This is a genomic window from Oceaniradius stylonematis, from assembly GCF_965223445.1.
GTDB classification, from domain to species: Bacteria; Pseudomonadota; Alphaproteobacteria; order Rhizobiales; family Rhizobiaceae; genus Roseitalea; species Roseitalea stylonematis.
The window spans coordinates 789,976-904,355 of record NZ_OZ244994.1 but is presented as its reverse complement, the minus strand read 5'-3'; the positions used below and the strand labels follow the sequence as shown (position 1 = coordinate 904,355).

Sequence of the window (114,380 nt, the reverse complement as noted above, 5' to 3'; positions counted from 1 at the left end):
GCGAGGAGCCCGGCAGGGCCAAATAGAAAGATCACCGGCAGGCAGGGAGCAACCAGCCAGAAGCTCACGCCTTCCGCACGAGCTGTGCGACAGACCCATGCGCCGATGACAAGATCAAAGGCGAGAAAGTGAACCCAACCCGCAAGCGCGGCTTGCTCATAGGAGAACAGCGCCATCACATCGGCCAGCGAGCCGAAGCCACCGCCACTGCCCGAGGACGGCATAATCAGCAGGATGACGTAGCCCAATGATAGGATCATTGGCATGATCGTCCCTGCGATCCAGTCCGACCATTTCGGAATGAGCGGTGAGATCAGCAGAGATAACCATCCGATCATTGCGAGAATCCCAGCGATTGAGAATGAGGTTTCAAAGTCCATGGTGGGAGTTGCCTTTCATGTGGAAAAGTTGCGCTCTATATCTTGCAATATGCTTGCACAAGCAAGCGATTTGCAATAGATATGTCATATGACCGATTCACACACAACCAATGCGCTGCGTCTGCTTCAGGTCGCTGACGACTTCCGGGCCGGGCTAAGCGGCGAATTTTCAGCAGTTCACGGAATATCTGTGAACGAGTTTCTTTTGATGCTTCATCTTGAGCGCTCAGCGGCGAACAAACTGTCCCGTGTTGATTTGGCGAAACGCATGCATGTCAGCGCATCCACCATCACGCGAATGGCCGCGCCAATGGAAAAAATCGGTCTCGTTGATCGAGAGCTCGATGAGCGGGATGCACGGCTGGTGTTCGTGGTAGCTACGGATACCGGGCGAAAAAAGCTATCTGAAGCGCTTTCAACGTTTTCGAAGCGGGCAGGCTATCTTTTCGGCGATCGGTGGGAGGATGAAGAGGTGGATCAGTTCGCCTCGATGTTACGCCGCTTGATTGCAGGAACGGGTGACACCTTGGCCTGAAATGACAGTGTCACGGCAAAACCTGTAGCAGACTTTCGCCGTGCCAAGATGAACGGCAGCCAAGTCCGCAGAACGGCATTTTACTGCGTCTGGCTTTCCGCATATTCCACCACAACACCCGACAAACGCGCGCAGTGCCACCAGATGCACCAGACCGCCGATGGGCCGCATCAGACGGGCGCCAAAGACGGTCGAGCGTCGCTCCGTTTGGGCAGAAAAAAGCGCCGAGGCGTCTCCGATCCGCCGTCATCCCTGTGACAAGCACAGGAATGACGGAGGGTAGGTTCGGGATGACGGAGGGTGTAGAGCGCTGCACCAACGCTCATGCCGCCGCCGTCCGCCCCTTCCTGACATTCCACCAGAACAGCCCCACAAACGCCGCAAGCGCGACCAGATGCACCAGCCCGCCGATGGGCCACATCAGCGTTGCGCCGACAGCAAGGACGAGAACGCGCTCGATCGGATGGAGCCGGTTTTCCCAATGGCCCTGAATGGCGGCGGAAACAGCCCAGAGGCCGGGCAGGGCGAAGGCGAAAATCTCCAGCATTTCCGGCCAGTTGCCCGACAGGAAGGGCGTATAGGCGAACAGGAGCGGCACGAAATAGAGCCCCTTGGCCACCTTCCAGGCGGCGACGCCTGTCTTCATGGGCGGCGACTCGGCGATCGCCGCGGCGGTGAAGGCGGCGAGGCACACGGGCGGGGTGACGTTTGAATCCTGGCTCAGCCAGAAGATGATCATGTGCGCCGACAGAAGCGCCAATGTCAGCGCCGCCGGATCGAACGCCAGATCGTAGACCTGCAGCATCAGTTCGGGCGGCAGGGCATCGACGATGGCGCGCGCCTCGGCCATCGACATGGGCGCCGCGAGCGCGGCGATCTGGTCGGGCACGGCAATCATGAACATGGCCTTGGCCGTTTCGGGCAATTGGCCGGCGGCGATCAGTTCGACCGTCTGGCCTTCCAGAATGAGCTGGTTGAGTGCCGGTGCCGACAATGTTCCAAGGACGATGTAGGCGGCGGTGACCGGCAGACCCATGCCGAGCACGAGCGAGGCGAGCGCCACCAGCGCCAGAGCGATCAGCATCGAGCCGTCCGACCATTGCGCGATCATCAGCGAGAAGGTGTTGCCGATGCCCGCCGTGGTGATGACGTTGACGATCAGCCCGACGCCGCACAGCAGGATGCCGGTCATGATCATGTTCCGCGCGCCCAGTTCCAGCGCCTCGATGATCTTCACCGGGCCCATGCGGTTCGGCGTCAGCCACGAGGCGGCGATGCAGGTCAGGATCGCAAAGCCGGCCGCATAGGTGGGCGTGTAGCCATAGACCAGAAGCCCGATCAGAAGGCCGACCGGCAGGATGAAGGGCGGCCCGCCGCGGCGGAACACTTCCCAGAAGCCCGGCCCGTCCTCTTCGGCCAAGGCCGTCGCATTGGAACGCTTGGCCTCGATGCGCACGAAAAATCCCACGGTCGCGAAATAGAGGATCGCCGGCAGGATCGAGACGGTGACGATGGTGGTGTAGGGAATCTGCGTAAACGACGCCATGACGAAGGCGCCGGCGCCCATGATGGGCGGCATCAGTTGCCCGCCGGTGGACGAGGCGGCCTCGACGCCGCCGGCAAAGTGTTTCGGGAAGCCCGCCCGCTTCATCAGCGGGATGGTGATCACGCCGGTGGATGCGGTGTTGGCGACGGCCGAGCCGGAGATCGTGCCGGTCAGCCCCGAAGCCATCACAGCGACGAAGCCCGGCCCGCCGATGAACCGCCCGGCGACAACGCGTGAGACATCCACGATGAAATCGCCGGCGCCGGATTTCAGAAGGAACGCGCCGAACAGGATGAACATGAAGACGAAGGTCGACGAGATGCGGGCGATCGTGCCGAACATGGCGTCGTCGCCATACATGGCGCGGAACATGATCGTTTCGGGCGACAGGCCGCCGAAGCGGAAGACGCCGGGCACATATTGCCCCCACCAGACGATGTAGGTGAGCGAGGCGACGATCAGGAAGGGGATGATCCAGCCGGTCGTGCGGCGTGTGAATTCGAGGACGCCGATGATGCACAGGCTCCCGGCCAGCCAGTCCGACCAGATCAGGCGCACGCCGCGGTCGTAGATGGCGCTTTCGGCGTTGACGACCCAAAGCGCGGCAAAGGCGACCATGGCGCCGAAGGCGATGTCGAAGGCGCGGAACAGCGGGCGCTCGGCCCAGCCCTTCTTCACCAGCGGCGTGACCAGCACGCACAAAAGCACGAAACCGGCGAAGTGAAAGCCGTTCTGGTGGATGGTCGACACGTTGCCGAACGAGTTCATCCAGATATGGGCGAGCGAGATGGTGACGCCGACGATCAGCGCGGCGAGCGAAAGCCCGCGCCGGTCGAACAGCGAGGGGCTGCGCGTCTGCTGGATGGTGTCGGCGCGCATGGATTTACCGGCCGGTCAGGAAGAAAGCGCGGCGGGCACGGTCGCGCCCGCCGCAAGCGCCATTACTGCGCCATCAGATTGTCGGGGATTTCCAGACCCTGTTCCTGATAGTAGCGGGCCGCGCCGGGATGCAGCGGCACCGGCAGGCCGGCAATCGCCCGCTCCAGCGCCATCGCCTTGGTCGCCGGGTGGATCGCCTGCAGGAAGGGCAGGTTCTCATACATGGTCTTGGTGATCTGGTAGACATCCTCCTCGGGGATGTCGGCATGGGTCGCCAGGAAGTTGGGCTGCGCGATGGTCGTCACGTCCTCATCGACGCCCGGATAGGTGCCGGCGGGGATGACATATTCGGTCCACAGGCCGCGGCCGCCATCGGCCATTTCGATTTCCTCGGGCGTGAAAGACAGGAGCGTCACCCGGTCGCCGGCGGCCGAAAAGAGCTGCGTGACCGCACCGACGGGCACGCCGGCGGGCGTCGACATGCCGACGGCCTGTCCGTTCTGGACGGCTTCGGCGCTGGGGCCGTAGCCGCCGAAAACCAGTTCATACTCATTGTCCATGTCGACGCCGAAGCCCGACAGGATGGTGCGGTTGGAGCCGATCGTGCCGGAATTCTGCCGGCCCATCGCCATCGCCTCGCCCTTGAGCGCCAGAACGTCGGATACGGTTCCGCTTTCGACGCGGTCCGAGGCGATGATGAAGTGCTCGACATTCTGCCACAGCATGGAGACCGAGCGCAGATGCTCCTGCGGACCGTCCGCTTCGACCGGGCCGGTGCCGGTCGCCGCGTAATAGCCGAACAGGCCCTGAAGGATCGCAAACTGCGCCTCGCCCTCGCGGATAAGCCGGACATTCTCGCCCGAGCCGGCCGAGGAGATGGCGCTCATGCCGATCTTTTCCTTGGGCTCGAGCCGCACCTTGGTGAGCGTCGAGATGGCGACGCCGACCGGATAATAGGTGCCGCCGGTCGATGCGGTCGCCAGGATGTAATTGCGCGCTTCCTGCGCAAACACGCCGCTCGCCGAGCCGAGCGCGAGCCCCGCGGCGAGCGTGGCCGAAACGAACGTTCTGCGTGAAATGAATGTCATGCCTACCTCCCAATTGACACAGCGCGCGCAGCGCGCACCGACCACTATATGGCCCGGTCGCCGTGCAAGTCACGGATTTTCGGTTCGTGCGGGCGGCGGCCCGGCAGGCGCCGATGGATGCCCGCGCGGCAATTTGGCCGCACCGGGCCATGCCGATTTCGCTCCGGTTTTCGTTGAAAGGGCAGGGGCGCGTTCCTATAACCCCTCTACGGAGTGCGTTCGGCCTTTCGGCTCAACGCCTTGTTTTTTCGTATCGAGAGGTTTTGGATGCCCTGGAGCAATCAGAATGGCGGCGGCGGCCCCTGGGGCGGCGGCGGCGACAAGAATGGCGGCCCCTGGGGCGGTGGCGGCGGCAATGGCGGCGGCCCGTGGGGGCAGGGGCCGCGCGGCCCCAACCGTCCGGGCGGCGGCGGCCAGCCGCCGGATCTCGAGGACATCATCCGTCAGGGCCAGGACCGGCTCAAACGCGCCCTTCCGGGCGGCGGTGGCGGCGGCGGCCGCGCCCTGATCGGCTTGCTCGTCGTCGGTGCGCTGGTGCTCTACGGGCTGCAGGCCTTCTACCAGGTCGATACCGACGAGCGCGCGGTCGAACTTCTGTTCGGCAAGCCCAAGGCCGAACTGTCGGCGCCGGGTCTTCACTTCCATTTCTGGCCGGTCGAGACGGTCGAAAAGGTTCAGATCGTCGAAAAGCAGATCCAGGTCGGCTCGGGCACGGGGCGGGGCGGTTCCAACGGGCTGATGCTGTCGGGCGACCAGAACATTGTCGATGTGCAGTTCTCGGTCCTTTATTCGGTGATCGACCCGCGCTCTTACCTGTTCAACGTGGCCGGTCCCGACGATGCGGTTCGCCAGGTGGCCGAAAGCGCCATGCGCGAGATCGTCGGCCGCCGTCCTGCACAGGACGTTTTCCGCGACAACCGTGCGGCGATCGCCGACGAGGTGCGCACCTCCATGCAGGCGACGCTGGACAGCTATGGCGCCGGCATCCAGATCAACACGGTCTCCATCGAGGACGCCGCGCCGCCGCGCGAAGTGGCCGACGCGTTCGAGGAAGTCCAGCGTGCCGAGCAGGACGAGGACCGCTTCCGCGAGGAAGCCAACCAGTATTCGAACCAGCAGCTCGGTCAGGCCCGGGGTGAAGCGGCGCAGATCCGCGAAGACGCGGCGGCCTACGCGACCCAGGTCGTGCAGGAAGCCGAGGGTGAGGCGCAGCGCTTCATCTCGATCTACGACCAGTATCGCCTGGCGCCGGACGTGACGCGCAAGCGCCTGTTCCTCGAGACGATGGAAGGCGTGCTTGGCAATTCCAACAAGGTGATCCTCGACGAGGAAGGCGGAGGCTCGGGCGTCGTGCCCTATCTGCCGCTGCCCGAGATCCAGAACCGCCGGCAGACCACCGCGCAGGATGGAGTGAACCAGTAATGTTTTCAGGCAACCGTATCCCGATCATCGCCTTTGTTCTCGGCCTGATCCTCGTTCTGGTTTATGCGTCGATCTTCGTCGTCAATGAGCGCGAACAGGCGATCGTGCTGCGCTTCGGCGAAATCCAGGACGTCAAGACCGAGCCGGGCCTCTACTTCAAGGCGCCGTTCGCCTTTGCCGGCTTCGACACGGTGCAGATTATCGAGGACCGCCTGCTGCGGCTCGATCTGGTTGATTCGCCGCCCGTGCAGGTGTCCGGTGGCCGCTTCTATGAAGTCGACGCCTTCCTGACGTTCCAGATCACCGATGCGCGGCGCTTCCGCGAGCAGGTCTCCGGTGATCTCAATTCGGCGGCGGCCCGTCTGCGCACCCGTTTCGATGCGGCTCTGCGCCGGGTCTACGGTCTGCGCGGCTTCGAGGCGGCGCTGTCCGAGGAGCGGACCGAGATGATGCGCGAGGTGCGCGACCTGCTGCGTCCGGACGCCCAGCAACTCGGCCTGACGATCGACGATGTGCGCATCGTGCGCACCGACCTGACCGCAGAGGTCTCGCAGCAGACCTTCGACCGGATGAGCGCCGAGCGCCTTGCCGAAGCCGAGCGGCTTCGTGCGCGCGGCCGTGAGAACGCCCAGCGCATCCGCGCCGTGGCCGACCGCCAGGTCGTGGAGATCCTGTCCGAGGCGCGGCGCGAATCGGAGATCCTGCGCGGTGAGGGCGACGCGGAACGCAACCGCATATTCGCCGAGGCGTTCACGCGCGATCCGGACTTCTTCGAGTTCTACCGGTCGATGATCGCTTATGAGCGGGCCATGCAGGATGGCGGCACGACGATGGTGCTTTCGCCCGATTCGGAGTTCTTCCAGTTCTTCCAGGATGCCGAAGGCCGGCCGCCGGCGCCGAGGCGGGCACCGTAAGCGGCACGACGGCCCGACATGGCCGACCTTGTCACCGCGCTCGGGCTGGTTCTCGTGATCGAGGGCATCGTCTATGGCGCCTTTCCCGACCTGGGGCGGCGGATCGGCGAGTTCCTGCGCACCGCGCCGGCGGACCAGCTGCGCATCGCCGGGCTCGTCTCGGCGGCGATCGGGGTGGGAATCGTCTGGCTGGCGCGGACCTTTCTGTGAGGGTCCGCGTCACGAAGACGTGACATGGGCGGCGCCGACCCGCGCCGCGCTTGCATCACAACCAGGCGGCCTTATTTTCGACCGCATGTCCGGATGATGTCCGGTCGGCATTGTTCCGCCCGCAAGGGCACAGCCTTTGGAGGAAAGCGCCAATGGGTTCTGGCTCGACCGCGCCGCGCGCGAAAATGGTTCTGGCAACGCTCGGCATCGCCGCGCTGACGGCGGTGCAGCCGGTACCCGTGCCGCTTGGTCAGGGCGGCATTGCGCATGCCCAGGAAGGGCCCCAATCGCTGGCGGACCTGTCCGACCGGCTGATCGATTCGGTCGTCAACATCTCGACCTCGCAGCGCGTCAGCGGCGGTGAACGCAACGTGCCGCGGCCGCGCCTGCCGGAAGGATCGCCATTCCAGGAATTCTTCGACGAGTTCTTCGACAGCCTGCCTGACGGCGAGGGCCCGGGACGCGGCGAGCGCAGCGTGCAGTCGCTGGGATCGGGTTTCGTCATCGATGCCGAGGAAGGCATCATCGTCACCAACAACCATGTGATCGCGGACGCCGACGAGGTGGTCGCCAATTTCAACGATGGCAGTTCGATCACGGCCGAAATCATCGGCACGGACCCCAAGACGGATCTCGCGGTCCTGAAGATCGATCCGTCGGAAAACCCCGACATGCAGGCGGTGCCGCTCGGCGATTCCGAGGCGATGCGGGTCGGCGACTGGGTGCTGGCGATCGGCAACCCGTTCGGCCTTGGGGGTTCGGTGTCGGTGGGCATCGTCTCGGCTTTCGGACGCGACATCAATTCGGGCCCCTACGACAATTTCATCCAGACGGACGCCGCCATCAACCGCGGCAATTCCGGCGGTCCGCTGTTCAACATGAATGGCGAGGTGATCGGCATCAACACGGCGATCATCTCACCGTCCGGCGGTTCGATCGGCATCGGCTTTGCCATTCCGACCGATCTGGCCATCGGCGTGATCGAGCAGTTGCGCGAGTTCGGCGAGACCCGGCGCGGCTGGCTCGGCGTGCGCATCCAGCAGGTCACCGACGATATCGCAGAAAGCCTGGGAATGGACCAGACGATGGGCGCGCTGGTTGCCGGCGTGATCGAAGGAGGGCCCGTCGATGATGGCTCGATCGAGCCCGGCGATGTGATCATCACCTTCGATGGCAAGCCCGTCGAGACGATGCGCGAACTGCCGCGGATCGTCGCCGAATCGCCGGTCGGCAAGGAAGTCGATGTCGTCGTGCTGCGCGATGGCGAGGAGCAGACCGTCCAGGTCACGCTGGGCAGGCTCGAGGATGGCGAGCAGCTTGCGCTGACCGCCGAACCGGCCGGCGAGGATGGCGGCGAAGCCGTGGAGACGGTCGAACTGTTCGGCATGACGCTCGCTGAACTCGGCGATGCGCAGCGCGAGCAATTCGGCATTTCCGACGAGGTGTCCGGCGGTGTCGTCGTCACGGCGGTCGAAGAGGGTTCGGCCGCCGCAAACCGGGGAGTCGCGGCCGGCGACGTGATCGTCGAGATCGCGCAGGAAAGCGTTTCGACGCCCGCCGATGTCGAAGAGGCGATCACCGCGCTGCAGGAGAGCGATCGACGCAATGCGCTGCTGATGCTTGCGGGCACCGACGGCGCGCTGCGCTTCGTGACCATCCGGATCGACTGAGGATCTGCTCCGCCACGCCCTCATCCTGAGGTGGGCGCCAACATCCCTCGCTCTTCGAGGCTCGCCATGCTCGCACCTCAGGATGAGGGATGTTGGCAAGCCTCGAAGGGCGAGGCGTGGTGGCGCCGCAGCTTCAGCGCACGATCTCGTCTTCGCGGTAGCCTTGGATGAACAGCAGCGCGGTCAGGTCGCCATGGTCGATGCGCATGCCGGCCTTTTCGGCAACCGCCGGCTTGGCGTGCAGGGCAACACCGGCGCCGGCCATTTCGAGCATCGCCAGATCATTGGCGCCGTCGCCCACCGCGATCGCCCGGCCGGTACCGACGCCCAGCCGGGCGGCGATTTCGGTCAGCGCATCGGCCTTGGCCTTTTTGCCCAGGATCGGTTCGGCCACCTTGCCCGTCAGCTTGCCGTCCTCGTGGATCAGGCGGTTGGCGCGGTGCTCGTGAAAGCCGACCATATCGGCGATCCGTGCGGTGAAATGGGTGAAGCCGCCTGAAACCAGCGCGCAATGGGCGCCGTTGGCGGCCATGGTGCGGACCAGTTCGCGCCCGCCCGGGGTCAGTTCGATCCGCTCGGCGATGACTGTGTCGATCACATCAAGAGGCAGACCTTCGAGCAGCGCCACGCGCTCGCGCAGCGCGCCTTCAAATTCGATCTCGCCATTCATGGCGCGGGCGGTGATCGCCGCGACCTTGTCCTTGATGCCGGCCTCGGCGGCCAGTTCGTCGATGCACTCCTGCCGGATCATGGTCGAATCCATGTCGGCGAGCAGGATCGCCCTGCGCCGCGCGTCGGGCCCCTCATCGGTCTGGACGACATGGTCGATCGGAGCGTTCCCGATGACATCGGCAAGCGCTGCCGCATGTCCCTCGGCCCGATCGACGGCGAGATCGGCCGCCAGACTCTCGCCGAGCCATGTCACCGCGTGTGCGCCGACGGCTGTCGCCGCGCTTTCGGCCAGCGCGGGATCGAGCGCGCGCGTTGCAGGATTGGCAATCAGCGTGATGATATGGGACATGAGCGCAGATGCGGCCCGGTAGAGCCACGGACAGATGGAACGAACGATCACGCTGATAGCCGGCCCCACCGCAAGCGGCAAGTCGGCGCTGGCGCTCGACCTTGCGGCGCGGCACGGCGGTCACATCGTCAACGCCGATTCCATGCAGGTCTATGACGGATTGCGCATCCTCACCGCGCGTCCGGCGGCGCGCGAGATGGCGACGGTGCCGCACCATCTTTACGGTCATGTCGCGCCGGCGGTTGCCTATTCGACCGGCGCATGGGCGCGTGACGTGCGGGCCTTGCTTAAACGGTTGCCGGCGGACGCGCCGCTGATCTTCGTCGGAGGAACGGGGCTCTACTTCCGCGCGCTGACAGAGGGCCTGTCGCCTATGCCGGACGTGCCGGACGCCGTCCGCTCCGACTTGCGCGCCAGGCTTGCGGCCGAAGGCGCGCCGGCCTTGCACGCGGAGCTGGCGGCGTGCGATCCGGCGGGCGCATCCATGCTCGAACCGGGCGACGGCCAGCGCATCGTGCGGGCGCTGGAGGTCTTGAAAGCCTCGGGCCTGCCGCTGGCGGACTGGCAGGCGCGGGCCGCCGAGCCGGTTCTTTCCCCCGGCGCGATCACGCAAAGATGGCTCGTGATGCCCGACAGGGCGGAGCTCCATGCGCGGATCGAGGCGCGTTTCGATGCGATGATCGCCGCCGGCGCTCTGGACGAGGTGCGTCGGCTGCGCGCGCTCGGCCTGCCGCCTGACATGCCGGCGATGAAGGCAATCGGTGTGCGCGAACTGGGCGCGGTCCTGGACGGTTCGATGAAAGAGGACGCGGCAATCGTCCGCGCCAAGACCGCCACCCGTCAATATGCCAAGCGCCAGATGACCTGGTTCCGAAATCAGTTGGGCGATGAGTGGCAGAGGGTCGATGCCGGCGAAGCCGTCGCGCCGGCGACGATGCCCTGAAGCGGTTCACTCGGCGCCGTCAGTCCTTGTCCCTTGTGCGGAACCGGCTGATCAGGTCGCGCGACGAGCCGGACTTCTCGGGCCGCTTCGGAGAGGATGGCGGGTCGGAGCGGCGGTGTGCGGGCTTGTCGCGATCGCGGCGCAACGGTCCTTCATAGGTAAAAAGGCCGGCATGGGCGTCGCCGGCACCGATCACCGGTTCGGCGGGCACAGGTCCGGCGGGCATGGGTTCGCGCGTTTCGGCCGCTGAATGGCGAGCGCTGACGGAGGGCCGTTGCTCGCCCACCGCCGCCGTTTCGGCATAGACGGCAAGCCCGTCGTCTGTTTCGTCGTCGGTCAGCGCGTCGCCTGGGTCGCGGATGGTCTGGAGCAGGGCCGCCATGTCGACGGTGCTCCCGTCATCGGTTTCTGTCTCTGTCTGGCTGCCCAACTCGTTGCCCGGCAGGCAGTCGTCGGCAACGGCCTCGACCATCAGCCGCATCGGCGTGCTGACGCCCTGGCCGAACGCGATCGCCTCGCGGTTGGCCAGCGATGGCAGGAAATTGATGTAGGAGCGCGAGGCTCCGGTGATCGCCTTGCGCATGATCTGCTGGTCGGCATCGTTGCCCAGCCGCATGGCGAACATTGTGTTGCACTGCGACAGGATTGTCGGATCCAGTTCACTGGGCCGCTGCGTGATGATGCCCAGGCTGACGCCATATTTGCGGCCTTCCTTGGCGATGCGCGCGATGGCGGCGCGGGTAGGGCCGAAGCCGGCGCCGACGTCGGCGGGAATGTAGCGGTGCGCTTCCTCGCACAGGACGACTGTCTTGATGCGCGCCTTGCTCCAGACGGACATCTCGAATGCCAGCCGGCACAGCACGCTGACCACGGCGTTGACCACTTCGGAGGGGATGCCGTTGAGCTGGAAGATGGTGACCGGCTTTCCATCCGCCGGCACGCGATAGATGTGCGACAGAACCTCGGCGAGATTGTCGACGATGGTCTTATGGGCGAACATGAAGCGATAGCGCGGATCGTGGACCGCAGCATTGATCCGCGCGGCCAGCGACTTGAGCGCGCTGCGGGCCTCTCGACCGTCGAGCTTGCCCATGCGGTGGTCGATCAGCGCCAGAAGATCGGACACGCGGTAGGGAATCGGCGTGTCTGCGGTGATGTTGCCGTGAGCGCCGGGTTTGCGTGCGCCGCGGCCCGTGCCGCCGGCCTTGAATTTCTGTTTGGCCTCGGGAATGAGGTCGCGCAGAATGTCGACCTCCTCGGGCTCGGCCGGCCGGCCGCGGAACAGCACTTCGACGAATTCTTCGAGCCGGAAGAGCCAGAACGGCAGGTCGAGATTGGTGTCGTCGATCTTCACCGAAATGTCGGGAAACGCGCTGGCGAACTCATTGTGCGGGTCGAGGACCAGTATGCCGACATCCGAACGGGTGGCGACGAGCTTGCGCACGAGCAGCGAGACGGTCGTCGACTTGCCGACGCCGGTCGTGCCAACGACGGCGAAATGGCGGGAGATCATCGAATTGATCGACACCATCGCGTCAATGTCGCGGCTTTGCGACAACGCGCCGACAGAGACAGCCGACGGATCGGTGTTGGCAAAGATCGCCTGCAGGTCGGCGTTGCGGATGCGGTGGGCTGCGGCGCCCAGATGCGGATAGCTCGACAGACCTCCGTTGAAGACCGGCCGGCCATCGGCATCGTCGCCGATCTCGCCAACCAGTTCGACATGAAGGCGCACCTTGTTGGGCGTCTTGGACTGCCAGAACTGCTCGACGCTCTCGATCTGGTAAAGCATGCCGACCGTGCGCCTGGAGTCGGCGCGGATGGTGATCAGCGTGCCGACCGACCAGTAGTCCTCCGAAACCGCACCGCCCGGCTCGACATCCGCGCTGATGACGGCACGGTTGCCGTCGCACTCGATGACATGGCCTTCGGTGCGGTTGCGCCGCGGCAGCGGCGCGCGCTCCTTGGCCAGTTGGGCCTCGCCCGGATCGGGTTGTTCTTTTCGGTACATGGAGCCGGACCTGTTACCGCACGAGGCTATGGCATCGTGGTTAAGGAAACGCTACCGCAGCGGACGGCTTGACCGGCTCCGATACCGGGACTATGACACCGCAATGATGATGACGACGATGCTTATCGTAGTAGGACCGCGCATGGGCAAGGTGGCGTAGCCACCGGGCACGATCCACCCATGCGCGATGACAGGCTCCCCTTCGAGGAGCCTTTTTTATTGCCTTTCAGCAAGCAAACGACGAAAATTTGTGCACAGGCCAGAGAGCCGGACGGGATGAAGACAATGGATGCCAAGGCGGACACGAAAGCGGGCCAGGAAATGACGGGCGCCGAGATGGTGCTGGAAGCGCTGAAGGACAATGGCGTCCGGCACATATTCGGCTATCCGGGCGGCGCGGTGCTGCCGATCTATGACGAACTGTTCCAGCAGGACGCGATCGAGCACATTCTGGTGCGGCACGAGCAGGGCGCCGGCCATGCGGCCGAAGGCTATGCGCGGTCGACCGGCAAGGTCGGCGTCGTGCTGGCAACGTCGGGGCCGGGTGCGACCAACTGCGTCACCGCGCTGCAGGACGCGTTGATGGATTCGATCCCGCTGGTGTGCATCACCGGCCAGGTGCCGACGACGCTGATCGGTTCGGACGCGTTTCAGGAGTGCGACACGGTCGGCATCACGCGGCCCTGCACCAAGTACAACTGGCTGGTCAAATCGGTCGCCGACCTGCCGCGCATCCTGCACGAGGCATTCCATGTCGCCCAGACGGGCCGTCCGGGTCCGGTCGTCGTCGACATACCCAAGGATGTCCAGTTCGCCTCGGGCATCTATGAGGGGCCGCACGTTGCCCAGGAGCGTGTCAGCTACCGGCCCGTCATGGACCCGGACGCCGATGCGATCCGCCGCGCCGTCGCGCTGATGGCGTCAGCCAGGAAGCCGATCATCTATTCGGGCGGCGGCGTGATCAATTCCGGCGATCGCGGCAGCGAGCTGTTGCGCGAACTGGTGGCCGAGACCGGCTTTCCGATCACCTCAACGCTGATGGGCCTGGGCGCCTATCCGGCCTCGGGCGAAAACTGGATCGGCATGCTGGGCATGCACGGCACCTATGAAGCGAACATGGCGATGCATGATTGCGACGTGATGATCAATATCGGTGCGCGCTTCGACGACCGCATCACCGGCCGGATCGACGCGTTCTCGCCGAACTCGCGCAAGATCCACATCGATATCGATCCCTCGTCGATCAACAAGGTCGTCCACACCGAAGTCGGCATCGTAGCCGATGTGGCCCATGCGCTCGAGGCGCTGCTGGACGCGTGGCGATCGGCCGGCCACAGGCCCGACAGGAAAAAGCATGCGCTCTGGTGGGAGCAGATCGGCAAGTGGAAGGCACGCGACTCGCTGGCCTATTCGCCATCGGGCGACGTGATCATGCCGCAATATGCGATCCAGCGGCTCTACGAGGCGTCCAGGGCGAGCGGCAAGGACACGTTCATCACCACGGAAGTGGGCCAGCACCAGATGTGGGCGGCGCAATATTTCGGTTTCGACAAGCCCAATCGCTGGATGACATCGGGCGGGCTGGGCACGATGGGCTACGGCCTGCCGGCGGCGCTGGGCGTGCAGATCGCCCATCCCGACGCGCTGGTCATCGACATTGCCGGCGACGCCTCGATCCAGATGAACATCCAGGAAATGTCGACGGCGATCCAGTACGGCACGCCGATCAAGATCTTCATCCTCAACAACCAGTATATGGGCATGGTGCGCCAGTGGCAGCAATTGCTGCACGGCAATCGCCGCTCGCACTCCTACACCGAGGCGATGCCCGATTTCGTCAAGCTGGCGGAGGCCTATGGGGCCCATGGCATCTATTGCGACAAGCCCGGCAAGCTCGACGATGCGCTGGCCGAAATGATCGAGATCGACGGGCCGGTCATCTTCGACTGCCGGGTGGCGGCGCTGGCCAACTGTTTCCCGATGATCCCGTCGGGCAAGGCACACAATGAGATGCTTCTGCCGGACGAAGCGACCGACGAGGCGGTCGCCAATGCGATCGGCGCCGAAGGCAAGGCGCTTGTGTGATCCCCTGCGCGGCGCCGGCAGATGAACCGATCCGCTCCCGGCGTTGCCGACTACGGTCTGCTCGTCACGCTTTCGCTGATCTGGGGCAGCGCGTTCCTTTTGTCGAAGATCGCGGTGGCCGACTTCGCACCGCTGACGATCACGCTCGTCCGGCAAGTGCTTGCCGTACTGCTTCTGGGCGGCATCGTTCTGGCGCTGCGCCGGCCATTGTTCCGGCCGACGCGGCGCGACCAGCTGTTCATGATCGTCTGCGCGGCGACCGGCACGGTGATCCCGTTCACCGCCATCAATTGGGGCGTTGCGGTGATCGACAGCGGGCTGGCGGCGATCCTGATGGGCTTCATGCCGCTGGTCGTGCTGGTGCTGGCGCATTTCCTGACGCGCGACGAGAAGCTGACGGTGCCGAAGGTGGCCGGCGTCGTGCTCGGCCTGATCGGCCTTGCCATCCTGTTCTGGCCGGCGCTGGTCGAAGGGTTCGGCAGGGATGTGTGGCGCCAGCTCGCCGTGCTCGGCGCGGCGACGGCCTATGGCGTCAACGCGCTGTCGGTCAAGCAGCTCGTGCGTCATCCGCCCATGGTGCTGATGACCTATATCACGCTGTGGACGCTGGTGATCCTCGTTCCGCTCACGTTCCTGTTCGAGCAGCCCTTCGCCGCGACGCCGACGCAGTCGTCGGTGCTGGCGCTTGTCGCACTGGGCGTTTTCCCCTCCGCTGTCGGCGCGCTGTTCATGTTCGCCATCATCGAGCGGCAGGGCGCTTCGTTTTTCGGCCAGATCAACCTTCTTGTGCCGTTGGCCGGGGTTCTGGTCGGCGTCATGTTCGCCGGCGAGCGGCCGGGCCTGAACGCGCTGGCGGCGCTCGTCATCATCGTGTCCGGCGTGGTGGTCGCCCGCCTCAAGCCGGCTGCCCGTTCCTCACCCGTCAATGAAAGTCCCAGACCATGAACGAACCGCAATCCGAACCGGCCTCGGCCTATTTCATCACCAAGGACACGTCGGCGCCCGAAAGCCACACATTGTCGATCCTGGTCGACAATGAACCGGGTGTGCTGGCGCGGGTGATCGGCCTTTTCTCCGGCCGCGGCTACAACATCGAAAGCCTGACGGTTTCCGAGACCGAGCACGAAAAGCACCTGTCGCGGATCACCATCGTCACCAGCGGCACGCCGCAGGTGATGGAGCAGATCCATACCCAGCTCGAACGGATCGTGCCGGTGCACAAGGTGACGGACCTGACCGTCATCGCCCATCATGAAGGCTACGAGAAGCCGCTGGAGCGGGAACTGGCGCTGATCAAGGTGCGCGGTGCGGGGGAAAACCGGCTCGAGGCGCTGCGGCTGGCCGATGCGTTCAAGGCCAATGTGATCGACGCCAATGTCGATCATTTCGTCTTTGAGCTGACCGGCCGGACCAACAAGGTCGAGCAGTTCATCGCCATCATGGCGCCGCTCGGCCTGGTCGAGGTCTGCCGCACCGGTGTTGCCGCCATGCGACGTGGCCGCGAGGTGATGTGAGCGTGCACGGCCGGCGTCGCAGACCGAAAAGGGGAGACGGTCGTTGGCCGACCGCCTGATCAACCCCCACCGCGGCGCTGGTCTGCCAGACCTTGTTTCGCCCTTGCCCGCCCATGATGGGCGGGCGGTCGCCGACCTTCTGGACCTGTGCCCGGCCCACGCGCCGACGCCGCTCGCGGATGCGCCGGGGCTGGCCGAAAAGGCCGGCGTCGGCCAGTTGATGCTCAAGGACGAGCGGTCGAGAATGGGGCTTGGCTCTTTCAAGGCCCTGGGCGCGGCATATGCGATTGCGCGCCAGGCAGCCGAGGCATGTAAGGGCGACAATTGGTCGGACGCGCTCGCCGGGCGCACCTTCGTGACGGCCAGTGCGGGCAATCACGGCCTGTCGGTTGCCGCAGGCGCGCGGATTTTCGGCGCCGACGCCGTGGTCTACCTGGCCGAAACCGTGCCCGAGACGTTCGCCGAGCGGCTGCGGGCCAAGGGTGCGCAGGTTCGGCGTGCAGGCGCCACCTATGAGGAGAGCATGGCTGCCGCCGAAGCCGCCGCCGCCACCGACGCAACGCTGCTGTCCGACAGTTCCTGGCCCGGCTACACCGACATGCCGTATCGCGTGATGGAGGGCTATCTGCAGATGGCGAGCGAGGCCGCCGGGCAGATCGGCGACCCGCCCGGCGTCATCTTGTTGCAGGCCGGGGTTGGCGGCATGGCGGCGGCGGTCGCGGCCCATGCAAGGTCGGTCTGGGGCGATGGTCCGCGGATCGTCGTCGTCGAACCGGAAGCCGCGCCTGCGCTGATCGACAGCATCCGCGCCGGCAGGGTAATCGATACGGACGGGCCGGTGTCCTCGATGGGCCGGCTCGACTGCAAGACGCCCTCGATGATCGCGCTGGCCGGCCTGGCGCGCGACGCCGACCTGTTCGTCACGATCACCGAGGCGGAGGCCGCGGCGGGTGTCGCGGCGCTCGGGCGTGCAGGGTTTGCCACGACGCCGTCCGGTGCCGCGGGCGTGGCAGCCTTGTTGACGGGCGCGGTCGGCGTTGACCTTGCGACACGCGTTCTCGCCTTTCTCAGCGAAGGCCCCGAAGATGGTTGAGCGTTCGCTGGTCTTTCCGGCGGCGGAGTTCCGGCGGCGTGTGGCGGGGCTGCAGGCGCAGATGGATGACGCGGAACTGAACGCGCTGCTCCTGACGACACCGGCCGACATCTTCTATGTCACCGGGTTCCTGACGCGGTTCTGGGAAAGCCCGGCAAGGCCGTGGTTCGTGATCGTACCGGCGTCCGGCGATCCCGTTGCGGTGATCCCGGCCATCGGTGCCGCGCTGATGGGGCGGAGCTGGGTCCGCGATATCCGGTCGTGGGATGCGCCCGATCCGGACGACGACGGCGTAAGCCTGCTCGCCGAGGCGCTTTGCGAGATGGTGCCCGAAGGTGGGCGGATCGGCGTCCCGATGGGCGAGGAAACCCATTTGCGGATGCCGCTTGCCACCTATGACGCCGTCTCGGGCCGCATCGGGCCGCGACGCTTTGTCGATGCGACCGAGCCCGTGCGGCGGGTGCGCGAGATCAAGTCCGAGCCGGAGATCGAGCGCATCCGCGCAGTCTGTGCCGTCGCGGACGCGGCGTTTGCCCGCGTGCCCGAGATTGCGCATGGTGCCGGAACGCTTGCCGGCCTGTTCCGGTCGTTCCAGGCCGCGCTGCTCGCGGCCGGCGCCGACTGGGTCAGCTATCTCGCCGGCGGCGCTGGAAGGGACGGCTATGGCGATGTCATCTCGCCCGCCGAGGAGCGGCCCTTGCAACGCGGCGAGGTGCTGATGCTCGACACGGGCGCGGTCAAGGACGGCTATTTCTGCGACTTCGACCGCAACTATGCGGTCGGCCGGCCCACCGACGCGGTCCTTCGGGCGCATGCGGCCCTGTTCGCCGCAACCGATACGGCGCTCGACGCGGTTCGCCCGGGCATGTCCGCCCGAGCCGTCCACGGGCTTTTGAGCGCCTCGCTGCGCGCGCACGGAGCAACGCCCGCACCGGGCCGGTTCGGTCACGGTCTGGGCATTTCGCTGACGGAGTGGCCATCGATTTCGCCAAAGGACGAGACGATCCTGCGCGAAGGCATGGTGCTGACACTGGAGCCCGGCGCCGAGGTCGTTCCCGGCCGGTTCATGGTGCATGAGGAAAACATCGTGCTGCGGGCCGGCGGGCCGGAACTTCTGTCAAAGCGCGCGCCCGCCGAGTTGCCGGAACTCGTGCCGTGACGGGCGCGTCCTACCGGCTGTCGGGGCCAACCGGAACACGCGCCACGTTCGGGCTGATCGCGCTTCGCGTGGACGAGACGGTCGAACACGATTTCCGGCGGCTGTGCGCGGCGCCCGACATCGCGCTGCACGTCACGCGGATCGCTTCCGGCGACGATCTGACGCCCGAGACGATCGCGACGATGGAGGCTGCCCTGCCGCAGTCCGCAAGCCTGTTGCCGCCAGCCGCGGCCTTTGACAGCGTCGGCTATGCCTGCACGTCGGGCGCAACACTGATCGGCGCCGATCGGGTCGCCCAACTCGTCCGTGGCGCGACCCGGACCAGGGCGGTGGCCGACCCGCTGACGGCCACGATCGCAGCGCTGCAGGCGCTTGGCGTCCGCCGGATCGGGCTGGTCTCGCCCTATATCGACAGCGTTGCCGGGCCCATCCGCGAAGCGCTCGTGGCGGCGGGGCTGGACGTGCCGGCCATCTTGTCGTTTGGCGAACAGGTCGAAGCGCGGGTGGCGCGGATCGATCCGGAATCGATCCGGCAGGCCGCGCTGGCCGTCGGCGGCAGGGCGGACGTCGACGCCGTTTTCGTCTCGTGCACGAACCTGCGCACGCTCGACATCGTCGACGATGTCGAGGAGCGTCTTGGCCTGCCGGTCGTCACCAGCAATCTCGCCCTTGCCTGGCAGATGTTCGGGCACGCCGGCACGCCGCCGGCCATCGTGCCGGGGAGGCTCTTGCGTTCAGCCGCCCTGTGATGCGGCGCCGGCCGACAGTGAAAGACGAGGGGACGGGCGGGCGCCGTTGTGGCGCCCGCAATTGCCGCGCCCGCTGGCCTATCGCACGCGCAGGTCCCGGCTGAACGTGTGAACGTCGCCGGTGAATCGGATCAGCGGGTTGGCGAACTCGTTCATGTATTCCTTGACGGTGATGCCGTCCTTGATGCCGGTGATGCGGATGGCATCGACGTTCCAGTTGTCGCCGTCAAAGCCGCCCGAGAACCCCTCCACATTCAGGATGAACAGGGTGATGTCGTCCGCCTCGGTGCCATCGGGCGTATCGAAATAAAGGTGCGTCGTCGTGTGGTCCTTGATCCTGCGGTCGCGGGGATTGACCTGCCGGCGAATGCCGCGCTGGCGGCCGTCGGCCCGGTAGGACCAGATCGAGGCAAAGGCGTTGTCGTCATTGCCGCGCAGATCGTCGCCGCCGGTGCGGATTTCGACCGAGACGCCGTCGATCTCCTGCGCCGTCGCCGGTGGGGCGGCCACGGCAAGCGCGGATGCAAGAAGGGGGAAGAGAATGCGGTTCATGGTTCGCTCCAATCCTGGCTGTTGGCCGCGGCGGCGTGTGCCACCGCGCGATTGGGAGCCATCATGAGCGCCATCAGTCGGCGTCGCCGTGCGAATGGTCACAGGGCGGGGGGTGTTGGTTTGGCTGGCACTCCTAGTTTGGAGCCACACACGCTTTGAAGCCAGAGTTCGCTTTTTGGATCACGAATCGGTGCCCGACTTTCGAGAAGAGAGAGTGAGTCGATCCACCGGGCAGGCCGGTCTGACAGTGGCATTGCCATCAAATAGAGTTTCGCGCAGTTTGCTTTTCGAGGAAGACTGAAAACTTGGCAATACAACGGGATGAATCTTGGGACGATGACAAGCAAGGAAGAACTGCCGGAAAATGAGCTTGTCAGCCAGTCTGAGGAGCTGTTTGCTCGTTTCACAGCCATAGCATCCCGCCGACGAACGGCTACTGACGCCTGTACCGCAGAGATCGACGACTATCTTGAGGACGTCCGTCGAGACGGCCAACAGATCACGATTGAATTTCTCGAGGGCTTTTTTGAGAAAAAGTGGGGCAAGAGCGACCGCGTCCGCGAATGGGCTCAGCAAACCCGACAAATGCTGAGCAACTTTGATCGCGCAGCCGCCTTGGTGATGAGTTCTATCGCGACGATGTCTTTGCACCTCAAGCTGGCACAGGAAACCTTGGCCATCGAAGTGATGGCGACACCCGTTCGCGCAATGGGCAAGCCGATCACGGCGAGCAGCAATTCGCCGCTCGCGAGCGCGCGTGAGGAACTGGCAAATATCAGAGCGGCCAGGAAACGCCTCAACGAAAACTACGTCGCTGCTCTCAGTAATGCCACCGAATTGGAGATGCAGGCGGAGCGAAGTCTGTGGCAGGCGACGGAGCTTCTAAAGGGACGTCGCCGGCGCCTATTGGATTTTCGGAAGCAACATCTTTCTTTCTCGTGGCGCGAGCGATTGCAGCGGGCCAAGCGAGAAAGCGCAAAGGCATCCAAAGACGAAGCGACGGAGCTGATGTGGAAGGCGATTGAGGAAGTGAGCGAAGCTATGGCCGAGGAAGCTGCTGACGTCGCACAAGTCAGACGCGCAGCCAGATGGGGCGCCGCAGTGGCAAGGATCGCTGGCAGGAAAGCCCAGAACCGCGAGCGGAACGACACTGATAACCTGATCGACTTGCTGGACCAGCTGGAGCGGGAGAACGAAGAGTTTCGAAAGCTGGAAGAAACCTTCGCGACGACGGCGTCTGCCATAGAAGCCGTTCGCACAAATGCGGAAAACAGCTTTGGTGGGCGCTAGCCTAGCGGGATGGTGTTTTCGCTTGTCGAGTTGAGTTGGCGGGACGGCCAACCGGAATGCGACACCGAAAACGGGACGGTTACGACGTATGATTGGCACGAGGTGGACATCTGCCGGTTGGAGGTAGCGCCTTTTCCGTTTTCCTCCGCTGGCCGAATCCCCTAAATCCGACGCATGCAGTTTTCCCCGCAACAGGACGATGCGCTGGTCGCCGTCGCCGACTGGCTCAAGCGCGACGACAGTCAGTTGTTCCGCCTGTTCGGCTATGCGGGCACGGGCAAGACGACGCTCGCCAAGCACTTCGCCGAAGGCGTCGATGGCACCGTCCAGTTCGCCGCCTTCACCGGCAAGGCCGCGCAGGTGATGCGCGCCAAGGGCGCCTCGAACGCCAAGACCATCCATTCGCTGATCTACCGGCCGCGCGGCGAGGAGGAGGTGACGGACGAGGTCACCGGCAAGACCGGCATAGCGCCGACCTTTGCGCTCAACCGCCAGTCGGACATCGCCAAGGCCAAGCTGGTCATCGTCGACGAATGCTCGATGGTCGGCGAGGAACTGGGGCGCGATCTTTTGAGCTTCGGGACGCCGGTGCTGGTGCTGGGCGATCCTGGCCAGTTGCCGCCGATCTCCGGCGGCGGTTTCTTCACCGACGCCGAGCCCGATTTCCTGTTGACCGAAATCCACCGCCAGGCGGCGGAAAACCCGATCGTGCGGCTCGCCATGGATGTGCGCGAGGGGCGCGAGATCATGCATGGCGACTATGGCACCGCGCAGATCATCGGCAAGGGCGACCTCGACACGGCGATGGTCACCGAGGCGGACCAGGTGCTGGTCGGCATCAACCGGACGCGGCGGCGCTACAATCAGCGCCTGCGGCAACTGGCCGGGTTCGACGCGCGCTATCCGCAGGCCGGCGACAAGCTGGTGTGCCTGCGCAACGATCCGGCCAAGGGGCTCTTGAACGGGTCGCTGTGGAAGGTCATGACCGCCTCGGCGCCGGGCTCCAAGCCCGGCATCAACCTTCTGGTCTCGCCGGACGATGGCGACACGGATCGTGGCGTTGCCAAGATCAAGCTGCTCAAGGCCGCCTTCGACAATCCCGACGAGGACCTGGGCTGGCAGCTCAAGCGGCGGTTCGACGATTTCGACTATGGTTATGCGCTGACCGTGCACAAGGCGCAGGGATCGCAATGGGACAATGTGATGCTGTTCGACGAGAGCTTTGCATTCCGCGACATGCGCGACCGCTGGCTTTACACGGCGATCACCCGCGCCGCCGAGCGGCTGACCATCGTCAAGTGATCAGGCCGGCAAGCGGACGCTTCCACCGCCGTGACCCTCGGGCTTAACCTCTGCACGACACGTGCGTCTGGACGGCCCGGACAAGCGCCGTCAGACTTCCAGAAGCGGGCCCGCGTTCAGCCAGGCCCAGGCCTCGTCTTCCTCGTCGCGCGCGAACGCCTTGATCTCCACCGGCATGAATGCGCCGAGGAACGAAGCCGTGTTGCGCACATGGCCGGGGCCGCCGACGATGGCATAGCGGCCGACATGGGAGAGGCTCTTGGCCTTTGTGCTCCATGTGCCGGTGTCGAACAGGATCGCCGGGTCGAATCCCTCGAACTCATCGATGATCACAATCAGGTCGATCTTGTCGTGCCGCGCATAGGTGTCGTTCAGAAAACCCATCACGGCCTTGGCGTCGGCGGCGCGGACCGTGTCGGTGATCCGGAAGGCAAGCATGTTGCCGCGATCGGTGGGCACGCGGACGATGCCCGGCGTGGTTTCGGCGGGCGCCACATCCATGCCGTTGGCGAAAGCGCGGGCCCGCTGGCGCTCTTCGGGCTTGAAGCAGCGAATGTCGACCCGCCGGAAAACCCTGCCTTCGAGCCGGACGAGCGTTTCGATCCAGTCGTGTCCCGTCAGAACCGCGATGCGCTCATAATGGTCCAGTTCCGAAAGATGGGAAAAGCCGTAGCGCAGGTCCGCGATCAGCGCCTCGGCGGTCATGCCCGCAAAGCCGGTCAGGTCGACAATGACACTGATCTTGCCGTGCGCCTCGCGCGCAGCCTCGAGTTCGGTGATGACGTGTTCGATGTCGGCCTTGTCGAGCTTGCCGGTCACGTCGATCGAGACGATTCCGCCGGGCAGGGTTTCAACTTCGATCATCGGGCGCTCCGAACAGGTGCCATGGACAATGATTGTCCGGAAAAACTCCTATGACTGGCACGGTGCGGCATTGCGCTATATCAAGCCGGAAATTGCTTTCACCGGGGGATGCTGGCCGTGACCACGCGACTTTCCGTCAATCTGAACGCCGTCGCCCTGTTGCGGAACCGGCGCGATCTGCCCTGGCCGTCGGTGACGCATCTGGGCCGGATGGCGCTGGAGGCGGGCGCGTACGGGCTGACCGTCCATCCAAGACCGGACGAGCGGCATGTGCGCTTTTCCGATCTGCCGGAGCTGCGGGCGCTGATCGACGACGCATTTCCGGAGGCCGAGTTCAATGTGGAGGGCTATCCGTCCGAGGATTTCCTGGCGCTGGTGGAAGCCAACCAGCCCGAACAGGTCACGCTGGTGCCTGACGATCCGAACCAGGCAACGTCCGACCATGGCTGGGATTTTTCAGGGCAGGGCAATTTCCTGCGCGACTGCGTGCAGCGTCTGAAAGATGGCGGCATGCGGGTATCGCTGTTCTGCGACCCCGACGCGGGCGAGGCGGGCATTGCGGCGGCAAGGGCGACCGGCACCGACCGGGTCGAACTGTTCACCGGACCTTATGGCGCCTGCCACGACAATGCGGCCGAGGCCGAACGGCAGATCGCGATCCTCGGCGAGACGGCGGACGCGGCGCGCGCGGCAGGGCTCGGCGTCAATGCCGGCCACGATCTGACGGTCGCCAATCTGCCGGCGCTGGTCGCGCGCGTGCCCGATCTGGCCGAAGTCTCCATCGGCCACGGCCTGACGGCCGATGCGCTCGAATTCGGCATGGCGGGCGCGGTGACGCGGTTCCTCGGTGCCCTCACAGAACGGCCGTCCTGAAGCAGGCCGCGCGTTGTCGCAAGAGCCTGGCCGTGCCACCGTTGCTCACGACAGGAACGGCGAGAGGACGGAACAATGGCGCACGCAGTGACGGTCTTTTTCGTCTGCGTCGGCGTGATCGCGGTTGTTGCGGTCGCCGCGCTCTTCGGCTGGCGGCATGCGGATCGGCGGGCCGACGCGGCGGCCTGGCGGGCGCTGCTGGAGATGCGCCCGATCCAGTCCGGATCGTTTTCGCCGGCTATGGTCGCCGGCCTGCCCGAGCCGGCACAGCGGTATTTTCTCTATACGATTGCCGAAGGCACGCCGCTTCGAACGATCACCATCATCGAGATGGAAGGGCAGTTGGGGCGGGGAGACAGGAACCGGTCGCACTTCGATCCGATGCAGGCGCGTCAGGTTCTCGCGCCGCCACATGGATTTGTCTGGCGGGTCCGGGCGGGTGCGATCCGCGGATCGGACGCTGCCACACCCGATACGTCATGGACGCGGTTCTGGCTGTTCGGCCTCGTGCCGGTGGTAAGGATCAGCGGTGATGCCGACCATTTCCGTTCCGCGTTCGGACGAACCGTGGCCGAGGCCGCGTTCTGGACGCCGGCCGCGCTGCTGCCCGGTCCGAACGTGCGTTGGGAGGCGCTTGATGCGGACAGCGCGCGCGCCATCGTGTCTTTTGCCGGCCTCGAACAGAGCGTGGACATAATTGTCGATTCGCAGGGCCAGCCGACCAGCGTCGTCATTGCGCGCTGGAGCGATGTCAATGCCGACAAGGTGTATCAGGTCCAGCCGTTTGGCGGCACGACATCAGACTTTCGCGAGTTCGGCGGCTACCGGCTGCCGACCCGCATCGAGGGCGGCAACTGGTTCGGCACGGACGATTACTTTCCGTTCTTCAAGGCCGATGTGACGTCGATCAGCTTTCCCGACCGGTAGCTCGATCGGTCACTGCCGCGTCTGGCATTGATCGCGCTGCGGTTGAGCAGATGGCCGAACCGTCTTCGGGCTGGCAACATGCCGTCATTGCGGGCCCTTAACGGCCAATGCATCGACCCGGAACCGCTTCGACACCCGGTCGACGGGTGTGCCGTCCTTGAGCGGGACGGCCTTTGCGACCGCATAGTCCTCAAAGCCCATCGTGCCGTAAAAGCCCAGCCCGCTTTCATTGTCGGCCCGGATGGTCGCGTTGATGGCGACCAAGCCAGTCTTGCGGGCAAAGTCGGCGGTTGCGGCGAACAGCGCCCGGCCGACGCCGGGCAGTTTCGGCTCGACCCGGGCGAAGGTGGCGATGTCGCCCCAGTGCGGCGGCAGATCGGGATGGTTCTTGAGCACCTGATAGCCGGCCGGCATTCCGTCGGCAGGATCGATCGCCGTGTGGCAGCAGATCAGGCGCGGATCGTCGAGCAGGAGGGCCGCCAACCGATCCTCGGTGAACGGGTCTTCGTAGGCCGTCGTTCCGCCGATGGCGATGATCGCGTTGATGATCGCCGCCAGCGCGGCGATGTCGGCGGCTTCCGTGGCGCGGACGGGAATCGGAGGGTGCGCGGTCATGGCCGTCTTATGGCACCTGTCGGGTCATGCCGGAAAGAGGCGCCGCCCTGTCTCTTGACACCGTACCGAACGGTACGGTACGGACGGGTGGGAGGCAAGATGGACCATCACCACCTCAATGCGCATCACGATGCCGACATGGAGGGCGCGCCGCTGGACGAGGCGTTCACGCCGCGCCAGGAGGAGGTGCTCGAAGCGGCGCTTGGCCTTCTGGTGGAGGGCGGCGAGCGGGCGATCACCACCGCCGGCCTTGCGCGTGCGGCCAACTGCTCCAAGGAAAGCCTCTACAAATGGTTCGGCGACCGCGACGGGGTGCTGGCGGCGATGATCGCCTATCAGGCGTCCAAGGTGCGCGTTGCCGTCGGCGGTTCCGGCCCGCAGCGTCCCGCCGACACATACCGCGCCGACCTTGAAGGGTTCGGCGTCGATCTTCTGACGGTTCTGTCCGGACCGGCGTCGCTGGCGCTCAACCGGCTCGCCATAGGTCAGGCGAGCCGCGAGGGCTCCCGGCTCGGCGACCTTCTGGTGGCGCGGGGGCGCCGCGCCGTGTCGTCGCGCGCCAAGGTGCTGCTCGAAGCGGGCAGGCGCGCCGGCCATTTGCGGTTCGAGGACACCCTGGACGCGTTCGAGACGCTGTACGGGCTGATCCTGCGTGACATGCATGTGCGCCTGATGCTCGGTGAACATGTTCCCGCCACCAATTCCGACCGGGCCATGGCAACCCACGTCGCCAGGGCCGTCGACCAGTTCTTCCGCCTTTACGGGGCGGATGCGCAATCCTGACCCACACAAATCCAACGGAGACAATCATGCGTGTGTATTACGACCGCGATGCGGATCTGAACCTGATCAAGGGCAAGAAGGTGCTGATCGTCGGCTACGGATCGCAGGGCCGCGCCCATGCGATGAACCTCAAGGATTCGGGCGCCGAGAACGTCCGCATCGCCCTGCGCGAAGGCTCGACGACGGCGCTCAAGGCCGAAGCCGACGGTTTCGCCGTCATGAACGTTGCCGAAGGCGCGGCCTGGGCCGACCTGATGATGATGGCAACGCCGGACGAACTGCAGGCCGACATCTACAAGGACCATATCGCGCCCAACATCCGCGACGGCGCGGCAATCGCCTTCGCGCACGGGCTGAACGTGCATTTCGGCCTGATCGAACCCAAATCGAGCGTCGACGTGCTGATGGTCGCGCCCAAGGGTCCGGGCCACACGGTGCGCGGCGAATACATGAAGGGCGGCGGCGTGCCGTGCCTCATCGCCGTTCATCAGGACGCGTCGGGCAATGCGCACGACATGGCGCTGTCCTATGCATGCGGCGTCGGCGGCGGCCGCTCGGGCGTCATCGAGACCAACTTCAAGGAAGAGTGCGAGACCGATCTGTTCGGCGAGCAGGTCGTGCTGTGCGGCGGTCTGGTCGAACTGATCCGCGCCGGTTTCGAAACGCTGGTCGAGGCCGGCTACGCGCCGGAAATGGCCTATTTCGAGTGCCTGCACGAAGTGAAGCTGATCGTCGACCTGATCTATGAAGGCGGCATCGCCAACATGAACTATTCGATCTCCAACACCGCCGAATGGGGCGAATATGTCTCAGGTCCGCGCATCATCACCGAGGAGACCAAGGCGGAGATGAAGCGGGTGCTGACCGACATTCAGACCGGCAAGTTCACCTCCGAGTGGATGCAGGAGTACCGGTCGGGCGCGGCGCGCTTCAAGGGCATCCGCCGGGTCAATGACGGGCACCAGATTGAGGAAGTGGGCGAAAAGCTGCGCGGCATGATGCCGTGGATCAAGTCGAACGCGCTTGTCGACAAGGAAAAGAACTGACGGCAGGCGAATGGTGAATCGGCAAACGGCGGACAGAGGTTCGCCGTTCGTCGCCCGGATGTGACTCACCCCGCATCGAAGCCCCGGAACCGGTCGATCAGCCGTTGTGTGTCTTCATCGGTCCAGCCCTTAGGGCGCGTGACGGCGACCCAGGCGGGGATATAGTCCTCGGCGATGTATTTGTGGCCGTGGCCGCGTTCGATGTTCAGCGACAAGGCCATGTCGAGCGCAAGCTGGAACAGGGTGACGAACGGGTACCATCTGAGCTCGGGCGAGACGTCGGGCGCTGGTTCTTCGTCCATCCAGACCGGCCGGCGCAGCGCCGACAACGGATCGAAGAAGACGATCGGGTCGCTGCCATACTGCAGAAAGACGATCCGCACCGGACCCCATCGGTGCGCGGCATCGTCCAGCACGTCCGTGTCCTGATTGACGAAGCGGACCACTTCGCCGTCATTGACCTGCGGCAGCCAGTAGGGGCTGTCGGGCGCGCGGGCGCGGGTTATGCGGCCCCACAGCCCGCTGGCAAAGGGCGGGCCGGCCCACAGCGCACCGTCGATCGGCGCTGCCATCAGTGTCAGCAGATCGACCGAGGACTGGGAGACGAGCGCGCCCTGGCTGAGCCCGTGCAGGTAGAGTTCCGGGCGGCGGTCTTCGGGCAGTGAACGCCAGTGCCGGTAGACGCGGTCGAACAGGGTCTGTGCCTGGTCGAGGCCGGCATCGGTCTCGAAGACCAGCGAGATCCAGCTTGTCAGATAGGAATATTGCACCGCAACGGTGGCGATGTCGCCATCGTGCATGATCTCCAGCGGATCGTGCGAGCCCGCATCGAGCCAGCCCGAGCCGACAGGCATGGCGATCACCAGCACCTTGCGCTCGAAGGCGCCGGTGCGCAGCATCTCGGCAAAGGCGATCTCGGTGCGCTCCGCCGGCGTTGGCGCCGAGTTGCGGCCGACATAGACGCGGATGGGCTCCTTGGCAGGCCGGCCGGTGAAGGCGCTGATCGCATCGGCATCCGGACCGGTTGCGGCGAAGTTGCGGCCCCAGCGGCCCATATCGTTCCAGTCGATGAGCGATACGGGCCCTCCCGATGCCAGTTCGGCCTCGGGCCGGGCGATGTCGGGATCGAAAAGGGCCGAGGCCTGGCCATAGGCATCGTCGGCAAACGCCAGAAAACGCTGGATCACGAAGCCGTCGATCAGCGCCCAGGCGACATAGGCGGCGAGCGCCAGACCCAACAGATTGGCGAGCCGAACGGGAATCACCCGCCGCAACTGGCGGCGCAGCGTGTCCATCAGCAACTGGAACGCCCAGCCGGCGATCCACAGCGGCGTGAAGACGATCAGCGCGATCAGCGCGACATAGGCGGGATGGGCCGCATCGACGGGCGCCATGCCGACCCGGGCACGGATCGAATTCTGCCAGTCCACCACCTCCAACAGGAAGTACAGCGCAAGGCCGACGGCGACGACCAGCGCCAGCGCATTGAGCACGCGGCCGAGCCTGTCGCGGGCGAGGGGCAGTTCGACATAGCGCCACAGCAACAGCCCGAACTGACCGAGCCCGTAGCCAAGTGCCATCACCACGCCGCCGAGCACGCCCTGCAGCACATAATCGCGCGGGATCAGCGACGGCGTCAGCGAAAAGGCGAAGAAGACGATGCCGACGGCGAGCGCGAACACCGACAGGGTTGGCCGGCGGCTGGCGGGATGGTCATCTGGTGTCGAACTGGCGTGCATCGGGCCGGTCTTGCTGGCCGGTTGGCCCACTTGTCGGGTTGGCGTGCGCCCTTCATAGTCGGCGGGCCGGCTTGCGCGCAAGGCGCGGCCTGCCGGCTGCGATCTTCCCGCAATGATGGTCCGAAGGCACCAGAGATGACGATCATTTTCGCCATGGCGCGGTTTGCCCTTGCCGGCATCGCCGTGTGGCTGTCGCTTGGCGGCGATGCGCTGGCGCAGGATGTTGCCACACCGTTCGGACTGACGCCGCTGGAATGGCGTTTCACCGAGGCGCTGGCGCTGATCACGCTGGCCTGCCTGTTCGTGCCGCTGTCGCGCCGGCTGGGCCTGGGCACGGTGATCGGCTATCTGCTGTCGGGCATCACGGCGGGCGTCGCGCTGACCCTGTCGTTTACCGAGGACCCGCAGGCGTTGTTGCGCTTTGCCGAGTTCGGGGTTGTGCTGTTCCTGTTCGTCATCGGGCTCGAATTCCGGCCGGCGCGGCTGTGGGCGATGCGCGGCACCATTTTCGGGCGGGGCCTTGTCCAGCTTGCGGCGACCAGCACGGCACTTTTCCTCGTCGTCTACGCCTATGGGCTGGACCTCACCGCGGCGATCATTGTCGGTCTCGGGCTGGGCCTGTCGTCGACGGCGCTGGTGGTCAAGGCGCTCGACGAAGCCGGCGACCGGCAACGCCCTTCGGCCAGACGACGATCGGCGTGCTCCTGTTCGAGGACCTGTCGATCGTGCCGCTCCTTTTGCTGGTTGCGCTGCTGGCGCCCGTCGCCGGCGCCGAGGCGACCGCTGCGTCCAATATCACCGCCGTCCTGACCGGCATCGCCGCCATCGTGCTCCTGATCGGCGTGGCGCGCTACGCGCTCGATCCGATGTTCAACGTGCTGGCGCGGACGCGCGCGCCCGAACTGATGACCGCCGCAGCCCTCGGCGTCGTCATCTTCGCATCTCTCATCATGGCGCTTGCCGGCTTGTCCTATGCGATGGGCGCGTTCATTGCCGGCGTGCTGCTGGCCGAATCCTCCTATCGCCACCAGGTCGAGGCCGACATCGAACCGTTCCGGGGGCTGTTTCTGGGCCTGTTCTTCGTTGCGGTCGGCATGTCGCTGGACCTGTCGGCGGTGGCGCGCAACTGGCTTTTGATCGTTTTGGCGGTGCCGGTGCTGGTTACGGTCAAGGGCGTTGTCGTCTATCTGGTCAACCGGCTGTTCGGCACCGAGCACGACAAGGCGATGCGGCTCGGCTTTGCGCTGGCCCAGCACGGCGAATTCGGCTTCGTCCTGTTTGCGGCGGCGGCGTCCGCACAGGTGATCGACGCGGAACTGGCGGCGGTGATGGTCTCCATCGTCACCATTTCGATGGCGCTGTCCTCGCAGAACGAGCGGCTGCTGGCGTGGCTGCAGCCGCCCGCCAAGACCGCCACCATGGACGAGGATTTCGCCGATGCGGGCGGTACCGCGCTGATCATCGGCTTTGGCCGGTTCGGCCAGATGGTGGCGCAGCCGCTGCTCGTCCGGAACGTGCCGCTGACCTATCTGGACAGCGATGCGGACCGGGTGCGTGAGGCGGGCCGGTTCGGCACGCGCGTCTATTTCGGCGACGGGGCGCGGCGCGATGTGCTGGCCGCCGCCGGCGCCGGTTCTGCGGAACTGATCGCCATATGCACCAACGGGCAGGGCGCGACCGATGCGATCGCCGATCTTGTCATGCGCGAGTTTCCCCAGGCGCGGCTGATCGTGCGGGCCTATGACCGCATTCACGCGATCCAGCTGCTCGACCGCGGCGTCGATGATGTGGTCCGCGAGACGGCTGCGTCGGGGATGGAGATGGGCGCCCGCGCGTTGGCGCTGCTTGGCCACGATGCGGAGGCGCGGGTACAGGCCGTGCGTACGGCGCGCGAGCGCGACCGGGCGCGGCTCGAGCGGCAAAGGCAGGCGGTGGGCGGCGCGCGCGACCGCGAGGCCGCGATCGGCCGCATCCTGCCGCAGCCGGTGCGCCGCGCAGACGAGAACGGTTCGACGGATCGCGCGCCGCCGGATTGAGAAGAGCGACAACGGCAAAAAGCCGCCGGCAGGGTGCCGGCGGCTCGGAAATGCGTTTGCGCCTCGTGTCTTATTCGGCGGGGACAGCGGCGGCTGGTGCGGCCCGGTCGGTGGTGATCAGCTTGCCCGACAGGCGGAAGAAGGTCCGGATCGTCAGCACCTGCAGCGCAACCAGCGGCGCGTAGGCAATGAAGTAGCCGATCGAGAACTTGTCCATCACGCCCAGACCGACAAGGCCGGGATTGATCACAAAGTTTGCGAAGACGAACAGCGCGACGCCGGGGCAGATCAGCGCGAACGAGCCGGGCGACTTGGCAGGGCCCGAGACGTAGGTCTCGAAATAGCGCGTGCGCTTCATCACCGCGTAGCCCAGAACACCGAACAGGATCTGGATGGCAAACAGCGTGGTCAGGAAGGCGAAACGGTCGCCGGCCAGCCACTCGACGCCGAAATTGTGGTCGAGCGCCATGTTCATGCGGTAGAGCGCGATGCCGACGACGGTGACGAACGGGATGATGATCCACAGCGTCGGAACCGTCTCCGGATTGGCCGTGTTCTCGAGCATCGAACGGAAGCCCATGACGAGGAACATCGCTCCGAAGATGATCGCGGCGACGACGAAGAAGCTCGCGCCCATGAAGCCGATCACCGAGACGATCTGGTTGTGGCTCATGGCCGCAGCCGCCGAAAAGCCGACGCCGACCATGGCGAAGGCGAAGACCGACAGCATCTGTGAAAGCGAGTTGTTCTTGGCGCAGTCGAACCCGCCCTCGACGATCATCTGCGTCATGAAGCCGGAAAACAGTTTGAGCGCGTAGACGCCGATCGCCGCAAAGCCCAAAAGCGCGAACGGGAACAGGAGTTCGGCGCGTTCCCAAAGACCGGGCACGAACACGGCGCCGACGATGAATCCGACATTGATGCCCATCGCATAGGTCAGCGGCGCGGCCATGATGGACGAGCCGGTGTTGGTGCGGCGCATGGTGATGGCCGCTTCCGACGGATGCCAGTCGCGGAACCGGACGACGTTCCAGATCAGCAGGCGCACATAGAGCGCGGTGAAGACGGCGATGCCGGCCACGCCGACGGCGATCAGCGCCTTCATCGCCAGCGTGCCGTCACTGAAGGCGGCGAGCAGCGTGGTGAAAGACGGGATGGGCTGGCCGGCATGCGGCGTCATCCACATCAGATACATGAAGAAGGAAACGGCAAGGCCGCCTGCGCCCAGCGCCGCCAGGAAGTAGAGCGGCTGCCAGGCCGGAGCCGGTTGGGATGATGCGTTCGACATCGGTGAACCTCCATTGGAATATGGGATATCTTTTATATTGATGATCATTTATATAATTGATCGAGATCAAGCCGCAAGTGCTGTTGTGCCGCTGCGCCGGCCGCAACGATCATGCTAAGGCCCGCCCATGCTGGTACGGCTTGATTCGACGCAATTGACCGTGACGGAAGCGCCGCTGGCATTCGCCGAGCGCCATGCGGACGCGATCGCCGCCCATTGGAACCGGCGGGTCGCCGCGCAACCACGCCTTTGGAACGGGCCGCAATTCCTGTTCACCGATGTCAGGGTCCATGGCGGCGTTCTGCACGGCACGGCGCACCGTACCGATTATGCCGCCTTCCTTTTCTGGCGCGATCATCGGCGCGATGGCAGCGCGGTGCACATCACAGGCGCTTCGCTGGGCGTGACCACAGATGGCGCGATCATCGCCGCGCGCATGGCCGACCATACGGCCAATGCCGGCCAGATCTATTTTCCCGCCGGCTCGCTCGATCCCGGCGATGTCGCAGGCGGCCGGATCGACATCACCGGCAACATCCGCCGCGAGCTGGCCGAGGAGACCGGGCTTGAACCGCCGCTGGCCGATTTCGATCCGGCGATGGTCGCTGCGTCCATCGATCATGCCTGGTATGTGGCGCGGCGCTGCCGGCTTGCGCTGAGCTTTGCCGAATGCGAAGCGCGGGTGCGTGCCCATCAGGCGGCGACCGGCGACGACGAGCTGGCCGAGCTCATCGCCATCCGATCGCGCGACGATACCGACCGGCTGCGTCCCTATGCGCGGGCGCTGGCCCTGTGGCACTTTGACGATGTGGAGAGGGGAGAGGGGCGATGAGCCTTGCCTATGCGGTCTACGACGTGTTCACCGACCAGCGCTTTGCGGGCAATCCGCTGGCGGTCGTGTTCGACGCCGACATGCTCGACGACGCGGCGATGGCTGCGATCGCGCGCGAATTCAACCTGTCGGAGACGATCTTCTTTTCCGCCGCCGTCAGCCGGACGCACACAGCGGCGGCGCGCATCTTCATGCCGGGCGGCGAGTTGCCGTTCGCCGGCCATCCGACCGTCGGCGGAGCGATCGCGCTGGCCGAGCGCGATGGCGGGCCCGATGACCGGCTGATGGTGATCGAGGAAGCCATAGGCCCGGTGCGCGTGGCGCTGCATGGCGGCGAGGTGCCCTATGCCGAATTCGACCTGCCGCGCCTGCCCGAGGCGCAGCAGGCGGTCCTGGACGAGGGCGCGGTGGCGGTTGCGCTGGGCCTGGCACCCAGTGACATCGGGTTCGAGAACCACCGCGTCAGCCAGTGGAGCGCGGGCAATCCCTTCCTGTGCGTGCCGCTCGCCGGGCTCGACGCGATGGCGCGGGCCCGGTTCGACATGGCCGCCTGGCTCGCCCACTTTCCCGGCCAGGACCCGCTCGACGTCATCTGTCCCTATCTGTACTGCCGGGACACGGTCACCCACGATGCGGCCTTCCACGCGCGCATGTTCGGGCCCCATCACGGCATACCGGAAGACCCGGCAACCGGCTCGGCGGCGGCCGCGTTCGCCGGCGCCGTCCACCATTTCGACGGGCTTGCCGAAGGGCCGAACGCGCTGTGGATCGAGCAGGGCGTCGAGATGGGCCGGCCGTCGCGCATCAGGCTGGAGATCACCGGACGCGACGGCGCGATCGATGCGGCGCGCATCGGCGGCCATGCCGTCAAGGTGGCCGAAGGACGGCTGACGGTTTGACGGGGGCTGACCGGGCCTGTTGGTGCGGACCTGCGGCGGGCCGCGCTCCCTTTACACAGCCCGGCCACGGGCCTAGATAACGCTCCGGCCGGGTGTGTAGCTCAGATGGTAGAGCAGCTGACTCTTAATCAGCGGGTCCAGGGTTCGAGTCCCTGCTCACCCACCATTCCCCGACCGTGACAGGCCGTTTACCGCCGCAGAGGCCGTTTGAGCACTCTTGGAATCCGGAACATCAGCGGATGATCCCGGTCGGCGGCGTCTGATTTTTCTACGGGTCCGGCCGGCGTCGCGCTGCCGGCGGCGGATGCCGGCAGGTCGGCGAACCGGCCCTGGCGCGCCATCTCGAACGTGCGTTCCACCAGATCCGCGAAGCCCCCGCCATGCATGGCCGACAGAAAACCGAGCGTCAGCGCGGCGCTGCCGCCGAACGACCAGCTGCAATCGTCGAAATGGCACCCGGTGATTTCCGGCGGCTGCCCGCCCGAATAGACCATCTCGCAACCGGTGAAGCGGCAATTGCGGAACGCAGCGCCATCGAGATCGATGCGCGCATTGTTGAAGCTCCGGCCTTCATGGACGGTCATGGCCTCAATCTCCCCCTGAACGGGCGGCGAGGGCGCCCGATGCCGCCGTGAAACCGGCCAGAGACACGGTCAGCGCGATCGGCTCGCGCTTGACCGACTGCATGGCAACCGTCATCGACCGGCCGGCTTTCATGGCATCGACAAGCGCGGCGGGCAGCGGGACGGACGCATAGACGCCGCCGGCATCGCTGGTCTGGATGAGGGCCGTCACCGGCGCGCCGCCGTCGACCCGCAGCGCGATGCCGCCGGGCAGATAAAGCCCGTGCGGCAGCCGGACGAGCGCGGTCAGGCCGGCGGCGCCATCGGCGGGCCGAACGATCATCGTCATGACATGCTGGCCCGTGCCGTCGGCGGTCAGAGTCTGGGCCATCTGGCATCGCGACGCCCGGTTGCCAGGGTCGGCGCACTGCACGACCCAGTCGCCATGCGGTTCGGCGAGCGTCTGTGCGTTGGCCTGTGCCTGCGGCCACAGGGCAAAAAGAAGCGCAACCGCGGTATTGTGGGCGAGGCGGTTGCGGCCAGTCATGGCTGTGTTTCCTGTGTGCACGGCAGTCTCATCCTTCGCCGTCGGACGTGTCGGCGCCGGCATCCTCTATCGGCAACCGGTGTGGGTCCTGTCCAGCCCGACCGACTGCACGTTTGGCCTGCACATAGTCGATTCAGCGTCCATAGGTTGTTTTTGGGGCCTTTCACTGAACGCATTCGGTCGTTTTTCTCAAAAAGGCTGTGTCGAAATGGCAACAATCGGAAGAATAGAGTTTTCAAACGCATGGCGTACAAGCGCAACATCAGTTAACGATTTCCCAGGGGAAAGTGTCTTGCTGGCCCGGCCAAGTCTGCATTGAAGAATTCCAATGCCGCCAAGGACCTAGCAAGGCAGGTCTGCGCAAGGCAGGCGGGCTAACAATGGCTGTGCGGATCGACGCGATTCCGCGATGAGCTATGGGCCCTGGTTGGGGGTGGACAGGATGTTGCATGTTGGTCGGGCTGGCGCCTTCGGTTTCGACGTGGCGGAGTCGCAGCACCTTCATGTTCCCGAAGCAGTCCGGCACAGGCTTGCAGCGACGGCTTCGCTGACGGCGCTCGCGGTCGCAGCCGGTATCGGCGACACATTGGCTTCGGGATTGCTGGACGGTCTTGATCCGACGTCCGGAGATGCATCCATCCAATCCGCCGGTGCCCAGCCGGCCATGGTGCCGGTCGGGACAGACGCGACGCACGACTATTTTCTCGATTCACCTTCCGGCAGTGCGACGATCGACCAGCGGATCGGGGCCGCGTTCAGCGACGACCGCGATGCCGACGTCGGTACGGCCGCCGCCGGTCCGTCCGGGCACGATACCGAGACTTACGCGCTGACGGCCGGCGAGCGCATTCTCAACGCGTTCGGCGCGGGGCCCGACCCGCTGTCGGTCGGCCCCAAATGGGGCCCCTATATCGATTTCATCGCCAGGCCGGGGACGCCCACATCGACGGGCACGGTCGATCTTTTCGTGCCGGTCGCGCAGGCCGACGACTGGCTGGTCTTTCTCAATGCGCGCGGCACGCTGACCAGCGAGCCCTCGCAGGAAGCGGGGCTGGGCGGCGGCGTGCGCCATATCGTGCCCGATTTCATCTTCGGCCAGGACACGATCCTGGGCGTTTACGGCTTCGTCGATTTCCGCAATTCGAGCAATGGCAACAGCTTCGTCCAGGGCACGGTCGGCGCCGAACTGATCACCGAGCGGTTCGAGGTGCGCATCAACGGCTATCTGCCGGGCTCGCGCACCTACACGGTTGCCGGAACGACCACCAGCGGCATCACCTTGCAGGGCACCAATGTGGTGCTGACGGGCACCTCGCGGCAGGAGCAGGCGCTTCCCGGCTTCGATGTTGAGGCCGGCCTGCGTTTCGAGCTCGATCCCGACACGACGTTCCGGGTCAATGCCGGCTATTACCGGTTCGCGCGCGGCGGCACCAGGGTCGAGGGCGGGCTGGCCCGCGCCGAACTGCAGTTCGACGATCCGTTCGGCTTCGACGGCGCCAGCCTGAGCATTGGCGGCGAACTTCGCAACGACAATTACAACGGCACGCACGGCAATGCGACGCTGCGCTTCCGCATGCCGCTGGGCATATCGCGCAATGGCGGCGACGAGGGCGCGGGTTTCGGCGACATCGACGATCTGATGGTGCGGCCGGTGCAGCGCTTCGACAATGTCGTGGCGCCGGAAGTGGACGGGCCGGTCGAGGACATGGGACCGGTGACCGACGCGGCGACCGGCCAGACGTTGCAGGTCTTCCATGTGGCGCAGACCGCCCAGGGCACGGGCGATTGTTCGAGCGTCCAGAATGCCTGTACCTTCACCGTCGCGCAGTCGCTGGCCGGTGCGGGCGACACGTTCGTCGCCGTCGATGTCGCTGGCGACATCGCATCGGCCTTTGCGCTGAACGCGGCCAACCAGCGGGTCGTCGGCGCAGGAGACACGGGCACGGTAAGCGTGCCGCTGACCGATGCGCTGCAGTCGGTGCTGACGCTGGGCGGGCTTGGCGGCCGGCCGACGGTGGCGAGCGTCGATTTCGGCGCCAATGCCGACCCCTTCGTGCGCGGCATCGCCACCAACGGGGCGGCTGGCATCGGCGGCAACGGTTTCACCGGTATCGCCACCATCGACGACGTGCGCAGCACCAATGGCGGTCTGGCGTTCCAGAACACGGGCGCGACGATCAACGTCTCCAATTCGATGTTCGATGGCGGCGCGGGCATCGGGGTTGCGCTGACCAATCTCACCGGCACGTTCTCGATGACCGGCAGCACGGTCACGAGCGCCGGCGGCGGGTTCCGCATCGAGGGCGGCAACGGCGCGATCAGCCATGACGGCGCGGTCACCCAGACAGGTGCCGCCAGCGCCATCGACATCCGCAACCGGACGGGCGGCACCGTCACCTTCGGCGGCCCGGTCACCGCAAACACAGGCACGGCGACCGGCATCAATCTCCAGAACAATGCCGGCACGATCGCCTTTACCGGCAATCTCGATATCGACACGACCACCGGCACGGGCATCGACCTGAACGGCAACACGGCGCCGGTCAGTTTCGGCGCCATGACGCAGGTGGATGTGGCGGGCGCAGGCACGGGCGTCGATTTCCAGGGCACGACCGGCGGCGCCGTGACCTTCGCCGATCTCGACATCGCGCTCTCCGGTGCCAATGGCACCGCGTTCGACCTCAATGGCGCAATGATAAACGCCAATGTGACGGCCACCGATTTCGATGTGACATCGACCACCGCCGTCGGCACGACCGGCGTCGATCTGTCCGGCACGTCGGGCACCGGCACCGTCCAGCTGGGCGACAGCAATGTCGCGGGCCAGAGCGCATCGATCGCCGGCTTCAATGTCGGCGTGCAGTTCAGCGCCGCGTCCAACGCAACCTTCATTTTCGGCGATGGCGAAAGCCCGACCGACCAGGGCTCGACGATTGCCGGAACCACCGCGATCGCCAACGGTTCGGCGGTGACGAACGGCTCTTACGATTTCGACGATGTGATCTTCACCGGCACGCTCGATTTCAACGCTGCCGGCGGCAACGGCCTCGTCTTCGTCGCCGCGACGGCCACCGGCGACGGCTCGGGTTCGGACGTCAACAACCGCGCCAATGTCATCACCGCCGACGCGATCATCACCGCCAACACGACATTCGTGCTGATCAATGACGGCGCTGCGATCGACGATGTCGACGGCTTCACGCTGCACAATAACCAGACGATGGCCTCGTTCGGCAACGGCCGCACCTTCGCCTCCAGCGGCCTGATCATTCCGGCCAACTTCACCGGCGTGCCCGGCGCTGGGGCCGTTATCAACGATCCGACCGGCAACGGCGCGGCCACGCTGACCAACACCGGCGCCGGCGACACGCTGACCGCGCTGGGCGCGGTGACGACCCAGGATTTCATCATCGAGAACACGGCCGGCGGCGACGGGCTGGCCGGCACCGGTGCCATCGGCATCACATCCACCGGCCTGACGATCCGCAACATCACCGGCGGCCAGGGCATCGATCTGGACAATGTCACCGGCACGGTCACGTTCAACAACACGACGGTCGCGACGACAGCGGGCAACGGTGTCGACCTGCTCAACACCACGGCCAATTTCACCGGCGGGCTTGATGTGACGACCGCAGACGGTATCGGCTTCAATGCCACCGGTGGCGGCACGGTTGGTGTCGCCAATGCGGGTACGGAGCGGCTTGTCGCCACGGGGACGGGTACGGCGCTCAATCTCGATGGTGTGACGGTTGCGGCCGGCGGCATCAATTTCGATCAGGCGACGACGGCGGGCACCTCGACCGGCAGCGGCATCGACATCAATGACGCAATGGGCGGCGCGATCACGCTGGCCAGCGTCAACATCGACGGTACGGCGGTCACCGCCGGCCTCGACATCTCGGGCAATGCCCGCACGTCCAATGTCGTGGTCTCGGGCGGCACGATCGCCAACGGCGCGCGGATCAACGGCACCGGCGCGGGCACCGTCCAGATCGACGCCAACATCTCCGAGAACGCCGGTTACGCGGTGCAGGTCACCAACCGCAACGGCGCGTCAGGCGCGATCACGGTGGGCGGCACGGTGACCAGCGCCACCGGCGCGGTCTCGCTGCAAAACAACACCGGCGGCGATGTCACCTTCAACGGCACGATCACAGGGACCGGATCGAACAATGCCGGGGCGATCAACATCGATGCCACCACCGGCGGCACCGCGACATTCGCCGGGCTTGTCGACATCGATGTGACCGGCGCGGGCACCGGCGTGTCCATCGCCAATTCCAATGCGGGCGGCACCTTCGATTTCACCGGCGGGCTGGATATCGACTCCGTCAACGGGACCGGCTTCGAGGCCTTGAGCGGCACGATCTCCGTGGCCGCGACCGGCGGCGACGAGAGCGTGACGACGACCGCCGGCCAGGCCATCAATCTCAACGGCGCGACCATCGGCGCCGCCGGCGTCAGTTTCGACAATCTGTCGTCGGCCAACAGCGCCGGGCGCGGCGTCAATCTGGATACGATCGCCGGCACCTTCACGGTCACCGGCACGACATCGGTCACCGGTTCGACGACCCAGGGCGTGCGTGCGGTCAATTCCACCGCGGCGGTCAATCTGGGCACTCTGAATGTGAGCGGCACCACGGGCACCGCGGTGCTGATCGAGAACAATGGCGGCGGTTCTTTCACCGCCACCGGCGGCACGGTGACCAAGGGCGGAACCGGCGAGGCGCTTGACATCAATGGCGGCGCGATGACCGTCAATTTCGGCGCCAACATCAGCCACACCTCCAATGGCGGCGACGCGGTCTCGATCCGGGGCGGCACGACCGGCAACATCACCGTGTCGGGCACGATCGCCAACACGACCGGCGGACGCGCGATCGACATCAACACCGTGACAGGCGGCACGGTCAGCTTCACCGGCGCGACCATTACCGATACCATCGGCATACAGATCGCCAACGTGGCCGCTGGCGCCAACGTCGCCTTTTCCGCCGGAACAACGGTCACCCTGAATAGTCCCGCCAATACCGGCATCAACCTGTCGGACAATGTCGGTGCGATCGCCTTCAACGGCGCGGTCGACATCAACAATGCCGGCGCCGGCGGCATTGCGCTGGTCAACGCCAATGCCAATGTCAGTTTCGGCCAGGTCGATATCGAGATGGCAGCCGGGGCTGCGAACGCCGATGCGATCTCGATCGCCGGAACGCCGGGCACGGTGACCTTCGGTGTCACCACGATCACCAATGTGGGCGCCGCAGCAGGCCAGAAGGGCATCGATTTTTCAACGGCGACGCTGGGCGGCACGGTCAGTTTCCAATCCGTCGCCATTTCGGGACCCGACACGTCGACCAGTTCCATCGGCGTCGATCTGACCGGCGTGCTGGGCAACCAGATCGTCAATCTGGGCAGCCAGATCGACCCGGCCGGCGGCCCGTCCAGTTCGATCACCGACCTGCATCGCGGCGTGGTCATCGACAACACGGCCGCGGTCCAGTTCACCTTCGGCGACGGCGAGAGCGGCAGCGACACCGGATCGTCGATCAACGTCAACGGCCAGGCCGGCGCCTTCACCGTCGATGTGGGCGGCGGCACGCTGGCGGCTTCCAGCTTCGATTTCAACGATGTGATGTTCGGCGCCGGCGACAGCGCCAACCTGCCCGGCGCGGCTGGGTCGGCGGTGTTCGTCAGCCAGACGGGCGGCGTGATCGCCGCCGGCACGCACGGGCTCAACGTTTCGACCGGCGGCGGCCTGAACACGATCACGGTCGCTGCGGCAGAAGCGCTTGCCGATGCGGACCAGACGTTCGTGTTTGTCGCGCACACGGCTGGAGGGACGATCGATGTCACCGGCGGCGGCGCGGACGGTTTCACGCTGAAGGACGGCCAGTCGCTCGACGGCTTCGACGATGGCCGCGTGATCGCGTTCGGCACCACGCAGCCGGCCAATGTCGAGGGCAATCTGGGCGCCACCGGCGGCACTGTCACGCAGAATACGGTCATCGCCAGCAACTCCAATGGCGGAGCGACCTCGATCGTCGCGACGGCGGCAGGTGCAGGCAATTCGACCATCCGCAACACGGTGTTCGACGGGGTGGGTCTGGGCGCCGGCGATGCGGCGATCTCGGTCAATGGCGCCGCCAATGCGGTGACCATCAACAATGTCGAGATCACCAATATCGGCGCCGGCGCCACGGGCGTGCTGCTCAACAACAATGCCGGCGGCGTCGCGCTGACCGATGTCGATCTGACCAACCAGGTTGCGGCCAATGCCGGCACCGCGCTCGGCATCGATGCGGGCGGTGCCTCGACGGCGGCGATCACGGTTGACGCTGCGTCCGACATAGACGGCACGACGGGCACGGTCGTCTCGATCGGCGCGGGCGCGCGCAATGTCACGTTCAACGCGGCCATCAACGCGGCGAACAACGTCGACAATGTGATCGACATTGCCAGCCAATCGGGCGGCGCCATCCAGTTCGGCGCGGTGACATCGGCCAATGCGACCGGTGAGAGCGTTATCGAAGTGACTGCCCACAGCGCTGGCACGCTCACCTTCGGCAATGTGGCGATCACCGGCTTCGGCAATGGCGGCACGGACACTGCGATCGAGCTGACCGGCCCCGGCGGCAGCACCGGTTCGGTGACATTTGCCGACCTCGACGTCGCCACGGCCAACGGCGCGGGACTTACCGCCAGCGGCGCAGGACTGTCCGTGTCTGCGACCTCCGGCGACTTCAACATCACCGGTGGCCCGGCGGTCAATTTGAGCAGCGTTCGGGCGCTCAATTTCGCCCTGACCTCGATCACGGCCAATGGCAGCGGCACCGTCGCCGACGGGGTCGTGCTTTTCAATCTTGCCGCCAACTCGAGCTTCGCCGTCACGGGCACGACCACGATCGACAATTACACCGATGCCGGCATCCAGATCACGAACCTGGGCAGCAACAATCAGGACATCGATTTCGCCGCCACCGACATCAACCGGACGGCGGCCCAGGCAACCGGTCGCGGCATCGTGATCGACAGCATCGGCGGCACCGGCGTCGATATCGATTTCGGCGCCACCCGGATAGGGCTGGGCGGAACCACCACGACGCTCGGCGTTCTCGTCAGCGGTGTCGGGGCGGGCGCGACCGGTTTCGGCACCGATTTCGCGTCGCTGACCACAAACCAGGCCCGGACCGGCTTCTGGGTGGACAATGTGGATATTGCCGGCGCCGCGGTCGGCGTGACGGGCACAACGACCATCGACAATGCGGTGCTGGACGGCATCCGGATCGAGAATTCGGCCGGCAATGTCACATTCGGCGGCACGACGACAATCAACAACGCCGTCGGCTTCGATGGCGACGGCGTCGATCTGGGCACCAGCGCAGGCGGCTTCAACACCGGCACCTACACGTTCAACGGCGTCGACATCACCGTGAACGGCGTTGGTGCGTTCGGCTTCCGCGCCACCAATTCAGGCACGGTGACGATCAACGATCCGGGCGGCACCAACCAGATCACCTCCAACAACGGCACGGCGGTGTTCATCAACCCGACCGTGACCAACATCACGCTGCGCAACGTGACGTCCACCAACAGCACCGATTCAGGCGTCGAGATCGATCTGGGCAGCGCCGGGTCCACCTTCACGGTCACCGGCACAACGACCATCACCAACTCGACCAACGCCGGCATTCACGTCAACGCGTCCGACGGCACGATCAGCTTCGGCAACACTGTCATCGACAACACCGGCACAGCCGGCGGCGGTGTCCAGATCGACGGTGCCGGTAATCGGACAGTCAGCTTTACCGGCGGTCTCGACATCGACACGACGACCGGCACCGGCTTCAGCGCTGACGGTTCCGGCGGCTCGCTGACGCTCAACGTCGCCAATGCCGGCACCGAGACGATCAACACGACCACGGGCCAGATCTTGAACCTCAATCAGGTCACAATCGGCACCGGGGTCAATTTCGACACGTTGCAGAACAGCGGCTCGGTGGCGGGCGACGCGATCTTCTTGTCGGATGTGGATGGCGGCGCTTTGAGCGGCGGTGCGGTGACCAGCGCCGGGACGACCGGTGGCGGCACGCGCGACGCCATCGAGATAACCGGAGGTTCGACCTCCAATATGAGCTTTGCATCGGCGACGATCGACAATGCAAGCGGAATAGGCATCAGAATTCTCGATCCGGCGGGAACCGTAACCTTCACAACCGTGGACATCGACGGCGGTGCGTTCGGTCTTTTTGTCGGCGAAACCGGTGGCTTCGCGCCGACAGGCACGGTTAACATCAATGGCGGCACATTCGGCGCAACCGCCACTCAGTCAAATAGCGCTCTTCTCATCAATGGTGGCGACACCACCGTCAATATCGCCGCGAACGTGACCCATAGCGGCGCTTCTGGCGCCGGCGCGAACGTGATCAACCGCAGTGGCGGTAATGTCACCATTAGCGGTTCAGTGACGACGACGGGAACGAGCAGTGGGATCAGCGCCGGCAGCAACACTGCCGGCACCGTCGATTTCCAGGGCAACCTGAACCTGTCCGGTGCCAATGCCGCGATTTCGGTCGCAGCCAACACCGCAGGCACCTATACCTTCTCGGGCGCCAGCAAGGTGGTCAACAGGACCGGTGCGACCGGCGCGGCCGGCGCGGCCGTGGCGGTTGGAGACAATGGCACGTCGACCATCAATTTCACCAATGGCGGACTGGCCATCACGACGACCGTCGGCAGGGCGTTCCGGGCGGCCGGCGGCGGCACTGTCAATGTCTCGGGCCTGGGCAACACGATCCAGACGACGAGCGGAATGGCCATCGGCGGCTATTTCAATGCTGCGCTCAACGCCACATTCGCCAGCGTGAACGTGAGTGCCATCAGCGGCGATCGCGCCATCGACCTGCAAACCGTCTCCGGAAGTCTGACCGTTCAAGGCGGCACGATCACGAATACGGGCAACTTCCAGGCCATCAGGATTGGTTCTGCCGGGTCGAACACCAGCGGCGGCAACGCGACGATCAACATCGCAACGAACGTCAACTCGTCCGGCGCGACCGGTCTGGCCGCCGAAGTGGCCGAACTGACGGGCGGTTCGGTCACGCTTTCGGGCAATTTCACCGACAACAACGCCACTGGGGGCGGCCTGCTTGTCAGCGGCATCAACAATGGTACGGCCGCGACGGTGACCTTTTCGGGCACCACCAAGCAGGTCAATACGGTCACGAACGCGGGTGTCGTCGTCACCGGCAATACCAACGGCACGGTCAATTTCACCAATGGCGCGCTGGATATCGACACCACTTCCGGCACGGGTTTCAGCGCCACCGGCGGCGGCACGGTGACGGTTCAGGATGCCGGCAACACAGTGAATTCGACGGGCGGGACGAGCATCACGATCTCCGGGACGACGATCGGCGCGGCGGGCGTGACGTTCCAGAGCGTGACCCAAAATGGCGGAACCAACGCCATCGTGCTGAACAATACGGGTGCGGGCGGGTTTACGGTGACGGGAACGGGCACCACGGACGGGTCCGGCGGCACGATCCAGAACGTGACGGGCAACGCCATTCAGCTCGCCAATGCCAGCAATGTCGATCTGCGCAACATGAACCTGACCAATGTGGCAACGACGCAAGGCGCGGGTTCAACCGTGTTCGGCGGCAATATCGCGAACTACAATGCGGGAGTGAAGCTGAACAACGTTGCCAATCTGACGCTCAACAATCTCGATATCAATGGCAACAACAATGCCGGTCAGGTGGGCATTTCCGGTCAATCTGTTTCCGGGTTGACGATCACCGATACGACCGTCGAGGCCTTCGGCAATGCGGCTGGAGAGGACAACATCCAGTTCCAGGGCCTGACGGGCACTGTGACCATCACCAACCTCATCAACCGGGATACGGGCAGCGATCTGTTTGCCATCGACAATACCGGCGATGGGGGAACCGCCGCCGGTGGCAACCTGACCATGACGGTGACCGGATCGACCTTCCAGGAAACACTGGTTGGCGTAGGAGCGGGTGGTCTCCGCGTGAACACAAGCAATGCCGGAACGACGAATGTCTCGGTCAACACGTCCATATTCGGCAACGGCACAGCGTCGGGGGCTGCCGGCGGTCTGCAGGGCACCGGCCTGGAACTGGACGTCGGTCGTGGCCATGTCGGCACGCTGACCGTCGAGGACAGCACGTTCAATGGCATGAATGTCGCAATCTCCGGTACCCTGGATTCAGATGGCGTCGGCGCCGGGCCACAGCTTACGGTCAACATCCGCGATGGCGCCGATGCGGGAGGGGCTGGCAACACCATTACCGGCATCCGCTCCAATGCGATCAACCTGTTCACCAACGGCACGCTTGGGCCCGGTGTCGGCACACTCCGCGCCACGATCACCGACAACACGATCGGCACGCTCGGGACGGCCGGGTCGGGATCGCAACTGGGCAGCGGCATCCGTGTCGGCAACGAGGGCGGCAGCACCATGACCGTCAACATCAACAACAACACGATTCAGGAGATCGCAAGTTTTGAAGGCGTGTCCGCCTCTAACAACGTGATGGCGGGAACCAGCAACATCACCATCACCAACAACGTCTTCAGGGAACATGACTTCGACCGGCCGATCCAGGTTGCCAACACAATTGCAGGCGGTACAACATGCTCCAATATTTCCGGTAATTCATTCTCCGGAACAATTGATGGAGCACCCTTTGGTGCAGGTTCCCGCATCATTCGAGTTCGACAGACTGCAGGTACGCATAACTCTGTTCAGACAAGCGGTGCCAATATACAGGCTGTGAATGGCGGAACCGGTATTGTAACGGTTACTGGCACAATCAACTTCGGCAGTGCTGCCTGCACATTGCCATAGGCACAACGATCTGCTCGAGCATCAGCGGCATGCCTTCTTCGGCACAATCCGAGGCGATACGCCGTTCAACGCCACAACCGGCGTCATGCGCCTGCGGCAGACCGCCGGCACGATCAGTTTCGGTGTGGCACCCTGTGCGCTGCCATAGGCCGTAGAGGCCGACACGGACCGTAGGCCAACACGCCGGCTCCGCCCCGTGTCATCCTGGCGCCGGCGGGCGCCTTGCCTTGTCGACGCCTGAAAGCTCGGCAATGCGAGACGCTCGTGGTCGCGGTGTATCCGCGTTGGCCGGCATCCCCCGCAGGGTGCGTTGCACCTTCCGATAGAAGAGTGTTCCGATACCCGGCAAAGGCGACAAGTCATTGCAGTGCAACAAATAATCTTCAAATATTTCATTGACAGTAAGGGCGATTGTCATGCAGCCTTCAAAAAAGACAGCCAGTAAAAAATGACATAATGCTGACAAGTAGGCTTGGCTGACCAGTTGCGCCGAGGGGTTTCCGAATGTCCGAACCGTTCCTTGCCGAAGTTCGCATCATGGCGTTCAACTTTGCGCCTCGAGGCTGGGCTTTCTGCGACGGGCAGATCCTGCCGATCAACCAGAACCAGTCGCTCTATTCGCTTCTGGGCACCACCTATGGCGGCGACGGGCGGACGAGCTTTGCGCTGCCCGACATGCGCGGACGCACGCCGATGCATACCGGCCGCTCCAATGGCGGCCAGTTCCACACCGAGGGGCAGAAGAGCGGTGAGGAAACCCACGCGCTTGCGGCCAACGAGATGCCGCAACACACGCACAATGTTGAGGCGTCGTCGACCGACGGAAACTCGATCAACACGACCGGCGCCGTTCTCGCGCGAGAGGTCGGCGGGCCATACTCCGCGTCGGCGAGCAATCTGGCAAACCTGCGATCCGGCACCATCGCAAACGTGGGCGGCGGCCAGTCGCACGAAAACATGCAGCCCTACATCGCCGTCAATTTCTGCATCGCCCTGCAGGGCCTGTTTCCCTCGCGCAACTGATCGGCGCCAGTACGTTACCAAGGGCTTGGGAGGGCCGCGAACATGTCCGAACCTTTCGTCGGAGAAATCCGGATGTTTGCGGGCAATTTTGCCCCGCGCGGCTGGGCGTTTTGCGATGGCCAGCTTTTGGCCGTGTCGCAGAACGATGCGCTGTTCTCGCTTCTGGGCACCATCTATGGCGGCGACGGCCGCACCACCTTCGGCCTGCCGGACATGCGCGGTCGTTTGCCGATCCACGCCGGTCAGGGGCCGGGCCTGTCCGAACGGCGCCTGGGCGCGAAGGGCGGCGCCGAGAAGGTCACGCTTACGGTCAACCAACTGCCAAGCCATACCCACCCCGAGCAGGGAACGACCAGCAACGCCAACTTGCCCGATCCTTCCGGCAACCGACTTGGCACCAGTACGGTGCTCGAACCTTTCAGCGCGACAGAGGCGCTTGACGTGAACATGGCCGCGACGGCGGTCTCCCGGACCGGTGGGAGCCAATCGCACACGAATCTGATGCCGTATCTGTGCGTCCATTTCATCATCGCGCTGTTCGGCATCTATCCGAGCCGGCACTGAGGGAGACGCACCATGTCCGAACCGTTCACCGCCGAGATTCGCATCTTTGCCGGCAATTTCGCGCCGCGCGGCTGGGCGTTCTGCAACGGCCAGCTGCTGCCGATTTCGCAGAACACGGCCCTGTTTTCGCTGATCGGCACCACCTATGGCGGTGACGGTCGGTCGACGACCGCACTGCCGAACATGCAAGGGCGTGCGCCGATGCATCCCGGCCGCGGGCCGGGGCTGACATCGCGGCGCCTGGGCCAGCGCGGCGGCACCGAGATGGTGACGCTGAGCGAAGCGCAAATGCCCAACCACAACCACACGATGCGCGCGTCGGGCGAAAATGGTGAACAGGGCACGCTGGCGGCCAATGTTGCCTTGGCAAGGTCAAGGGGCGGTTCGCTTTACCAGTCGAACACATCGGCAAATCTCGTGCCGATGGCGGCGCTGCCAAATGCCGGCGGCAGTCAGGCCCACAACAATTTGCAGCCCTTTCTGGTGATGAACTTCATCATCGCGCTGGTCGGGCTTTACCCGTCGCGCGGCTAGCCGACCGACAAGACGGACATCAGGGAGCGCGACCATGAGCGACGCCGAACGCACCGAAATCGACCTTGAAGACGAAACCGGCCTGCCGGCCGCTGGCGAACTGGAAGAGACGCCGTTCGCCGAACTGTCGCGGCTGATGGTGGTCGGGCTCGACGTCAATCAGGGCAACAAGCCCATGTGGACCGCGCAGACCGCGCCGAACGGGCCGTGGAGCGGCACATGGGCGACGATCAACGATAACGCCTATATCGTGCTCGGCACCGGCTCGACCACCGATGGCCGTGTGGCTTTTGTCGCGCAGACCAAGGATGCGCCGCTTGCGGTGCACTATATCGACGAGGCGCCGCAGGGGCCCGGCGGCGCCGAGCGCTGGAACGCGCCTGTGAGCCTTGGCATGCCGGACGGGCTTGCCGGGTTTCATGTGCTCGCGATGACGCGCGATGCCGACGGGCGGATCGAGATTTTCGGTGTCGACGATTCCGGCGGCAATGTCTGGTGGATCTATCAGAACCCGCCCAAGATCGTCGACAAGACCGAGCAGATCACGCCGCCCGGCGCCACCGAGCCGATCACCGTGCATGTCAAGGTGGCCGAGCCGCCCGACCAGCCTTGGAGCGCGTGGATTCCATTGCCCGGTGAGCACGTCTCGTCCATCGCCGTCACCAACAATGCCGATGGCCGCGTCATGGTGATCGGGCTGGGGCAGGATCCCAAGGATCGCGCGGTCTATGTCAACCAGCAAAAGACCGGCACCGCGCTGGCGGCCGGCGACTGGACCGGCTGGGTCCGGATCGATGACGCGATGAGCGGCGGCGCCGGTTCGGTGCCGACCGCCGTTCTCGACCGGCAGGGCGCGGTCAACATCTTCATGGTCGGCAATCTGGCCGAAGTGGTGCAGATCCGGCAGGATCCTCCCGGTGGTGAGGGCTGGAGCGAATGGGTGCGGCCCGGCATGACGGGCGGCGTCATCTTCAATGTCACCTCGGCGATCGACGGTGACGGGCACATTTCGCTGATGGCCGTCGGCGAACATGCGCAGCTCTATTACAAGCAGCAGGTCGATTCGCTGCTGCAGCAATGGACGGCCTGGGAGCAGGTCGGCAAGGTCGAGGATTTCGGCCTGATGGACATGGATTACAATGCCGATGGCCGGCTGACCTATTTCCAGGGCATGAGCAAGACCAACAGCCTGAAGATCGTCACGCAGTTCGTCACCGATTCGACAAGCTGGTCCGCCGGCTGGTCGATGCTCGCCGACAATGGCATCTTCACCTATGGCGTCGTGCGCGACCTGACACCCCCCGAGACGAGCTGACATGCCGACACATGCGCCGGCGGCCGGTGGGGCGCCCGCCGCGCGGCCGCTGCCGCACCTGCCGCGCGCCGCCGCAAACGGCCTGGCCTTCCGCCATATCGACGATGCCGATATGGGGTTTCTGTCCGCGCTCTATGCCGCCACCCGCGCCGAGGAGGTCGCGCCGCTCCCGTGGAGCGATGCGCAGAAGGCGGCATTCCTCGACCAGCAATTCCAAGCCCAGCACGCCCACTATATGGAGCACTATCCCGATGCGGACTGGCTGATCGCCGAGCGCGACGGTGCGCCGGCCGGCCGGCTCTATCTGGAGCGCTGGCCCTCGGAGATCCGGGTCATCGACATCGCCCTGATGCCCGAAATGCGCGGGCAGGGGCTCGGGCGCGCCATGATGGAGGACGTCATCGCGCTTGCGGGTGCCGACGGCCTCGGCGTCGGCATCCATGTCGAAAAGAACAATCCGGCGATGCGGCTTTACGAGCGCCTCGGCTTCACGCCGCGCGAGGACAAGGGCGTTTACTGGCTGATGCGCAGGGACGCCGACTGAGCGGCGACGAAGCTCGCCGTCAGGTGAACACCGCCTCATAGAGCATGCCCAAGGCGTCCTCGCCGACGGGCACCAGGAACAGGTCGATCGGTCCGTCATCCTCGAACACCAGATGGTGCGTCGCCTGGTCGACCACCGGTTCGCGCGGGCCGCGCAGCACCACCGAAAAGGCGCCGCCCTCGCGCTGCGATTGGCCCATCGGGTTGATCTCGGCGATCTCGAGCGGCATCGACTCGCCTTCGGCGACGAGTTTCACCGCGCTTTGCCGGCGCGCCTCGAAGTCCGCGATGGTGATGTCTTGCATGTCGGGCCAGGAAGTCATGGGTGCGGGCCTTTGCGTTCGCCGTGTCCGGGCCGCCAGCATAGGCGGTTTCGCGCCCATGCAAAACCGCTAACCGTCCGCCGAACCGCCTTGCCGCCCAAGTCGCAGCGCGACCCTTCCAACCGCCCCATATCTCGCCCATAGTCGGCTCGTTTGGCCGGAAGGAACGGGACATGGCATCTGGCACGCAGGGCGGGACCATCACCATCGTGCGCGGGCGGCTGTTGTGGTTTCACCACGAGCCGCTGGGTGCCGACGACGAAGCGTCCTTCATCCTGATCGAGGATGGCGGGCTGGTCTGCCGCAACGGCCGCATCGCCTGGGTGGGCGACTGGTCCGACCTGCCGGCCGACCATCGCGGCGCGGATTATGCCGACCATCGTCCGCACCTGATCGTGCCGGGCTTCATCGATCCGCACATCCACTTCCCGCAGGGTCAGGTGGTGGCTTCCTATGCCGGCTCGCTCCTGGAATGGCTGAACACATACACCTTCATCGAAGAGCAGAGATATGGCGATCCGCGCTTCGCCGCCACGATGGCCAAACGCTTTTGCGACATGCTGCTGGCGCACGGGACGACGACATGCGTTGCCTTCGGCTCGGTGCACAAGGGGTCGGCGACCGCGCTTCTGGCCGAAGCGGCGACCCGCAACATGCGGTTGGTCACCGGCAAGGTGATGATGGACCGCAACGCGCCCGAGGCGCTGACCGACACCGCCCAGTCCGGCTATGACGACACCAAGGCGCTGATCGCCGACTGGCACGGCGAAGCACGGCTCGAAGTCGCGATCAGTCCGCGTTTCGCGCTGACCTCGACGGATGCGCAAATGGAGGCGGCCGGGGCGCTGGCGCGTGAGCATCCCGAATGCCTGATCCAGACCCATCTGTCCGAAAACCATGGCGAGATCGAAGCGGTGGAGGCGCTGTTTCCCGACGCTGCCGACTATACCGATGTCTATGAGCGCTTCGGCCTTCTGACCGACAAAAGCCTGATGGGCCACTGCATTCACCTGAGCGCGCGCGAGATCGGGCGAATGGCCGAGACCGGTGCGGTGGCGGTGTTCTGCCCGACCTCCAATCTGTTCCTGGGCAGCGGCCTGTTCGATCTCGACCGCATCAAGGGCGGCGGCGTGCGGCATGCGATAGCCACGGACATTGGCGGCGGCACTTCATGGTCGCTGCTGAAGACACTCGACGAAGGCTACAAGGTGCTGAACCTCCAGGGCCATCGCTATCATCCGATGCGTGCCTTTTGGCAGGCGACGCTGGGCAATGCGGAAGCCATCGGCATGGCGGACAGGATCGGGACGCTCGACGCGGGCACCGAAGCCGATTTCATCGTGCTCGATGCACGGGCGACCGAAGCGATGGCGTTGCGCATGGAAACCGTCGAGGTGCTGGCAGAGGAACTGTTCGTCCTGCAGACGCTCGGCGACGACCGGGCGGTGACGGCGGCCTATGTGGCGGGGCGGATAACTCACGCCACGGCTTGATCAGGGCACCGTGCTCAGCCCCCACCCTTCATCCCTCCCCCGCAAGCGTGGGAGGGAGGCCCTCAGCATCTCAGGCCACCGTTCTAATCGAGCCAGGCTCCGGCATTGAATGGTCGGGAGTTATTGCCAAGGTCCTCCCTCCCACATTTATGGGGGAGGGATGAAGGGTGGGGGTTAATCGACCGCGTAGCCCACTTCCTCGCTGGCCTTTCGAAGTGCGTGCCAGAAGGCGCGGGCGTAGGAGCGGAAGACGATGATGTCGAAGGCATCCTCGCCGACGCGCTGGATCTGCGCGAAGATCTCGTGGTGCTTCGTCGCCAGGCCCTTTTCCAGCGGGAAAGCGTCCGACCTGAAATCGATCGGAAAGAGCTTCGACAGCACCCGGCGTGATTGCCTCCCGTCGATGCGCAACACCGTGCGGCCATGCGACAGGTCGACGACGGTGCCGTTCTCACCCACCGCCTTGGCCAGCGCTTCGGGCAGGGCGGGATTTTGGGCGACCACGCTCCAGCGCCCCGGCGCGTGCCGGAACGCCTGCGCGTCTTCGGCAATGGCGTCCTTCGTCTTGGTGACAGACGCACCGGATGCGCGCTTGATGGCGTTTGCCGCCTTGGTTTCGCTGCCTGGCCACGCGCAGACATCGCAGATGGCCAACGCAAAGCGCTCGGTGAGCGTGACCCGGGCGCCGCGATCGAGATTGCCGAACTCGCCCTGTTCATAGTGGCCGGCGAGCGGGCTTTCGGCGGCATCGATGATGACCGGGGTCGAGACGAAGGGTTCAGCCATGCATCCGCTCCCCCTTCGGGTCGACCATGTGGTGGCTGACGATCTCGATCGGGATGTGCGTGCCCGAGCGCACCGGATCGGTCGCGTAAAGATGCTGGCCGATCCTGTTGCCGCCATCCTCGACCAGCGCGAGACCCACATAGGCGTTGATCTCGGGCGAGAAGGCCATGGCTGTCAGATGGCCGAGGCCGGGGCCCGGCTCATCGCGGTCGCCGGCGACCACATGGGAGCCGCCGTGCAGCTTTTCGCCGGAGCGCGAGACGACGCCGACGAGCGTCCATCGGCTTTTGTCCGTCAGGCCCTCACGGTCCATCATGGCCGAGCCGACGAACGGCTTTTTCGATGACAGCATCCAGTCGAGATGCAGATCGCGCGCCGTGGTGCGGCCGTCGATCTCGGCGGCGGTGACGTGGCCCTTTTCGATGCGCAGCGTGCCCAGCGCCTCGATCCCGTAGGGCGCGATGGCGAAAGGTTCGCCGGCCGCCATCAGCGCTTCCCAGACATGGGTGCCGTGATGGGCGCCGCAATAGACCTCATAGGCCAGTTCGCCGGAGAATGAGAGGCGGCAGATCATCACCGGCACGCCGGAAATCGCGCCATGGACAATGCCCATGAAGGGCAGGGCATCGTTGCCGACATCGGTCCCGGTGACGCATGCGGCCAGCACGTCGCGCGATTTCGGCCCTGCGATCGCCGCGCCGGCCCACTGGTCGGTCACCGAGGTGACATGGACGCGCATGTCCGGCCAGTGGACATCGAGGCACAGTTCGAGATGGCTCATCACCTTGCCGGCATTGGCCGTGGTGGTGGTCATCAGGAAACGGTTCTCGGCGAGGCGCCACGTGGTGCCGTCGTCCATGGCGAACCCGTCCTCGCGCAGCATCAATCCGTAGCGCGCCTTGTTGACGGGGAGCTTTGCAAAGCCGTTGGTGTAGACGCGGTTGAGGAAGTCCGCCGCGTCAGGCCCCTGAATGTCGATCTTGCCGAGCGTCGACACATCGACGAGGCCTGCACCGGATCGCACGGTCTTCGCCTCGCGCACATAGGCCTGTTCGACGGTCTCGCCGGGCCGGTTGTAGCTTTCGGGCCGCTGCCAATGGCCGGCGGCATACATGCGCGCGCCATGGTCTCCATGCCAGTCGTGCATTGGTGTCAGCCGGTGCGGGAAGAGGTTGCCAAAGCGCTCGGCGGCGATCGAGCCCAGGGACGCAGCGGTATAGGGCGGGCGGAAGCGCGTGGTCCCCACGTCCGGGATCGGCTTGCCGAGCGCGTCGGCCATGATGGCCAGGCCCGGCACGTTGGAGGTCTTGCCCTGGTCGGTCGCCATGCCGAGCGTCGTGTAGCGCTTGAGATGCTCGACCGAGCGGAAGCCCTCGCGATGGGCGAGGCGCACATCGTCGGCGGTCACATCGTGCTGGAAGTCGACGAACGCCTTGCCCGGATGCCCTATCTCGAAGACCGGGGCTGGGGCAGGGGAGAGATCGTGATCGAAATCCAGATCGCCGGCGGCCGCGCCATGGACCGACCAGTGTGCGTCAGGCTTGGGCGGCAGGAAGGCTTGCAGGGCATCATCCCAAACCGGATTGGCGCCGGCCTGGCTCGCCAGATGGACGACCGGCGACCAGCCGCCCGAGACGAGCAGGCAATCGGTCTCGATCTCCTCGGCGCCGCCCGAAAAGCTTCGCGTCTCGTGATTGTAACGGGCGACAGAGATCGACTTGAGCCCCTTGGCACCGCTCGTGCCGACCACCGCGTGGCCGAGCTTCAGGGCGCCGCCGGCGCGGTCGGCCAACCGTTGCGCTGCGGCGCCGATCTCCGGCCGGACATCGACGATGGCGCGAACGTTGGCGCCCGCATGGCGCAGGGCCGCGGCGGTCGCATAGGCGCTGTCATTGTTGGCAAAGACCGCCAGATGCTGGCCGGGCAGCACGCCGAACGTCTCCGTATAGCGCCGGCCCGCGTCGGCCAGCATCACGCCGGGCCGGTCGTTACCGGGGAAGACGATGGGGCGTTCCAGCGCGCCTGTCGCCAGCGCGACGTGCTCCGCGCGGATCACCCAGTGACGCTGGCGCGGCGCGCCTTCGGGCGCCGTCTTCAGATGGTCGCTGACGCGCTCGGTCGCGGCCAACATGTTGCCGTCATACCAGCCCCAAACCGTCGTGCGCGTGAGCAGCGTGACATTGGGTCGTGATTCAAGCGATTCGACGATCTGTCTGATTTCAGACTCTTTTTTGCCATCGGCCGCGCCGCCCCATCGCGGCTCCAGTTCGCAGACGATGACGTGCCTGCCGGTCTCGGCCGCTTCATGCGCTTGTTTAAGTCCGGCGAGGCCACCGCCGATGACAAGCACGTCGCAGAAGGCGTTGATGCGCTCATAGCGGCTCTTGTCGGGCGCCGTGCCCGGCCGGCCAAGCCCTGCCGCGCGGCGGATGACATGCTCGCACATCATCCAGAAACGCGTTCCCTTCAGCGGGCCGATCACCGGACCCATGAAGGTCTTGTAGTAGAACCCGGCGGCGAGCGCCTTGCCGCCGAGCTGGTTGATCGCCATCAGATCGTTGTCGAGCGAGGGCCACCGGTTCTGGCTTTCGACCGCAAGCCCGTCGAAAATCTCGATCTCGGTGGCGCGCACGTTCGGCTCGCGCACGCCGTCCGTGGTGACCGTGAACAGCGCGTTCGGCTCATCGACGCCGAAGGCCATCAGCCCGCGCGGGCGATGATATTTGAACGAGCGGCCCATCACGCGCACGCCATTGGCCAGCAGCGCGGAGGCGAGCGTGTCGCCGGCAAGGCCGAAATATTGCCGGCCATCGACGGTGAAGCCGACCGTGTCGGTTCGGTCGATGGCCGTTCCGCCTTCTGCGCACCGATGGCTGGTCATGGCTTCGCCCCGGGTATCGTCACGTCGGATACCGCGTGCGTCACCGTGTTCCGGACAATGCGCAGATGCCGGCGGCAGCCGCCGGCATGCTGCCAGATTTCGGCATGATCGCCGGCGGGGTTGGTGCGGTCATAGACATAGGCGTTCCATGCCGCCGGGTCGGTCGCCGCCGGATCGGGCCGTGCAGCGAGATTGTCCGCATCGCCGCAATAGGCGAATTCGCTCAGATCGCGCGGACCGCAGAAGGGGCAGGGGATGATCATCTCAATGCTTCCACGGTGTCGCTCCCTGGCCCTTTTCGTCGATGACATAGCCGCGGTGGAAGCGGTCGAGCGTGAAGGGGGCATTGAATTCGTGCGGCTCGTCCCGGGCGATCGTGTGGGCGAAGCACCAGCCCGAGGCGGGCGTTGCCTTGAAACCGCCATAGCACCAGCCGGCGTTCAGATAGAGGCCGGGCAGGGGGCCCTTGGCGATGATGGGCGAGCCGTCCATCGACATGTCCATGATGCCGCCCCATGAGCGCAGCAGGCGGAGTTTCGCAAATGCCGGGAACAGCTCCAGCACCTCGCTCATCACGTCTTCGACGATCGGCAGGTTGCCGCGCTGTGCGTAGGAATTGTAGCCGTCAATGTCGCCGCCAAAGACGAGCGAGCCCTTGTCGGACTGCGAGATGTAGAGGTGCCCGCCGCCATAGGTGACCACCGTGTCGAGGCAGGGCTTGACGCTTTCGGTGACAAACGCCTGCAGCACATGGCTTTCGATCGGCAGCCGGTCGATGCCAGCCAACGCCATGACGCGCGATGTCGAGCCGGCGACGGCGGCAGCCACCTTGCGCGCGTGAATGCGGCCGCGGCTCGTCTCGACGCCGGTGACCTGATCGCCCTCGCGGACAAAGCCCGTCACTTCGCAGTTTTCGATGATGTCGACGCCACGGCGGTCGGCGCCGCGGGCATAGCCCCAGGCGACGGCATCGTGCCGGGCCGTTCCGGCGCGCGGCTGTTCGAGCCCGCCAAGGACCGGAAAGCGCGACGAGCCCGACAGGTTCAGCGCCGGCACCCGGCGCTTGAGTTCGGGCGGCCGCACGAAGCGCGCATCGACGCCCTGCAGGATCATCGCATTGCCGCGCCGGGCATGGTCGTCTTCCTGGGCCGGCGTGTGGAACAGGTTGATGATGCCGCGCTGGGAGAACATCACATTGTAGTTGAGTTCGTGCGAGAGGTTCTCCCACAGCTTCATCGAATGCTCGTAGAAAGGCGTGTTGCCGGGCAGCAGGTAGTTCGAGCGCACGATGGTGGTGTTGCGGCCGATATTGCCGGAGCCGACCCATCCCTTTTCGAGAACGGCGACGTTGCGGATGCCGAACTCGCTGGCCAGATAATAGGCCGTCGACAGCCCGTGCCCGCCGCCGCCGATGATGATCACGTCATAGGCCGGCTTTGGTTCGGGCTTGCGCCAGGCCGGCTTCCAGTCACGGTTTCCGGTCAGAGCGTTCTTCACGATGGAGAGGGCAGAATATTCCGCCATGGATGAAGGACCTTTCGGCACGCCGCCCGCAATCTGCATCAGCGCGGCGTTTCGTGCATGATACAAATTCGCCGTCCGATGACGTTCCCGCGACGGTCATTGACCGTCAAGCTATCTTTCGACTCCTTCCAGATGTGATATGCGTGTGCGCATGATCTGGTTGCGCACTTTTCTCCTCTGCCTTTCTCTTTCGATCCTGGTCATTCCGGTGCAGGCCCAGCCCGTCGGCAGCGGAGCCGAAACGCCGGTCGTCGCGCTCACCCGCGACGTCGAGCGGCTGATCAACGATATCGAGGAGAGCGCGAACGACGATGCGCGGCTGGCGGAGATCGCGACCGAACTGACCGCCTTGCAGGACGATCTGCTTGCGGCGGGTGTCGCGCTGACGCCGCGCCTTTCCACCGTGCGGGGCCGCCTCGACCAGCTCGGTCCTGCGCCGCCGGAAAGCGAGCCGGCCGAAGCCCCCGACAGGCTGGACGAGCGTGATGCGCTGACCGCCGAGCGGGCGCTGATCAACGATCTGATCGGGCAGTTGGAGGCCCAATCGATCCGGGCGCGCAACGGCGTCGACCGGATCGCCGAGCGCCGGCGGACCTTGTTCACCGACACGCTTTCGCGCCGATACGACATCACCAGCGCATTCAGTCCGCAGCTCATCGCCGATCTGGCCGAACGCAGTGCGGCGCTGGAAAGGCGGGTTGCGTCATGGGCCAGCTTCACCTGGCGCACCAAGCAGAACACCGTTCTGGCAAGCGTGTTCATGATCCTTGCTCTGGCGTTGGTGGCGATCCGGGCCTCGCGCAGGACCATCGTCATCTGGATCGAGCGGGCCGAGGGCGACGATCCGCCGACCTATTTCGCGCGGATGACCAACGCCTTCTGGTACACGCTGATGCCGACGCTGGCGTTCTGGGCGTTCCTGGCGATCTCGCTTCTGGGTCTCGACCAGGCCGGCCTGATGCGGCCGGATATCCTGTTCATACTGACGCGATTGCTGGTCGGCGTTGCGGCGGTCGTTCTGGTCTGGCGCCTGTCCGAAGCGGTCTTCGCGCCGTCGAAGCCCAACTGGCGGCTGATCGGCGTGACCGACAAGGCCGCCCGTTCGCTCAAGGCGTTCTTTGTCGCCATGGCGACGGTGACGGTCATCGATACCGTCATCGAACAGGTCAACACGATCGTCGGCGCATCGCTGCCGATCACCGTTGCGCGCAGCCTGATCACCAGCCTCGCCGTGGGCGCGCTGCTCGTCGTGATCGCCTTTCTTCGCCCGTTCCCGCCCCATGCCGGCGCGGTGTCGGACGATGTGGCCGCCGATGCCGCGGCCCGCCCATGGCCGGGCTGGGTTAAATGGCCGCTGGTGGCGTCGGGCCTGCTGCTGATCGGCGCGGCCCTGGCCGGCTATATCGGCTTTGCCCGCTTCGCCGCCCAGCAGATCGTCATCACGGGCGCCATCCTTGCGACGGTCTATCTGGGTCACCGGGCGGCGCAGGCGATCGCGCAGGACCATGCATTCGGGCAGTCGCGGCTGGGCACGGCACTCACCCGGAGACTGTCGCTTTCGGAAACCTCCGTCGACCAGTTGGCGCTGGTGCTCGGCATGGCGCTGTCGGCGATCGTCTTCCTCGTCGGGCTTCCGGTTCTGGCGCTGCAATGGGGTTTTCGCTGGCCTGAAATCCGCGCCTTCGGCGCGCGCTTCTTCACCGACATTCCGGTCGGTTCGATCTCCATTTCGCTCACCTCGATCGCCGCCGGCGTCGTGCTGTTCTTTGTCGGCTATCTGGTGACCAAGCGTTTCCAGCGCTGGCTCGACGGCAGCGTGCTCGAGCGCAGCCGGGTCGAGCCGGGCGTGCGCAACTCCATCCGAACCGCAATCGGCTATGCGGGGATCGCCGTCGCCGCGCTGATCGGCGTTTCGGCCGCCGGGCTGGACCTCAGCCAGCTGGCACTCGTCGCCGGCGCCCTGTCGCTGGGCATCGGTTTCGGCTTGCAGAACATCGTCTCCAACTTCGTCTCGGGCCTCATCCTTCTGGCCGAACGGCCCTTCAAGTCCGGCGACATCATCGAGGCGGGCGGCTATACCGGCACGGTCACCAACATTTCGGTGCGGGCGACCGAGATCCAGCTCTTCGACCGCAAGACGCTGATCCTGCCCAATTCGGAACTGATCAATTCGGCGGTGTCCAACTGGATGCACCGCAACACGTTCGGCCGCGTCACGGTTTCGGTCGGCGTCTCCTATGGCAGCGACCCGCAACAGGTGCACGATCTGCTGCTGGAGATCGCCGCCGACCATCCGCGCATTCTGGGCAATCCCGAACCGTTCGTCTCGTTCGACGATTTCGGGGCGTCCTCGCTGGATTTCACGCTGTACGGTTTCCTGTCCGACATCGGCTACGGGCTGACGGTTCGCACCGAACTGCGCATGGCGATCTTCGAGCGCTTCAAGGCGGCGGGCATCGAAATCCCGTTCCCGCAGCGCGATGTCAATCTGCGCATGGTGCAGCCCGAGGCGGACGTTCCGGTCGAGCTGCCGCAGGAGCCGTTCGGTGAGATCGAAGCGGGCGAAGCACGCCGGCCCGATGACAGTTGAACGATTGCCGTTTCGGTTCTAGGTTGGCGCCATGTCTGAAAAGCGACATGTTTTCCGGGCGATAACCGTTCTGGCGGTGTCCGTCCAAATCGCATCGCCGGCTCTGGCCGCTTCGCTGACCAATCAGGACAGCGAGCCACGCACGCTTGTCGTCACGGAAAACGGGGTGAAATCGGAACTGGTTATCGGCGCGGGGCAGACGGTGTCATTCTGCGCCGCGGGCTGTTTCATCACCTTGCCCAATGGCGATCGCGCCGCGCTGGCCGGCTCCGAATCCGTCGAATTGCTCGGCTCGGATGCCATCATCAGCCAATAGGCAGCATTTGACGATAATGCCTTCGCAGGCATTCAGCATGCGCTAACCATCACCGCCGATAAGCGGCGCTTCAACCCCCATTAACCCAAGCCGTTCACCGCATTTTTCGCGCCGATCCGGTAATTTGTCCGCCTAACCCAAGGGAAATTTCAAGGGGCCGGACATGGATGCGCGCGTTGACGACACAGCAATCGCTCTTGCGGTGGATCTCGACGGGACGCTGATTTCCGGCGATCTTCTGTGGGAATGCGTGTTCCGCCTCGTGCGCGCCAATCCGCTTTTCGCGCTGATGCTGCCGGTCTGGCTGCTCGGCGGCAAGGCGCGCTTCAAACATGAGGTGTTCTCCCGGGTCAGCGTCGATCCTGCCAGCCTTGGCTATCGGCCCGAAGTGTTGCGCTTTCTGGAAGCGGAAAAGGAACGCGGTCGCGTTCTGATACTGGCGACGGCCAGCGCCCAGGACCATGCCGGACGGATCGCCGCCTATCTCGGCCTGTTCGACCGGGTGATCGGATCGACGCCGGACACCAATCTCAAATCGGCCGCCAAGAGGGCGCGCCTCGTCGCCGACTATGGCGATGCGGGCTTTGACTATGTCGGCAACAGCCGAGACGATGTGGCCGTCTTCGAAGCCGCGCGCCGGTCCTATGTGGTGGCGCCCGACCGCGAGGCGCGCGCCTGGTCGGATGCCCATGGCGGCGCGATCCTTGTCGATCACGGCCAGACCAGCCTGACCGACGTGGTCAGGATGCTGCGCGTCCATCAATGGGCCAAGAACGTGCTGATCGCCGTGCCGGCCGTGCTGGCGCATACGGTTTTCGAGCCGGTGACGCTGGTGCATCTGATCGGCGCCTTCTTCGCGTTCAGCTTCCTGGCGTCGGCGGTCTACGTCTTCAACGACCTGTTCGACCTGTCGATGGACCGCCGCCATCCGACCAAGTGCAAGCGGCCCCTGGCCGCCGGGCGCATCGATCCGGCGACCGGCATCAAGATCGCCTTCGGTCTGATGGCGTTTTCGGTGCTGATCACGATGACGCTGCCGCCCTTGTTCGGCATCGTGCTGGCGCTCTATTTCGTCGCCACGACCGCCTATTCGCTGAAGGTCAAGCGCTGGCTGCTGCTCGATGTGCTGACGCTGGCCGGCCTTTATACGGTGCGCATCATTGCCGGCATGGCGGCGGTTGGCGCCGAGCCGTCCTATTGGCTTCTGGCCTTTTCGATCTTCTTCTTTTTGTCGCTGGCGCTGGTCAAACGCTATGTCGAACTCGATCTGGCCAAGATCTCGGAAAGACAGCGGCTGTCGGGCCGCGGCTATCGTCCCGAGGACAAGGAAGTCATCGCCCAGGCCGGCATGGCGTCGGGTTTTTCGGCGATCGTCGTTTTGGCACTCTATCTCGACAGCCCGGCGGTCTACCAGCTCTACGACCATCCCTGGATGATCTGGCCGATCTGCCCGCTGGTCCTCTATCTGATCATGCGCATCTGGATTCTGGCCAAGCGGCGCGAGTTCAACGACGACCCGGTCGTTTTCATCGCGACCGACTGGCGCAGCCAGTTGATGATCGTCTTCGGCGCCGCTCTGATGTTCGCCGCCGGCGCGGTCGATTTCCATGCGCTCGGTCTATGACGGGTTCGGCCGGGTCCGTCCGGCCAGGCGTGCGGCGGTTGCCGGCCCGCTGACCGCCGAGGCGCTGCGCGATGCGGCGCCCGGCTCACTTCTGCCGTACGGCAATGGCCGCTCCTATGGCGATACCTGCCACAACGATGCCGGCACACTCGCTGACATGCGCGGTTCGGCGCGGATCGTCGCGTTCAACCCGGACAGCGGCGTTCTGGAAGCCGAAGCCGGCGTGATGCTGCATCGGATCATCGATTATTGCGCGTCCTACGGCTTCTTCCTGCCCGTGACGCCGGGCACCCGCTTCGTCACGCTGGGCGGCGCGGTGGCCAACGATGTGCACGGCAAGAACCATCATGTCCGCGGCACGCTGGGCCGGCATGTCGAGCAGATCGAACTGGTCCGCTCGGACGGCACCCACACGCTGTCGCGCACCGCGAACCCGGCACTGTTCGCCGCGACGATCGGCGGCATGGGGCTGACCGGGATCATCACGCGCGTGCGCCTGAAAATGATGAAGGTCGGTTCGCTCAACCTCATCGAGCGGCTGCAGCCCTTTGCGACGCTCGACGCCTATTTCGACGAGGCCGATGTGGCCGATGCGGCCAACGAATATGCGGTCGCCTGGCTCGATCAGCTGAACGGCGAACGCGGCGTCCTGATGACGGCGAACCACGCCGATGATGGCGACTACCGCACCGCCGTTCACGCGCCGCGCCTGTCGGTACCGTTCGAACTGCCGCTCTCGGCGCTCAACCATTTCAGCCTCCGAGCCTTCAATGCGGCGTTCCATTTCGCCAAGGCGCGCAAGGCCGGACGCGACCGCGTCACCGGTTTTGCCGGTTTCTTCTATCCGCTCGATGCGGTCGGCAACTGGAACCGGCTTTACGGGCCGGCGGGCCTGTTCCAGCACCAGAGCGCCATACCGTTCGAGACGGCGCGCGCGGCGATCCCGGCCATGCTGGCCGCATCGCGCAGGGCGGGGCAGGCCTCGTTCCTGACCGTTCTCAAGCGGTTCGGCGACATCGCATCGCCCGGCGTGATGAGCTTTCCGGTGCCGGGCTACACGCTGACGCTCGATTTTCCCAACCGGGGACCGAAGACGCTGGCGCTTCTGGACGAACTCGACCGGATCACGGTGGAGGCGGGCGGACGCGTCAATCCCTACAAGGATGCCCGCATGGGCGCGGAGACGTTCGCCGCCTGCTTTCCGCATTGGCACCAACTTGAGGCACTGCGCGACCCCGCGCTTTGCTCGGATTTCTGGCGGCGGACGGCGCTGATGCTGTCCAAAAACGGGAATGGGTCAATTGCGACCGACGATCTTCAGCAAACTCTAACGAAGGTCTCCTAAGACAGAAACCGGATGAGGGCCGGGCGCAGACAATGAAATACATACCGTTCATATTGTTCACGGTCGCGACCAACGCAGCGGCGCAACTCATGCTCAAGCAGGGCATGATGACGCTGTCGCCGGCGGTCCTCGGACAGCCGAACCTGATCTTCAAGACGCTGCTGATCATCTTCCAGCCCTGGGTGTTCTTCGGACTGGCGACGTTCGTCATTTCGATGGCCTCGCACATGTTCGTCCTGTCCAAGGTCGATCTGAGCTTTGCCTATCCGTTCCTGTCGCTCGCCTATGTGGCGGTGGCGGTTCTGGCCTGGCAGCTCTTCGGCGAGGATCTGGGCGCCTACAAGATCGCCGGCATCGCTTTCATCTGCGTCGGCACGGTCCTCGTCGCGCAATCGGGTTCGCCGCTGTCGGACGCGCCGCGCACGACCCATTCCTCACCCGCAACCGCCATTACGGACGAAGCACAGTCATGAAACATGTGATCTTCGGCGGCGACGGTTTCGTCGGCCGCTTTCTCGCCAAGGATCTCGCCGAACGCGGCGAAAAGGTACTGGTCGCCGACATCAACAAATCGGACCTGCCGCATTACGCCACCGTCGATCATGTCCATTGCGACGTGACCAACTCGGCGTCCGTCTCCGGCGTGCCGGTCGATGGCGACGACATGGTCTACAACCTGTCGGCGATGATGCTGTCGCCGATCCAGAAGCGCATCGACCGCTATCCGTTCTTCTATCCGGTCAACACGTTCGGCGCCGCCAACATCATGGCGCACACCGCTGCATCGGGCGCGTCCCAACTCGTCCAGTACACGACCGACATGGTCTACGGCAAAACGGTCAAGACGCCGCAGGACGAGAGCCATCCGATATCGCCGCTCGGCCATTATGGCGGTTCGAAAGCCGAGACCGAAGCGATCGCCGACGATTGGCGCATGCGCGGCCTGAAGATCACCATCGTGCGGCCGCGCCTGATCATCGGGCCCGGGCGCCTCGGCATTCTGGGCAAGCTGTTCAAGCTGATCGACATGAACCTGCCGGTGCCGATGATCGGCGCGGGCAAGAACCCCTACCAGTTCATCTCGGTCTATGACTGCGCCGAGGTGGCGCGCCTTGCCTGGGAACATGGCGTGCCCAACAAGGCCTACAATCTGGGGTCGGACAATCCGCCTCCGGTCAGGAAGCTCTTGGGCGACCTGATCCGCTCGGCCGGTTCGAAATCCATCCTGCTGCCGACGCCCGGCTTCGCCGTCAAATGGACGCTTGCCGCGCTCGACCAACTGAACATGCCGCTCATGGACCCCGAGCAGTATCTGATCGCCGACGAATACTGCGTGCGCGACACGGAGGCGGCCAAGCGCGATTTTGGCTGGGCGCCGAAATATCGCGACGAGGACATGTTGCAGGCGGCCTATGCGGAATACCGCAAGGCCAGGGACAGCGGCCTTGCGGTCGGCAATTCGACCGTCGTGGCGGCAGAGTGAGGACACCGAAAATGCTTGATTTCCTGACCAAGAAAAAACCGGTCGTCGAGGCGCCCGCCATGCAGACGCCGATGCCGGAAGGCGCCGCACACGCACAATTGGACAAGCCGGACCTGATGTCGGTGGCCGACGCCAAGGCGATGGGCGTTCCGGCGATGACCGAACTGTTCAAGGCGCATCTGAACCCCGGCCAGCTTCACTTCATGAAGCTGCTGGGTTTTCACAAGATCAAGATCGAGAGCGCCGAGGGGATGTATTACACCGACCAGAACGGTCGGAAGATCCTCGACTTCTTCGGAGGTTTTGGCTCTCTCGCGCTCGGCCATAATCATCCGCGCATCCTCGAAACCCGCAAGGTGTTCCAGGAGGAAAAGCGCCACGAGATCGCCATGGCGTTCATGTCGCAATATGCGGCGGCGCTGGCGCACAACATCGCGGCCTGCTCGCCCGAAGACCTCGACATGGTGTTTCTGGGATCGTCCGGTTCCGAGGCGATGGAAGCGGCGCTGAAGGTTGCCGAGCGCGCCGCCGGCCCTGAGCGTCCGCTCGTCGTCTATGCGGAGAATTCGTTCCACGGCAAGACCAAGGGTGTCCTGTCGATCACCGACGGGCCGCTCTACCGGGGCGAGTTCAAACTGCTCGACAATGGTGTGAAAGTTCCGTTCGGCGACATCGAAGCGGTCGAAGCCGCGTTCAAGGCGCATCCGGAGATCGGTGTGATCTGCCTTGAGACGGTGCAGGGCGGCGGCGGCATCATCGGCGCCGACAGCGCCTTTTGGCACAAGCTGCGCGATCTTTGCGACGAACATGACGTCATCTGGGTGGCCGACGAAGTGCAATGCGGGCTTGGCCGCACCGGCCGGTTCTACGCGTTCGAGCATCACGGCGTCGTTCCCGATGTCACGGCGCTTGCCAAATCGCTGGGCGGCGGCAAGTGCGCGATGGCGGCGATGATCGCCCGGCGCGACATCTACATGAAGGCCTACGGCACGCCGAAGACGGCGATGATCCACGCCCAGGCCACCTTCGGCGGCATCGGCGAAGCGTCGGTCACCGCGCTCGAGACGATCAACGTCCTCTATGAGGAAGGCCTGATCGACAATGCGGCCGACACGGGCGCCTATCTGATCGCCGAACTCGAACGGCTTCAGGCCAAATATCCGCAGATCATCAAGGATGTGCGCGGCCAGGGCTTCATGGTGGGTCTCGAATTCCACGATTTCTCGCAGACGCTGCCTGCGGTGCTGAGGCCGGCCGTGGCGATGCTGGACGACAAGCTGAAGGGCTCGCTTTCGGGCTTTATCGGTGCGCTTTTGCTGCGCGATCACGACATTCTGGTCGCCTTCACCGAATACAACCGCAACGTCATCCGGCTGGAGCCGCCGCTCATCTGCGAGCGCAGCCACGTCGACCGGTTCATCGCCGGGTTCGACGCGCTGCTCGGACGCGGAATCGTCGCCATCGTGCGCGATTTCGTCAAAAGCCAGGTGAGCTGACACAGCCCTGTCGGCAAAGGACCCCGAACGCCTGCCCTTTGCGCCGCCAGCCCGGCGCAAGGGGCATCGTGTTTGATCAGATGACGCAACGGAACAAGCGTCGTGATCGAGGACATCAACATCCGCATTCTGGCGACCGGCGAATGGCTGGCCCGGCGGCTAGCGCCGTTTGCCGGCACGTTGGGTCTTGTGCTGCTGCTGGCGCTGGCCGCCACGATCGCCGCCGCCGGCTGGGTTTTTCCCATCTACAATTGGGACATGTTCGCCTATCTGGCCGCCGCGCACGAAGCGCCCGGCATTTCGGTCGAAGCGCTGCATCGGCATGCCTTTGAGACGATGCGACAGAACGCGCCGGCCGGTGACTTCATTGTCCTGACCCAGGACCGCGACTATCGCGTGCGCCAATATGCCGACCCGGAAGCCTTCTTCACCATGCTCGGCTTTTACCGGGTGAAGTTCCTCTATGTGGAGCTGCTGGGCTGGCTTTCGGATTTCGTCGATCCGTACATTGCCGTGCGGCTTCTGTCGGTCGTCCCGGCGGCACTGACGGTCGGGCTGGTGGCATGGTGGCTGGCGCGGGAGCGGGCGCTTCATCTGGCGCCGCTGGCGATTGCCCTGCTTCTGGTCTGCGCCTTCGGCGAGCGCGCCCGCTCGGGAACGCCCGATGCGCTGTCGACCATGCTGTTCGTTGCGGCCATGCTGGCCTTCATGGCCAGGCGCGAAGCGCTGGTGGCGATTCTCCTTTTCACCGCTTTTCTGGCGCGTCCCGACCATGCGGCCTATATCGGCGTTCTGTGGTTCGTTTCGGTCTTCACGCGAACCTTTTCCTGGGGCGCGTTCGTCGCGTTTGCCGCCGCCGCGATCGTCTATGTTCCGATGACCCAGGCCGGCGGCCATCCGGGCTGGTGGGTCCATTTCTGGTTCACCCATGTCGAGTTCGTGCCGACTCTGGAAGGGTTCGATCCGGACTTTTCTCTGACCGTCTATGCCTATGCGGTGGTGCGCGTCATCGTCCGCTCACTGGTCGAGGAAACCTGGCTGGCCGTTCTGCTGCTGGGTTGCTTTGCATGGTGGCAGATGACGCTGCGCGGCTTCGGCTTCTCGCGGCGCGAGACGACGGTTCTCGTCGCGACGCTTCTGGCGATGGGCGCCAAGATGGTGGTGTTCCCGCTGCACGAAACGCGGTTCCATCTGCCCTATCTGATCGTGTTCGGCCTGGTGCTGATCTGCGCGCTGCGCGATTTGCGTTTCCTGCCCGGCACCCGCGACATCAGCCGCCAAGCCGGGCCGCGATCTGCGGCCTGACATAGGCCGCATAGCAATCGGTCAGCCGGACCTTGACGTGGCCGGTCAGCGCCGGCGCATAGATACCGTAGAGCTGGCGGCCATTGTCCCGATAGGGGCATTGCGGTTCCAGCACGATGTCGGCGTCGGCGACCGCGTCGTAGACGTCCGCGTCCGGCTTGGGCACGGCGCGATAGGGATCGGCGCCGATGGCGATGTGGCGCGGGCCGGACTTGCCGAGAAGCCACGGGAACGGGTTGGCGAAGTCGAGCGTCATGATCGTCTCGTATCGCAGGCCGGCGGCTTCGAGACGCTTGAGTTCGCCGACCAGTTCGTCGGCGTCCTTCATCAGGCCGATCTGGAAATCGTGTTCGGAGTACAGCACGAAAGCGGGCAGTTCGCGGCGCATGGCGATCGCGCGAGTCGCCTCCGGGTATTCGATGTAGTGGGCGCGCATGCGCTCGTAGCGCTCCAGCTTGCGCGGCCGGACCGTTACCTGCCCCATCGCGCCGAGGTTTTCATGTTCCAGCGGCACCTGCCGGATCATCGCCAGATTGGCCCTGGTCGCGTGCTGGATGGTCTGGACCGCCGGCGGCAGGACCGTACAGGCGGCCACAAGCGCGGCGGCCGCCTTGGCGCCGTTGCTGCCGTCCGCCGCGAACATGCGCGCAAGCGCGAGGATGGCGACCGGCCACAGAGCGATGTGCTCCTGGCTGCCGGTGTTCTGGCTTTCAAAGAAGATGCCGCCGGCAAGGGCGGCGCCGAGCCAGATGGACGGATGGTCGCAGACCGCGCGCCAGAGCGGCTGACCTGCAGCAGTACGGGCGGGAAGCACGATGATCAGAAGCGCGCCCAGAAGCCCGGCGAAGATGACCGTGCCGCCGGTGCGCGATGCGCCCTGGATCAGCCGCGAGGCAAGGCTGGAATCATTGATGTCCAAAAGCGCGACGATGTCGGCCAGATAGGCCGAGATCATGCCCGTCGCCAGTTCGAGACCGCCCAGCGCGGCGGCGAAGATGACGGCGCTGGCGATAGCGCCGAAAAGCCGGATTCGGCCGGCCGCCAGGGCGGCCAGACACAGCAGCCCCGCCGCCACGAAACCGGTGATCTTGACCAGGAACAGCACCAGCATCAGCGCCGCGACCAGGGCGACAAGAAGCGAGCGGTTGCGCACAAACATCAGCGCCGCCGCCAGAACGTAGAGAAGCTGGCTGGCATGGCGGTTGTAGATGCCGAAACCGTCCGAGCCGGGATAATTGTAATATTCGGTGGTGTTGAACGGCAGCAGCGTGAACAGCGCGAAGGGCACCGCCAGCGCCAGCGCGATGAGCGGGTTGCGGCGCGCCACGTCCCAAAGGACGAGCGCCATCAGCGGAATGGTGACGATCGCGATCGACCAGTTGGCCGCGTACATGGGTTGCGCGTCGGGAAACAGCGCCATCGTCCAGGTGCTCAGATAATATTCGAGCGGGCCGACGGGCGTGAAGAAATCGACATTGGGCACCTGGCCCTGGCCAAGGCGATTGGCGGCATCGAGATAGAGGAAACTGTCCCAGTACATCGAGCCGAGCGGCGCGCGCAGCGGCAGCAGCAGACCGGCGGCGATCAGCGCGACGAGAGCGCCCATGACCAGCCAGACAAGACCGGCCAGCCCGAGACGGGGCATTGCAGCGGATTGATCGAGCGTGGTGACACTCATGGGCAGGCACTCTTGCAAGACGGCACTTGACGCACGCGCGCGTCGTCGGCCCATCATAGCGTGCCGGCCTGCCCGGCAGGTTAATGCCGGCCGTTCAATTGTCGTTAAGGTTACGGCCGTTCCGTTGCGTCACGAGCGCGGTTTGAGGTTCTCGGGGTCGTAGAGCGGCGCATAGCCGATGCCGGCAACCTCGACGGGAAACCGCTCGCCGAAATATTCGATCATCAGCCCGTTGCCCTTCTTGGCGCGGTCGTGCGGCAGGTAGGCCAGCGCGATGTTCTTGCCGATCGAGGGGCCATAGGCGATCGAGGTCGTGAAGGATCGCCGCCCCAGCTCGTCGATGAGTACTTCGCCGGTGGCCTCATCCATCACCGGGCAGATGCCGACCGGATAGCGGGCGACGCCGTGCGAATCCACATTGTCGGTCATGACCAGCGTGCACAGCGTCGCCGGCTGGTGGTTGCGGGCGCGCTGCTCGAGATAGGCGGCCTTGCCGCGGAAATCGGCCTGCTTGACCTTCGGGCGGGCAAGATCGGCTTCGAGCAGATTGTATTCGGTCAGAAGGTCGGCGTTCTGAAGGCGCAGGCTCTTTTCCATGCGCCGCGAGTTTGCATAGGTCTCGACGCCGAACGCCATGACGCCCAGGTCGCGGATCGCGTCCCAGACGGCCAGCCCGTCCTCGTAGCGCATGTGCAGCTCCCAGCCCTGCTCGCCGACATAAGAGATGCGGAAGGCCGTCACCGCCTTGCCGGCGATCTCGATCTGCCTGAGCGTGGCGAACGGGAAGTTCTCGTGCTCCAGCGTGTCCGGGTCGGCGACCAGCTTCTGCAGCGTGGCGCGCGCGTTCGGCCCCCAAAGGCCGATGGTGGTGAAGTCCTCGGTCACATCGGTGATGGCGACATCGAACCCCATGTCGGCGGCGACACGTTTCATGAAGTTGAAATCGCGCGGGCCGGCATCGGCGCCGTCGATGACACGGCAGCGGTCTTGCATGCGGATGACGGTCAGGTCCGCGCGCACGCCGCCATCGTCTTCGAGGAAATGGGTGTAGATGCCCTTGCCGACCATGTTCTCGCCGCCGATCTTGGCGACGCACAGCCATTCCATCAGGTCCACATGGCCGGGTCCTTCGACATCGTAGATGGCGAAATGCGACAGGTTCACCATGCCGACATTGTCGCTCATCTCGAGATGCTCGGCGTTGGAGACGCGCCAGAAGTGGCGGTTGTCCCATTCGTCTTGGCGGACCGGAACCCTGTCGCCCCATTTGTCGAGCAGATGCTCGTTGGCCGCATAGCCATGGGCGCGCTCCCAGCCGCCCAGTTCCATGAAATGGCCGCCCAGTTCCACTTCGCGCTCGTAAAAAGGCGAGCGCCGGATGTTGCGGCCCTTGGAGAAGGGTTCGCGCGGGTGGACGGCCGGATTGTAGACCTTCATCGCGGTTTCGGTGCAGCGGTCGCGGATGAAGCCTTCTTCGGTCTGGTGCGGATAGAAGCGGGCATAATCTGCGGCGTGGATGTCGATCGGTGTGCGGCCGTCGGTCATCCAGTCGGCGATCAGCTTGCCGACACCGGGGCCGTCCTTGACCCAAACGGCGACGGCGTACCATAGGCCGCGCACCTTCTGGCTTTCGCCCAGCGACGCGCCGCCATCGGTCGTCACCTGCAAAAGCCCGTTGAAGGAGCGCTTTTCCTCATAGCCGAGCTCGGCGAGGATCGGGGTCAGCTCCATCGCCTTTTCGAGCGGCTCGATGACCTGCTCCATCTCCAGATCGCGCTGGGAGGGGGACAGGCGCGCCTGTTCCTTCTCAAGGATGTCGCGCGGATGGACCAGGCGCGGCTCGGTTTCCTCGTAATATCCCCATTCGATCATCCCGCCCTCGGTCGACTTGGGATCGCCCGTGTCGCGCATATAGGCCGAATTGCCCTGGTCGCGCAGCAGCGGCCAGCCGATCTCCTTGCCGGTGCCGGCGAACTCGTCGTAAGGCCCGAACCACAGGAGCGGGTGGTCGATGGGCATCACCGGCAGGTCCTCGCCCGCCATTTCGGCGATCAGCCGGCCCCAGAGACCGGCGCAGACGATCACATGGTTTGCCCTGATCGTGCCGCGGCGCGTGACGACGCCGGCAATGCGGCCGTCCTCGATCACCAGATCGGTGGCCGGCAGGTTGGCGAACGTCGTCAGCTTGCCGCTCTTTTCGGCGTTCTCGACGAGTTCGCCGGTAACGACCTGGCTGCGGGGCGTGACGAGACCCGCATCGGGGTCCCAAAGCGCGCCCTGGATCATCTCCTCTTCGAGAAGCGGGAATTTCGCCTTGGCCTCGGCGGCCGAGATCATCGTCGCGCGGGTGCCGAACGCCTTGCCCGAGGCGACCTTGCGCTTGAGCTCGGCCATGCGTTCGTCGTCGCCGACCCGCGCCACTTCGAGCCCGCCGACGCGCGCGTAGCGGCCCATCTTCTCGTAGAAATCGATCGAATAGGCCGTCGTCCAGCAGGAGAGCTGGTCGTGGCTGGTCGCATAGCAGAAGTCCGAGGCGTGCGACGTCGAGCCGATATCGGTGGGCACGGCCGATTTGTCGATGCCGACGATGCCGTCCCAGCCGCGTTCGATCAGATGGTGGGCGACCGAGGCGCCGACAATGCCGCCAATACCGATGATGACGATTTTGGCCTGTTCGGGAAAGGCTGCCATGGCTCGGTCTCCGCGCATCGTTTGCATCCGGGCTCATGGCCGGACCGCTTCATTCCAGCCTTATCGGAAATGCCGCGTCAACGCCCTGTCCTGCCTGCGACGGAGAGATGTCGGGCGCGCGGCCAAAAAGCCGTCAAGCCCCGTGGCGGCGAAAGCGCCTCGCCATATCGTTACCGCGATTGGCTTCTTCAATGATGGCGATGACGTATCATGGGTCCATGAAAGCGTTCCTGTCGCGATTCGTCGCTCTGGCGATGCTGCTGGTTCCGGCGGCCGGTCAGGTTTGGGCGCAGGATCGTCAGGTCGATGTCGAGCTGGTGCTCGCCGTCGATGTCTCCGGTTCGATGCGCGATCACGAACTGGCGCTTCAGCGGCGCGGCTATGCCGAAGCGTTCCGGACCAAGGCGGTCCACGATGCGATCGCCGGCGGGCTGATCGGGGAAGTGGCGGTTACCTATGTGGAATGGGCGCGCGTCGACCTTCAACGCGTCATCGTGCCCTGGACGGTGATCAGCGATGCGCAGGGCGCCAACGCGTTCGCCGACCGTCTCGAACAGGCGCCGATCGCCAACATGCGCAACACGTCGATTACCGGCGCGATCCTCTACGGCATCGCCGCCATCGAGGAGAATGCGTTCGAAGGCCTGCGCCGTGTCATCGACATTTCCGGCGACGGCCCGAACAATCAGGGCGGACGGGTCGATCGGGCGCGCGACGAGGCCGTCGATCGCGGCATCGTCATCAACGGCCTGCCGATCATGGCCGAGCCCTGGATGGGCGGGCTGGGTTTCAACATTTCGGGTCTCGACGTCTACTACCGCGACTGCGTGATCGGCGGGCCGGGCGCGTTCCTGCTGCCGGTCCGGGACTGGGACGAATTTGCCGAGGCGGTGCGCCGCAAGATCGTGCTCGAACTGGCGGGCAAGACGCCGCCCGACGACAAGGCCGTCGTCCGGGCAATGCCGGTCCATCTGGTCAATGACGGCCCGGTCGACTGCACGATCGGCGAACGGCTGCGCGGGATCAGGGAACTGCGGTAGGGCCTCTGAGCCTGCCAAGTGCATTTGCACCGCCGACGATTCCCGTTAAGCGTGCCGGTATGGGAGACGGGCGCGAAATCTTCGGCATTGTCGTCTTGTCGGTTCAGGTCAGCCTGACCGCGTCGCTGATCGGCATGGCGATCGGCGCGCCGCTGGGCGGCTGGATATGCACGCTGCGCGGGCGGGCACGGCGCATCTGGCTGGCCATCTTCTCGGCGCTTCTGGCGGTCCCGACGGTGGTGGTCGGCCTGATCGTCTACATCCTGCTGTCGCGATCGGGCCCGCTGGGCTGGCTCGACATCCTGTTCACCCCGACGGCCATCGTCATCGCCCAGGTCATCATCACGCTGCCGGTGATCACGGTGTTCTCGCACCGGGCATGCGCCGGCCAATGGGCCGAGCATGGCGACCAGATCCGCCTCGACATCAGGGCGCGCTGGCGTCAGGTGAGCGAACTGATGCGCATGGCGCGGGCCGGGCTGGTCACCGCCTTTCTGGTGGCGTTCGGCCGGGCGATCTCGGAAGTGGGCGCGGTGATGATCGTCGGCGGCAACATTCGCGGATCGACCCGCGTGATGACGACGGCGATCACGCTCGAAACCCGGCAGGGCAATTTCAACGTCGCCGTGGCGCTGGGCGTGATTTTGGTTGCGATTTCGTTTCTTGTCACGGTCCTGACATGGTGGGTGACACGCGAGCGCGGGCAGCGGACCAATACCGCATGAACCCGGGCGAAGCGGTCAGCCCGCCTCTTCGTCGCCGGCGATGAAGAAGAGCTGCTGGCCATCGACGGTGTAGGCCCGGATCGCATCGCGGCCGGTCTCGCTGGTCAGCCATTCGTGCCATCGGGTGGCCCATCTGGTTTCGTCGGCGGGAACCGCTTCGTTGGTAACGACGATCGAGGCATAGGGATTGAACAGGGGCGGGTCTTCCTCGAAGACGATCACATGACCGTCCTTGCGGCCGAACTTCACCCAGGTCGCCCGGTCGGTCATGGTGTAGCCGCCCATCTGCGTGGTCGTCAGGATGGTCTGGCCCATGCCGGCACCCGCCTCGCGATACCAGGCGCCGAACGTGGCCGGATCGAGCGCCGCCTCGGCCCAAAGGCGCAGTTCCTTGCGGTGGGTGCCGCTGTCGTCGCCGCGGGAGACGAACACCGCGCCGCTGTCGGCAATCCTCGTCATAGCCTGCGCCGTGTCCGACGCTCCGGCCAGATCGGCGGGGTCGTCCCGAGGGCCGATGATGACGAAATCATTGTACATGACGTCGCGGCGGTCGGAGCCGTGACCGGCGGCGACGAACGCATCCTCGCCGATCCGGTCGTGAACCAGGATAGCGGCGGCATCGCCGCGCCGGCCCATTTCCAGGGCCTGCCCGGTGCCGACCGCGACGACATCGATGGCAATGCCCGTTTCGGCTGCAAATTGCGGGATGATCGCATCCAGAAGGCCGGAATTCTCGGTCGAAGTGGTGGTGGCCAGAAGGAAACGCTTCTCCGCCGCGTTGGCGGGGGCGATGGCGATCAGCGCCAGAAGAAGGACGGCGGCGAAACGCAGATATGCGGACATCATCGCTCCGGGGGTCGGGACCGTGGATCAGGCGACGAGCAGTTGCTTGCGCTCGGCCCGTTCCTGTTGCGGCGACTTGGCATAAAGTTCGCGATAGCACTTTGAGAAATGCGACGCGGAGACGAAACCGCAGGCAATCGCCACCTCGACGACGGGCATTGTCGACTGGACCAGGAGATGGCGGGCGCGATCGAGCCGTATTTCCAGATAATAGCGCGCGGGCGAACGGCCCATCTCCTGCCGGAAAAGCCGTTCGATCTGCCGGCGCGACAGGCCGACATGGTCGGCGATCTCCAGAAGCGACAGCGGCTCGGAGAGATTGGCTTCCATCAGTTCGATGATGGACAGGACGCGCGCGTTCTGCACGCCGAGCCGGGCGCGCAGCGGCAGGCGCTGGCGATCGGTCGCCGCGCGCACGCGGTCGGTCAGCATCTGTTCGCAGACGCGGTTGACCAGATCGTCGTCGAAATCCTCGGCGATCAGCGACAGCATCATGTCCAGAGCGGCGGTGCCTCCGGCGCAGGTGTAGATGTTGCCGTCGACCTCGAACAGGTCGGCATAGACCTCGGCCTTGGGGAATTTTTCCGAAAAACCCGGAAGGTTCTCCCAGTGAATGGCGCAGCGGCGCCCGCTGAGCAGCCCGGCGGACGCGATCACGTGGGCGCCGGTGCAAAGGCCGCCGACGCCGATGCCTCGCGCATGCATCTCGCGCACGATGCCCGTCGCCGCCTTGGTGGTGTGGCTTTCCACATTGACGCCGCCGCAAACCAGGAACAGCGACGCCCGGTCGGGTTTGGAGATCATGCGCCGCTCGCCCTCGATGGCGGCGTGCACGGACACCTGGACGCCGTTCGACGCGGTGACCGGTTCGCCCGTCTCGCTCGCCAGTCGCCACACATAGGCGTCATAGCCCAGCATGCGGTTGGCCGAGCGCAATGCCTCGACGGCCGACGTGAAGGCGATCATCGTGAATTCCGGCACGAGGAAGAACACGATGGTGCGCGTCGGCGCCCGTGTGCCCGGCTTGCTTTCGTCCATGACCCGGCTCCCATCAGGCCGCACGCGCAAGGCGTACGTGGACAATGTCATCTGGCCGACACACAATCAGCCACCGGCGCGCCGCGCAACGTTTTTTCACGCCGAAGCGCGCGCGATGCGGTCCACCAGCGCGCAGAGCGTATCGGCGTGGAAGGTGAATCGGCCGGTATCGACCGGCTCGGGCGAGGCGTCAGCGCCCCACTCGGCCGGACGCGGCACAAAGGCGGTGGCGAGCCCGCACGCGGCGGCCGCGTCCAGATCGTCGTCATGGCAGGCCACCATCACCGATTCGGCCGGGCTTGTCCCCAGCGCCGCGCAGGATTTGAGATAGACGGCCGGTTCGGGCTTGAAGGTCCGCGCCAGTTCGGCGCCCGCAATCGTCGTCCATGTCAGGCCGGCATGATCGGCAAGGCGCGCCATCATCGCCCGTGATCCGTTCGAGCAGGCGGCAACCGGCATCACGCTTGCCAGTCTTCGCAGGCTTTCCGCTGTGTCCGGCCATGCGGGCAGGGCATCCCATGCCGCGTTGAGGGCGGCGCGGTCGCCGGCATCGACATGATGCGACAGGTTCATCTCGTCCAGCACGTCGTCGAGTGTTTCGATCTGGATCGCGTCGAGCGGGCGGTAGGGGTCGCGCCCGGAGCGGACGCGGTCCATCGATGGCTGATAGCGCCGCCGCCAGCCTTCGGCGATGGCGCGTCCCGCGCCGGTATCGAGGCCCTTTTCGGCGAGCATGCGTTCGGCAGCGGTTCGCATGCCGGTATGCCAGTCCACACAGGTGCCGTAGACATCGAAAAGCGCAGCCCTGATCATGATGTGTCAAGGCATGCGGAAGCCGGCCGCGTCAAGCCCGACGCGACCGGCTGTGAGCGGCGATCATGGTCCCGTCAGACGAACAGGCCGTAGCGCGAGCCGGCGCGCGCGGCGGTCTCGCCGGGCATGGTGCGGCCCAGGCGATTGCGTTCGAACGCGGTTGTCAGGTTTGCGCCGTTGGTGGGAGCGTAGGCGGTCAGGGTGCCGACGCGGAAGAATTTCGCAAAAATGGACATTTCATCACTCCATGCGGTTTGCCATTTCACACGGAGCAGCCTTGGCGCGACCGGACGGTTCCGACGACGGTTTGGACCCGTCGTTTGGCAGGAACCCGCCGGCTATTATCAGGACGCTTGTCGGGCGGTTGGGTCCGACCCGATATCGACGTCCCCGTTGGGGCGGCTCATGGCCCGCATATGGGCCTTGTGTGACGGAATTGCGATGACAAATGCGAAGTCGGATATGAATTTTGCGCCACCCGAACGCCGCCGTTCGGCAAGGGTAAACAGGGCGTTAAGAAACAGCCCCTGAACCTGCCTGGCGCCGGCGCCGTGCCAATGCGGCATTGGCGCCGATGGCGATCAGATAGCAGCCAAGCAGGAACCAGGGCACGCCGGTAAATCCGGTGACGGCGATGATGGCGATCAGAAGCGGCGTTCCGGTCGTGTTGCCCAGATTGCCGGTCTGGGCCAGCCCGCCATTGGCCAGCGCCCGGTCGGCCGTGCCGGCGTTGAGTTGCGGCACAGCGGCGAAGCTGGCGCCCTGCACGAGGCCCAGGCAGGCAAACAGCGCCACCGCCAGCCATGCCGCCGGCCCGGCAACAGCGAAAAGCGCGCCGAAGACCGCCGCCGCCACGAAGCCGATCTGGACCACCGTGGTGGCCGGCACGTAGCGCAGCAGGAAGACGCCCAGCGTCATCGAGGAGACGATGCTGGCAAGCGGCATCAGCGCCGTCGCAAGGACGCGCTGCTCAGCATCGATGAATGGCGGCAGAACGGCGAGCAGGGCCACAAAGGTCAGTGTGTAGAACACCCAGCCGATCGCCGGCGCGCCGATCGTCGGCGATGTGTAGATGTCGATGTGACGGGCAATGAGTTGGCGCGGGCCGAGCGGCGGCGCGGCCACGGCGAGCGGGGCAGGGCGCGGCAGCACGAGGGCCAGCAGCACGGCGAAGACGGCCATATAGACGCCGTGCGCCAAAAAAACCGCACCCGGACCGCCGGCGCTCACAAGGGCGGGCGCGATGAGCGCGGCGGCTGCGAATGCGACACCGAAGAACGTGCCCCACAACGTCAGTGCCGCGCCCTGATGCCGGGCCGGCGTGATCTGCGCGATCAATGTCGGCGTGGCGACGACGATGGCGAGGTGCGACAGGCCCTCCACGAACCGGATCGCCAGCATCCATGAAAAGGGCGGCATAGTGGCCTGGATGAAGGAAACGACAGCGCCGAGCACGATCCCGGTCAGGAGCAGCCGCCGCAGCCCGATGCGGATGGCAAGGACACCGGCGACGAGCCCCAGCACGATTCCCATCAGCGCGATCAGCGAGACCAGAAAGCCCGAGGCCACGCCGGTCTCGCCATAATGGTCCTGAAGCGCGGGCAGGATCACGGCCATCTTGGCGAACTGGGCCGCGCAGCCAAGGCCGGCCAGCCAGAGCGCGAGAACCAGAAACAGGGGTGATGAGAACAGTCGGCGCATCGGCCTGCCCTAGCCGCTGAAACCCAATCGGCGAAACGAATTTTTCTGAACCATTTGATCCATGGCGCGTTGGCCGTGGCGGTAAAGGTCTGCCGCATTTATCGGCTTTTGCATCGGGCCAAGGCTTGGTTATGGTGCGGGGCGCGGAGAGGGACGTCATAGCTGTTGAACACGCCGAGCTTCACCATCGGGATCGAGGAAGAGTATCTGCTGGTCGATGCGGATACGCTGACACTGGCCGAAGCGCCCGATGCGCTGATGGACGTGCTCCAGAAGGACCTGCAAAAGCAGGTCAGCCCGGAATATCTTCAGTGCCAGGTGGAAGTGGGCACGCGTGTCTGCGGGACCGCCGGCGAGGCGCGCGACGACCTGCGCCGCCTGCGCAGCACGGTGGCGCGGCGGGCGGCCGAGTTCAATCGGGTGCCGATTGCGGTCTCCTGCCATCCCTCTGCGGAGTGGAACAAGCAGCACCACACGGACAAGGAGCGCTACAACGATCTGCGCGTCGAGATGGCGGCGATGGCCCGCCGGCTGCTGATCTGCGGCATGCATGTGCATGTGGGCATCGACGACGATGCGCTGCGCGTCGATCTGATGGCGCAGCTTTGCTATTTCCTGCCGCACCTTCTTGCGCTGTCGACCTCGTCGCCCTTCTGGCAGGGGCAGGATACGGGCCTTGCCTCCTACCGGCTCGGGGTCTTCGACAATCTGCCGCGCACCGGCCTGCCGCCGCATTTCGGCAGTTTCGGCGAGTATGAGCGCACCACCGGCGTTCTGATCAAGGCGGGCCTGATCGAGGACACATCGAAGGTCTGGTGGGATCTGCGGCCCTCATGCCGTTTTCCCACGTTGGAAACGCGCATTTGCGACATGTCGCCAAGGCTTGACCACACGATCGCGATCGCAGCGCTCGTGCAGGCGATCACGCGCATGCTTTGGCGGCTGCGCCAGCAGAACATGCGCTGGCGGGTCTATGACCGGTTCCTGATCAGCGAAAACCGCTGGCGGGCGCAGCGTTACGGCATCACCGAAGGGCTGATCGACTATGGCAAGGGCGAGGTTGTGCCCTGCGCACAATTGCTCGACGAGCTGATCGACCTGGTCACGCCGGACCTGGCCGTGCTCGGCACGATGCGGCAGATGGACGTGTTGCGCGACATCATGCTGACCGGCACCAGCGCGACGCGGCAGCGGGCGGTGCGCTCAGAGGTCGGTTCGGACGATCCCGATACGATCACGCGCGCTGTCGTCACCCATCTGATCGAGGAATTCCACGCGGACTTGTGAAGGCCATCACCCCCGCCGGCGTCGGCCGCCGCGGCGGCGCGGCGTGTTGCCGCCCGGCTCGTCATTGGCCGCCTGCGGCTTTTTCGCCGGCAGCCTGACGGCCTGGGACAGGCGCGGAAACGCATCTTGCTTGTTGGGCAGGGCCATGGCGGCGACGAAATGGTCCTGGAACTTCGCCTCCAGCGCCGTCTCGATCTTGTCGATACGGCGGACGGTCTGTTCGATCTCGCGGCGATAGTCGCGGTTGATCAGCGCCATGCGCGCGCCGGTGCCCGCCGCGTTGCCGACCGCCTTGACGTTTTCGAGATCGCAATCGGGGATCAGGCCGAGCACCATCGCATATTTCGGGTCGATGAAAGTGCCGAACGCGCCGGCAAAGCGGATCCGGTCGATGGTGGTCAGCCCCATCCTGTCCATCAGAAGCTTGATGCCGGCATAAAGCGCCGCCTTGGCGAGCTGGATGGCGCGAATGTCGTTCTGGGTCACGGTGATCGTCTGCGCGCCCTCGTGCAGCACGTAGGAGAAGGTGCGGCCGTCGGCGATGATGCGCGGCGATTTGGGCGCCAGCGTGCCGTCGATGACGCCATCCTCGGAGATGATGCCCGCAAGGAACATCTCGGCGACGACCTCGATGATGCCCGAGCCGCAAATGCCGGTGACGCCGGAGGTTTCGGCGGCGTCGGCAAAGCCGGGCTCGTCGGACCAGACATCGACGCCGATGACGCGGAAGCGCGGCTCGAAAGTCACCGGATCGATGCGGACGCGCTCAATGGCGCCGGGCGCGGCGCGCTGGCCGGACGAGATTTCCGCGCCCTCGAAGGCGGGCCCCGTCGGCGAGGAGGCGGCGACCGTATGGTCCTTGTTGCCGAGCACGATCTCGGCATTGGTGCCGACATCGACCAGCAGCATGATGTCGTCGGAGCGATGCGGGCCTTCGGACAGGGTGGCGGCTGCGGCATCGGCGCCGACATGGCCGGCGATGCAGGGCAGCATGTAGAGCCGGGCGCCTTCGCCCAGATCGAGCCCGTTGGCGCGGGCCGGCATTGCGACCGCATCGGAAACGGCCAGCGCGAAGGGCGCACCGCCCAGTTCGGTCGGGTCGATGCCGAGGAAGAGGTGATGCATGATCGGGTTGCCGACGAACACCGCATCGAGAATGTCGGCCCGGTCGATTCCCGATGTCTCGACCGTTTCGCCGACCAGTTCGTTGACCGCGTCGCGCACGGCCTTGGTCATCGCCTCGCGCCCGTCCGGGTTCATCATCACGTAGGAGACGCGGCTCATCAGGTCCTCGCCGAAGCGGATCTGCGGGTTTGACGTTCCCGATGAGGCAATCGTCAGCCCCGAGAGTAGCGAGACCAGATGCAGTGCGATGGTCGTCGAGCCGATGTCGCAGGCAATGCCGTAGGCTTCGTTCTTCAGCCCGGGATAGACCGCCACGAGGGTGGCCGGGCCGTCCGTTTCGGGCTGGTGGACGGCGGCGGTGACCTGCCACTGGCCCTTGCGCAGGATCGATTGCACCTGCGGTAGCAAATGCGGGTCGGCGTTGAGGGCGTCAAAGCCCCATTGGTCGCGCAGCGCGGCGAACAGCCGGTCGAGATCGCCCAGCGGCTTGTGCATGTCGGGTTCTTCGACCTCGACATAACAGAGCTGGAGCGCGGGATTGCGCGGGAAGACCTTGGTGTCGGCAGCCTTGCGGACGATCTGCGTGTTGACCTGCGCATCGGCGGGCACGTCGATGACAAGATCGCCCTGAACGGTCGCCGAGCAGGACAGGCGCCGGCCGTCCTTCAGGTCGCGCTTTTCGGCATAGCGCTGTTCCTTGGCGCCGAAGGCGGAGATGTGATCGCTTGACGATGTGATGCCGTGCTTGGCGAACCGCCCTTCGGCCACTTCCACCTGGCAGCGCCCGCAAATGCCACGCCCGCCACAGACCGATTCCACATAGACGCCGAGGTCACGCGCGGCGTCGAGCACCGGCGTTCCCTTGGGAAAGCGCCCGCGGCGGCCGGAGGGCATGAACAGGACAAGGGGGTCTTGGGTGGTCACGTGTTAGTTCCCTGTATCGCACCCTCGCCCTTCGAGGCTCGCTGCGCTCGCACCTCAGGATGAGGGTGCGACAGCATTGTAACTTTCATGAACTGCATCAAAATCCGCTTTAGGAAAGGCCGCCAGATTGACCGTCGGCCGCAATTTCCCTCATCCTGAGGTGCGAGCGCAGCGAGCCTCGAAGGGCGAGGGGAATTGGCAGCATGGAAGCGACGGTGTACATCTTGCGCTGTGCTGATGGCTCCTACTACACCGGCCTGACCAAGCAACCGGTGGAGGCTCGTGTATGGGAGCATAACAATCTGCCGGATGATCGAAGCTATACCGGGACACGACGACCTGTCACGCTCGTATTCACCGAAACTTATGATCGTCTGCTGGACGCGATAGCGCGCGAGAGGCAGATCAAGGGCTGGTCGCGGCGCAAAAAGGAAGCATTGATCCGTCTGCATTACGAAGACCTTCCTGACTTGTCGCGTCGGGGTCATCTGAACCCGGATTGAGCGCCGCCGCACCCTCGCCCTTCGAGGCTCCGCTTCGGTATGCTCAGCGTCGCACCTCAGGATGAGGGTGCTGGCTTCCGAGTTTTTCCTAACCCCGATGTGCTCACATCCCTCCCCCCTCAAGGGGGAGGGAAGAACCGGGTTCACCCCCGCGCACGTGCAGCACGGCCACCACGACGGCCGCCGGCGCGGGCATTGGTGTTGGCTGCCGAGGCGGAGGCGGGCTTGTTGAACTTGATCCAGTCGCCGCCGCCATCATCGTGATTGAGCAGGAAGTTGGCGGCGCGGATGGCCTCCATCTCCTTGCCCGGGCGGGGCTTGGTCGAGCCGAGGCCGAACAGCCGGACAAAGGTCTCGTCGTCCATGTCCGGCGGCAGAACGATGCCGGCGGCTTCGACTTCGGCCCGCTTTTCGGCGATTTTCGTCGGGCCGACCGGCAGCGCGACGGGGTTCATGATCGCGCTGGTCATGCCGGCGGCGAACGCCATGGGCAGGAACGCGTTGTTGATGCCGTGCCGGTTGGGAAGACCGAACGAGATGTTGGACGCGCCGCAGGTGGTGTTGACGCCCAGTTCCTCGCGCAGGCGGCGCACCAGCGTGAACACCTGATGGCCGGCGGTCGCCATGGCGCCGATCGGCATGACGAGCGGGTCGACGACGATGTCGTGGGCAGGAATGCCGTAATCGGCGGCGCGCTCGACGATTTTCTTGGCAACGGCGAAGCGCACGTCCGGATCCTCGGAAATGCCGGTGTCGTCGTTGGAGATCGCAACGACCGGCACATCGTATTTCTTGACCAGCGGCAGGACGAGTTCCAGCCGCTCTTCCTCGCCGGTGACCGAATTGAGAAGCGGGCGGCCCTTGGCGGCCTTCAGACCGTTTTCCAGCGCGCCGGGCACCGAGGAATCGATGCACAAGGGGCAGTCGGTGACGTTCTGGACGACCTCGATGAGCTTGGGCATCAGCATCGGTTCGACGAAATTGTTGTCGGCGTAGCGCGGGTCCTCGGCCATCTTGCCGGAGAAGACCGCGCCGGAATTGATGTCGAGCACGGTTGCACCCGCTGCCACCTGCGCAATCGCATCGGCTTCCACGCGCGAAAAGTCGTCGCGCTCCAGCTCCTCATTGAGCACCTTGCGGCCGGTCGGATTGATCCGCTCGCCGATCACGCAAAAGGGCTGGTCGAAGCCGATGATGGTTTCCTTGGTCGCGGAGGCGACAACGGTGCGTGTCATGATGATGTGGGTCCCAACGCGTGACGTTTGTCAGTGGCCGTTCGATTGAACATGAGGATATAAAGATGTCTTTATATCCCATGAGCCGCGCTGATCAAGCCACTCTGCGGCTTTTTTGATGCCGCCGAACGGAAAAACGTGGATCTGGCGGATGGCGCCGGTGGGATTGTCGTGCCAGGCCTGTTCGATCGGGCCGACGACGCTTTCGGGCGAATGGGAGGTGGCCAGCGTGGCGATCGAGCGCGTGTTGCGCTTGAAGAAGCTCAGCGAATTGCCGACGCCGCACATGGCGGCGAACTTGATCAGCGTTGTTACCTTGGCCGGCCCGGCGACGCCCAGATGCACCGGCATGTCGATGCCATTGTCACGCAAGCCGTTGGCCCAGCGCGCAAATCTCTCGCCATCGAAGCCGAACTGGGTGACGATGCGCATCCGCGCGCCGGTGCGCTCGCCGAAATTCTTCTTCAGGCGCAGCGCTTCCAGCGCCACCTGTTCGTTGAAATCGGGCGATCCTTCGGGATGGCCGGCTATGCCGATATCGGTGATGCCGTTGGCGTCGAAAATGCCGGTCTCCAGCACTTCCATCGTCGAGGTGAAGGCGCCTGCGGGTCTTTCCAGACCGCCGCCGATCACCAGAATGTCGGTGACGCCCGCTTCGGCAACGGTCGCCCTGACGCGCTCATCGAGCGCGGTGCGGGTGGTCAGCCGGCGCGATGCGAAATGCGGCACCGGCTCGTATCCAAGCTCGCGCACGCGCCGTGCCGCGCGGACGAGCGTGGGAGAGGGGTCGGAGCCGACATCGGTGATGTAGACGCGCGTGCCGGGCGGAAACAGGCCGGGCAGGTCGGCCGATTCGATGGCCTGTTTGGGAGCGACCTCGATCGAGGCGGGTATGCGCGGCTGGTTCATGGCACCGGTTCCGTTGTGCCGCTATGCGGCGTTGTCGGTCTCGAACCCCTCGGCCTTGATCAGGGCCTTCAGACGTTCGGGCGTATAGTCGTCTTCAAGAGTCCTGGCCGCCTTGTCGGCCTCGGCCTCCAGATCGTCGCTGACCTTTTCGGGATCGCCCTTGCGCCACTCGGCGAGATAGGCATCGCTATCCCTTGCGCCGACGCGCATGGCGCACATGTCGATCGCCTCGGTGAAACGCAGCGACAGTTCGCGCTTCGCGGCGTCGCGCCGTTTCTTCACAATCACCTGGGCAGGAATGTCGCGCCAGTAGACGATGATCCGGTCAGCCAATTCGAAGTCCTTTCAGCGATGACAATGTTGGAGATCACGGTGCGCGGCTTCCTTGCGGGCGACGCGCTCAAATCCAAAAGCGACAGGCTGTCGCACCTACCACACGCCGCGTCGCAGACCCGTGCCGATCCAGCCCCAAAGGGTCGGATGGTAGTATTGCCGCGACGGGCCTGCCGGCTGCGGGTCCATCACGCGGCCCGCCAGCGCTTCGTCGACAGCCGCCGCGCAAAGTTCGGCGCATTGCGCTGTGATGACATGCTGGTGCGTGAATATGGTGTCCGAAGGCCCGGGCTCGCAAACCTTCTGGGCGATGACCGCTCCGGTATCGACGCCCGCATCGACGCGGTGAATGGTGCCGCCGTAGAGATCCGGCCGGCCCTCGGCCAGCGCCCAGTAGCCGCCGTTCAGACCGCGATAGTGCGGCGTAATGCCGGCATGGAAGTTGACGACCGGACAGGCGATGGCGTCGAGCGTCGACCGCTTGAGCATCCGGGCGCCGACCAGAAACAAGAGGTCGGGTGCGGCCGCTTCAAGAGCCTGAATGAAGGCGGGATCGTTGCCGGACGGAACAGGGCGCACGTCCAGCGCATCCGGCAGCGTCATCGACACGCCATACCGGGTTTCAAGTTCGGCAAAGCGGGCGTCGAGCATCTTCTTTGAGAGGCGCGAGCCGACCATGACCGGAAATTGTCCCGCGATCTGGAGCCAGCCCAGTTTGCGGGCGCGGCGCTTGAGGAACGCGCCGCGCGATTCGGGCGGTTCCCTGAAAACGATGAGGTCGCGATAGTGCGCGCGGAGCGCGTTGACGATCATCGCCGGCGCCTGGCCGCCGGCGGTCAGGACGGCGATGGAAGCTGGCATCTAGCCGCCCATCCAGTGCAGTGCGAACGCGCCGGCCGTGAAAACGACCGCGAAGATGACAAGGATGGATATGGCTCCGGTGATGATGCCGATCCAAAGCCATCCGCCGTCGCGCTCGGACAGGGCAAGCCCGCAAATCGCGCAGGCAAAGGCTGGCAGCCAGTTGCCGAAGGGCACCGGGATGATCACCGCCACGCCCAGGATCAGCGCATAAAGGCCGACGATCCGTTCGGCGGCGCGGTGGCTGGAGAAGGGCCAGCGGCGTGGACGAATCCAGGTTTCGAGCTTTTCGAGAAGCGGAATGACGCGGCGGGTCATCCGGCCGAAGCTCTCATGGCTCATCGAACGCTTCAAAAAGAACTCCGGCAGCCAGACCGTATCGCGGGCGGCGACCATCTGAAGGGCCACCAGGACGATCGGCACGCCCAGAACGACCGTGGAGCCGGGCGGGAAGGGCAGCATGTTGATCACGCATGTGAACACCAGGAAGGTGGCGAACGAACGGTCGGCGAGGGCGTTGCGGATGCAGCGCACCGTCACGTCGCCCTGTTCGCGCGCGGCCAGTTCGCGCAGCACGACGGACAGCGGCCGCGGCCGGTATGGCGGCAGGACCGGCGTATCGACCGCCGCGCCGGCGATGGGGGTCTGATCAAACATCGGCCGTTGGGTCATGGCTGGCTGTTGGCACCATGGGCGTCAATCCCGTTTCGTGCCCCATCATGACACGATTTTCTTTACAGACTTTTGTCTGTCGGCGATGCCGCGGCAACCAGGGCCGGGGCGAGGTCACCATAGCCGGTCAGGCGGCGCTCGAAGGCAAGGCCAAGGCGGTCCGCGGCGTGCCGTGCCTTTTCGGTCAGGTCGGCGTCGTCCGTCTGGGCGATATAGAGCAGCCGGGTGTAATGGGCAAAATACATGTCGCGCAATTCGGGATGCCGGTCGAGACCGAGCGGGCGTATCAGGAACGTGTCGAAATGGCGGGCAAGAAAGTCGGTCATGAAGAAGGTGGTCAGGTAATCGTCTTCATCGGCGTCGGCGAAGGCGGCGTTGCCGATATAGAAGGAAAAGCAATGCGGACCGGCGATCCGCTCGACGCCGTGTCTTTCGCAGACACGGTCGAGGTCGCCGCCGGTGCCGCAATCGGCATAGCCGACGAAGATCTGCTCGAAGCCCTCATTGCGCGCCCTTTGGATCGCCGTATCGACGGCAGGAGCGATGCGCTCGGGATGGTGATGGAAGTCGGCCGGCAGACAGGTCAGCGAGACGTGATCGAGCCCGTTGGCGCGGCACACGTCGAGGATTTCGCGCGCGATCATGCCGCAGCCGATGACGCGGACGGGTTGGGCGGCGGGTTGTCGTTTACTGTTTGGCATCACGGCGCGCGATAGGATTGCGAAACTGTAATCTCCTAGCCGATTGCCGCCTTTGCGTCATCCGGTGTAGGACCGGCGGGCACGGCAAAACGAGAATCAGCGCTTGAAGCACCAGACGATTTCTCCGAACCTGGACAGCGATCCGCGCCTGCCGACAGCGGCGCCGGAACTGACGGTCGTGCTGCCCACTTACAATGAAGCCGAGAACATTCCCGTCATCGTCGGCAAGATCGCCGATGCGATGGGCGGGATCGCGCATGAGGTCATCGTCGTCGACGACGACAGTCCGGACGGGACCGCGGCGGTCACCCGCGCGGTTGCCAAATCGCATCCCCATGTGCGCTGCATCCGCCGGGTCGGACGGCGCGGCCTTTCGGGCGCTTGCCTTGAAGGGATGATGGCGGCCAACGCGCCGGTCGTCGCCGTCATGGATGCGGACATGCAGCATGACGAGACGCGGCTGCCGGTCATGCTTGCCCAGATCGCCGACGGGGCGGATCTGGTGATCGGCTCGCGCTATGTCGACGGAACCCGGGCCGGCGGCGGCTTCCACAAGAAATCGCGGGCCAAGGGCAGCGAGCTTGCCACGTCGCTCGCCAACATGATCACCGGCAGCTACACGACCGACCCGATGAGCGGGTTCTTCATGCTGCGGCGCGACGTCGCCGACACGGTCGCGGGCACGGTGTCGCGCGAGGGGTTCAAGATCCTGTTCGACATTGTCAGCCGCCGCGGCGCAGAGCTGGACATACGCGAGGTGCCGTTCGAGTTCCGCGAACGGGTGGCCGGCGAGAGCAAGCTTGGCTTTCTGGTGACGGTGCAGTTTCTGGGCCTTCTCGTTTCGCGCTATACGGGCGGGCTTGTGCCGGCGCAGTTCCTGCTGTTCGCGCTGGTCGGCACGTCGGGTCTTGTGGTCCACATGGCATCTCTTTACGGCCTGTCGGCATCCGGGATGAACTTCACCCTGTCGCAGACGATCGCCACCTATATCGCGATGACGACGAACTTCGCGTTCAACAACGAGGTCACCTTCGCCCACCGCAAGCTCGCCGGACTGCGGTTCTGGCGCGGGCTGGTGACCTTCTATGCCATCTGCTCGATCGGCGCGCTGGGCAATCTGGCCGTCGCCGAACGCATATTCGAGTTCGGTGCGCCGGTCTGGCTGGCGGGCCTGTCGGGCGCGGTGATGAGCGCGCTGTTCAACTTCGCCGTCACCAAGCTGGTGACCTGGCGCGACGGCTGAGTTCAGCCGCCCAACGACATGGGCTTCTGGCCAGGTCCCTTCAGACCGAACCATCGCCGCACCACGTCCAGCCACAGGCCATAGGGCCGTCCAAGCACCAGCATGTAGACGGCGGCCCCCAGGGCGCCGCGCCAGAGCGCATCACCGGTCGCGCCGCCCGCATAGATGATCGCAACGTAGATCGGCACCTGGAACAGCAGCAGGGCGACGACGTCGTGGGCGAAGCGGCTGATGCGGCCGGACGTTTCGGCGCGTGCCATGACCCAGTCCCGCCAGATGCCGTAGGGCCGCGCCGTCAGCACCATCAGCGGCGCGCCGATCGCGCGCGAACGGGCAACCTCATCCCAGGCCATTCCGGCGACGAACCGCTCGTTGATGATGCCCGCAATGGTGAAGAACACCACGAGTGCCGTCGTATCGGCGAGAAAATCACGGGAAACGATGGTCCGGAGCCGCTCGAGCACTGCGCCAAAGCCCGGCGAAGGTCAGGCGTTTTCCATCTGGTTGTGGCGGCGCTTCATGAACATCTTGGCCGTCTCGACGGCAACCGCGGCGTCCCGGCAATAGGCGTCGGCGCCGATCGCCCGGCCGAACTCCTCGTTGAGCGGCGCGCCGCCGACCAGCACCACGTAATCGTCGCGGATGCCCTTTTCCTTCATCGTGTCGATGACGACCTTCATGTAGGGCATGGTCGTCGTCAGAAGGGCGCTCATGCCGACAATGTCGGGCTGTTCCTTCTCGATCGCCTCGAGATAGTTCTCGACCGGATTGTTGATGCCCAGATCGATCACGTCGAAGCCGGCGCCTTCCATCATCATGCCGACCAGGTTCTTGCCGATGTCGTGAATGTCGCCCTTGACGGTGCCGATCACCATCTTGCCCAGCTTGGGCGCGCCGGTCTCGACAAGCAGCGGGCGCAGGATCGCCATGCCGGCCTTCATCGCATTGGCCGACAGCAGCACCTCGGGCACGAACAGGATGCCGTCGCGGAAATCCTCGCCGACGATGCGCATACCCTCGACCAGAGCCTTGGTGAGCACGTCATAGGGCGCCCAGCCGCGATCGAGCAGGATCTGCGTGCCCTCGGTGATCTCGTCCTTCAGACCGTCATAAAGGTCGTCATGCATCTGCTGGACAAGCTCGTCGTCCGACAGTTCCGACAGGATGATCTCGTCTTCGTCTGACATGTGTGCGGTCTCCCAACCGGCCGGCAGTTTCGCGACATGCTACGCGTTTTTGCCGATTGTCAAATGAGGCGACTGCGACTCGTGCTGAAACGAATACGACAAACGCCTCCGGCATCGCGGCCGCGGCGAACGGCCCGACCTACGACATAGAACACATAACAACATCTTTATATCGTTATTTGTTTCGTTTGCAAGAGCCGTACGACAGCGGTTGCGTGTCGCCGCCGAACCAGCCGAGGACGCACATGGTATCGTGACATGGCACTGTTCGGACATACGATTTGGCCGCCGGCATGACGGCTGCGCTGCATTGGACGGGAAGGGCAGATGGATCAGGATCAGATGGCAGAGCCCGCAGGGGAGACGGCGGCGCCGGCCGGCGAGCGGCGCGGACGCCGCGGTTCGGGCGGTGCGGCGGCGCGGCGTGCTTCGCGCACGGGCGGCGGCGCTGGCCCGCAACTGACCTACATCACCCGCAAGATTCCGGTCTATGAAGTGCTGGGCGAGGAGGGGCTGGCGCTGATCGAGGCCAATGCCGACCGGGTGCTCGAAGAAACCGGCATCGAGTTCCGCGAGGACGAAGAGGCGCTGGCGCTGTGGAAACAGGCCGGCGCCGACGTCAAGGGCGAGCGCGTGCACTTCCCCAAGGGCCTGTGCCGCGAGCTTCTGAAGACGGCGCCGCCGGTCTTCACCCAGCATGCGCGCAACCCGGCTCGGTCGGTGCAGATCGGCGGCGACGCCACCGTCTTCGCGCCGGTCTACGGTCCGCCCTTCGTGCGCGATCTTGAAGGCGAGCGGCGCTATGCGACGATCGAGGATTTCCGCAATTTCGTGAAGCTGGCCTATCTGGCGCCGTCGATCCACCATTCGGGCGGCACGGTCTGCGAACCGGTCGACATCGCGGTCAACAAGCGCCATCTGGACATGGTCTACAGCCATATCCGCTATTCGGACAAACCGTTCATGGGGTCGGTGACAGCGCCCGAGCGCGCCGAGGATTCGGTGGCGATGGCCAAGCTGGTCTTCGGCGACGATTTCGTCGACGACAATTGCGTGCTGATCAATCTGATCAACGCCAATTCGCCCTTGGTGTTCGACGGCACCATGCTGGGCGCCGCCAAGGTCTATGCACGGGCGAACCAGGCCTGCATCGTCTCGCCCTTCATCCTGGCCGGCGCGATGAGCCCGGTCACGGTGGCGGGCACGCTGACGCAGGTTTTGGCCGAGGTGCTCGCGGGCGCTGCGTTCACCCAATTGTGCCGGCCGGGCGCGCCGGTGCTGTTCGGCACGTTCGCGGCCTCGATCTCCATGCAATCGGGAGCGCCGACCTTTGGCACGCCCGAACCCTCGCTCGTCTCCTACGGCGCGGCGCAGCTGGCGCGGCGCGCCGGCCTGCCGTTCCGCACCGGCGGTTCGCTGTGCGGGGCGAAGCTGCCGGACGCGCAGGCCGCCCATGAGAGCGCCAACACGATCAACATGACGCTTCTGGCCGGCACGAACTTCGCGCTGCATTCGGCCGGCTGGCTCGAAGGCGGGCTCGTCTCGTCCTATGAGAAGTTCATGATCGACGTCGATCAGCTCGGCGTGATGCAGGCAATGAGTCAGGGGATCGACCTGAGCGACAACGGCCAGGCGATGGATGCGATCGCCGAGGTGGGGCCAGGCAGCCATTATCTGGGATGCGCCCACACCCAGGCCAATTTCCAGACGGCCTTTTACCGCTCGACCGTCGCCGACAACAATTCGTTCGAGCAATGGCTGGCCGAGGGCGGCAAGCGCGTCGAGGAACGCGCCAACGCGCTGTGCCGGGACTGGCTGGCCTCCTACCAGCCTCCCGATCTGGATCCGGCGATCGACGAGGCGCTTCTGGCCTTCATCGCGCAGAAGAAAGAGTCGATGCCCGACGCCTTCGGCTGAAGCGAACCCGCTTCAGCCAGGGAGACAGGCGGGCGCAGACGGGTCGGCAACCTCATCCATGACGAGGTCTGGCGGATGGCGGACGGGTGAGGGCGAAAGCCAGACCCGTGGCGTGCAGATCGCGCGCGACGGCCTGGACCATCCCGGTGGCGGCTGAGGGGCCGGTCTGGCCGTGAAGCGGACGTTTGTCGCACTGAAGGCGACCATTCTTCTTCGGACTTTGGAGGGCTTGCGCAGCTATCGCGTTCGGAAACACCGGCAGGTCCTGAGTTTTGCCTTGACGAGGCTCTCGACTTCAGAACGCCTGCAACGGCGATCAGGGGACATTTCCGATCTCAGATGACGGTGGCGGCGTTGCTGTCGCCGGCTCCCGCCCGCAGGTGGCCTGTCGCAAGGCCTGGGCACCGTTGACGATGGAGACCCGCCACTCGCGCCGATCTTGACGCAGGTTAAGGCGCGCTGCGGCGCCCGGCGGATGATTGGCCTGCGGAATTTCAGTGATGGATGGCTGCTGATGCGGATCGGTGGATACAGGTTCGTTCTTCTCTCTTTTCTGACAGGATGGATCGCCCTTTTTGCGCTGCCCGACACGGTTCGGGCCGCCGAGCGGTTTGCGCTGATCTCGGTTCAGAGCGGCAAATATGTGCGTGCCGGCGGCGGGCAGGAAAGCCTGCTCGGCGCCGTCAGCGATCGCATCGCTGACTGGGAAACGTTCGAACGGGTCCCGATCGACGGCACCCGCGTTGCGATACGCGCCGTCCTGAGCGGCAAATATGTGCGCGCCGGCGGCGGGCCGAACAGCCTCCTCGGGGCCGTCAGCGACCGCGTCGCCGGCTGGGAAACGTTCGAATGGATCGATCTTGGCAGCAGCCGCATCGCGCTGAGATCGGCGCAGAACGGCAAATATGTGCGCGCCGGAGTGGGACAGGAAAGCCTGCTTGCCGCCGTCAGCGACCGCATCGCCGCATGGGAAACCTTCACCTATGTCGTCGTGCCGTCGAACGTCGACATCATACAGCCGGCGCCGGTTCCGGTCACGCCCGGACCCGAACCGGCAGACCAGCCCTCAGCGGGCTCGCAACCGCCGCCACAGCCTGCGCCCGGGGGTGGCGTGGCGCCCGAGATGCAGCAGGTGCTCAGCGCCCACAACAACCATCGCGACAGGCACTGCGTGCCCGCGCTGACCTGGTCGCCCGCCCTGGCCGCGCAGGCGCAGGCATGGGCGAACCAATGCAATTTCGTGCACAGCAGTTCGGGATATGGCGAGAATCTGTGGATGGGCACCGCCGGCTACTACTCGCCGACACAGGTGGTCGATTCCTGGTACGCCGAGATTGCCAACTACCAGTACAGCCAGCCCGGGTTTTCAGGGTCGACAGGCCATTTCACCCAAATCGTCTGGAAGTCGTCAACACAACTCGGCTGCGGCCGGGCCACCTGCCAGGGCAATGATCTGTGGGTCTGCAACTATGCGCCGCCTGGCAACTACCAGGGCCAGTTTCCGCAGAACGTTCTGCCGCCGTGCTGAACGGCGCGCGAAAGGCCCATTCGCACATCCAAGACAAGAGAGGACCACAAACATGACCCTCCGTTCAGCCTCCAGCAGCGCCGCAACCGTCGGCAATCGCGCCGCACATGTGCTGGGACCCCTGGCCCTGCTTGCGATCGGCGCCCTGACGGGGCTGCCGGGCGATGCATCTGCCGATGACGAGATCGTACGGACCTACTCGATCTCCGAAACCGATCTCAGCGTGTTTCTCAACGCTCATCGCGGCGTCCTCAACAGCGTTTCGGTGGACATCCGGGCGCCAGACGGCGGCTATGGCGATGAGCGCGCGAACGGGTTCCTCCGGCTGCGGGGCGAGGTTCTCGATGACCGCGATAACGATGAGAACAAGGAGCAATATTTCTGCCAATGGGACTATGTCTTGAACCTCACCCATAATGCGGGGCATCCGTTTCCGTTCTTCTTTCCCGAAGAGATCGAAATGGTGCAGGACCAATGCCGTTGGCCGTGGAATTCCGATGAGGAAGTCTGGGCCTTCGCCAACAAGAGCATCTTCGAGCACTGGTTCTCTCAGGTGCTGACGGTGGAGTTCTCGGGCTTCAACGATCCCGAGGCGCACGCCACGGCGACCTATCATGCGGACAGGATCGATCTGTCGATCGTCAGCATCAGCGCCCAGGAGCTGGAGATGCTTCGGAAAATTCCCGTGCCGACCTTCACGCCGTTTCAGGGTGCGATCACCGACTGATATTGGCACATTCCGACCCCTCGATCGACGAGGCGCTGCTGGCCTTCATCGCGCAGAAGAAGGACTCCATGCCCGACGCCTTCGGCTGAAGCGATCCCGATACAGCCAGGGAGACAGGCGGGCGGCGAAAGGTGGGCAAGATGCTGCATGACGGGGTCTGGCGGATGGGCGAGGGGTGAGGGACGTCTGTTATGCCGACGAAACCGCCCTTGCCATCGAAAGCTCAAGCGTCTGCTTTGCCCATTCAACCACGTCGCACTGACGCATTGCCTTGGAGCCTATTGACTACCGTCAACGAGCCGCTTCAAAAAAGCCTCGGAATCTTCGTCGACTGGGAAGAAAGTCTCCACGCGCAGTTCCTGTGCCAGCGCATTTGTCGGCATCGCTATTGAGGCAATGACCGAGAACAGTTCGAGTTTCGCACCACCGATGTTGAGGCGGACCGGAAAGACAGGATTGGGCGCGTATTTTACGTCAAAGTTCCACCACCTGTCGGGCAGAGCTGGATGCCTCTTGATCCTGTCCAAGGCATTTCTCAAATCGGTCGGTCCAAGAGCCTCGCGGTGAATGCGCTGCACCGTTTGCCGCGCGAAGTCTTCCCAGTTTTGAACATGAGGCCGTAGTCCGTCAGGGCTGAAGGCAAGATCCAGAATGTTCAGGCTTGCTGCAGTTCCACCAATCAGTTGGCTGACCAAAAACCGCGCTGACGCGTTCATCTCTACGATGTCCCAGGACCGATCGATCGCAAACGATGGATTGGGGTCATGCGCCGTCATCAGGCGGATGACGGCTCCATGAATCGGGGACATGTCATCGCTTGCAATGTCGCCCACGGCGTAGGCATCCGCCAAACCGGCAGCGCGCAGCAACAGGTTTCGATCACGCAATGGGATTTGCAGCGCTACCGAAAGGCGAAATACCATATCACGCGATGGCTTGGACCTGCCTGTTTCCAGGAAGCTGATGTGACGCGATGGCGTCTCGACCGATAACGCCAGTTCGGCCTGCGAGAGTTGCCGATCGGCGCGCCAGGAACGCAAGAGATCACCGAAATGGGGTGAGGCAGATCCGCTCTTCATACACCTGCCTACCAACAACCGGCCGTTCAGACCATTCCGTGGCAGGGAATTGATATGGGATCAACCGACGCGCAGGTTCGCGACATATCAACGTGGAGCATGACACATGACCTTTTGGATTCTGATGGCCTTGGGCCTCTACTTCGTCCAAACCCTGCTGCCAGTCGCATTTCGCTTCAAAGGGAGTCCGGAAGCGATGAAATCGCGTGACGAAATGCCGGAGGCATCCCTCGTCTGTGGCCGCGCCGACCGCGCATTGGCCAATGTAACCGAGGCCATGATTCTGTTCATTCCATTGGCTCTCCTGTTGCAAGCTGCCGACGGTGCTGCGCTCGGCGCGATTATCTTCGTTTGCGCACGGATCATTTACGTGCCGCTTTATCTGACCGGCGTCCCGTATCTGCGCACCTTTGCCTGGATTGCAAGCTTGGGTGGCTTACTGGTTATGGCGATGGCGATTACAGGCTGATCCGACGGCTGCGCGCAAGATTCAATCCATCTTGCGCGTATCTCGTCTGCAACGATTGTAAGTCGAATTCAGACGTTGAGAACAACCCCGCCCACCCCGATATCAGTCGTTCATGTAGTTCGCAGCATCCTTCACACTGGGCTCAAAGCCGACGTTCACCCCAAAAAGACTTATCCCCCATCCTCCGCCCGCCCTTATCCTTCCTGCGATCCCTTTCGTGGAGCCCGGATATGCCCCGGCTGTTCGGGAGAGGGACGGTGGCGTGGCTGGTGCCGCAGAGGTGCGGGGCTGGGTGATGAACCCTCAAGCGCGTTTGGCCCCGCAGCATCTATAATGCTGCGGAAAGGCTCCAAACGCCACTTTCAAATCGCCTGCAAGCTTTCCGGATCGCCCGTTGTTCCAGCCTTTCATGCACCGGCCCTGCGAGGCCACGGCGAGGATGACGCGCGCCTGCTGGTGTCCGGGCGTGTGACCCATTTGTAACTTGCAGGCGCGGGGCAGGGCACTATGGTCGCCCGCGGTATCGGAGCGGGGTCGCAGCGTGCTTTGCCGCAATGTCATTTTGGCCGTCACTGCCCTGGCCGTCGCGGGCTGCGCGACCGGCCCGACATCGTTCGCCCCGGTTTCGGCCGTGCCCGAAGGCGCGGTGATCGAACCGCTGCTGGTCGCCACCACCCGGGCGCCGTCGGCGGAGGGCGCGCTCGGCTATGCGACCTCGCGTTCGGCCGCGCTGTCGTTTGCCGATGTGCGGGTCTCGATCCCGCCCGACCGGGAACCGGGCGATCTGAACTATCCGCGCCGCAATGTGGATCCCCGCCGCGATTTCGTCGCGGCCGGTGTCGAGACCGGTCTCGACCGCACGGCGTTCGAAGAGCGGCTGAACGAGCGGATTTCGGCGCAGCCCGCCGATGAGCGCGGCGTCTTCGTCTTCGTGCACGGCTACAACACCGATTTTGCCGAGGGCGTGTTCCTGCAGGCACAGATCGCGCACGATTTCGAGGTGCCCGGCACGTCGGTCAATTTCTCATGGGCGTCGGCGGGCATGCCGCCGGCCTATCTGTTCGACCGAGAAAGCGCGCAGATCGCCCGCGACGATCTGGTCGAGACGCTGCGCATCGTCGCCCGCAGCGCGGCGACAGAGGTCGCGGTGATGGGCCATTCGATGGGCGGCGTTCTGGTCATGGAGGCGCTGCGGCAGCTCAGCCTGACGGGCGACACCGAAACGCTGGGCCGCATCGGCGTCGTCGTCCTTGCCTCGCCCGACATCGATGTCGATCTGTTCAAGCGGCAATACCACGCCATCGCGCCCAAACCGCCGGCATGGCTGATCTTCGTGTCGCGCCGCGATCCGGCGCTGCGGGCGTCGTCGCGCCTGCGCGGCGGAGCGCCCCGGGTCGGCAGCGGATCGGATGTGGACGAGCTCAACCGGCTGGGCATCGCGGTGATCGACCTGACCACGGTGGGCGGCCGCGACCTGCGCGGCGAACATACGCGCTTTGCCTCCTCGCCGCTGGTGATCGCGATGATCCGCGATGCGGAGCGGGTACGCACATCGCTCGGCCGGTCCGACGCCCGCGCGCTGGAGGCGGCGGCCGACGACTGGAACACGCTTGGCGCGTCGGTCGCCAATGTGCTGCGCCTGCCGCAGGCGCCGGCCCGTCCGTAAGGGGTATGGACCCGGCCGCCCGGCATGGACGATACGGGTTGATCACCACCCCTTCTGGCCGGTAGCATGGCGTCATGACCGTTCTGGAAACCAGCCATTCGCTGCATTTCGACCTGCTGATGCTGTGCGCGCGCATCGGCTATTCGCCGCCTGCCGGACGCTGATCCCGCCGGCCCGCAACGGGCCACGATCACATCCGACAGGAGCATTTCCATGAGCTATCAGAACTTTTCCCGCGAGCAGATGCAGGCGATGGATGCCGCGCACCATCTGCACCCCTTCACCGACCATGCCGACCTGCGCGCGGCGGGCAGCCGCATCATCACCCGCGCCGACGGTCCTTATGTCTATGACGCGCTGGGCAACGAGATCCTCGACGCGATGGCGGGCCTTTGGTGCGTCAATGCCGGCTATGGCCGAAAGGAGCTGGTGGACGCGGCCACCGCGCAGCTGGAGGAGTTGCCCTACTACAATTCCTTCTTCCGCTGCACGACGCCGACGCCGGCGCTGCTCGCCGACCGGCTGGCGCGGATCGCGCCCGACCACATCAACCAGGTCTTTTTCGGTTCGTCCGGATCGGAGGCCAACGATACCGCGCTCAGGCTGGTGCGCCATTACTGGGCGCTGGAAGGCCGGCCGGAGAAGAATATCGTCATCTCGCGCGACTGGGCCTATCACGGCTCGACCATCGCGGCGACATCGCTCGGCGGCATGGCGGCGATGCACGAGCAGCTTTATGGCGCGGTGCCGAACATCCGCCATGTCATGTGCCCCTACGCGTTCGAACTGGCCGAACCGGGCGAGAGCGATCACGATTTCGGACTGCGCGCGGCCAAGGCCGTCGAGGACGCGATCGTCGAGGCCGGTCCGGACAATGTCGCCGCCTTCATCGGCGAGCCAATCCAGGGCGCGGGCGGCGTGAAGATCCCGCCGGCCAGCTACTGGCCGGAAATCCAGCGCATCTGCGACAGGTACGACGTGCTCCTGATGCTGGACGAGGTGATCACGGGCTATGGCCGCACGGGAGAATGGTTCGCGGCCCAGTCGATGGACATCGCGCCGGACACGATCACAACGGCCAAGGGCCTGACATCGGGCTATCAGCCCCTGTCGGCACTGCTGGTCGGCGACCGGATTGCCAAGACGCTGGTCGACAAGGGCGGCGAGTTCTATCACGGCTACACCTATTCGGGTCATCCTGTGGCCTGCGCGGTGGCGCTGGCCAACCTCGAGATCATCGAGCGCGAGGGGCTGATCGACCGGGTGCGCGAGGACACCGGCCCCTATCTGGGCGAAGCGCTGACGGCCGGGATCGGCGATCATCCGCTGGTCGGCGAGGTGCGCACGTTCGGCCTCCTGGCCGGCATCGAGATCGTCAAGGACCGCGACACGCGCGCCCGCTTCGAGCCCGAGGGGCATGCCGCGTCCGTTGTCCGCGATCACGCGATCGAGGGCGGTCTGATGATGCGCGCGGTGATGGACACGATGATTCTGTCGCCGCCGCTGATCTGGACGCGGGAGACGATCGACACGGCCGTCGACCGGATTCGCGCCGCGCTCGACAAGGCTGCAAAGGACCTGCGCTGAGCCCGGTCGCGTTCCGGATTTTCGCTGTTGTTGTGCGCTGCACTATGCTATGGTGCAGCGCACAATGAAAGGCATCAGATGACACAGGCACGCAAGGGGCGCGGCAGGCGGCCGATCCGGCACATGGTGGCCTCGAAGGCCTTTTACGACCGGCTGCCCCCCGGCGCCGAGCTTTTGATGCTGTCGCCGATGGTCATGGCGATGCGTCTGCCCATGGTCTTGTGGGAACTGTCGACGCCGCAATTCTCCGCCCGCCGCGGGCGGCCCGAAGGGCATCGGGCCGTGTTCGAGAAGGCGGCGGCTGTCGTCGAGAGCTATGGGGCCGCGCAGGCGGAAATGGCCCGCTCGGCTGCACTTTTCTGGATCGACGCCTTCTCCGGTGCCATGCCCGATCCGGATCGGCTGTCGCGCTCGCTGACCGATCTGGCCGATGCGAGCATCGAACCGCATGCGCGGCGTGTCCGGGCCAATTATCGTCGCCTGCGCGCCGATGGCCGCAAGCGCACCGCGCCGCAGCGCTGATCAGCTGTCGCCGTTGCTGGCCTTCCGAAGAAGCTGTTCGAGCCGTTCATGTTCGGCACGGTCGAAGGCGAGCTGTTCGGCCTGGTGCCGGCGCGCCATGCGCTTGACGACGCGCTCGGCGGATTTGTCGAGCGCCTCGCAGCTCTCGCGCGGCGGCAGCGCCTCGATCGCCTTGCCCAGCTCCCGGGCATAGCGTTCGGCGATCTGAACATGCATATCCTCATGGGCCCTGGCATAGCGGGCCAGCGAATCCCAGGCCGCGCGCAGTTCGCGATCGCGGCTCGTCGCCCGCTCCTTCCAGCGCGGCAAGGTGATGTTGGCATCGATCCGGAACAGGGCCTCCGTAAAGGCGCAGCCCGCATCGGTCTGGTCCTGCTGGACGGACACCGGCACAAAACGGATCGCCGCGACGGCCAGCGCATGGCCCTGCATCGGTCCCTTGCGGCGGATGTCGCGGTCAAGGGCCTCGCTCGTCGTGCCCGAAACCAGATAATATTCGGTGGTCACGTTGGAGGCGGTGCTGGTGCAGGCCGTCAGCGCCAGCGCCACAAAGCCGGTCAGGAGCATTCGCTGCAGCCGCATTAGCCGGACCGTTTCGGTTTATTGACCATGGCGCACTATAGACCGTTCGGCGGCCGATCTGAACACGGAAATTGCCGCAGGCCATGCGCCGCCCATCTGCAAAAAAGAGCAGTCCCCCCAAAATTCCACGGGTCGGAGCGGGCAATTTTCTTGCCGGAACGGCGCCGAAAAGACCGATGTTCAGCTTTTGCTAAGGTCTCATCAACCTGCTGGTAACGTTGTTCCCCTAAAGCTGTGTCCCGAGGCGACAACACGGCCTCACGGCCTCCGGATCAGGTACTGCGTACCGGAGCTCCTGTTTTCCCCGGCGTTTCGGGGATGTGTGTGGTGTGATGCAAAGCCGCGGACGATCATGACGATCGACGCGGTTTTTCATTGCGCCAAAGCCTCTTGCCGCGCGATCGGCGAAACCGCTTTTCAACGCCGCCCCAACCGGTCTAACCAAGGCCGATGACGCGCGCGCTGATGTTTCAGGGAACAGGCTCGGATGTCGGCAAGTCGGTGCTGGTCGCCGGGCTCTGCCGCCTTTATGCCCGGCGCGGCCTGGCCGTTCGTCCGTTCAAGCCGCAGAACATGTCCAACAATGCGGCGGTCGCCGACGATGGCGGCGAGATCGGCCGCGCGCAATGGCTGCAGGCGCTGGCCTGCGGCGTGCCACCCTCGGTGCACATGAACCCGGTGCTGCTCAAGCCGCAGAGCGACACGGGCAGCCAGATCGTCGTGCATGGCAAGGTGGCCGGCACGGCGCGCGGCGCCGACTACAAGCGCAAGAAGCCGCAATTGCTCGATGCGGTGCTGCACAGTTTCCGGACCATCGCCGCCGAGGCCGATCTGGTTCTGGTCGAGGGCGCCGGTTCGCCCGCCGAAATCAATCTGCGCGCCGGCGACATCGCCAATATGGGCTTTGCGACGCGCGCCGGCGTTCCGGTCGTCCTGATCGGCGACATCGACCGGGGCGGGGTGATCGCATCGCTGGCCGGGACCCACGCGATCCTTTCGCCCGAGGACCGGGCGATGGTCGTCGGCTATCTGATCAACAAATTCCGGGGTGACGTGTCGCTGTTCGATGACGGGTTGGCGGCGATCACCGATTTCACCGGCTGGCCCTCTTTCGGGGTCGTGCCATGGTTGGCCGATGCAAGGCGTCTGCCGGCCGAGGATTCGGTCGGTGTCGAAATGTTCGGCGGCGCGAACCGTTCCGGCGCCGTCAAGGTCGCCGTGCCGCTGCTTGGGCGGATCGCCAATTTCGACGATCTCGACCCGCTGGCCGCCGAAGAGGGCGTCAATGTCGTCATGGTGCCGCCGGGCGATCCGATTCCCGGCGATGCGCATCTGATCGTCATTCCGGGAAGCAAGTCCACCGTCTCCGATCTCAAGGCGCTCGACCGGAATGGCTGGCGCCGGCAGATCGTCGACCATGCGCGGCGTGGCGGCCATGTGGTGGGGCTCTGCGGTGGCTATCAGATGCTGGGCCGTGTGGTGCGCGACCCGAAGGGCATCGAAGGCGCGCCGGGCGAGGCCGAGGGTCTGGGTCTTCTGGACATCGAGACGGTGATGCATCCGGCCAAGACCGTCCGCAACGCGTCGGCCCGGTCCGTCGTGCACGATGTGCCGCTGACGGGTTATGAAATCCATCTGGGCGAAACCATCGGTCCCGATTGCGCGCGTCCGGTCGCGATCATCGACGGCCGTCCCGATGGCGCGATCTCCGCCGACGGCCGGGTGATGGGCACCTATCTGCACGGCCTGTTCGACGCGGGCGGGTTCCGGCGCGCCTTTCTGGCCGGTTTCGGAATTGGAGCCGAGGCGGTCGACCATCGCGCGCGGATCGAGGCCGCCGTGGATGCGATCGCCGACGAACTGGAAACGGTGGTTGCCGCCGATGCGTTGCTGGAGGCGGCACGGCCGGTGCGATGCCGTTCCGATTTGCGTTGACTTTGATTTGCCGCGCCGCCTAACGTCGTGCCGATGACCGGTTCCGCCAAGCATATGTGCGGCGGATGAAAAGGGAATGCGGCGGGCGGACCCAAACAGGGCGCCCTCATCGCAGCCGACCCCGCGACTGTAGAATGGCGCGGACGTCCATCGCCGCTTCGTGCGGCGGCCACTGGAGAAATCCGGGAAGGCGGGGCGCTCCGATCCGGGCACTGCCCGGTCGCCATGAGCCAGGAGACCTGCCGATCGCAACGAAACCTCACGGGGCGGGCGTTCCCGGACAGGCGCTGCGCGACCCCATGCGGATCAATGCGATCCTCCTGCGGCCCACCGCGACGGCACTGTTCACCCGAACGCCGGTCCCGCAACGGGCGAGGCTGACATTTGACCGGCGAACCGGCTCTCAGGGACGGTGTGACACTGGTGCTCGGCGGCGCGCGCTCGGGCAAGTCGGGGTTTGCCGAGCGCCTCGTCGCCGGCTCGGGCCTTGACCCCGTCTATGTCGCCACGGCCCAGATTTTCGATGAGGAAATGCGCGAGCGGATCGTCCATCACCGGGCGCGGCGCGGCGCCGAATGGCGGCTTGTCGAAGAGCATGACGCGCTCGAATCCGTGCTGTTGCGGGAGGCGATTGCAGGTCAGGCGGTGCTGGTCGATTGCCTGACGCTCTGGGTCACGAACCTGATGCTCGCCGAAGCCGACATCCGCGCGCGGTCGTTTGCACTGCTCGACGCGCTTGGCGCGTGCGCGTGTCCGGTCGTGCTGGTTGCCAACGAGGTGGGCCTGGGCATCGTGCCGGACAACAAGATGGCGCGCGACTTCCGCGATCATGCCGGGCGGCTGAACCAGGAGATCGCCGCCCATGCCGACACGGTCCATTTTCTGGCAGCCGGGCTGCCGCTGACACTCAAGGGGTGAGACATGCTCAACGCGAAGATACCGGCCACGGTGATCACCGGATTTCTGGGCGCCGGCAAGACGACGATGATCCGCAACATGCTGCAGAATGCCGGCGGCAAGCGGATCGCGCTGATCATCAACGAGTTCGGCGATCTGGGCGTCGATGGCGACGTGCTGAAAGGCTGCGGCATCGAAACCTGCACCGAGGACGACATTGTCGAACTCACCAATGGCTGCATCTGCTGCACGGTGGCCGACGATTTCGTGCCGACCATGACCGCGCTGCTCGAACGCGAGAACCGGCCCGATCATATCGTCATCGAGACGTCCGGGCTGGCGCTGCCGCAGCCGCTGGTGGCGGCCTTCAACTGGCCGGACATCAAGACGCAGGTGACCGTCGACGGCGTGGTGACCGTGATCGATGCGGCCGCCGTCGCCGAAGGGCGCTTTGCGAGCGACCATGACGCCCTCGATGCGCAGCGCGCCGCCGATGACAGCCTCGATCATGAAAGCCCGCTTGAGGAACTGTTCGAAGACCAGATCCGCGCCGCCGACATGGTGGTGCTCAACAAGGCGGACCTCGTGGATGAAGCGCGTCTCGAGGCGGTGCGCTCAAACGTGGCCGGACAGGTCGACCGGCCGCTCAAGGTGATCCATGCGAGCCACGGCGATCTGCCGGTCGCGGTGCTGCTCGGCCTTGGGGCGGCGGCCGAGGATCATATCGGCATGCGCAAATCGCATCATGAGATGCACCATGCGGACGGTCACGCGCACGATCATGATCACGACGATTTCGACAGTTTCGTCGTCGAGACCGGCGCGGTGGGCAATCCGGAGGGGTTCGTCGGCGGGCTGAAAAGCGTGATCGCCGATCATGACATTTTGCGCCTAAAGGGCTTTTGCGCCGTGCCGGGCAAACCGATGCGGCTGGTCATCCAAGCGGTCGGCGGGCGCATCGACACCTATTTCGACCGGCCCTGGGCGCCGGACGAAACGCCGTCAACGCGGCTGGTCGTCATCGGACTGCACGGCATGGAGCGATCCGCGATCGAAGCGGCGATTGCGGCGGCGACGCTGCCAACCGTGGCGGCGGCCGAGTGACCAGGGTTTTTGGCACACCGCCCTCTGTCCCTCCGGGACATCTCCCCCACAAGGGGGGAGAGCAGGCGCAAGTGGCTCGGTTTGGCATCCACTCTCCCCCCTTGTGGGGGAGATGTCGGCATGGCCGACAAAGGGGGGTGTGGATGCTATCGGGGGTGCATGGCTGAATGCATCTGCTGCTGGCACAGAAGGGTTCGGTCGGCGAGGGCGAGGACGAAGCGGTCGATCTCGGCCAGACGCCCGGCGACATCTGCGTCCTGTCGGCGGCGGACACGGAGCTTGCGAGCCTTGCGGCGGCTCATGCCGCGCGCGGCGGCGCATCGTCGCTGCGCCTCGTCAATCTGATGCAGCTTCGCCATGCAATGAGCGTCGACACGTGGATCGAGCGCACCGGCCGGCATGCCAGATTGGTCGTTGCGCGGCTTCTGGGCGGGCAATCCTATTGGGGCTATGCGGTCGAAGCGCTGCGTGCGGCGGCGGACCGGCACGGCTTCGCGCTGGCGCTGCTGCCTGGCGACGACCGCCCCGACCCGCAGCTCGATCCCTATTGCACGGTGGGTGCCCAGGACCGGACACGGCTCTGGGCGCTGCTGCGCGAAGGCGGCCCGGCCAATGCGCGCGGGTTTCTCGATGCGTGCCACGATCTGGTCGCGGGGCGCGCGGTCGCCACCGAGGCCGTGCCGCTATTGAAGGCAGGGGTGTTGGACATACCCCCCTCTGTTGACTTCGCCAACATCTCCCCCACAAGGGGGGAGAGTGGGTTCGCTTCATCGTCGGTCGGCTCACGCATCGTCGGGCAAAACACTGAAGTCGAGGCAGGTCCTCGTCCTCCCCCCATGTGGGGGAGATGTCCCGAAGGGACAGAGGGGGGTGGCTTCGAAGCGATGTCCGACCCGACGCCGCGCGTCGACCCTCCCCAAAAAAGCGTGCAGGGCCGCGCCGCCATCATCTTCTACCGGGCGCTGGTCCAGTCCGGCCAGACGGCGCTGGTCGAAGCGATGGCCGAGGCGCTTGCGGCACGCGGCATGGCGGTGACGCCGATCTTCGTGTCCAGCCTCAAGGACGAGGTGTCGGCGGCGACGGTCGCGCGGCTGTTCGAGACAGACCCGCCGGACATCGTCGTCAACATGACCGGTTTTGCAGTCTCGACGCCGGGCGCGGAGCGGGTGCCGACCGTTCTCGAAGCGACCGGCGCTCCCGTGCTGCAGGCGGTGCTGGCCGGCGGTTCCGCAGAGACTTGGACCGAGTCCAGCCAGGGGCTTGGCGCACGGGATCTGGCCATGAATGTCGCGCTGCCCGAAGTCGATGGCCGCGTCCTGTCGCGGGCAGTGGCGTTCAAGGCCGCCGAGACGTTCGACGAGGCGACGCAATGCAACATCGTCCGGCACAGGCCGGTCGCCGACAGGGTCGGTTTCGTCGCCGATCTTGCCGCCAACTGGGCGCGGCTCAGGCGCACGCAGCCGGCCGAACGGCGCGTCGCGCTGGTGCTCGCCAACTATCCCAACCGGGACGGGCGGCTTGCCAACGGTGTCGGCCTCGACACGCCGGCGGGCACGGTGGAAGTGCTCAGGGCGATGAAAGGGGCGGGTTACGATGTCGGCGATTTTCCCGCCGATGGCGATGCGCTGATCGACCATCTCAAGGCCGGGCCGACCAATGCGGCAACGGAAGGCCGGGAGTTCCGCGAGACGATTTCCTTGAGCGAATACAAGACCTTCTTCGAAACGCTTCCGGTTGAGAATCAGATTCAAGTCACCGAGCGCTGGGGCGCGCCGGAGGACGATCCGTTCTTTGTGGACGGAGAATTCGCGCTGCCGCTGACACGCTTTGGCAATGCGTTTGTCGGCATCCAGCCGGCGCGCGGCTACAATATCGATCCCAAGGAAAGCTACCACTCGCCGGATCTCGTGCCGCCGCACGGTTATCTGGCATTTTACGCCTTCCTGCGCCGGCAGGCCGGTGTCCATGCCATCGCCCATATGGGCAAGCATGGCAATCTGGAATGGCTGCCGGGCAAGGCGCTGGCACTGTCGCAGACCTGTTTTCCGGAAGCGGCACTCGGCCCCGTGCCGCACATCTATCCGTTCATCGTCAACGATCCGGGCGAGGGGAGCCAGGCCAAGCGCCGGACATCGGCGGTGATCATCGATCATCTGACCCCGCCTTTGACACGTGCCGAGAGCTACGGTCCGCTCAAGGACCTCGAAGCGCTGGTCGACGAATATTACGAGGCGGCGGGCAACGATCCGCGCCGGCTGCGGCTGTTGAAGACGCGCATTCTCGATCTCGTGCGTGACATCGGGCTCGACCATGACGCGGGCATCGGGGCGGATGAGACCGACGATGCGGCGCTCGAAAAGCTCGACGCCTATCTGTGCGATCTGAAAGAGATGCAGATTCGCGACGGGCTGCATGTCTTCGGCAAAGCGCCGGAAGGCCGGCTTCTGACCGATCTGACCGTGGCGCTGGCAAGGGTCCCATCGGCCGATCAGGACAGCCTTCATCGGGCGATCGCGGCCGATGCGGATCTGGTGCGTTCGCCCCAAACCTCCCCCTTGAGGGGAGGTCGGAGAAGCGAGCGCAGCGACGCTGATCCGGGTGGGGGTAAAATCGGTGGCAAACCCCCACCCGGCTCGCCTGCGGCTCGCCGACCTCCCCTCAAGGGGGAGGTGGAAGCTGCGACCTTCGACCCGCTCGATTGCGCCATGGGAGAGCCTTGGCGCGGGCCAAAATCTGACATTCTGCGAACACTGTCCGACGATCCATGGCGGACCAATGGCGACACGGTGGAGCGGATCGAGCTGCTCGCCGCGAAGCTGGTCGGAGGCGAGATCGACTGCCCCGCCGATTGGGCACGGACGCGCGGTGCCCTCGACCATGTACGTTTTGCGCTGCAACCTTCGGTCACCGCCTGCGGGCCGGCCGAGATCGAGGGCATGCTGACCGCGCTCGACGGACGTTTCGTCGCGCCCGGCCCGTCCGGCGCGCCGACGCGCGGGCGGCCGGACGTCTTGCCGACAGGCCGCAACTTCTTTTCCGTCGACAGCCGCTCCGTCCCCACGGAAACCGCGTGGGAACTGGGCCGCAAGTCCGCCGACCTTCTGGTTACGCGCCACGTGCAGGACCATGGCGAGTGGCCCACGTCGCTGGGGCTCACCGCATGGGGCACCTCGAACATGCGCACGGGCGGCGACGACATCGCCCAGGCGTTGGCGCTGATCGGCGCCAAGCCGGTCTGGGACGGTGCGTCGCGGCGCCTGACCGGCTACGAGATCATCCCGCTGGCAAAGCTCGGCCGGCCGCGCGTCGACGTCACGCTGCGCATTTCCGGTTTCTTCCGCGATGCCTTTCCCGACCAGATCGCGCTTTTCGACAAGGCCGTGCGCGCTGTGGGCGCGCTCGGCGAAGACGAAGCCGATAATCCGATCGGAGCGCGGATGCGGGCAGAACGCGCAAAACTGGTTGCGGAGGGCATCACCGACGCGGAAGCGGACCGCCGCGCGGGCTTTCGCGTGTTCGGCTCCAAGCCCGGCGCCTACGGCGCGGGGCTGCAGGCGCTGATCGACGAAAAGGGCTGGAACGACAAGGCCGACCTGGCAGAAGCCTATCTGGTCTGGGGCTCTTATGCCTATGGCGCCGGGGCGGAAGGAGCGCGCGAGCGCGGCCTTTTCGAAACGCGCCTGTCGTCGCTCGAGGCTGTCGTCCAGAATCAGGACAATCGCGAGCACGATCTGCTGGATTCAGACGATTACTACCAGTTCGAGGGCGGCATGACAGCGGCTGTCGAGACACTGACGGGCAGTCGCCCGGCGGTCTATCACAACGACCATTCCCGGCCCGAGCGCCCGGTCATCCGTACCCTTGAAGACGAGATCGGCCGGGTGGTGCGCGCCCGCGTCGTCAATCCCAAATGGATCGCCGGCGTGATGCGCCACGGCTACAAGGGCGCGTTCGAGATGGCGGCGACGGTCGATTACATGTTCGCCTTTGCGGCCACAACTGGCGCGGTTCGCGACCATCATTTCGACGCCGTCTACCAGGCCTATCTGGTCGACGACGAGGTGCGCAGCTTCATTGCGGACAAGAACCCCGATGCGCTGGCCGAGATGGCCAACCGCCTCGCCGAAGCGATTGCACGGGGCCTGTGGACACCGAAGTCCAATTCGGCGCAGTTTGATCTTGAGGCTCTCGCCGGAGGAACCGTGACGCCATGACAAGCAAGACGGGACGCTGCCTTTGCGGCGCGGTGCGCTACGCCTTTGCCGGCGAGATCATCTGGACGGGGCATTGTCATTGCGAGAGCTGCCGGCGCGCGACGTCGTCGCCGGTCACCAGCTTTTTCGCCGTTCCAAGGGACGGGTTTTCTTTCACCGGCGACGAGCCGGGCGCCTATCGCTCGTCGCCCAATGTCATGCGCCGGTTTTGCCGGACCTGCGGCTCGCCTGTTGCCTATGAATGGGACGGCAAGCCCGGGGAAGTCCATCTGTACACCACCAGCCTCGACGACCATTCCGATTTCGTGGCCGGGCGGCACGATTTCTGGAACGAACGCGTTGCATGGCTGAATGTGGTCGACGACTTGCCCAAGCACGAGGATGAGTGACCATGAACCAGGTTGACGATCACGAGGACGATGCTGTCCGCCATAATGCCAAGATGGCCAAGAAGAAGGCGGCGCGCGACAAGATCATGGCCACCAAGACCGACGAGAAGGGGCTGGTCATCGTCCATACCGGCAAGGGCAAGGGCAAGTCGACGGCGGCCTTCGGCATGATCTTCCGGCACATCGCCCATGGCCGTAAATGCGCGGTGGTCCAGTTCATCAAGGGCGGCATGGAGACCGGCGAGCGCGACCTGATCGGTCGCCATTTCGGCGAACTGTGCGAATTTTACACGATGGGCGAGGGGTTCACCTGGGAAACCCAGGACAAGAAGCGCGACATCGAGATGGCGCGCGCGGCTTGGAAGAAGGCGAAGGAGCTGATCCGCGATCCGGACAACAAGATGGTGCTGCTCGACGAGATCAACATCGCCATGCGCTATGACTATGTGCCGGTTGAGGAGGTGGTCGAGTTCCTGCGGGAGGAAAAGCCGCCCATGACCCATGTCGTTCTGACCGGACGCAACGCCAAGGACGAGCTGATCGATCTCGCCGACCTCGTCACCGAAATGGAACTGGTCAAGCATCCGTTCCGCTCCGGCGTCAAAGCGCAGATCGGGGTGGAGTGGTAGGCTTGGTCGATCCCGCCGGACGCATGGCCCGGCCTTCGGGCTCGGCAGACCGATATTGGGTCGAGTTCGTGATCGCAATGATCATGCTCGTCATTGCCATCTGTATCGGCGTGCTTGCGGGCCTGACGGCGCTTCCGGACGTGACGCTCGATCATGTGCGGACATTTGCCCTGATCGCGACCGCGGTCGGCGGATTCGCGCTTGCCATATGGCGCGCCACGATTGCCGATCGTTCGCGGGCCATCGCCGAGGAACGACGCTTGAACGAATTGCGCCGGTGGTATTTGCAGCGCTACAAGGAGGCACTCGACCTTATCCTTGCAAGCGGGCCGGACGGGCAACCCAACAGCGCGTCGGTGACGGCAGGCGTCCGCTATCTCGACCTTATCATCGATGAGTTGCGTCTTGAGCAATTGCCGGGCGGGTATCCCGAACTTGTCAATGCTATCTACGACACCTATTTTAGTACGGACCTTGGTTTCAACGGGCCGCCCGAAGAACAGCAGGGTGAATGATGGAAAACGCTGTGGCTGAGAAGACAAGTTCGCGCAAGTCGATCAGACATGTCCTTTTGACGCCGGGATTAGCGCAGCAATTGTCGCGCCAGCAATTGTTGCGGGGCATGAAGCTTCTCGGCATGCCGGTGGACGATGCGTCGACGCGTGACGACATATTGCGTGTTTTGGAGCAGGGTCCGGACGAGGCGGGCCGAACATCTGCGGGCGCCAACTGATTTGCACAATCATCACCCGGTAGTCGTGTCGTGAAGGCCGACGTCGCCGTCATCGGCGCAGGCATGGTCGGCGTCTCGACGGCGATTGCCCTGGCTCGGCGAGGCGCCGATGTGGTGCTGATCGACCGCCGGGCGCCGGGCCGGGAGACGAGCTTCGGCAATGCCGGCGTGATTCAGCGCGAGGGCGTTCACCCCTACCTGTTCCCGCGCAGCCTTTCGAAACTGATCGCCTACGCGCTGAACCGGCGCACCGAAGCGCATTATCACCTGTCGTCGCTGCCGGCGGTCGCGCCGTTCCTGTGGCGCTACTTCCGGGCTTCGAATCCCGGATCGGCGCGGCGCACCTATGAAGCCAACATTCCGCTCTTCGGCGGTTGCCTCGACGCCCATGCCGATCTTGCGGCCGAGGCAGGTGCGGAAGAGCTCATCGCGAAAAAGGGCTGGCTGCGCGTGTTCCGATCGGACGCGGCGCTGCGCGCGGTTGCCGGCGAACTGGCCGAGCTTGAAGGGTTGGGCCTGTCCGTCTCGACGCCCGACGCAGCGGCGCTTGCTGCGCTCGAGCCGCATCTGAAGACCGACCGGCTGGCCGGCGCCGTCCATTATGAAGACCCGTGGACCTGTTCGGACCCGGGCGCCCTGACCGGCGCCTATGCCCGCCTGTTCGAACGGCTCGGCGGCGAAACCGTCGAGCGCAACGTGGCCGGACTGGGGCGCGACGGGGACGGGTGGCGTGTCGAAACCGACCATGGCCCGGTTGCGGCCGGGGCCGCCGTTCTTGCCGCCGGGCCCTGGTCGAAAGCGTTGCTCGAGCCGCTCGGTCTCAATCTGCCGATGGGCATCAAGCGCGGCTATCACCGCCATTACGCGCCGGCCGGAAACGGCTATCTGACGCGCACCATTGTCGACGACGAACATGGATTCGTCATGGCGCCGATGGCGCGCGGTGTGCGCGTGACCTCGGGCGCCGAGTTCGCCCGGCACGATGCGCCGCCGACGCCGGTGCAACTGGACCGGGCGATGCCCCACGCCCGCGCGCTGTTCGATCTGGACGAAGCGGTCGACGACGAAGCCTGGATGGGAGCGCGGCCGGTCTTTCCCGACATGCTGCCGGTGATGGGCGAGGCGCCGGGACTGCCGGGCCTTTGGCTGAATTTCGGCCATGGCCATCAGGGCTTCACGCTCGGTCCCGTTGCGGGCCGTCTGGTGGCCGCAATGATGACCGGCCAATCGCCGGACTTCGATCCCGTGCCCTATCGGGCAGGGCGTTTTTCGTGAACGGCGTTGGGCCTTGCGGCGAATCCCGGTAAACTATGCGATGTGCCGAGTTGGAGGGGGCGATGGCAGGGGGAATAATCGACACGATCCGGTCCATGCTGGACCGCGAGCGCAATGTGCGGCTGGTGGCGAGCGACCCGGCGCTGACGGCCGAACTGCTGCTCTTGTTCCGCATGATCCTCGCCGATGGCACCGTCACCGGCGAGGAGCTTGATACGTTCAAACGCATCTGCAGCGAGGCGTTCGGGCTCGATCCGGAGGCGATGGACGGTGTCTACCAGTATCTTCACGATTATGCCTACGAGACCAGCGACATCCAATCCTCGGCGGTGTTTCTCGATCTGCCGCTGGAGCGCCGCAAGGCGCTGCTCGACCACATGATCGCCATCGCCGAAGCGGACCATGCGATCGACCAGAAGGAAATGCGGCTTCTGGAACGCACCGCCGACATGCTCGACTTCGATCTCAAGGGCACGCCCACCGCCGAGTGATGGCGCATTTGGCGTGATCTGTGCCGCCGCGCCGATTGACCGGCACGGTGCTTGACCCTAACGTCGCGCCGTTGCCGGCAGTGCCACGCGTGCGTGGCCGAACGGTGTCCGTCCGCGCCGACCCAATCCGGGAGCGCCAGGGCGGGACTGCCGCGTGGATCGCCCGTCGCTCGGTGCCGGGTCGGACCTGTTGGTGACGAACGCTCGAACCGACAGGAGACCGATCCATGACCCGCATCCGCCTGCCCCTCGCCGCCGCATTTTCGCTTGCCGCCACCGCCGCATTCGGCCATCCGGGCCACGTCGAGGAAGTGGCCGGCCATACGCACTGGCTCGGCTGGGGCGCGGCCGCCGCCGCGCTGCTGGTCGTCGCCGGCGCGCTGGTTCTCGGCTATCGCGCCGTCTTGCGGCGCAACCGCTGATGTTCGAAGGTGCCCCCGCGGGCAAGCGCTACGGCATCATGATCTGCGGCCATGGCAGCCGCAACCAGAATGCGGTCGGCCAGTTCGCCCGGCTTGCTGAGCGGATGCGCGAGCGCTTTCCCGACACGCCGGTCGATTACGGTTATCTGGAATTCGCCAACCCGGTGATCCATCAGGGGCTCGACGCGCTCAAGGCGCGCGGCGTCAACCATGTGCTCGCCGTGCCGGGCATGCTGTTCGCCGCCGGTCACGCCAAGAACGACATCCCGTCGGTTCTGAACACCTATCAGGCGCAGAACCGCGACATCGTTGTCGATTACGGCCGCGAACTGGGCATCGATCTGCGCATGATCCGGGCCGCCGGCGCGCGGATCGAAGAAGCGCTTGCCGCCCATGGCTGGCAAAAGGGCGATCCGCTGCACGACACGATGCTGGTCGTCGTCGGCCGTGGCGCGTCGGACCCCGACGCCAACTCCAACGTCGCCAAGGTCATGCGCATGCTCTGGGAAGGCATGGGGTTCGGCTGGGGAGAGACAGCCTATTCGGGCGTGACGTTCCCGCTCGTCCAGCCGGCGCTCGACCATGCGGCCAAGCTCGGCTACCGGCGCATTGTCGTCTTTCCCTATTTCCTGTTCACCGGCGTTCTGGTCAAGCGCATCTACAGCCATACCGATGCGGTGGCTGCCGCTCATCCGGAGATCGAGTTCATCAAGGCGGGCTATCTGAACGATCATGGGTTGGTGATCGACACGATGGTCGAGCGGGTACGCGAGATCGTCGAAGGCACCAACAACATGAACTGCCAGATGTGCAAATATCGCGAACAGGTTCTGGGGTTCGAGGCGGAAGTGGGGCTGGCGCAGGAAAGCCACCATCATCACGTCGAAGGGGTCGGCGGCGCGCCGGAGAACTGTCCGTGCAATGGCGATTGCGATGCGCGGTGCCGTGACGAAGCGTTCTGCAAGGAGCATGGCCTGCCCTGGACGCCGGTGCACAGCCACGATCATTCCCACAGCCACGCGCACGGTCATGACCACGATCACGGCCACGATCATCGCCATGACCATCATCACCATCCCTATCCGCAGGCGGATCATCCGCTTGGCCCCAAGAGCATGGATCAGGCGAAGGCGGGCCGATGATCGACTATGTCCGGGCGCCCGAGGCCATCTATGAGCGCTCGTTCGCGGAGATTTCGCGGATCGATGCGCTTGCGGCGCTGCCCGAGGACATCCGTCCCGTCGCCACGCGCATCGTTCATGCCTGCGGCATGCCCGACGTGCTCGACGATCTGCGCTTCAGCGACGACATGGTCGAGCGGACGCGCGCGGCGCTGGATGCGGGTGCGGACATCTATTGCGATGTGGAAACGCTGCGCCATGGCGTCATGCGGCACCTTCTGCCCGATGGCTGCGCGTTGCATTGCCGGATATCGGCGCCGGACGTTGCAGCCCATGCAAGGCAGCACAAGATGACCCGCGCCGGCGCACAGGTCGATCTGTGGGGTGACCGGCTGGAAGGCCAGGTCATGGCGATCGGCAATGCGCCGACGACCCTGTTCCGGCTCATGGAACTGATCGACCGGGGTGCCGTGGGCCGGCCAGCCGCGGTGATCGCGTTTCCGGTCGGGTTCGTCGGCGCCGCCGAAAGCAAGGATGAACTGGTGCGCGACCCGCGCGGCATGGGTTATCTGACGCTTTGCGGCAAGCGCGGCGGCACGGCGATGGCGCAAGCCGCGGTCAACGGGCTGGCCGGCGGGCTTGCGACATGAGCGATCAAACGTCCGGACGCGCGTGGCTGCAGGTGATCGGCATCGGCGAGGATGGCATGGACGGGCTGTCGCCGGCGGCGCGGCGCCTGGTCGAGGATGCCGAGGTGATCATCGGCGGCGACCGGCATCATGATCTGATCTTCAACAATCTGGCCCAGCGGATTTCCTGGCCGTCGCCGTTCGACGCGATGATCGAGACGATCCGCGGGCAGAAGGGCAAGCGGGTCGCCGTGCTCGTGACCGGCGATCCGCTCTGGTACTCGGTCGGCGCGCGGCTTCTGAAGGCGATCGATGCGTCCGAGATCGTCTTTCACCCGCAATTGTCGGCGTTCCAGCTTGCCGCCTGCCGCATGGGCTGGTCGATCCCCGATGTCGAGACGCTGACCGTGCACGGAAGGGCGGCGGAACAGATCGTGCCGTTCTTCGCGCCGGGATCGCGGCTGCTGGTCCTGACCAAGGATGCGACATCGCCCGGTACCATCGCGGCGCTTCTGGCCGAGCGCGGCTATGGCGCCTCGACCATGACGGCGCTCGCCGCGATGGGCGGTCCGGACGAGGCAATCATGCATGGTTCCGCCGAGCATCCGCCGAAGGGCGTGCCGGATTTTCATACGCTTGCCATCGAATGCATTGCCGGGCCGGATGCGGTGATCCATCCGCGCACGGGCCTGCCGGACGATGCCTTTGCCCATGACGGCAAGATGACCAAGCGCACCGCGCGGGCACTGGCGCTGGCCAAGCTGGCGCCGCATCGGGGCGCGCTTTTGTGGGATGTGGGCGCGGGGTGCGGCTCGATCGGCATCGAATGGATGCGCGCGGCGCCCGAAGCGCGTGCGATCGGCATCGAACCCAAGGCCGAGCGGCGTGCGATGGCGGCACAAAACGCGCTGACGCTCGGCACGCCCAAGCTCGAACTGGTCGACGGCGAGGCGCCGGCTGCGCTTGAAGCGCTGGACCCGCCCGATGCGGTGTTCGTCGGCGGCGGCGTGTCGCGGCAGACGATCGGCGCCTGCATGGTCGCGCTCAAGCCGCTGGGCCGGCTCGTCGCCCATGCGGTGACGCTGGAGAGCGAAGCGGTATTGCAGGCGGCCTATGGCCAGTTCTCCGGCGAATTGCAGCGCATATCGGTGGAGACCGCGTCGCCGGTCGGCCCGTTCGAGGGCTGGAAGCCGGCCATGCCGGTCACGCAATGGTCGTGGGTCAAGAAGCCATGACGACGGGCACGCTCTACGGCGTCGGCGTCGGCCCCGGCGCGCCCGACCTGATCACGCTACGCGCCTGGCGGCTTTTGACCGGGGTTCCGGTGATCGCCTGGCCGGCGCCGGGCGATGGCGACAGCTTCGCCCGATCCATCGTCGCCGGCTGCATCCGTGCCGATCATGTCGAGATCCCGATCCGCGTGCCGATGCGCACCGAGCGTTTTCCGGCGGCCGAGGTCTATGACGCCGCGGCTGTCGAGATCGCCGCCCACCTCGATGCCGGCCGCGACGTGGCGGTCCTGTGCGAGGGAGACCCGTTCTTTTTCGGCTCGTTCATGT

The 114,380-nt window shown here is 65.1% G+C and carries 100 protein-coding genes, 1 tRNA gene and 1 riboswitch (2 of these 102 only partly in view); of the genes, 66 read left to right on the top strand and 35 right to left on the bottom strand.

Features of this window, described 5'->3' with window-relative positions:
* On the bottom strand, positions 1 to 380 hold the 5' portion of the coding sequence (locus ACOQOU_RS04485) for an ABA4-like family protein (protein WP_109766389.1). Its footprint begins 58 nt before the window's first position; 380 of the gene's 438 nt are visible here — the first part of the coding sequence; it begins with the start codon at positions 378 to 380; the stop codon falls past the left edge of the window.
* A gap of 88 nt (positions 381 to 468) precedes the next feature.
* On the opposite strand from ACOQOU_RS04485, the gene ACOQOU_RS04480 reads away from it, so the two are divergent.
* Entirely contained in the window at positions 469 to 915 is a 447-nt protein-coding gene (locus ACOQOU_RS04480) for a MarR family winged helix-turn-helix transcriptional regulator (protein WP_109766388.1), read from the top strand.
* A 322-nt stretch (positions 916 to 1,237) separates the two neighbouring features.
* Here the strand turns inward: ACOQOU_RS04480 and ACOQOU_RS04475 are convergent, their stop codons facing one another.
* Positions 1,238 to 3,340, bottom strand: a complete 2,103-nt coding sequence (locus ACOQOU_RS04475; protein ID WP_306025723.1) for a TRAP transporter permease — start codon at positions 3,338 to 3,340, stop codon at positions 1,238 to 1,240.
* A 62-nt stretch (positions 3,341 to 3,402) separates the two neighbouring features.
* Positions 3,403 to 4,428, bottom strand: coding sequence for a TAXI family TRAP transporter solute-binding subunit (locus ACOQOU_RS04470; RefSeq protein ID WP_109766483.1), 1,026 nt, complete (start codon positions 4,426 to 4,428; stop codon positions 3,403 to 3,405).
* A gap of 267 nt (positions 4,429 to 4,695) precedes the next feature.
* On the opposite strand from ACOQOU_RS04470, the gene hflK reads away from it, so the two are divergent.
* From hflK to ACOQOU_RS04450, 4 genes are all read left to right on the top strand, one after another.
* A complete protein-coding gene (gene hflK, locus ACOQOU_RS04465; protein WP_109766482.1) occupies positions 4,696 to 5,850 on the top strand; it encodes an FtsH protease activity modulator HflK in 1,155 nt (384 codons plus the stop codon).
* Positions 5,850 to 6,764: a protease modulator HflC gene (gene hflC, locus ACOQOU_RS04460; protein ID WP_109766385.1), complete on the top strand. Its 915-nt coding sequence runs from the start codon at positions 5,850 to 5,852 to the stop codon at positions 6,762 to 6,764. The genes hflK and hflC overlap by 1 nt, the downstream gene beginning before the upstream one ends.
* Positions 6,765 to 6,782: 18 nt before the next feature.
* Positions 6,783 to 6,974 carry a DUF2065 domain-containing protein gene (locus ACOQOU_RS04455; RefSeq protein ID WP_109766384.1) on the top strand — a complete coding sequence of 64 codons (192 nt, stop codon included), beginning with the start codon at positions 6,783 to 6,785 and terminating at the stop codon, positions 6,972 to 6,974.
* Between the two features lie 152 nt (positions 6,975 to 7,126).
* On the top strand, positions 7,127 to 8,644 hold the full coding sequence (locus tag ACOQOU_RS04450) for a Do family serine endopeptidase (RefSeq protein WP_245412922.1): 1,518 nt from the start codon (positions 7,127 to 7,129) through the stop codon (positions 8,642 to 8,644).
* Between the two features lie 133 nt (positions 8,645 to 8,777).
* On the opposite strand, the gene serB is transcribed toward ACOQOU_RS04450, so the two are convergent.
* Positions 8,778 to 9,665 carry a phosphoserine phosphatase SerB gene (gene serB, locus ACOQOU_RS04445; RefSeq protein ID WP_109766480.1) on the bottom strand — a complete coding sequence of 296 codons (888 nt, stop codon included), beginning with the start codon at positions 9,663 to 9,665 and terminating at the stop codon, positions 8,778 to 8,780.
* A gap of 34 nt (positions 9,666 to 9,699) precedes the next feature.
* On the opposite strand from serB, the gene miaA reads away from it, so the two are divergent.
* Positions 9,700 to 10,608, top strand: coding sequence for a tRNA (adenosine(37)-N6)-dimethylallyltransferase MiaA (miaA, locus tag ACOQOU_RS04440; RefSeq protein ID WP_306025724.1), 909 nt, complete (start codon positions 9,700 to 9,702; stop codon positions 10,606 to 10,608).
* Between the two features lie 19 nt (positions 10,609 to 10,627).
* Here miaA and ACOQOU_RS04435 read toward each other — a convergent pair whose 3' ends face one another.
* Entirely contained in the window at positions 10,628 to 12,619 is a 1,992-nt protein-coding gene (locus ACOQOU_RS04435; protein WP_420578844.1) for an ATP-binding protein, read from the bottom strand.
* Between the two features lie 276 nt (positions 12,620 to 12,895).
* Between ACOQOU_RS04435 and ACOQOU_RS04430 the strand changes: the two genes are divergently transcribed.
* From ACOQOU_RS04430 to ACOQOU_RS04405, 6 genes are read left to right on the top strand one after another with little or no spacing between them, the layout of a single operon-like run.
* Positions 12,896 to 14,704: an acetolactate synthase 3 large subunit gene (locus tag ACOQOU_RS04430; RefSeq protein ID WP_420578843.1), complete on the top strand. Its 1,809-nt coding sequence runs from the start codon at positions 12,896 to 12,898 to the stop codon at positions 14,702 to 14,704.
* A gap of 21 nt (positions 14,705 to 14,725) precedes the next feature.
* Positions 14,726 to 15,649, top strand: coding sequence for a DMT family transporter (locus ACOQOU_RS04425; protein WP_109766380.1), 924 nt, complete (start codon positions 14,726 to 14,728; stop codon positions 15,647 to 15,649).
* The gene (ilvN, locus tag ACOQOU_RS04420; RefSeq protein ID WP_109766379.1) at positions 15,646 to 16,218 is read left to right on the top strand and encodes an acetolactate synthase small subunit; all 573 of its coding nucleotides are present in this window, start codon (positions 15,646 to 15,648) and stop codon (positions 16,216 to 16,218) included. The genes ACOQOU_RS04425 and ilvN overlap by 4 nt, the downstream gene beginning before the upstream one ends.
* Positions 16,219 to 16,261: 43 nt before the next feature.
* Positions 16,262 to 17,311 carry a pyridoxal-phosphate dependent enzyme gene (locus ACOQOU_RS04415; protein ID WP_306025727.1) on the top strand — a complete coding sequence of 350 codons (1,050 nt, stop codon included), beginning with the start codon at positions 16,262 to 16,264 and terminating at the stop codon, positions 17,309 to 17,311.
* Entirely contained in the window at positions 17,304 to 18,470 is a 1,167-nt protein-coding gene (locus ACOQOU_RS04410; RefSeq protein ID WP_109766377.1) for a M24 family metallopeptidase, read from the top strand. Before ACOQOU_RS04415 ends, ACOQOU_RS04410 begins: the two co-directional genes overlap by 8 nt.
* Positions 18,467 to 19,219: an Asp/Glu racemase gene (locus ACOQOU_RS04405; RefSeq protein ID WP_306025728.1), complete on the top strand. Its 753-nt coding sequence runs from the start codon at positions 18,467 to 18,469 to the stop codon at positions 19,217 to 19,219. The genes ACOQOU_RS04410 and ACOQOU_RS04405 overlap by 4 nt, the downstream gene beginning before the upstream one ends.
* A gap of 78 nt (positions 19,220 to 19,297) precedes the next feature.
* Here the strand turns inward: ACOQOU_RS04405 and ACOQOU_RS04400 are convergent, their stop codons facing one another.
* Entirely contained in the window at positions 19,298 to 19,771 is a 474-nt protein-coding gene (locus ACOQOU_RS04400) for a hypothetical protein (protein WP_306025729.1), read from the bottom strand.
* Between the two features lie 336 nt (positions 19,772 to 20,107).
* On the opposite strand from ACOQOU_RS04400, the gene ACOQOU_RS04395 reads away from it, so the two are divergent.
* Together ACOQOU_RS04395 and ACOQOU_RS04390 are read left to right on the top strand one after the other, a co-directional pair.
* A complete protein-coding gene (locus ACOQOU_RS04395; protein ID WP_306025730.1) occupies positions 20,108 to 21,061 on the top strand; it encodes a hypothetical protein in 954 nt (317 codons plus the stop codon).
* 174 nt (positions 21,062 to 21,235) lie between these two features.
* Complete coding sequence (locus ACOQOU_RS04390; RefSeq protein ID WP_306025731.1) at positions 21,236 to 22,363, top strand: ATP-dependent DNA helicase; 1,128 nt, start codon at positions 21,236 to 21,238, stop codon at positions 22,361 to 22,363.
* Positions 22,364 to 22,453: 90 nt separating this feature from the next.
* Here ACOQOU_RS04390 and ACOQOU_RS04385 read toward each other — a convergent pair whose 3' ends face one another.
* Positions 22,454 to 23,227 carry an STAS/SEC14 domain-containing protein gene (locus ACOQOU_RS04385; RefSeq protein ID WP_109766372.1) on the bottom strand — a complete coding sequence of 258 codons (774 nt, stop codon included), beginning with the start codon at positions 23,225 to 23,227 and terminating at the stop codon, positions 22,454 to 22,456.
* Positions 23,228 to 23,344: 117 nt separating this feature from the next.
* On the opposite strand from ACOQOU_RS04385, the gene ACOQOU_RS04380 reads away from it, so the two are divergent.
* Together ACOQOU_RS04380 and ACOQOU_RS04375 are read left to right on the top strand one after the other, a co-directional pair.
* On the top strand, positions 23,345 to 24,100 hold the full coding sequence (locus ACOQOU_RS04380) for a pyridoxine 5'-phosphate synthase (protein ID WP_306025732.1): 756 nt from the start codon (positions 23,345 to 23,347) through the stop codon (positions 24,098 to 24,100).
* Between the two features lie 75 nt (positions 24,101 to 24,175).
* On the top strand, positions 24,176 to 25,027 hold the full coding sequence (locus tag ACOQOU_RS04375; RefSeq protein WP_306025733.1) for a DUF6544 family protein: 852 nt from the start codon (positions 24,176 to 24,178) through the stop codon (positions 25,025 to 25,027).
* Between the two features lie 84 nt (positions 25,028 to 25,111).
* Here the strand turns inward: ACOQOU_RS04375 and ACOQOU_RS04370 are convergent, their stop codons facing one another.
* The gene (locus ACOQOU_RS04370) at positions 25,112 to 25,642 is read right to left on the bottom strand and encodes a GNAT family N-acetyltransferase (RefSeq protein ID WP_306025734.1); all 531 of its coding nucleotides are present in this window, start codon (positions 25,640 to 25,642) and stop codon (positions 25,112 to 25,114) included.
* Positions 25,643 to 25,741: 99 nt separating this feature from the next.
* Between ACOQOU_RS04370 and ACOQOU_RS04365 the strand changes: the two genes are divergently transcribed.
* Positions 25,742 to 26,425 (top strand): TetR/AcrR family transcriptional regulator C-terminal domain-containing protein, encoded by a 684-nt coding sequence (locus tag ACOQOU_RS04365; RefSeq protein WP_420578842.1) that lies wholly within the window; start codon positions 25,742 to 25,744, stop codon positions 26,423 to 26,425.
* A gap of 26 nt (positions 26,426 to 26,451) precedes the next feature.
* On the top strand, positions 26,452 to 27,471 hold the full coding sequence (gene ilvC / locus ACOQOU_RS04360; RefSeq protein ID WP_306025735.1) for a ketol-acid reductoisomerase: 1,020 nt from the start codon (positions 26,452 to 26,454) through the stop codon (positions 27,469 to 27,471).
* Positions 27,472 to 27,536: 65 nt separating this feature from the next.
* Here the strand turns inward: ilvC and ACOQOU_RS04355 are convergent, their stop codons facing one another.
* Positions 27,537 to 29,210 carry an alpha/beta hydrolase gene (locus ACOQOU_RS04355; RefSeq protein WP_306025736.1) on the bottom strand — a complete coding sequence of 558 codons (1,674 nt, stop codon included), beginning with the start codon at positions 29,208 to 29,210 and terminating at the stop codon, positions 27,537 to 27,539.
* A 135-nt stretch (positions 29,211 to 29,345) separates the two neighbouring features.
* Between ACOQOU_RS04355 and ACOQOU_RS04350 the strand changes: the two genes are divergently transcribed.
* Together ACOQOU_RS04350 and ACOQOU_RS04345 are read left to right on the top strand one after the other, a co-directional pair.
* Complete coding sequence (locus tag ACOQOU_RS04350; protein WP_420578841.1) at positions 29,346 to 30,020, top strand: cation:proton antiporter; 675 nt, start codon at positions 29,346 to 29,348, stop codon at positions 30,018 to 30,020.
* Entirely contained in the window at positions 29,909 to 31,246 is a 1,338-nt protein-coding gene (locus ACOQOU_RS04345; RefSeq protein ID WP_420578840.1) for a cation:proton antiporter, read from the top strand. Before ACOQOU_RS04350 ends, ACOQOU_RS04345 begins: the two co-directional genes overlap by 112 nt.
* A gap of 70 nt (positions 31,247 to 31,316) precedes the next feature.
* Here the strand turns inward: ACOQOU_RS04345 and ACOQOU_RS04340 are convergent, their stop codons facing one another.
* Entirely contained in the window at positions 31,317 to 32,534 is a 1,218-nt protein-coding gene (locus ACOQOU_RS04340) for a TsoY family (seleno)protein (RefSeq protein ID WP_109766366.1), read from the bottom strand.
* Between the two features lie 127 nt (positions 32,535 to 32,661).
* On the opposite strand from ACOQOU_RS04340, the gene ACOQOU_RS04335 reads away from it, so the two are divergent.
* The 3 genes from ACOQOU_RS04335 (at position 32,662) to ACOQOU_RS04325 (ending at position 34,431) form a co-directional block, all read left to right on the top strand.
* On the top strand, positions 32,662 to 33,366 hold the full coding sequence (locus ACOQOU_RS04335; RefSeq protein WP_306025738.1) for an NUDIX hydrolase: 705 nt from the start codon (positions 32,662 to 32,664) through the stop codon (positions 33,364 to 33,366).
* Positions 33,363 to 34,265, top strand: coding sequence for a PhzF family phenazine biosynthesis protein (locus tag ACOQOU_RS04330; RefSeq protein WP_306025739.1), 903 nt, complete (start codon positions 33,363 to 33,365; stop codon positions 34,263 to 34,265). Before ACOQOU_RS04335 ends, ACOQOU_RS04330 begins: the two co-directional genes overlap by 4 nt.
* Before the next feature lie 90 nt (positions 34,266 to 34,355).
* Positions 34,356 to 34,431, top strand: a tRNA-Lys gene (locus tag ACOQOU_RS04325).
* A gap of 22 nt (positions 34,432 to 34,453) precedes the next feature.
* On the opposite strand, the gene ACOQOU_RS04320 is transcribed toward ACOQOU_RS04325, so the two are convergent.
* Both ACOQOU_RS04320 and ACOQOU_RS04315 read right to left on the bottom strand, forming a co-directional pair.
* Positions 34,454 to 34,849 (bottom strand): hypothetical protein, encoded by a 396-nt coding sequence (locus ACOQOU_RS04320; RefSeq protein WP_306025740.1) that lies wholly within the window; start codon positions 34,847 to 34,849, stop codon positions 34,454 to 34,456.
* Positions 34,850 to 34,853: 4 nt separating this feature from the next.
* On the bottom strand, positions 34,854 to 35,375 hold the full coding sequence (locus ACOQOU_RS04315; protein ID WP_158585276.1) for an invasion associated locus B family protein: 522 nt from the start codon (positions 35,373 to 35,375) through the stop codon (positions 34,854 to 34,856).
* A gap of 442 nt (positions 35,376 to 35,817) precedes the next feature.
* On the opposite strand from ACOQOU_RS04315, the gene ACOQOU_RS04310 reads away from it, so the two are divergent.
* The 6 genes from ACOQOU_RS04310 (at position 35,818) to ACOQOU_RS04285 (ending at position 50,231) form a co-directional block, all read left to right on the top strand.
* Positions 35,818 to 46,251: an inverse autotransporter beta domain-containing protein gene (locus ACOQOU_RS04310; RefSeq protein WP_306025741.1), complete on the top strand. Its 10,434-nt coding sequence runs from the start codon at positions 35,818 to 35,820 to the stop codon at positions 46,249 to 46,251.
* Positions 46,252 to 46,755: 504 nt separating this feature from the next.
* Positions 46,756 to 47,274: a phage tail protein gene (locus ACOQOU_RS04305; RefSeq protein WP_306025742.1), complete on the top strand. Its 519-nt coding sequence runs from the start codon at positions 46,756 to 46,758 to the stop codon at positions 47,272 to 47,274.
* Positions 47,275 to 47,316: 42 nt separating this feature from the next.
* Positions 47,317 to 47,838: a phage tail protein gene (locus tag ACOQOU_RS04300; protein ID WP_306025743.1), complete on the top strand. Its 522-nt coding sequence runs from the start codon at positions 47,317 to 47,319 to the stop codon at positions 47,836 to 47,838.
* A 12-nt stretch (positions 47,839 to 47,850) separates the two neighbouring features.
* Complete coding sequence (locus tag ACOQOU_RS04295; RefSeq protein ID WP_109766358.1) at positions 47,851 to 48,372, top strand: phage tail protein; 522 nt, start codon at positions 47,851 to 47,853, stop codon at positions 48,370 to 48,372.
* Between the two features lie 34 nt (positions 48,373 to 48,406).
* Complete coding sequence (locus tag ACOQOU_RS04290) at positions 48,407 to 49,687, top strand: hypothetical protein (RefSeq protein ID WP_306025744.1); 1,281 nt, start codon at positions 48,407 to 48,409, stop codon at positions 49,685 to 49,687.
* 1 nt (position 49,688) lies between these two features.
* Positions 49,689 to 50,231: a GNAT family N-acetyltransferase gene (locus tag ACOQOU_RS04285; protein ID WP_306025745.1), complete on the top strand. Its 543-nt coding sequence runs from the start codon at positions 49,689 to 49,691 to the stop codon at positions 50,229 to 50,231.
* A 19-nt stretch (positions 50,232 to 50,250) separates the two neighbouring features.
* Here ACOQOU_RS04285 and ACOQOU_RS04280 read toward each other — a convergent pair whose 3' ends face one another.
* Entirely contained in the window at positions 50,251 to 50,553 is a 303-nt protein-coding gene (locus tag ACOQOU_RS04280) for a DUF6916 family protein (protein ID WP_306025746.1), read from the bottom strand.
* Between the two features lie 173 nt (positions 50,554 to 50,726).
* Here ACOQOU_RS04280 and guaD point away from each other — a divergent pair, with 173 nt between their 5' ends.
* Positions 50,727 to 52,046, top strand: coding sequence for a guanine deaminase (gene guaD, locus ACOQOU_RS04275; RefSeq protein WP_306025747.1), 1,320 nt, complete (start codon positions 50,727 to 50,729; stop codon positions 52,044 to 52,046).
* Between the two features lie 174 nt (positions 52,047 to 52,220).
* On the opposite strand, the gene ACOQOU_RS04270 is transcribed toward guaD, so the two are convergent.
* The 4 genes from ACOQOU_RS04270 to ACOQOU_RS04255 are packed head-to-tail and all read right to left on the bottom strand — an operon-like array spanning position 52,221 to position 57,237.
* A complete protein-coding gene (locus tag ACOQOU_RS04270; protein WP_306025748.1) occupies positions 52,221 to 52,832 on the bottom strand; it encodes a sarcosine oxidase subunit gamma family protein in 612 nt (203 codons plus the stop codon).
* Positions 52,825 to 55,713, bottom strand: a complete 2,889-nt coding sequence (locus ACOQOU_RS04265; RefSeq protein WP_306025749.1) for a 2Fe-2S iron-sulfur cluster-binding protein — start codon at positions 55,711 to 55,713, stop codon at positions 52,825 to 52,827. Before ACOQOU_RS04265 ends, ACOQOU_RS04270 begins: the two co-directional genes overlap by 8 nt.
* Complete coding sequence (locus tag ACOQOU_RS04260) at positions 55,710 to 55,976, bottom strand: sarcosine oxidase subunit delta (protein WP_306025750.1); 267 nt, start codon at positions 55,974 to 55,976, stop codon at positions 55,710 to 55,712. Before ACOQOU_RS04260 ends, ACOQOU_RS04265 begins: the two co-directional genes overlap by 4 nt.
* 1 nt (position 55,977) lies before the next feature.
* A complete protein-coding gene (locus ACOQOU_RS04255; protein WP_306025751.1) occupies positions 55,978 to 57,237 on the bottom strand; it encodes a sarcosine oxidase subunit beta family protein in 1,260 nt (419 codons plus the stop codon).
* A gap of 151 nt (positions 57,238 to 57,388) precedes the next feature.
* On the opposite strand from ACOQOU_RS04255, the gene ACOQOU_RS04250 reads away from it, so the two are divergent.
* The 8 genes from ACOQOU_RS04250 to ACOQOU_RS04215 all read left to right on the top strand — a co-directional run bounded on the left by ACOQOU_RS04250 (position 57,389) and on the right by ACOQOU_RS04215 (position 67,396).
* Positions 57,389 to 59,827: a mechanosensitive ion channel domain-containing protein gene (locus ACOQOU_RS04250; protein WP_158585275.1), complete on the top strand. Its 2,439-nt coding sequence runs from the start codon at positions 57,389 to 57,391 to the stop codon at positions 59,825 to 59,827.
* Positions 59,828 to 59,858: 31 nt separating this feature from the next.
* Positions 59,859 to 60,143, top strand: a complete 285-nt coding sequence (locus ACOQOU_RS04245; RefSeq protein WP_245412921.1) for a hypothetical protein — start codon at positions 59,859 to 59,861, stop codon at positions 60,141 to 60,143.
* A 163-nt stretch (positions 60,144 to 60,306) separates the two neighbouring features.
* A complete protein-coding gene (locus ACOQOU_RS04240) occupies positions 60,307 to 61,767 on the top strand; it encodes a UbiA family prenyltransferase (RefSeq protein WP_306025752.1) in 1,461 nt (486 codons plus the stop codon).
* Positions 61,751 to 63,112 carry an FAD-binding oxidoreductase gene (locus ACOQOU_RS04235; RefSeq protein WP_306025753.1) on the top strand — a complete coding sequence of 454 codons (1,362 nt, stop codon included), beginning with the start codon at positions 61,751 to 61,753 and terminating at the stop codon, positions 63,110 to 63,112. Before ACOQOU_RS04240 ends, ACOQOU_RS04235 begins: the two co-directional genes overlap by 17 nt.
* A 32-nt stretch (positions 63,113 to 63,144) precedes the next feature.
* Positions 63,145 to 63,585, top strand: coding sequence for a transporter (locus ACOQOU_RS04230; RefSeq protein ID WP_306025754.1), 441 nt, complete (start codon positions 63,145 to 63,147; stop codon positions 63,583 to 63,585).
* Positions 63,582 to 64,595 carry an NAD-dependent epimerase/dehydratase family protein gene (locus tag ACOQOU_RS04225; RefSeq protein ID WP_109766346.1) on the top strand — a complete coding sequence of 338 codons (1,014 nt, stop codon included), beginning with the start codon at positions 63,582 to 63,584 and terminating at the stop codon, positions 64,593 to 64,595. Before ACOQOU_RS04230 ends, ACOQOU_RS04225 begins: the two co-directional genes overlap by 4 nt.
* 59 nt (positions 64,596 to 64,654) lie before the next feature.
* The gene (locus ACOQOU_RS04220; RefSeq protein ID WP_306025813.1) at positions 64,655 to 66,091 is read left to right on the top strand and encodes an aspartate aminotransferase family protein; all 1,437 of its coding nucleotides are present in this window, start codon (positions 64,655 to 64,657) and stop codon (positions 66,089 to 66,091) included.
* Between the two features lie 102 nt (positions 66,092 to 66,193).
* Positions 66,194 to 67,396: a hypothetical protein gene (locus ACOQOU_RS04215; RefSeq protein WP_306025755.1), complete on the top strand. Its 1,203-nt coding sequence runs from the start codon at positions 66,194 to 66,196 to the stop codon at positions 67,394 to 67,396.
* Here the strand turns inward: ACOQOU_RS04215 and ACOQOU_RS04210 are convergent.
* On the bottom strand, positions 67,362 to 69,074 hold the full coding sequence (locus ACOQOU_RS04210) for a hypothetical protein (RefSeq protein ID WP_306025756.1): 1,713 nt from the start codon (positions 69,072 to 69,074) through the stop codon (positions 67,362 to 67,364). The genes ACOQOU_RS04215 and ACOQOU_RS04210 overlap by 35 nt on opposite strands.
* Before the next feature lie 129 nt (positions 69,075 to 69,203).
* Positions 69,204 to 71,765: a GcvT family protein gene (locus ACOQOU_RS04205; RefSeq protein WP_306025757.1), complete on the bottom strand. Its 2,562-nt coding sequence runs from the start codon at positions 71,763 to 71,765 to the stop codon at positions 69,204 to 69,206.
* Positions 71,766 to 71,965: 200 nt separating this feature from the next.
* On the opposite strand from ACOQOU_RS04205, the gene ACOQOU_RS04200 reads away from it, so the two are divergent.
* Together ACOQOU_RS04200 and ACOQOU_RS04195 are read left to right on the top strand one after the other, a co-directional pair.
* Positions 71,966 to 72,805: a DUF1194 domain-containing protein gene (locus ACOQOU_RS04200; protein WP_420578839.1), complete on the top strand. Its 840-nt coding sequence runs from the start codon at positions 71,966 to 71,968 to the stop codon at positions 72,803 to 72,805.
* 59 nt (positions 72,806 to 72,864) lie between these two features.
* A complete protein-coding gene (locus ACOQOU_RS04195; protein ID WP_306025759.1) occupies positions 72,865 to 73,530 on the top strand; it encodes an ABC transporter permease in 666 nt (221 codons plus the stop codon).
* Positions 73,531 to 73,545: 15 nt separating this feature from the next.
* Here the strand turns inward: ACOQOU_RS04195 and ACOQOU_RS04190 are convergent, their stop codons facing one another.
* The 5 genes from ACOQOU_RS04190 to ACOQOU_RS04170 form a co-directional block, all read right to left on the bottom strand.
* A complete protein-coding gene (locus ACOQOU_RS04190) occupies positions 73,546 to 74,373 on the bottom strand; it encodes a substrate-binding domain-containing protein (protein ID WP_306025760.1) in 828 nt (275 codons plus the stop codon).
* Between the two features lie 27 nt (positions 74,374 to 74,400).
* Positions 74,401 to 75,411 carry a GlxA family transcriptional regulator gene (locus tag ACOQOU_RS04185; RefSeq protein WP_306025761.1) on the bottom strand — a complete coding sequence of 337 codons (1,011 nt, stop codon included), beginning with the start codon at positions 75,409 to 75,411 and terminating at the stop codon, positions 74,401 to 74,403.
* A 96-nt stretch (positions 75,412 to 75,507) separates the two neighbouring features.
* Positions 75,508 to 76,224 carry a haloacid dehalogenase type II gene (locus ACOQOU_RS04180; protein ID WP_306025762.1) on the bottom strand — a complete coding sequence of 239 codons (717 nt, stop codon included), beginning with the start codon at positions 76,222 to 76,224 and terminating at the stop codon, positions 75,508 to 75,510.
* 74 nt (positions 76,225 to 76,298) lie between these two features.
* Entirely contained in the window at positions 76,299 to 76,460 is a 162-nt protein-coding gene (locus ACOQOU_RS04175) for a hypothetical protein (RefSeq protein WP_158585274.1), read from the bottom strand.
* A gap of 277 nt (positions 76,461 to 76,737) precedes the next feature.
* Positions 76,738 to 77,925 carry an MFS transporter gene (locus ACOQOU_RS04170; protein ID WP_306025763.1) on the bottom strand — a complete coding sequence of 396 codons (1,188 nt, stop codon included), beginning with the start codon at positions 77,923 to 77,925 and terminating at the stop codon, positions 76,738 to 76,740.
* A 165-nt stretch (positions 77,926 to 78,090) separates the two neighbouring features.
* On the opposite strand from ACOQOU_RS04170, the gene ACOQOU_RS04165 reads away from it, so the two are divergent.
* Positions 78,091 to 79,212, top strand: a complete 1,122-nt coding sequence (locus tag ACOQOU_RS04165) for a carboxylate-amine ligase (protein ID WP_306025764.1) — start codon at positions 78,091 to 78,093, stop codon at positions 79,210 to 79,212.
* Positions 79,213 to 79,218: 6 nt separating this feature from the next.
* On the opposite strand, the gene ACOQOU_RS04160 is transcribed toward ACOQOU_RS04165, so the two are convergent.
* Positions 79,219 to 81,231, bottom strand: coding sequence for an ASKHA domain-containing protein (locus ACOQOU_RS04160; protein ID WP_306025814.1), 2,013 nt, complete (start codon positions 81,229 to 81,231; stop codon positions 79,219 to 79,221).
* A 233-nt stretch (positions 81,232 to 81,464) separates the two neighbouring features.
* On the opposite strand from ACOQOU_RS04160, the gene ACOQOU_RS04155 reads away from it, so the two are divergent.
* A complete protein-coding gene (locus tag ACOQOU_RS04155; protein WP_306025765.1) occupies positions 81,465 to 81,764 on the top strand; it encodes a GIY-YIG nuclease family protein in 300 nt (99 codons plus the stop codon).
* A 143-nt stretch (positions 81,765 to 81,907) separates the two neighbouring features.
* On the opposite strand, the gene ACOQOU_RS04150 is transcribed toward ACOQOU_RS04155, so the two are convergent.
* From ACOQOU_RS04150 to ACOQOU_RS04125, 6 genes are all read right to left on the bottom strand, one after another.
* Positions 81,908 to 82,999, bottom strand: a complete 1,092-nt coding sequence (locus tag ACOQOU_RS04150) for a methyltetrahydrofolate cobalamin methyltransferase (RefSeq protein ID WP_109766335.1) — start codon at positions 82,997 to 82,999, stop codon at positions 81,908 to 81,910.
* A 30-nt stretch (positions 83,000 to 83,029) separates the two neighbouring features.
* Positions 83,030 to 83,908 carry a methylenetetrahydrofolate reductase gene (locus ACOQOU_RS04145; protein ID WP_306025766.1) on the bottom strand — a complete coding sequence of 293 codons (879 nt, stop codon included), beginning with the start codon at positions 83,906 to 83,908 and terminating at the stop codon, positions 83,030 to 83,032.
* 21 nt (positions 83,909 to 83,929) lie between these two features.
* Positions 83,930 to 84,241, bottom strand: a complete 312-nt coding sequence (locus ACOQOU_RS04140) for a virulence factor (RefSeq protein ID WP_306025767.1) — start codon at positions 84,239 to 84,241, stop codon at positions 83,930 to 83,932.
* A 96-nt stretch (positions 84,242 to 84,337) separates the two neighbouring features.
* Positions 84,338 to 85,102, bottom strand: coding sequence for a formyl transferase (locus ACOQOU_RS04135; RefSeq protein ID WP_306025768.1), 765 nt, complete (start codon positions 85,100 to 85,102; stop codon positions 84,338 to 84,340).
* Positions 85,103 to 85,759, bottom strand: coding sequence for an exopolysaccharide biosynthesis protein (locus ACOQOU_RS04130; RefSeq protein WP_306025769.1), 657 nt, complete (start codon positions 85,757 to 85,759; stop codon positions 85,103 to 85,105).
* A 77-nt stretch (positions 85,760 to 85,836) separates the two neighbouring features.
* On the bottom strand, positions 85,837 to 86,475 hold the full coding sequence (locus ACOQOU_RS04125; protein ID WP_109766331.1) for a DUF1638 domain-containing protein: 639 nt from the start codon (positions 86,473 to 86,475) through the stop codon (positions 85,837 to 85,839).
* A 103-nt stretch (positions 86,476 to 86,578) separates the two neighbouring features.
* Between ACOQOU_RS04125 and ACOQOU_RS04120 the strand changes: the two genes are divergently transcribed.
* Positions 86,579 to 87,718, top strand: a complete 1,140-nt coding sequence (locus ACOQOU_RS04120) for a glycosyltransferase (RefSeq protein ID WP_306025770.1) — start codon at positions 86,579 to 86,581, stop codon at positions 87,716 to 87,718.
* 2 nt (positions 87,719 to 87,720) lie between these two features.
* On the opposite strand, the gene alaE is transcribed toward ACOQOU_RS04120, so the two are convergent.
* Together alaE and ACOQOU_RS04110 are read right to left on the bottom strand one after the other, a co-directional pair.
* Entirely contained in the window at positions 87,721 to 88,182 is a 462-nt protein-coding gene (alaE, locus tag ACOQOU_RS04115; protein WP_109766330.1) for an L-alanine exporter AlaE, read from the bottom strand.
* Between the two features lie 21 nt (positions 88,183 to 88,203).
* Positions 88,204 to 88,905, bottom strand: coding sequence for a corrinoid protein (locus tag ACOQOU_RS04110; protein ID WP_109766329.1), 702 nt, complete (start codon positions 88,903 to 88,905; stop codon positions 88,204 to 88,206).
* A gap of 342 nt (positions 88,906 to 89,247) precedes the next feature.
* Between ACOQOU_RS04110 and ACOQOU_RS04105 the strand changes: the two genes are divergently transcribed.
* From ACOQOU_RS04105 to ACOQOU_RS04095, 3 genes are all read left to right on the top strand, one after another.
* Entirely contained in the window at positions 89,248 to 90,822 is a 1,575-nt protein-coding gene (locus tag ACOQOU_RS04105) for a trimethylamine methyltransferase family protein (protein ID WP_375567782.1), read from the top strand.
* A 514-nt stretch (positions 90,823 to 91,336) separates the two neighbouring features.
* Complete coding sequence (locus ACOQOU_RS04100) at positions 91,337 to 92,350, top strand: CAP domain-containing protein (RefSeq protein ID WP_306025772.1); 1,014 nt, start codon at positions 91,337 to 91,339, stop codon at positions 92,348 to 92,350.
* Positions 92,351 to 92,402: 52 nt separating this feature from the next.
* Complete coding sequence (locus tag ACOQOU_RS04095; protein WP_306025773.1) at positions 92,403 to 93,077, top strand: hypothetical protein; 675 nt, start codon at positions 92,403 to 92,405, stop codon at positions 93,075 to 93,077.
* 278 nt (positions 93,078 to 93,355) lie between these two features.
* On the opposite strand, the gene ACOQOU_RS04090 is transcribed toward ACOQOU_RS04095, so the two are convergent.
* Entirely contained in the window at positions 93,356 to 94,156 is an 801-nt protein-coding gene (locus ACOQOU_RS04090) for a helix-turn-helix transcriptional regulator (RefSeq protein WP_306025774.1), read from the bottom strand.
* 106 nt (positions 94,157 to 94,262) lie between these two features.
* On the opposite strand from ACOQOU_RS04090, the gene ACOQOU_RS04085 reads away from it, so the two are divergent.
* From ACOQOU_RS04085 to ACOQOU_RS04065, 5 genes are all read left to right on the top strand, one after another.
* Positions 94,263 to 94,625: an MAPEG family protein gene (locus tag ACOQOU_RS04085; RefSeq protein ID WP_109766327.1), complete on the top strand. Its 363-nt coding sequence runs from the start codon at positions 94,263 to 94,265 to the stop codon at positions 94,623 to 94,625.
* A 562-nt stretch (positions 94,626 to 95,187) separates the two neighbouring features.
* A complete protein-coding gene (locus ACOQOU_RS04080; protein WP_306025775.1) occupies positions 95,188 to 96,291 on the top strand; it encodes an alpha/beta hydrolase in 1,104 nt (367 codons plus the stop codon).
* Positions 96,292 to 96,365: 74 nt separating this feature from the next.
* Positions 96,366 to 96,455, top strand: coding sequence for a capsid protein (locus tag ACOQOU_RS04075; RefSeq protein WP_109766325.1), 90 nt, complete (start codon positions 96,366 to 96,368; stop codon positions 96,453 to 96,455).
* Positions 96,456 to 96,504: 49 nt separating this feature from the next.
* Entirely contained in the window at positions 96,505 to 97,878 is a 1,374-nt protein-coding gene (locus ACOQOU_RS04070; RefSeq protein ID WP_109766324.1) for an aspartate aminotransferase family protein, read from the top strand.
* Positions 97,879 to 97,956: 78 nt separating this feature from the next.
* A complete protein-coding gene (locus tag ACOQOU_RS04065) occupies positions 97,957 to 98,400 on the top strand; it encodes a hypothetical protein (RefSeq protein WP_306025776.1) in 444 nt (147 codons plus the stop codon).
* On the opposite strand, the gene ACOQOU_RS04060 is transcribed toward ACOQOU_RS04065, so the two are convergent.
* On the bottom strand, positions 98,401 to 98,982 hold the full coding sequence (locus tag ACOQOU_RS04060; protein WP_306025777.1) for a DUF922 domain-containing protein: 582 nt from the start codon (positions 98,980 to 98,982) through the stop codon (positions 98,401 to 98,403).
* Positions 98,983 to 99,432: 450 nt separating this feature from the next.
* Between ACOQOU_RS04060 and ACOQOU_RS04055 the strand changes: the two genes are divergently transcribed.
* The 15 genes from ACOQOU_RS04055 to cobI form a co-directional block, all read left to right on the top strand.
* Entirely contained in the window at positions 99,433 to 100,917 is a 1,485-nt protein-coding gene (locus ACOQOU_RS04055) for a cobyric acid synthase (protein ID WP_306025778.1), read from the top strand.
* Positions 100,918 to 100,938: 21 nt separating this feature from the next.
* A riboswitch (cobalamin riboswitch) is annotated at positions 100,939 to 101,179 on the top strand.
* A gap of 122 nt (positions 101,180 to 101,301) precedes the next feature.
* Entirely contained in the window at positions 101,302 to 101,835 is a 534-nt protein-coding gene (gene cobU, locus ACOQOU_RS04050; RefSeq protein WP_306025779.1) for a bifunctional adenosylcobinamide kinase/adenosylcobinamide-phosphate guanylyltransferase, read from the top strand.
* 3 nt (positions 101,836 to 101,838) lie between these two features.
* Positions 101,839 to 102,918 (top strand): cobalamin biosynthesis protein CobW, encoded by a 1,080-nt coding sequence (gene cobW, locus ACOQOU_RS04045; protein WP_306025780.1) that lies wholly within the window; start codon positions 101,839 to 101,841, stop codon positions 102,916 to 102,918.
* A gap of 167 nt (positions 102,919 to 103,085) precedes the next feature.
* Positions 103,086 to 107,132 (top strand): cobaltochelatase subunit CobN, encoded by a 4,047-nt coding sequence (gene cobN, locus ACOQOU_RS04040; protein WP_306025781.1) that lies wholly within the window; start codon positions 103,086 to 103,088, stop codon positions 107,130 to 107,132.
* Positions 107,129 to 107,521, top strand: coding sequence for a GFA family protein (locus ACOQOU_RS04035; protein WP_306025782.1), 393 nt, complete (start codon positions 107,129 to 107,131; stop codon positions 107,519 to 107,521). Before cobN ends, ACOQOU_RS04035 begins: the two co-directional genes overlap by 4 nt.
* A gap of 2 nt (positions 107,522 to 107,523) precedes the next feature.
* Positions 107,524 to 108,150 (top strand): cob(I)yrinic acid a,c-diamide adenosyltransferase, encoded by a 627-nt coding sequence (gene cobO / locus ACOQOU_RS04030; RefSeq protein ID WP_306025783.1) that lies wholly within the window; start codon positions 107,524 to 107,526, stop codon positions 108,148 to 108,150.
* Positions 108,151 to 108,152: 2 nt separating this feature from the next.
* Complete coding sequence (locus tag ACOQOU_RS04025) at positions 108,153 to 108,665, top strand: hypothetical protein (RefSeq protein ID WP_109766315.1); 513 nt, start codon at positions 108,153 to 108,155, stop codon at positions 108,663 to 108,665.
* Positions 108,666 to 108,676: 11 nt separating this feature from the next.
* Positions 108,677 to 108,883, top strand: coding sequence for a hypothetical protein (locus ACOQOU_RS04020; RefSeq protein ID WP_147393328.1), 207 nt, complete (start codon positions 108,677 to 108,679; stop codon positions 108,881 to 108,883).
* 30 nt (positions 108,884 to 108,913) lie between these two features.
* The gene (locus ACOQOU_RS04015; protein ID WP_245412919.1) at positions 108,914 to 110,158 is read left to right on the top strand and encodes an NAD(P)/FAD-dependent oxidoreductase; all 1,245 of its coding nucleotides are present in this window, start codon (positions 108,914 to 108,916) and stop codon (positions 110,156 to 110,158) included.
* A gap of 62 nt (positions 110,159 to 110,220) precedes the next feature.
* Positions 110,221 to 110,649, top strand: a complete 429-nt coding sequence (locus ACOQOU_RS04010) for a TerB family tellurite resistance protein (protein ID WP_109766313.1) — start codon at positions 110,221 to 110,223, stop codon at positions 110,647 to 110,649.
* A gap of 227 nt (positions 110,650 to 110,876) precedes the next feature.
* Positions 110,877 to 111,071: a DUF6732 family protein gene (locus ACOQOU_RS04005; protein WP_109766312.1), complete on the top strand. Its 195-nt coding sequence runs from the start codon at positions 110,877 to 110,879 to the stop codon at positions 111,069 to 111,071.
* Positions 111,071 to 112,213: a sirohydrochlorin chelatase gene (locus tag ACOQOU_RS04000; RefSeq protein WP_306025785.1), complete on the top strand. Its 1,143-nt coding sequence runs from the start codon at positions 111,071 to 111,073 to the stop codon at positions 112,211 to 112,213. The genes ACOQOU_RS04005 and ACOQOU_RS04000 overlap by 1 nt, the downstream gene beginning before the upstream one ends.
* Positions 112,210 to 112,842 (top strand): precorrin-8X methylmutase, encoded by a 633-nt coding sequence (locus ACOQOU_RS03995; protein ID WP_306025786.1) that lies wholly within the window; start codon positions 112,210 to 112,212, stop codon positions 112,840 to 112,842. Before ACOQOU_RS04000 ends, ACOQOU_RS03995 begins: the two co-directional genes overlap by 4 nt.
* Positions 112,839 to 114,056, top strand: coding sequence for a precorrin-6y C5,15-methyltransferase (decarboxylating) subunit CbiE (gene cbiE, locus ACOQOU_RS03990; protein WP_306025787.1), 1,218 nt, complete (start codon positions 112,839 to 112,841; stop codon positions 114,054 to 114,056). Before ACOQOU_RS03995 ends, cbiE begins: the two co-directional genes overlap by 4 nt.
* Positions 114,053 to 114,380, top strand: the beginning of a protein-coding gene (gene cobI, locus ACOQOU_RS03985) for a precorrin-2 C(20)-methyltransferase (protein WP_306025788.1). The gene runs 404 nt beyond the window's last position; 328 of the gene's 732 nt are visible here — the first part of the coding sequence; its start codon is at positions 114,053 to 114,055; the stop codon falls past the right edge of the window. The genes cbiE and cobI overlap by 4 nt, the downstream gene beginning before the upstream one ends.

Excerpts from the sequence above, each read along its gene's own strand:
- ACOQOU_RS04480 (WP_109766388.1), top strand. The coding sequence starts at position 469 with ATGACCGATTCACACACAACCAATGCGCTGCGTCTGCTTCAGGTCGCT.
- ACOQOU_RS04285 (WP_306025745.1), top strand. The coding sequence starts at position 49,689 with ATGCCGACACATGCGCCGGCGGCCGGTGGGGCGCCCGCCGCGCGGCCG.
- ACOQOU_RS04155 (WP_306025765.1), top strand. The coding sequence starts at position 81,465 with ATGGAAGCGACGGTGTACATCTTGCGCTGTGCTGATGGCTCCTACTAC.
- ACOQOU_RS04060 (WP_306025777.1), bottom strand. The coding sequence starts at position 98,982 with ATGCGGCTGCAGCGAATGCTCCTGACCGGCTTTGTGGCGCTGGCGCTG.
- ACOQOU_RS04450 (WP_245412922.1), top strand. The coding sequence starts at position 7,127 with ATGGGTTCTGGCTCGACCGCGCCGCGCGCGAAAATGGTTCTGGCAACG.
- ACOQOU_RS04375 (WP_306025733.1), top strand. The coding sequence starts at position 24,176 with ATGGCGCACGCAGTGACGGTCTTTTTCGTCTGCGTCGGCGTGATCGCG.
- ACOQOU_RS04005 (WP_109766312.1), top strand. The coding sequence starts at position 110,877 with ATGACCCGCATCCGCCTGCCCCTCGCCGCCGCATTTTCGCTTGCCGCC.
- ACOQOU_RS04300 (WP_306025743.1), top strand. The coding sequence starts at position 47,317 with ATGTCCGAACCTTTCGTCGGAGAAATCCGGATGTTTGCGGGCAATTTT.
- ACOQOU_RS04320 (WP_306025740.1), bottom strand. The coding sequence starts at position 34,849 with ATGACCGTCCATGAAGGCCGGAGCTTCAACAATGCGCGCATCGATCTC.
- ACOQOU_RS04205 (WP_306025757.1), bottom strand. The coding sequence starts at position 71,765 with ATGGCAGCCTTTCCCGAACAGGCCAAAATCGTCATCATCGGTATTGGC.
- ACOQOU_RS04310 (WP_306025741.1), top strand. The coding sequence starts at position 35,818 with ATGTTGCATGTTGGTCGGGCTGGCGCCTTCGGTTTCGACGTGGCGGAG.
- ACOQOU_RS04200 (WP_420578839.1), top strand. The coding sequence starts at position 71,966 with ATGACGTATCATGGGTCCATGAAAGCGTTCCTGTCGCGATTCGTCGCT.
- ACOQOU_RS03995 (WP_306025786.1), top strand. The coding sequence starts at position 112,210 with ATGATCGACTATGTCCGGGCGCCCGAGGCCATCTATGAGCGCTCGTTC.
- ACOQOU_RS04110 (WP_109766329.1), bottom strand. The coding sequence starts at position 88,905 with ATGTCAGACGAAGACGAGATCATCCTGTCGGAACTGTCGGACGACGAG.
- ACOQOU_RS04365 (WP_420578842.1), top strand. The coding sequence starts at position 25,742 with ATGGACCATCACCACCTCAATGCGCATCACGATGCCGACATGGAGGGC.
- ACOQOU_RS04295 (WP_109766358.1), top strand. The coding sequence starts at position 47,851 with ATGTCCGAACCGTTCACCGCCGAGATTCGCATCTTTGCCGGCAATTTC.
- ACOQOU_RS04170 (WP_306025763.1), bottom strand. The coding sequence starts at position 77,925 with ATGCGCCGACTGTTCTCATCACCCCTGTTTCTGGTTCTCGCGCTCTGG.
- cobN (WP_306025781.1), top strand. The coding sequence starts at position 103,086 with ATGCATCTGCTGCTGGCACAGAAGGGTTCGGTCGGCGAGGGCGAGGAC.
- ACOQOU_RS04185 (WP_306025761.1), bottom strand. The coding sequence starts at position 75,411 with ATGGACGAAAGCAAGCCGGGCACACGGGCGCCGACGCGCACCATCGTG.
- ACOQOU_RS04265 (WP_306025749.1), bottom strand. The coding sequence starts at position 55,713 with ATGACCAGCCATCGGTGCGCAGAAGGCGGAACGGCCATCGACCGAACC.
- ACOQOU_RS04220 (WP_306025813.1), top strand. The coding sequence starts at position 64,655 with ATGCAGACGCCGATGCCGGAAGGCGCCGCACACGCACAATTGGACAAG.
- ACOQOU_RS04210 (WP_306025756.1), bottom strand. The coding sequence starts at position 69,074 with ATGAGTGTCACCACGCTCGATCAATCCGCTGCAATGCCCCGTCTCGGG.
- ACOQOU_RS04280 (WP_306025746.1), bottom strand. The coding sequence starts at position 50,553 with ATGACTTCCTGGCCCGACATGCAAGACATCACCATCGCGGACTTCGAG.
- ACOQOU_RS04065 (WP_306025776.1), top strand. The coding sequence starts at position 97,957 with ATGACACAGGCACGCAAGGGGCGCGGCAGGCGGCCGATCCGGCACATG.
- ACOQOU_RS04180 (WP_306025762.1), bottom strand. The coding sequence starts at position 76,224 with ATGATCAGGGCTGCGCTTTTCGATGTCTACGGCACCTGTGTGGACTGG.
- ACOQOU_RS04000 (WP_306025785.1), top strand. The coding sequence starts at position 111,071 with ATGTTCGAAGGTGCCCCCGCGGGCAAGCGCTACGGCATCATGATCTGC.
- ACOQOU_RS04240 (WP_306025752.1), top strand. The coding sequence starts at position 60,307 with ATGGATGCGCGCGTTGACGACACAGCAATCGCTCTTGCGGTGGATCTC.
- ACOQOU_RS04355 (WP_306025736.1), bottom strand. The coding sequence starts at position 29,210 with ATGCACGCCAGTTCGACACCAGATGACCATCCCGCCAGCCGCCGGCCA.
- guaD (WP_306025747.1), top strand. The coding sequence starts at position 50,727 with ATGGCATCTGGCACGCAGGGCGGGACCATCACCATCGTGCGCGGGCGG.
- ACOQOU_RS04250 (WP_158585275.1), top strand. The coding sequence starts at position 57,389 with ATGATCTGGTTGCGCACTTTTCTCCTCTGCCTTTCTCTTTCGATCCTG.
- ACOQOU_RS04085 (WP_109766327.1), top strand. The coding sequence starts at position 94,263 with ATGACCTTTTGGATTCTGATGGCCTTGGGCCTCTACTTCGTCCAAACC.
- hflK (WP_109766482.1), top strand. The coding sequence starts at position 4,696 with ATGCCCTGGAGCAATCAGAATGGCGGCGGCGGCCCCTGGGGCGGCGGC.
- ACOQOU_RS04330 (WP_306025739.1), top strand. The coding sequence starts at position 33,363 with ATGAGCCTTGCCTATGCGGTCTACGACGTGTTCACCGACCAGCGCTTT.
- ACOQOU_RS04430 (WP_420578843.1), top strand. The coding sequence starts at position 12,896 with ATGAAGACAATGGATGCCAAGGCGGACACGAAAGCGGGCCAGGAAATG.
- ACOQOU_RS04235 (WP_306025753.1), top strand. The coding sequence starts at position 61,751 with ATGCGCTCGGTCTATGACGGGTTCGGCCGGGTCCGTCCGGCCAGGCGT.
- ACOQOU_RS04270 (WP_306025748.1), bottom strand. The coding sequence starts at position 52,832 with ATGGCTGAACCCTTCGTCTCGACCCCGGTCATCATCGATGCCGCCGAA.
- ilvC (WP_306025735.1), top strand. The coding sequence starts at position 26,452 with ATGCGTGTGTATTACGACCGCGATGCGGATCTGAACCTGATCAAGGGC.
- ACOQOU_RS04130 (WP_306025769.1), bottom strand. The coding sequence starts at position 85,759 with ATGTTTGATCAGACCCCCATCGCCGGCGCGGCGGTCGATACGCCGGTC.
- ACOQOU_RS04150 (WP_109766335.1), bottom strand. The coding sequence starts at position 82,999 with ATGACACGCACCGTTGTCGCCTCCGCGACCAAGGAAACCATCATCGGC.
- serB (WP_109766480.1), bottom strand. The coding sequence starts at position 9,665 with ATGTCCCATATCATCACGCTGATTGCCAATCCTGCAACGCGCGCGCTC.
- ACOQOU_RS04105 (WP_375567782.1), top strand. The coding sequence starts at position 89,248 with ATGGCAGAGCCCGCAGGGGAGACGGCGGCGCCGGCCGGCGAGCGGCGC.
- ACOQOU_RS04010 (WP_109766313.1), top strand. The coding sequence starts at position 110,221 with ATGGCAGGGGGAATAATCGACACGATCCGGTCCATGCTGGACCGCGAG.
- miaA (WP_306025724.1), top strand. The coding sequence starts at position 9,700 with ATGGAACGAACGATCACGCTGATAGCCGGCCCCACCGCAAGCGGCAAG.
- ACOQOU_RS04070 (WP_109766324.1), top strand. The coding sequence starts at position 96,505 with ATGAGCTATCAGAACTTTTCCCGCGAGCAGATGCAGGCGATGGATGCC.
- ACOQOU_RS04385 (WP_109766372.1), bottom strand. The coding sequence starts at position 23,227 with ATGATCGAAGTTGAAACCCTGCCCGGCGGAATCGTCTCGATCGACGTG.
- ACOQOU_RS04095 (WP_306025773.1), top strand. The coding sequence starts at position 92,403 with ATGACCCTCCGTTCAGCCTCCAGCAGCGCCGCAACCGTCGGCAATCGC.
- ACOQOU_RS04305 (WP_306025742.1), top strand. The coding sequence starts at position 46,756 with ATGTCCGAACCGTTCCTTGCCGAAGTTCGCATCATGGCGTTCAACTTT.
- hflC (WP_109766385.1), top strand. The coding sequence starts at position 5,850 with ATGTTTTCAGGCAACCGTATCCCGATCATCGCCTTTGTTCTCGGCCTG.
- ACOQOU_RS04400 (WP_306025729.1), bottom strand. The coding sequence starts at position 19,771 with ATGAACCGCATTCTCTTCCCCCTTCTTGCATCCGCGCTTGCCGTGGCC.
- ACOQOU_RS04145 (WP_306025766.1), bottom strand. The coding sequence starts at position 83,908 with ATGAACCAGCCGCGCATACCCGCCTCGATCGAGGTCGCTCCCAAACAG.
- ACOQOU_RS04290 (WP_306025744.1), top strand. The coding sequence starts at position 48,407 with ATGAGCGACGCCGAACGCACCGAAATCGACCTTGAAGACGAAACCGGC.
- cobW (WP_306025780.1), top strand. The coding sequence starts at position 101,839 with ATGCTCAACGCGAAGATACCGGCCACGGTGATCACCGGATTTCTGGGC.
- ACOQOU_RS04390 (WP_306025731.1), top strand. The coding sequence starts at position 21,236 with ATGCAGTTTTCCCCGCAACAGGACGATGCGCTGGTCGCCGTCGCCGAC.
- ACOQOU_RS04090 (WP_306025774.1), bottom strand. The coding sequence starts at position 94,156 with ATGAAGAGCGGATCTGCCTCACCCCATTTCGGTGATCTCTTGCGTTCC.
- ACOQOU_RS04395 (WP_306025730.1), top strand. The coding sequence starts at position 20,108 with ATGACAAGCAAGGAAGAACTGCCGGAAAATGAGCTTGTCAGCCAGTCT.
- ACOQOU_RS04075 (WP_109766325.1), top strand. The coding sequence starts at position 96,366 with ATGACCGTTCTGGAAACCAGCCATTCGCTGCATTTCGACCTGCTGATG.
- ACOQOU_RS04195 (WP_306025759.1), top strand. The coding sequence starts at position 72,865 with ATGGGAGACGGGCGCGAAATCTTCGGCATTGTCGTCTTGTCGGTTCAG.
- ACOQOU_RS04260 (WP_306025750.1), bottom strand. The coding sequence starts at position 55,976 with ATGATCATCCCCTGCCCCTTCTGCGGTCCGCGCGATCTGAGCGAATTC.
- ACOQOU_RS04475 (WP_306025723.1), bottom strand. The coding sequence starts at position 3,340 with ATGCGCGCCGACACCATCCAGCAGACGCGCAGCCCCTCGCTGTTCGAC.
- ACOQOU_RS04190 (WP_306025760.1), bottom strand. The coding sequence starts at position 74,373 with ATGTCCGCATATCTGCGTTTCGCCGCCGTCCTTCTTCTGGCGCTGATC.
- ACOQOU_RS04100 (WP_306025772.1), top strand. The coding sequence starts at position 91,337 with ATGCGGATCGGTGGATACAGGTTCGTTCTTCTCTCTTTTCTGACAGGA.
- ACOQOU_RS04055 (WP_306025778.1), top strand. The coding sequence starts at position 99,433 with ATGACGCGCGCGCTGATGTTTCAGGGAACAGGCTCGGATGTCGGCAAG.
- ACOQOU_RS04455 (WP_109766384.1), top strand. The coding sequence starts at position 6,783 with ATGGCCGACCTTGTCACCGCGCTCGGGCTGGTTCTCGTGATCGAGGGC.
- ACOQOU_RS04245 (WP_245412921.1), top strand. The coding sequence starts at position 59,859 with ATGTCTGAAAAGCGACATGTTTTCCGGGCGATAACCGTTCTGGCGGTG.
- ACOQOU_RS04230 (WP_306025754.1), top strand. The coding sequence starts at position 63,145 with ATGAAATACATACCGTTCATATTGTTCACGGTCGCGACCAACGCAGCG.
- ACOQOU_RS04470 (WP_109766483.1), bottom strand. The coding sequence starts at position 4,428 with ATGACATTCATTTCACGCAGAACGTTCGTTTCGGCCACGCTCGCCGCG.
- cbiE (WP_306025787.1), top strand. The coding sequence starts at position 112,839 with ATGAGCGATCAAACGTCCGGACGCGCGTGGCTGCAGGTGATCGGCATC.
- ACOQOU_RS04350 (WP_420578841.1), top strand. The coding sequence starts at position 29,346 with ATGACGATCATTTTCGCCATGGCGCGGTTTGCCCTTGCCGGCATCGCC.
- ACOQOU_RS04255 (WP_306025751.1), bottom strand. The coding sequence starts at position 57,237 with ATGGCGGAATATTCTGCCCTCTCCATCGTGAAGAACGCTCTGACCGGA.
- ACOQOU_RS04125 (WP_109766331.1), bottom strand. The coding sequence starts at position 86,475 with ATGCCAAACAGTAAACGACAACCCGCCGCCCAACCCGTCCGCGTCATC.
- ACOQOU_RS04410 (WP_109766377.1), top strand. The coding sequence starts at position 17,304 with ATGGTTGAGCGTTCGCTGGTCTTTCCGGCGGCGGAGTTCCGGCGGCGT.
- ACOQOU_RS04225 (WP_109766346.1), top strand. The coding sequence starts at position 63,582 with ATGAAACATGTGATCTTCGGCGGCGACGGTTTCGTCGGCCGCTTTCTC.
- ACOQOU_RS04160 (WP_306025814.1), bottom strand. The coding sequence starts at position 81,231 with ATGCCCTCCGGCCGCCGCGGGCGCTTTCCCAAGGGAACGCCGGTGCTC.
- ACOQOU_RS04340 (WP_109766366.1), bottom strand. The coding sequence starts at position 32,534 with ATGTCGAACGCATCATCCCAACCGGCTCCGGCCTGGCAGCCGCTCTAC.
- ACOQOU_RS04370 (WP_306025734.1), bottom strand. The coding sequence starts at position 25,642 with ATGACCGCGCACCCTCCGATTCCCGTCCGCGCCACGGAAGCCGCCGAC.
- ACOQOU_RS04315 (WP_158585276.1), bottom strand. The coding sequence starts at position 35,375 with ATGACTGGCCGCAACCGCCTCGCCCACAATACCGCGGTTGCGCTTCTT.
- ACOQOU_RS04335 (WP_306025738.1), top strand. The coding sequence starts at position 32,662 with ATGCTGGTACGGCTTGATTCGACGCAATTGACCGTGACGGAAGCGCCG.
- ACOQOU_RS04135 (WP_306025768.1), bottom strand. The coding sequence starts at position 85,102 with ATGCCAGCTTCCATCGCCGTCCTGACCGCCGGCGGCCAGGCGCCGGCG.
- ACOQOU_RS04425 (WP_109766380.1), top strand. The coding sequence starts at position 14,726 with ATGAACCGATCCGCTCCCGGCGTTGCCGACTACGGTCTGCTCGTCACG.
- ilvN (WP_109766379.1), top strand. The coding sequence starts at position 15,646 with ATGAACGAACCGCAATCCGAACCGGCCTCGGCCTATTTCATCACCAAG.
- ACOQOU_RS04435 (WP_420578844.1), bottom strand. The coding sequence starts at position 12,619 with ATGTACCGAAAAGAACAACCCGATCCGGGCGAGGCCCAACTGGCCAAG.
- ACOQOU_RS04035 (WP_306025782.1), top strand. The coding sequence starts at position 107,129 with ATGACAAGCAAGACGGGACGCTGCCTTTGCGGCGCGGTGCGCTACGCC.
- cobO (WP_306025783.1), top strand. The coding sequence starts at position 107,524 with ATGAACCAGGTTGACGATCACGAGGACGATGCTGTCCGCCATAATGCC.
- ACOQOU_RS04175 (WP_158585274.1), bottom strand. The coding sequence starts at position 76,460 with ATGTCCATTTTTGCGAAATTCTTCCGCGTCGGCACCCTGACCGCCTAC.